We start from the raw sequence: 115,343 nt of genomic DNA on the forward strand, positions 1-115,343 counted from the left end.
CTTCCTGGACAACAGAAATCGTAGGATTAGGGATCACGCCCGCATAGATCTCCCACGCCAGCCCTGCGGCATCCATTCTGCTTGTCACCTTATCGACCACACCGCATTGCACCAGCGTTTTATCGGTAACAATCAGCGCTTTATGATAACCGCGGCGCGTTACCTCATCGGTTAATGCGTCCACCGCTCCCCGGCCAAACCATGCCGTTTCATTCAGAATCATTCTGTTCGCCATCGCCTGTCTCCTGACATCACTCTTCAATACGTAACCCGTAAGTTTTAAATTTCTCCAGTACGATAGCGATCGCCTCGTCATCCAGTACCGGTACCGGATCGACAATGGCCAGCGTACTTAAATAGAGCTGCGCCAGCACTTCCACTTCATGCGCCAGCCACAACGCTTTGTCTAAATTTTCTTCACAAGCGATAAGCCCGTGATGCTGTAACAGCGTCGCTTTACGATTTTTAAGCGCCACGGCAACATGGTCAGAAAGTTCGCGGGTGCCAAAAGTGGCGTAGGGCGCGCAGGGAATAGAGTTTCCTCCTGCGGCGGCAATCATGTAGTGAATCGCCGGAATCGGGCGATTCAGGATCGAGACTGCCGTACAATGGACAGCGTGGTTATGTACCACGGCATTGGCGTCAGGGCGCGTCTGGTATGCCGCCATATGAAAACGCCACTCGCTGGAAGGCAGCTTGCCCTGCTCATGCTGACCGTCTGCATCAATAAAGACAATGTGCGACTCTGTCAGCTTCTCGTAGGGGATCCCCGTCGGCGTAATCAGCAATCCGCCCTGATAACGTACGCTCACGTTACCTGCCGTCCCCTGATTTAACCCTAACCGCGTCATTTCCAGACAGGTATCAATAATCTGCCGCGCCAGTCTATTTCGTTCCATTATTTACCTCTCTCTGTGATTCAAAATGAGACAACAAAACCGCCTTTCGCATCGCGCTGCTGTCCTGTTGAAATAATCGAATAGTTAGCAACTATCATCATACTGAATAAAGAGAAGGGAATTTAAATAACGATATTTTGTGATTCACATCAATTAATTCGCCACGATAAACCAGACGACTACCGTTTCTCTCGCCGATAAATGCCCGCTCTTAATAATATTTTTTAAAACGGGCAAAGATGAAGAATAAGTTACTACTGCCCGTTTTCGTGGCAATAATTTAATTCGGGCATTCAGTCTGTGGTTTTTTAAATTAAACATCTCAAACGGTCATTTTTTTATGAAAATTAAAGTGATGATAATCACAGAACGCTCTGCTCTCAGGTATAAATGTGACCGCCATCATATTAAAAGGCCTTTTTTATTTGAAAATGAATCCATGAGTTCATTCCGGACGCCAATTTATTACCGGTAAGAAAAGCGAACTCACCTAATTTTACGGTCTGGTGACCAGAACCGACCGCACGCAAAAGCTTCTGAACCGATGAGGATGCTATGGGAAACACAACAATACAAACGCAGAGTTTTCGTGCTGTGGATGCAGAGCAAAGCAAGAGCAAGCGCTACATTATTCCATTCGCCTTACTTTGCTCGCTATTTTTTCTGTGGGCCGTCGCCAATAATCTGAATGACATTTTATTACCGCAGTTTCAACAAGCTTTTACGCTAACTAACTTTCAGGCCGGACTTATTCAGTCAGCCTTTTATTTCGGTTATTTCGTCATTCCAATTCCTGCTGGGATTTTGATGAAAAAACTCAGTTATAAAGCAGGGATTATCACCGGGCTTTTTTTGTATGCTGTTGGCGCCGCATTATTCTGGCCCGCCGCCGAGATAATGAATTACACATTGTTTTTAATTGGCCTGTTTATCATCGCCGCCGGTTTAGGTTGCCTTGAAACTGCAGCCAACCCTTTTGTTACGGTATTAGGTCCAGAAAGCGGCGGACATTTCCGGCTTAATCTGGCGCAAACTTTTAACTCCTTTGGCGCTATTATCGCCGTTGTGTTTGGGCAAAGCCTTATTTTGTCTAACGTGCCGCATCAATCGCAAGAAGCGCTTGATAAAATGACGCCGGATCAGCTTAGCGCCTATAAACACAGCCTGGTGTTATCGGTACAAACGCCATACATGATTATCGTCGCCATCGTATTAGTAGTTGCGCTGCTGATTATGCTGACCAAATTTCCGGCCCTGCAAAGTGACGATCATAGCGATGCTAAACAAAGCTCTTTCTTATCTTCTCTCTCCCGACTCATCCGTATCCGCCACTGGCGCTGGGCGGTGCTGGCGCAGTTCTGCTACGTGGGGGCGCAAACCGCCTGCTGGAGCTATCTGATCCGCTACGCCATTGAGGAGATCCCTGGAATGACGCCCGGTTTCGCCGCCAACTACCTGACCGGCACGATGGTGTGCTTCTTTATCGGCCGTTTCACCGGGACCTGGCTTATCAGCCGCTTCGCGCCGCATAAAGTGCTGGCCGCCTACGCCCTGTTTGCCATGCTCCTGTGTCTGATTTCCGCCTTTAGCGGCGGACATATCGGCCTGCTGGCGCTGACGTTGTGTAGCGCATTTATGTCAATCCAGTACCCGACCATCTTCTCGCTGGGTATCAAAAATCTGGGACAGGACACTAAGTACGGCTCGTCTTTTATCGTCATGACCATCATTGGCGGCGGTATTGTCACGCCAGTAATGGGCTTCGTTAGCGACGCCGCAGGCAAAATCCCGACCGCCGAACTGGTTCCGGCATTGTGCTTTGCCGTCATCTTCATCTTTGCCCGTTTCCGTTCACAAGCGGCGACAAACTGAACATTTATCCGAATAACGTGAGGAATCTGTCATGAAAAAAATCAGCTTACCGAAAATCGGTATCCGCCCGGTGATTGATGGACGTCGTATGGGCGTACGCGAGTCGCTCGAAGAGCAAACCATGAACATGGCGAAAGCGACGGCGGCGCTCATCACCGAGAAAATCCGCCACGCCTGCGGGGCACAGGTGGAGTGCGTCATTGCGGATACCTGTATTGCCGGAATGGCGGAATCCGCCGCCTGTGAAGAAAAATTCAGTAGCCAGAACGTGGGCGTGACCATTACCGTTACGCCGTGTTGGTGCTATGGCAGCGAAACCATTGATATGGACCCGATGCGTCCGAAAGCCATCTGGGGCTTTAACGGCACAGAGCGTCCTGGGGCGGTTTACCTTGCCGCGGCGCTGGCGGCGCACAGCCAGAAAGGCATTCCGGCGTTCTCCATTTATGGCCATGACGTGCAGGATGCCGACGATACCTCCATTCCCGCCGACGTCGAAGAAAAACTGCTGCGTTTTGCGCGGGCAGGGTTAGCGGTAGCCAGCATGAAAGGCAAAAGCTACCTCTCCGTCGGCGGCGTGTCGATGGGGATCGCGGGTTCCATTGTCGATCATAACTTCTTTGAATCCTGGCTGGGCATGAAGGTGCAAGCGGTAGATATGACCGAACTGCGCCGCCGTATCGATCAAAAAATTTATGATGAGGCCGAACTGGAGATGGCGCTGGCGTGGGCGGATAAAAACTTCCGCTACGGCGAAGATCAGAATGCCTCGCAGTATAAGCGCAATGAAGCCCAGAACCGCGCGGTGCTAAAAGAGAGCCTGCTGATGGCGATGTGTATTCGCGATATGATGCAGGGCAACAAGACGCTGGCGGACAAAGGGTTAGTTGAAGAATCGCTGGGCTACAACGCCATTGCCGCCGGCTTCCAGGGCCAGCGCCACTGGACCGATCAATACCCGAACGGCGATACCGCCGAAGCGCTGCTCAATAGCTCTTTTGACTGGAACGGCGTACGCGAACCGTTTGTCGTCGCCACCGAAAATGACAGTCTGAACGGCGTAGCGATGCTGTTTGGCCATCAACTCACCGGTACCGCGCAGATATTCGCCGACGTGCGAACCTACTGGTCGCCGGAAGCCGTAGAACGCGTCACCGGCCAGGCGCTCAGCGGCCTGGCGGAACACGGCATTATTCACCTGATTAACTCCGGTTCTGCCGCTCTGGACGGTGCCTGTAAACAGCGCGACAGCGAAGGCAAGCCGACCATGAAACCACACTGGGAAATCAGCCAACAAGAGGCGGATGCGTGTCTGGCGGCCACTGAATGGTGCCCGGCGATTCACGAATACTTCCGCGGCGGCGGCTACTCATCCCGTTTCCTGACCGAAGGCGGCGTGCCATTCACCATGACCCGCGTGAATATCATCAAAGGCCTGGGACCAGTACTGCAAATCGCCGAGGGCTGGAGCGTCGAACTGCCGAAAGCGATGCACGATCAGCTCGATGCCCGCACCAACTCTACCTGGCCTACCACCTGGTTTGCGCCGCGTCTTACCGGCAAAGGCCCGTTTACCGATGTCTATTCGGTGATGGCGAACTGGGGCGCTAACCACGGCGTACTCACCATCGGCCATGTAGGGGCGGACTTTATTACTCTTGCCGCGATGCTGCGTATCCCGGTATGTATGCACAACGTGGAGGAGGCGAAGATCTACCGTCCTTCCGCCTGGGCGGCTCACGGTATGGATATCGAAGGCCAGGATTATCGCGCCTGCCAGAATTATGGCCCGCTGTATAAACGTTAATGCGGCTTAGCCCGGTGGCGCAGGCTTACCGGGCCTACGGGCGCGTGAACCGTAGGCCGGATAAGCGTAGCGCCATCGGGCGGCGTTTATGGAGTTATCTATGAAACAAGACGTTATCCTGGTTCTCGACTGCGGTGCGACTAACGTTCGGGCGATCGCCGTTGATCGCCAGGGGAAAATTGTCGCCCGCGCCTCAACCGCTAACGCCAGCGACATTGCCGCAGAAAATAGCGCCTGGCATCAGTGGTCTCTGGACGCCATCCTGCAACGTTTCGCCGACTGCTGCAGGTCACTCTCCAGCGCCCTGTCGGAGTGTGTTGTTCGCGGTATTACGGTGACTACGTTCGGCGTCGATGGCGCGCTGGTCGATGCGCAGGGTAAGCTGCTCTACCCGGTCATCAGTTGGAAATGCCCGCGAACCGCCGCCGTGATGGAAACGATTGAGCGCTTTATCTCGCCCCGGCAATTGCAGACGCTCTCCGGCGTCGGCGCGTTCAGCTTTAACACGCTGTATAAACTGGTCTGGCTTAAAGAGAATCATCCGCGCCTGCTGGAACAAGCTCACTGCTGGCTGTTTATCTCGTCGCTGATTAACCACCGTCTGACCGGCGAGTTTACGACCGATATCACTATGGCAGGCACCAGCCAGCTACTGGATATCCATCAGCGCGACTTTAGTCCGGAAATCCTGCAGGCGACGGGCCTGGCGCGCCGCCTGTTCCCGCGTATCGTGGAAGCGGGCGCCCCGATAGGCACGCTACAGACAGACGCGGCCAGGCTACTCGGTCTCCCGGCGGGTGTGCCGGTGATCTCTGCCGGACACGATACTCAGTTCGCGTTATTCGGCGCTGGCGCGCAGCAAGGTGAACCGGTGCTCTCCTCCGGAACATGGGAGATTCTGATGGTGCGCAGCGGTCAGGTGGATACCTCGCTGCTCAGTCAGTATCCGGGCTCGACCTGTGAACTGGACAGTCAGTCGGGGCTTTATAACCCCGGAATGCAGTGGCTGGCCTCCGGCGTACTCGAATGGGTACGAAAACTGCTGTGGACGCCGGAAACGCCATGGCAAACGCTGATCGACGAAGCGCGCGCTATTCCCGCTGGCGCGGAAGGCGTACGGATGCAGTGCGATCTGCTCGCCTGCCAAAATGCAGGCTGGCAGGGCGTGACGCTCAATACCACCCGCGGCCATTTCTATCGCGCCGCGCTGGAAGGCCTGACGGCGCAACTTCAGCGTAATCTGCGCACGCTGGAGAAAATCGGCCATTTTAACGCCACAGAACTGTTACTGGTTGGCGGCGGCAGTCGCAACGCTTTGTGGAATCAAATTAAAGCGAATCAACTTGATATCCCTATCAAAGTGCTGGACGACGCGGAAACCACCGTGGCCGGCGCTGCCATGTTTGGCTGGTACGGCGTAGGCGAATTTAGTAGCCCGGAGCAGGCGCGCGCGCAGGTCAATTATCAGTATCGCTATTTCTGGCCGCAAACCGAACCTGAAATTATTGAGGGAGTATGAAATGCTAAAAACCATTTCACCGTTAATTTCCCCGACACTGCTCAAAGTGCTGGCCGAGATGGGCCACGGGGACGAAATCATTTTTTCCGACGCTCACTTTCCCGCGCATAGCCTGGGCCCGCAGGTGATTCGCGCCGATGGTCTTAGCGTCAGCGATCTACTGCAGGCAATCATTCCGCTCTTTGAGCTGGATAGCTACGCCCCGCCGCTGGTGATGATGGCCGCCGTGGAAGGCGACACGCTCGATCCCAGCGTTGAAGCGCGTTATCGCGATGCTTTGTCATTAGAAGCGCCGTGCCCGGATATCGTTCGTATCGACCGCTATGCGTTTTATGAGCGGGCGCAAAAAGCGTTTGCGATCGTTATCACAGGAGAGTGCGCGAAGTACGGAAATATTCTTTTAAAAAAAGGGGTAACGCCGTAATCTCTTGCCGGTACGCCCGCATGACGCGGGCGTTCATCGAATGATGGGGTGAGAAAAATGAAAGCGGCACGCCAACAAGCGATAGTCGATCTGCTGATCAATCATAAAAGTCTGACCACCGAAGCGCTGGCCACCCGGCTTAACGTCAGTAAAGAGACCATCCGCCGCGATCTCAGTGAACTACAGACGCAGGGAAAAGTGCTGCGTAATCACGGACGAGCTAAATATATTCATCGTGAAAATCAGGACAGCGGCGATCCATTCCATATCCGCCTGAAAAGCCATTATGCGCATAAAGCCGATATTGCCCGTGAAGCGTTAGCGTGGATAGAAGAAGGAATGACGATTGCGCTGGATGCCAGTTCAACCTGCTGGTATCTGGCCCGCCAGTTGCCGGATATTCCCATTCAGGTTTTTACCAATAGCCATCCTATCTGTCAGGAGCTGGGAAAACGCGAACGCATTGCGCTGATAAGTTCCGGCGGCCAGCTTGAACGTAAATATGGCTGTTATGTTAATCCGTCGCTTATCTCACAGCTAAAATCGCTTGATATCGATCTGTTCATCTTTTCCTGTGAGGGGATCGACGGCGGCGGCGATCTGTGGGACTCCAATGCGATCAACGCCGATTTTAAATCTATCCTGCTCAGGCGCGCCTCGCAGTCTTTATTATTGATTGATAAAAGTAAATTTAATCGTTCAGGAGAGGCGCGCATCGGCCATCTGGATGACGTGACGCATATTGTTTCAGATGCGCCGCAATCGTAGACCGGATAAGCGTGCGTCATCCGGCGCTGATGACGCGCCGGATGACGGCAACGCGTTTTTATCGCTCGTCGCGACGTCCGCCAACAGCCGCCCACAACCGACGCACGTGTACCGTCACTTCTTCGCGATCGTGATAAAGCTGACGCGCCTGGATCTGCGCATTAACGCCGTGCTCATCCAACTGCGCCTGAAGATACGCCAGATTATGCGACACCTCTTCATAGCGTTTTTTCATCGGCAGTTTAAGGTTAAAAATCGTCTCCCGACACCAGCCGTTCACCAGCCACTGCGCCATTAACGCGGTGACTTTGGCCGGCTTCTCCACCATATCGCAGACCATCCATGAAATATTATTCCGGTTCGGACGGTACCTGAAGCCATCCTCACGCAACCAGGTCACCTGTCCGGTGTCCATCAGGCTTTGCGCCATCGGGCCGTTATCTACGGAGTAGACCCACATATTGCGCTTCACTAACTGGTACGTCCATCCGCCGGGACAGGCGCCCAAATCCACCGCATACATGCCGTTCGCCAGACGTTCATCCCACTCATCTTCCGGGATGAAAACGTGGAGCGCCTCTTCCAGTTTCAGCGTTGAGCGGCTCGGCGCATCAGACGGAAACTTCAAACGCGGGATGCCCATATAAAACGGTGAATTGTTATGCGCGAGCGAATAACCGGTATAGCAGCATCCTGGCGCGATAAAAAAGACATGAACGACCGGACGCTTCGGCGTTTCATAATTCGTCAATACGCCCGCATCACGCAAAGCCGCGCGCAGCGGCACCGTAAATTTGCGGCAGAACTTCATCAGTTCTTTACTTTCATTGGTGTCGGCGACTTCAACTCGCAGCTCGCCGCCCTTTTCCACTACGCCCTGCAACATGCCGACAATCGGCGTAATTCTGTCTTCCGGCGGTAAATGTTGCAGCAGTTCACCCACCACAAACCACTGGCGGGCGAAAATCAGCGAACTGAACGGCAGTTCTGAAATCAGCTTTTCGCCATCTTCCGGCTGGTAGCATTCATAAATGACATAGCCTGCGTTCTCTTTTACGCGTGCAAAACCAAATATTTCCCGTTTTCCCGCTTTATCGGTAATTTCTGCAGCGCACTCTTTTTCAAACCCCGGACGGCAGAGCAATACAACTTTATTCATGGCTCGCGCCCTTACGTTTCATACGAATGGCGCCAATCAGCAATAGCGCCCAGCCCACCAGGAAACTGACGCCGCCGACAGGCGTGATATACGCCCACAGGCGCAGATGCGAAAGCGCAAGGCAGTACAGGCTGCCGCTAAACAGCACCGTGCCCAGCGCCAGAAAAACGCTGCTCCAGTAAAACCAGATGCTGATACGGCGCTGCATCGCCACCGCCAGGCCAAAGATCGCCAGCGTATGGAACGCCTGATATTGCAGGCCGGTCTGAATCCAGCCCATTTCAACCACGCCCAGGGTTTTACTCAAAACATGCGCCCCGAACGCGCCCAGAGCAACGTAAATAAAACCGCTGATAGCGGCGACAATCAGCATAAAACGGCTGGTCATGGTCATACCCTAAGTTAATTATTGTTCGTAACGAAAACGGAATTTTTCTTGCTCCGTCGCCGCCTTCGCCAAAATCCACTGACGGAAGGCGGCTATTTTACCCAGTTCTGCCTGGCTGTCATGACAAACCAGATAAAAAGCATTCTTACTCACCAGAACATCGTTAAATGGACACACCAGTCGCCCGGCTTCAATTTCCGACTGCGCCATAACATTATTCGCCAGCGCGATCCCCTGTCCGTGAATAGCGGCCTGTAGCACCATCGCGCTGTGGCTAAATATCGGCCCTTGCTGAACGTTAATATGGTTGAGCCCTAACTGACGAGTATAGGCCTGCCAGTCACGCCGGGAGGCGTCGTGCAATAGCGTGTGTTTCGCCAGATCTTCCGGCGTTTTTAACGGTTTTTCGCCTGTGAGTAATAAAGGAGAACAGACGGGCAGTAAATATTCTGCGTATAATTTTTCGACGCGCAAGCCCGGCCAGTTTCCCCGGCCATAAAAAATCGCGACATCGACATCGTCTGCCAGTTTATCTTCCTGACGGTCAACGGCTTGTATCCGAACGTCAATTCCCGGATAAGCTGAGTTAAAGCTGGAGAGCCTGGGCACCAGCCACTGGATGGCAAAACTGGGCGGTAAACTCACCGTCAGCGCCCCTTTGGCACTGCGCGCCTGGAGCTTACGCGTTGCTTCCGTGAGCTGGGAAAATATCTCTTTAATGTCGAGAAAATAGCTTTGGCCTTCTTCCGTCAACAACAGCGAACGATTGCGGCGGCGGAACAGTTTTAGCCCCAAAAAATCCTCAAGTGACTTAATTTGGTGGCTTACTGCGGCCTGCGTCACAAAAAGTTCTTCCGCTGCTCGCGTAAAGCTCAAATGGCGCGCGGCAGCATCAAAAACGCGTAACGCATTTAAAGGAGGTAATCGTTTTGACATGGCCTCTGGACTTAATGTCGAATGAATTTAACAAATAGGTAACAATATGTAACCTATTAGTTTTTTTAATCTGAGACATTATAAATTGTCCGTTGAGGTTCTACCAGCAAATACCTATAGTGGCGGCACTTCCTGAGCCGGAACGAAAAGTTTTATCGGAATGCGTGTTCTGATGGGCTTTTGGCTTACGGTTGTGATGTTGTGTTGTTGTGTTTGCAATTGGTCTGCGATTCAGACCACGGTAGCGAGACTACCCTTTTTCACTTCCTGTACATTTACCCTGTCTGTCCATAGTGATTAATGTAGCACCGCCATATTGCGGTGCTTTTTTTTGTATAACAAACGGTTAGTTTTCCAGAGCCACCATCTCTTTCACGTCAGTACGATTGATCTGCTGTTTGTTGCCATTAGCGTCTTTATACGAAATCATACCGGTATCGTTATCGGTCTGGGGTTTACCGTCGGTCACAATGCTACGTCCATCATTGGTGTGCATAACGTAATTAGGACCGGAACAGGCGCTCAGGGCAAAAGTCAGCATACATGCAGAGATAATTGCGGCAGTCTTTTTCATCTTCTTCTCCTTAAAGCTGTTTGTGCTATTTAAAGCGGACTCCGTAACAGGCTTAAACATTCGCCTAACATTATTCAGCATAACCTCCTTTACATAATTCGCCAGGATATACAGACGATTCCGATGGTTAGGACAAACCTTGTATCAGCCGCGCTTTTACGCCACGATCGGTAAACTGAACCGAGGAATATCATGAACGCTTTTAATCCCACGCAGTTTCGCGCGCAGTTTCCCGCGCTAGCCGATGCGGGTGTTTATCTCGATAGCGCCGCCACGGCATTAAAGCCACAGGCAGTCATTGACGCCACGCACCAGTTTTATTGTTTGAGCGCCGGTAACGTTCATCGTAGCCAGTTTGCACAGGCGCAGCGCCTGACGGCGCAATATGAAGCGGCCAGAGCAAAAGCAGCGCGACTGTTAAACGCGCCCGATGAAAAAAGTATCGTCTGGACACGCGGCACCACCGAAGCGATCAACATGGTGGCGCAGTGTTACGCCCGTCCTCGTCTGCGTCCCGGCGATGAAATTATCGTTAGCGTCGCCGAGCATCACGCCAACCTTGTGCCCTGGCTGATGGTGGCGCAACAAACCGGCGCGCAGGTCATAAAACTGCCGCTTAATGACCGACGTCTTCCTGATGTTGAGCGTCTGCCGGAACTGATCACGTCGCGCAGCCGGATACTGGCGCTGGGGCAAATGTCGAACGTAACGGGCGGCTGTCCGGATCTCACAGGCGCTATCAGCGCCGCTCACGCGGCGGGAATGGTCGTGATGGTAGATGGCGCGCAAGGCGCTGTACACTTCCCGGCGGATGTCCAGCAGCTTGATATCGATTTTTATGCTTTTTCCGCTCACAAACTGTATGGCCCGACCGGTATCGGCGTGCTGTACGGTAAGCCGGAGCTTCTTGAGGCGATGTCGCCCTGGCTCGGCGGCGGCAAGATGATCCGTGACGTTAGCTTTGAAGGCTTCACCACTCAAAGCGCTCCCTGGAAACTGGAAGCGGGGACGCCGAACGTCGCCGGGGTCATCGGCCTGAGCGCTGCGCTGGAATGGCTGTCCGATATCGATATTGAACAGGCCGAAAACTGGAGCCGCGGGCTGGCGACGCTGGCGGAAGACGCACTGGCGAAACGTCCGGGCTTTCGTTCGTTCCGCTGCCAGGACTCCAGCCTGCTGGCCTTTGATTTTGTCGGCGTGCACCACGGCGATATGGTGACACTGCTGGCGGAATACGGTATTGCGCTCCGGGCCGGGCAACATTGCGCCCAGCCATTGCTGGCGGAACTTGGCGTCACAGGGACTCTGCGCGCCTCTTTTGCGCCGTATAATACCCAACATGATGTGGATGCGTTGGTTAACGCCGTTGACCGCGCGCTGGAACTGCTGGTGGATTAATGACAAACCCTCTTTATACCGGACACCCGTTCGGCACAACGGTAACGGAAGAGACGTTACGCGCTATCTTTCTCCCGCTGACCCAGTGGGAGGATAAATATCGTCAGTTGATTCTGTTAGGAAAACAGCTCCCCGCGCTGCCGGATGAATGCAAAGCGCAGGCGAAGGAGATAGCCGGCTGCGAGAACCGCGTCTGGCTGGGCTTTACCCGATCAGATAACGGAACGATGCACTTTTTCGGCGACAGTGAGGGGCGGATTGTCCGCGGCCTGCTGGCGGTATTGCTCACTGCGGTGGAAGGAAAAAACGCCGCCGAACTACAGGCTCGTTCACCGCTGGCGCTGTTTGATGAGCTGGGTTTACGCGCCCAGCTTAGCGCCTCACGCAGTCAGGGGCTGAACGCGCTGAGCGAAGCGATTGTTGCCGCAACGCATAAGCGTTGAAATAGCGTAAATATTCTGTCGCCTGACAGCGCCGTCCGCGGCGGTCAGGCGATGCAGATAAAATAATCCAGTCACTTTATTAGTTTCGGCGTCAGATTTCCCTGATAAACATTCTTTTGATTTTTATCAGCTATCACAATGAAATTACAATGTTAGAATCCATGTTAAAACGGCGTGAAGATTTTAGAGTAAATAAAGCCACTCGATGTAGCGTAGCAGGAGAACTGGAAAATTCATACGTATCGGGTGAAGTTATAACAGGATATGGATAAGTGGAAAAATATCTGCGTAGCGGTACCATGTTTGTGGTACTGGCATTTATATTATGGGGGTTAACACCTTTATATTATCAATATTTATCAGGGGGAAATCTCGCACAAATATTGATATACCGGGTGTTCTGGTCAATTCCATTATTACTGGCAGTAAGATTGTTATTTCGGCAGCGAACGCGATTTCATGATGCCTGGAAAGATAAAAAATCTTTTTTCTTCTGCATGATCGCCGGACTTTTGATGATTGTCTCATGGTCATCTTTTATTTATGCGCTAACCCATCATCTGGTACTTGATGCCAGCCTCGGCTATTTTATCAACCCGCTATTTGTTATTGCGCTGGGATGCATTTTTCTTAAAGAAAAACTGTCGTTGTTTCAGGCCATCGCCGTTTTTTCTGGTGTCTGTGGCCTGACTTTTCAAATTATCATGCTACGGCATTTCCCGGCGCTGGCGCTAACCATGGGATTATCATTTGCGCTATATGGCCTGGCGCGAAAGTTTATACATTATGATGTGATGACATCGATAACGATTGAAACATTATGGGCATTGCCTGTCTCACTATTAATTTTTCTCTTTAGCGATAGCGGACCAATTATATCCGCTAATACTCCTTTCTTTTTGTATGTCATGACGGCGCCAGTGACGATCATTCCACTGGTATTATTTGCCATCGCGTTAAATCACACCTCGTTGATTGTCACCGGATTGGCGCAATATATAGAGCCGTCTTTACAGTTCTTACTTGCCATTATGATATTTGGCGAGCACATTAATTACGCGGAACTGCTCTGCTTTTGTGCGGTATGGTTCGGGTTGTTTTTATGCATATCTGAAAATTTATATTCCCATTATCTCCGCGCCCGTCTGAAACCGGTGTTCGGCAGGGTACAGCGCTTCTTTCGCTAACGAAGGGCGCAGGGCCGGATACGCGTCTGCGTGACACTCCGCCCCGTCCTTTTATTCTTGTCGCGCCGCTTTAGCCATGATCTTCTTCAGCGCATGGGAAACGGCGACAAAACCGAACGTTGCCGTCACCATCGTCGCCGCGCCGAAGCCAGAGGCGCAATCCATCCGTTTTGGCCCTTCTGCGGTAGCTTTCATCGCGCATACGGAACCGTCCGCCTGTGGGTAAACCAGCGCTTCAGTGGAAAAAACACAGTCCACGCCCAGCTTACCTTTACTGTTCTTCACTACGCCAAAATTATGTTTCAATCTCTCGCGCAGTTTTGCCGCCAGCGGATCCTGTATGGTTTTCGCCAAATCAGCGACCTGGATTTGCGTCGGATCGATCTGCCCGCCCGCGCCGCCAGTGGTCACTAAAGGAACCTTATATCGGCGACAGTACGCAATCAGCGCGGCTTTTGGACGAACGCTGTCAATGGCGTCAATGACATAGGTAAAACCCGCGTCCATATAACCCGCCACGTTATCCGGCGTGATGAAATCATCGATAACCGTTACCCGGCACTCCGGGTTAATTTGCCGAATCCGTTCGGCCATCACTTCCGCTTTCGCCAACCCGACGTTATCACGCAACGCATGGATCTGACGGTTCGTATTGGTCACGCAGACATCGTCCATATCAATCAGCGTAATCGCGCCGATGCCCGTACGCGCCAGCGCCTCTGCCGCCCATGATCCCACCCCGCCGATTCCCACGACGCAGATATGCGCCTCAGCAAACCGCTGCAGCGCTTTTTCACCGTACAGACGCGCGGTGCCGCCAAAGCGTTGGCGCCAGGCATCACTTATCACCACTGACATATGACCTCAGAATAAAAAAAGGTGAGGTTATTCCTCACCCCTGCTCACTATTTTCAGGCCCGATAGCGAACACGTTATCGGGCAATCCGGTTGTCGCAGAATACCACAATCAGCCGCTAAACACGTTACCGGCGCCCGGCGCGCTTTTTAACACCCAGACGCGACCATAGTGATTATACCATCCGGCACGATGCCCGGCATCCGGGCCGATCCCCTGGTAAATATCAAAGTGCTGGCCTTTAATCGCTCCGCCGACATCCAGCGCGACCATCAAACGTAGCTCATACTGACCGCTAAATTTACCGTTGTTATCCAGCAACGGTACTTCCGCCAACAAGGTCGTGCCAGGCGGAATGATGCTGCGGTCGGAGGCGACGGATGCTCGCCCAATCAGCGGTACGGCGCTGGCGCCTTTGACCGGCGCAAAAGATTGCGGCTTAAAGAAGACGAACGACGGGTTCTGCTCCAGTAATTCACGCACTTCCGCTTCGCTGTGCTTCTCTCCCCATTCGCGTATGGCCTGCATCGACATATCTTCTTTTTTCACTTCACCGCGATCGATAAGCACTTTACCAATACTGCGATAAGGCCAGCCGTTTTTACCGGCATAACTAAAGAAGTTCAGCGGACTACCATCACCGAAATCAATATAACCGCTGCCCTGGACATCCATAATAAAGTTATCCATCAGCGAATTACTCCAGGCCAGGATGTACTTATCGCTCAGCGCGCCTGCGTAGATCTGAGCGCGGGACGGTAAGCGTCCGCGTTTTGGCGGCATACTATAGATAGGATACTGAAACGCGCCCTGGCGCGTATGGCGAGCCTGAACGACGGGCGTATAGTAGCCCGTGAACTGGACGTTACCGTAGTTGTCGGTGCCTTCCATCTGCCAGGCATCAATACCAAACTGGCGCATAGTGCGCGTATCGCCTCCGGAACGTAACCAGTTCTGGACAGCGTTATAGACGTTGCTTTGATTGGTGTATAAACGCGGCGACGCGGAACGGATCTGGTTGACCTGCTCGGCAAAGTCACCAGCATTAATCGGCGCGCCCACCGCGTCCGGCTGGTTTACCAGGGAGAAGGGCTGGGTAAATTTCCCGTCCTTATATTGCTGACCGCGATCGGTCGGTTTTGATGAACAGGCAGCCAGCATTGCCAGCATTACGCCTGTCGCCACATATTTTGCCCAACGTCCTTTCATGGTGTCTCGTCTTCTGCGTAATCGAAAGTGCCCGGTGAAGATAACAAACCGTCCGAAGTAATGAAATGCGATCGCGATCTCATTATGTAAATTCGTTTAAAAATCGCGCTATCTGCGGTGTATTTGCGCAATTCATGAGAAATTAGCGATTTATATGAAAAAAGGGTTGCAACAAAAGCTCAGCGGAGTATAGTGCGCATCCACGGACGCGGGGTGGAGCAGCCTGGTAGCTCGTCGGGCTCATAACCCGAAGGTCGTCGGTTCAAATCCGGCCCCCGCAACCAATTACAATGAGAATGCAAGTTTAGACGGACGCGGGGTGGAGCAGCCTGGTAGCTCGTCGGGCTCATAACCCGAAGGTCGTCGGTTCAAATCCGGCCCCCGCAACCAACTTAATGAACACCCTTACGGGTGTTTTTTTGTATCTGTCGTCTGGTCCGCAACGACAGTGCGGGCAGCATCCTACTTACCCGCGCAATAAACTCGCCGTCATCTCAGGTTAACTTCTTCTCGCCAGCGTCGCCCCATCGGCAAAATACGCTTTAATGCCCGCCAGAATCGACTCTGCGACCTGTTGCTGGAACGTCGCAGTCTTGAGCTTGCGTTCTTCTTCAATGTTACTGATAAACGCCGTCTCGACCAGAATAGACGGAATATCGGGCGCCTTTAACACCGCAAACCCCGCCTGCTCGACCTTGTTTTTATGCAGGTCATTAATTTTACCAAGCTGCTTCAACACCGCTTTACCGAATTTCAAACTATCGGCAATGGTCAGCGATTGCACCATATCGAACATCGTATGGTCGACATAACGGTCACCGCTTTTGCTCACGCCGCCAATTAAGTCCGAGGCGTTCTGCGTTTGCGCCAGATATTTCGCCGCGGTACTGGTGGCGCCTTTGGTCGATAGTGCGAATACGGATGAACCGCTAGGCTGCCGGCTGGTGAAGGCATCCGCATGAATAGAGACAAACAGGTCGGCGCGCTGTTTCTGCGCTTTCGCCACCCGGACTTTTAACGGAATGAAGATGTCTTCATTGCGCGTCATATAGACCTTCATGTTGCCTTCTTTTTCGATCAACGCGCGCAGGCGGCGGGCTATCTGGAGCACCACGTCTTTTTCACGCGTTTTGTATTTGCCTATCGCGCCGGGGTCTTCGCCACCGTGTCCCGGATCAAGCATAATGACAATGGGGCGGTCGCGCCCCGCTTTACCGGGCTGCGGCCCGCTTTGCGAAGGCGGCACCTGTTTATCCAGATCGCCTTTATTGTAGTCTTCCAGCAGCGCCAGCAGCGGATCCTGCATATCCTGCGCATTGGCAGGATAAAGATCCATCACCAGACGTTCTTTAAAGCCTGCCACAGGCGCCAGCGCAAATAGCTGCGGCTTCACGTTTTGTTTTAGCTCAAAGACCATACGCACAGTCTTAGGATCAAACTGCCCTACCCTTGCGGATTTGATATACGGATCGTCGCTGCGAATCTGCGCGCCAATGCCTTTAAGCACCGAGTTCAGATTCACATCCTCAATATCTACCACCACGCGGTCCGGGTTACTTAAGGCAAATTGTTTATATTTCAGCAGACGATTCGACTCTACCGTGACGCGGGTATAGCTGGACGCAGGCCAGATACGCACCGCAACGACCTGGCTTACGGCAGCCAGCCCGACCTGGCTCACGCTTAATAGCCACATGGCGCCCGCGCCTTGTAGTAAACGGCGACGGCTGATTGCTGAATTGGCTCCCGACATGCTTCTCCCGAGCAAAAACTAAATAGAGATCATACAAAGTTCATCCAAATTGACCGGAAACTTTAGCGAATGACGCATAATCTGTCATCTATAAAAGGGTAAACATTCTTTTTATATTCACGGCATTACTAAGAAAAGCGATCGGACCGCATAAAATTTACGCTTGCACAGAGGGCAAAAACAGAATAAAAATACACCAATTTCGAATAATAATTCACTAGTGGGGCGCGCAATGATAAAGGAACGTAAAACCGAACTGGTAGAAGGGTTTCGCCATTCAGTTCCCTATATCAACACCCATCGCGGAAAAACCTTTGTCATTATGCTCGGCGGCGAAGCCATTGAGCATGACAATTTTTCCAGCATCGTTAGCGATATCGGGCTACTGCATAGCCTCGGTATTCGCCTTGTCGTGGTGTATGGCGCGCGACCGCAAATCGACGCCAATCTGGCCGCGCATCATCATGAACCGATTTACCACAAAAACACGCGGGTGACGGACGCCAAAGCACTGGAGCTGGTGAAACAGGCCGCCGGTTTACTCCAGCTTGATATTACCGCCCGTCTGTCGATGAGTCTGAACAATACGCCGTTGCAGGGCGCGCACATTAATGTCGTCAGTGGCAATTTCACCATTGCGCAGCCGCTGGGCGTTGATGATGGCGTGGACTACTGTCATAGCGGCCGTATCCGGCGCATTGATGAAGATGCGATCAACCGCCAGTTGGATAACGGCGCGATCGTTCTGATGGGGCCGGTCGCCGTCTCAGTGACCGGCGAAAGTTTTAATCTGACCTCAGAAGAGATTGCCACTCAACTCGCCGTTAAACTGAAAGCGGAAAAAATGATCGGTTTCTGTTCTTCTCAGGGCGTTACCAATAGCGAGGGCGGCATCATTTCTGAACTCTTCCCGAATGAAGCACAGGCGCGGGTGGAAGAGTTGGAAGCGCAGGGCGACTACAACTCCGGAACCGTACGTTTTTTGCGCGGCGCGGTAAAAGCCTGTCGTAGCGGCGTTCGTCGTTGCCATCTGATCAGCTATCAGGAAGATGGCTCGCTATTACAGGAACTGTTCTCGCGTGACGGTATCGGTACGCAGATCGTCATGGAGAGCGCCGAGCAGATCCGCCGCGCCACCATCAACGATATTGGCGGTATTCTGGAGCTTATCCGCCCACTGGAACAGCAGGGCATTCTGGTACGCCGTTCCCGTGAACAACTGGAGATGGAGATCGATAAATTTACCATTATTCAGCGCGATAATATGACTATCGCCTGCGCGGCGCTGTATCCTTTTGTGGAAGAGAAAATAGGCGAAATGGCCTGCGTAGCGGTACATCCGGATTACCGCAGCTCATCGCGTGGAGAAGTGCTTCTGGAGCGGGTTGCCGCCCAGGCGCGGCAAATGGGGCTGCGTAAATTGTTTGTGCTGACGACGCGCAGTATTCACTGGTTCCAGGAGCGCGGTTTCACGCCTGTCGATATAGAGTTACTGCCTGAGAGCAAGAAAAAAATGTATAACTATCAGCGACGTTCAAAGGTGCTGATGGCGGATTTAGGGTAACGAGGGGGGCCTGATAGCGCTGCGCTTATCAGGCCTACGCTCGAAAGCATCATTTGGAGGCCGGATAAGACGCTACGCGTCGCCATCCGGCGAGAACTCGTCTTATCCGGTACGACTGACTTCATCAAATAAGGTGGCTAACCCGCTGCGCCGTTCCGTACGCGTCACAATCGCGCCTGCCAGGATCCGTTCATCGGCATACAGCGATAACCGCCGCCGCGCCCGCGTAACAGCGGTATACACCAGCTCCCGCGTCACGACCGGCGAACGCTGGCTGGGTAAAATCAGCGCGGCGTGATCAAATTCAGACCCCTGTGATTTATGTACCGTCATCGCCCAGGTTGTATCATGTTCCGGCAGACGGCTGGGCTGAACGGACTTGATCGTGCCGTCCGGCATCACAAACCAGACGCGTAACCCCTGCCCGCGATCGAGCGCAATACCAATATCGCCGTTAAATAGCCCCAACGCGCTATCGTTGCGCGCAATCATTACCGGACGCCCTTCATACCAGCGAGAGTGCGGGTGCCGCTGAATTTTTCGTTGCTGCACCATCGCCTGCTCAATGCGGTCATTCAGTCCCCTCACGCCAAATGGGCCTTCACGCAGCGCGCAAAGCAGTTGATACTCATTGAAAGCCTGAAGGATTGCCTCCGGCGTCGCTTTCTCATGCAGCAACCGCAGGTAGCGACCATAGCCCGCCAGCGCTTCATCCAGCATCCCGGCATAATCGTCGCTGCTTTGCAATGTACGCTTCTCTATATCGCTAAACCCCTGCTGAAAAACAGCCTGGATTGCCGACCTGTCGCCGCAGTTAATTGCCGCCGCCAGCTTGCCGATGCCAGAATCGCTGCCGAAACGGTAGCTCTTTTGCAACAAACAGAGGCTATCGCGTAAAGACGCGGCTTGCGTTCCGGCCCCCGCCGGAATAGCGCTCCCTGTTAGTCGACTTAGCTGTCGGGCGCGTTCCGCCGTAAACCCTGCGTTGACATAGGCGCAAATATCGCCCAACACAGCGCCCGCCTCAACGGATGCCAACTGATCGCGATCGCCAAGAAAAATGACCCGCCCGTGCGGCGGCAGAGCGTCAATCAAACGTGACATCATCGGCAAATCAATCATTGATGCTTCATCGACCACCAGCACGTCCAGATGTAGCGGGTTGCCCGCATGATGGCGTAATCGCTGGCTGCCGGGCTGTGCGCCCAGCAGTCGGTGCAGCGTACTGGCGTCCTCCGGTATACGCTTTTTCTGCGCATCGGTAAGAGGAAGCTGACGCAACGCCGCGCCGAGCGACTCCGTCAGGCGTGCGGCCGCTTTCCCGGTCGGCGCCGCCAGCCGGATACGGCAACGTTCGCCATCCGCCATTTGAATTAATGCCGCCAGCAACTTCGCGACGGTGGTGGTTTTACCGGTGCCGGGACCGCCTGAAATCACGGAGATACGGCGAGTTAGCGCTACGGCGGCGGCCACCTTTTGCCAGTTCACCTCGTCTGTCGGAGGGAATAGCGCGTCCAGAATACGGGATAACTGATCTTCATCTACGGCGATGGCCTGGTTAACTTCGTTAAAAAAGCGCGCAACCGTACGCTCGTTGCACCACATGCGATTCAGGTAGAGGCGATCTCCGCACAGAATTAACGGCGCGGGGCTATCGCCGCAGCTAACCGCCGCAGACGCCAGTAACCGCTTTTTCCAGTCGATTGGCGTAGCCGTTTCGCTTATCCAGGCGACCAGTAAGGGATGCGCCTCCTCCGTTAACGTTAAACGCGACAACGGCAGACACACGTGACCTTCACCTGCGTCATGACTAAGCAGCGCTGCCGCCAGCGTCACGGCGGGATCGTCGTTACCGGCGACGGTTAAAGCAAACTGGGCATCAATGGGCCGTAATAGTTTTTGTCCAACGGCCTCCAGCAACCGCTCCTGGATTGTCATTGCGCCTCCTCACTCATTTCACCTGCAAACATATCATCCAGTTGGTTAATTAACGCCGCCGCAGGACGAGTGGTAAAAATACCCTGCTGCGGACGTTCGCTATCCACCCCGCGTAAAAAGAGATAGATGACGCCGCCGAAATGGCGTTCATAGTCGTAATTCGCCATTCGATGACGAAGGTAACGGTGCAATGCCAACGTATAAAGCTGGTACTGTAAATCATAGCGATGCGCCTGCATCGCCGCAGCCATCGCCGTCTGGGTATAAGCGGCGCTATCCTCGCCCAGCCAGTTAGATTTATAGTCGAGCAGGTAATAGCGCCCCTCATAACGGAACACCAGGTCGATAAAGCCCTTTAACATGCCGCGAACCTGCATGAAATCCAGCGCAGGGCAACCTGCTGAAAGCGGGTCGTATCGACGAATCAACGCATCCAGCTCTCCGGCGGTAAGCGGCTGGGCAATCGGCAGATAAAACTCCATTTCGACCTGTTTTTCACGCTCGGTCAGCACGCTCAGACTAACGCCCGTCTCGTTAAGGGGAACGTGCAACACGGTGTCCAGCCAGCGGGTAAGTACGGGCTCCCATCGCGTCTCAAAACCACTCAGCTCCAGTTTTTCCTGTACCCATTGGGGGTCTATCGGTTGAGTAAAATCAAGCTCTTCAAACAGGCTGTGCAAAAATGTTCCCGGCGATGCCCCGCGAGGAAAGTGATGCGGCGTCATTGCCGGCGCTTCCGCCGCTTCGCCAACGCCTGCGGCGTCAATGTCGAGACGAGGAATAAGATCTTGCGCCACGCTATGTCCCCGCTGCTGCAAACCGGAATAACTGGTGACGCGCCAGCTATCATAAAGCAAACGTTGCAGCGTTCTGGCGCTGAGTTCCGCGTGCGATGCAGCGGCAATTTGCCAGCGGTCGTTATCCGTACTGCCTGGCGTTCGACACACGATATCCTCGTCGCATAGCGCCTCAATACAGGCGCGAAGGCCTGCGGCATCCATCGGTTCGCCTTTTTGCAGGAGTCGCCCAAGCGCGCTTTGGTGCACATCCGTCTCGCCTTTCTTATCGCTGCGACGCCGCACCAGCGGCGCGACGCCGAGGCTGCAATGCCACACTGCACGGGTCAGCGCGACATAAAGTAGGCGCAGATCTTCCGCCAGGCGTTCGGCTTCCGCCAGTGCTATGCTCTCTTCGGCGTGACTAAGGTCCAGCACCGCCTCGTAGGAGTGCCTGTCGTGATAAAAAGCCTGGTCCTGCACGCGGAAATGGGTGATAAAAGGTAGCCAGACCAGCGGGTATTCCAGACCTTTCGATTTATGAATGGTGACGATTTGCACCAGATGCTTATCGCTTTCCAGACGTAGTTGCTGGCTGGAAGCATTGTTATCGGGTTCAAGGATATGTTGCGCCAGCCAACGCACCAGCGCATGTTCGCTTTCCAGCTGCGAACCGGCTTCCTGTAACAGTTCGCTAATATGCAGAATATCCGTCAGCCGACGTTCGCCTCCCGCTGTCGCCAGCAGGTTTTCAGCAATATTGCGCGCCGACATTAGCGCGCGCAGCATAGGCATCACGCCGCGTTTATGCCAAATCTGTCGGTAGCCATCAAACTCTTCAACAACCGCATCCCACGCATTTTCATCATTGTTAAGCGTTTCGATATCCAGCGCGGTAAGACCCATCATTGATGTCGCCAGAGCGCTACGCAGCGTATTCTCACGTTCGGGCGCCATCACCGCCTGCAACACCCACAGCATCTCCTGCGCTTCGAGCGTTTCGAATACGCTGTCGCGGTTAGAAAGATAGACGGAGGGGATCGCCAGTAAGGTCAGCGCATCCCGTATCAGCGCGGCTTCCCGCCTGCTGCGCACCAGCACGCTGATATCCGAGGCGCGAACGGGCCGCGACGAATCGCCGTTCATCAGCAGCGCGTCGCCCGTTTGCCCGGCACGCAGCCAGTCGCGAATTTGCGTGGCGCACACCTGCGCCATATAACTTTGATAATCGCCCGAACCGCAGTTTTCCCCCTCCATTAGCCACAGGGTCATCGCCGGTTGAGGCGCGTCATTCACTTTAAATTGCAGCGACTGGTTTCTGGGCGCAAACTTTACCGGACTGAAGGGAATATCGCGGAACATAAAGGCGTCATTCATCTGACTGAACAGCTTGTTAACGCTATTCACCATCCCCGGCGCGGAGCGCCAGTTAGTGTCAAGGGTATAGTGCGCGCTCACTTCGCTGCGGGCCTTCATGTAGGTAAAGATATCCGCGCCACGAAACGCATAAATCGCCTGTTTAGGATCGCCAATCAGCAATAGCGCCGTATCGGGTTGATGTCGCCAGATACGGCGAAAAATACGGTACTGTTGTGGGTCGGTATCCTGAAATTCATCGATCATCGCCACCGGAAAACGGGTACGAATCGCCGCAGCCAGCGCCTCGCCGCTTTCACTACGCAGCGCGGTATCTAAACGGCTGAGCATATCGTCAAACCCCAGCTCGCCGCGCCGGCGTTTTTCCTGAGCCACCGTTTCACGGATCTCTGATAACGCTCGGGTAAGAACCAGATCTTTAATCGATAGCGGTTCGCCCAACAGGTTATCGATGGCGACAAACAATGGGTGCTGGGGCGTCACGCCGCCAGCTTTGGTGCGCTCAGCTAAAAAACGCTGTGAAAATTTTCCCAACGCCTCGGGTAATTGATAGTTTTTCGTCTCTTCTTGCGCCCACGCGGTGATCTTTTCGATCCATTTCGCCTGATTGCCGCGGTTGAACTTTCTGCGATCGATGCCGGATGATTCGATCAGCGCGTCCAGCTCGCTAACCGCCTCACACCACTGCTGCTTCACCTGGTTGATACGCGCCAGGATCTGTTCATGACGCGATGCCAGCGTCTCCTCCTGCGATGGCGGCGCTTTAATGACCGGCGCTTCGCCCTGCAGATAACGATCGATATCCTTTAAGAGCGCCTTCGGCCCCTTCCACACGTCAAACACCACCTGCGCGATGTCGCGCGGCAGCGGATAGCAATGACGCCGCCAGAAATCGGCGCAGGCCTGATAACGCAACAAAGATTCGTCTTCAATAAGCTGTTGCTCAAACAACATACCGGATTCGAAAGCGTTCAGGCTGAGCATACGCTGGCAAAAACCGTGGATGGTAAAGACCGCGGCCTCGTCCATTTGTCGTTCCGCCAGTAATAACCACTGTGCGGCCTGCTTTTTGTCGCTAATTTCTTCCAGCAAGCGGGCATAAAGCGGATTATCCGTGCTTTCCCGCAGACAGGCGATGCGCAACTCATGGATATTACTGCGGATTCGCCCACGCAGCTCTTCAGTGGCGGCCTCCGTAAAGGTTACCACCAGCAGTTCTTCAACGGTCAACGGGCGGGGAAATGCGGCACTGCCGCCCAGGCCGAGCAATAACCGCAGATACAGCGCCGCGATAGTAAACGTTTTGCCTGTGCCCGCTGATGCTTCAATCAAACGCTCGCCTGTAAGGGGCAAGCGCAGAGGATCAAGAGTCTCGGCGACATCATTCATTCTTTTCGCTCATTAGAGGTAACGTTTGCTGCAATGCGCTGACGTTATCCCACACTTTCCAGCCTGTCGGATGCACGTATTCTGCTTTTCCATTCTGGCTACCAGCAATCTGTGACAATATTGCCATACCTTGTGGTTCCACCACCGCCTGGTGGAAGAAGTCGGCAAGCTTTTGTGGCGTCAGCAATTTTATCTGAGCGATGATTTTATCACGCGAGTCAAAGCGCATATTACCCCGATCGAAATCCTTGCTTAAACGGGATGCTTCTTCGCCCAACGTTTGCGGCGCCTGGCGCATTTGCGTAATGATCGCCTGCTGAATTTGGGCGAACTCTTCCGGCTTCATCGCTCTCAGCTTCGCCTCGGCGTCAGGGAAAAATGCCTGATAGCGTTGCCACAGGTAAGAGGGCTGTTTATCGTTGCTCTGTAGCAGGAATCCCATTCCCCACTGACGGCCAACGCTCATCGGAAAGGCGAAAACGGCGTATCCCAGTTGCTCTTCGGTTCGTAGCTGATTGTAAAACCACGGTTGAACAATCTGACCTAACATCGCGCTGTAGGCGGCGCTGACGTACTCGTCGTAGCCGACCGGAACAAAGACCGCGGCTAACGCGGAGTCGGTGCTACTGCCCGCTTTTTCAAATATTACGGACTGCTTTTTCTCAACCACCACGTCTTTGTTACGACACCACGCCGATCCGTTCGCCGCGAGCTGTTTTTGAACATCTTGCGCCAGAGAGCTCGCCTGGGCTTCGCTCATATTTCCTATAACCAGAAATTCCGGACGAGCGCCCGTTTTTAACGCATTACGATAGGCCATCACCTCTTTTAACGTAATGGACGGCAGCAAAGCGCGACGTTCATCACGGGAAAAATAAGGCACCTGCGAAATCATCTGCACCGGCATAATCGCCTGTTCGTAGGCTTTTCCCTTCTCCGCAGAATCCATCATCTGCGTATACCAGGATTTCGCCTGCGCCAGCTGTTCCTCCGTGGCGTCGTAGCTAAAATATCCTTCCAGCAACGCCAGGAAAAGCTGTGGCAAACGCTGGGTATAACCGTTCGCAGTGACCATCAGACCATTGTTGGCGTTAGTGGAAAAGCTAATGCCGCCCACTGCCGCCTGGTTGCTGAGCTGATCGAGCGCCATTCCCGCCAGATAATCATTAAGGGCGAACAGTACCTGATTGCGGGCGCTGTCCATCGCCTGCGGGTTACGCAATACCACGCTCACGTCAGCTTTTGGCTCGCTGGCGAAATAACGACTCGGCGCATAAACCACACGCAAATCCGCTTTATCGACAATCAGTTCTGGCCGCACGTAGTTTTTGTCATTCTTCACAAGCGTGAAATCATCAGGAATATAGGGGTTTAACTCCGGCAGCGACAACGCAATGCCCTGTGCTTTTTGCTGCCAGTTTTTAAACGTCTGTTCGCTAATCTTATCGACCTGATAAGGCGCATCCACAAAATACGCAATCTTATTATGGGGTTCCTGGGGACTGATGTACCAGATGCGCGCATTCTGCGGCGTCATCATCGCCAGGCGATTTTTGATAGCGGCAGGATCGTAACGATCGGCGATATTCGCCGCATCCAGCGTATGCGCTACCGGGACGCGGATCATAGTGTCCGCCAGCCATTCGACATAGTCCATATCGCGGGTAATCGACGGATAGCGGAAGTCGAGATCCAGCACATGCGCCAGCTCGTCAAAGTAACGTTTATCTATCCCTTTTTCACGTAACGTATTGAGATAGCTAAAGATAGCTGCGACGACTTCATCACGATTGGCCAAACCTTTATCGGTCAGCGTTGCCGAAATGGCAAATACGCCGCTGTTACCATTAACAATCGGATCGGAATCCGCGCTAATACCTTCGACCAGTCCTTGTTTTTGCAGCCAGTCAGAGAGCGTCCCCGGGCTACGATTGCCAATCAGATAAGAGACCAGTTCATCGGTCTTGCTACGGAACTGCGCGCTATTGTTATCAATACGAAACTCCACGCGCAGCACTTTACGCGGTAGCGCCGGCACGTAATGAATAATGATGCCCTTCTGCGCCTCGGTGATGACAGGTACGTTAATTTCCGGTTTTTTAATCTGTTTATTCGGCACGCGACCATAGGTTGCGGCGGCAATACGCGCCAGTTCCGGCAAGGGTTTATTACTGTAAATCACCGCCTTCATCAGATTAGCTGAATAGTATTTTTCATGAAAAGCGATCAACGCCTGTTGCACCGGATTTCCCGGCTTATCGCTTAGCGTTTCCAGATTGCCGCCAGAAAAGTGCGAGCCTGGATGCGCCGGGTTAATGGTTTCGGCGCTTACCTGCGCCATACGCATACCGTCGCGGGTGCGCGCCATCGTCAGCTCGGCATTCACCGCGTTTCGTTCGCGTTCGGCGTATTTTTTATCGAGCAATGGCGCGGCAATGGCGTCGGCCAGGCGATCTACGGCGCCTGGAAGCGCGTCGTTTTCAACCTCCAGGTAGAAGGCTGTTCGATAAGGCGCGGTGCTGGCGTTGTGGCTACCGCCATGTCTTTTAAGGTATTCGGCAAGGCTATCCGCCTGCGGATATTTTTTTGACCCCATCAGGCACATATGCTCAAGATAATGAGCAAGCCCCTGATGAGCCTCAGGATCTTCAAGCGATCCAACGGGTACCACTAACGCTGAAAGCGACTTTACAGCCTGCGGATCGGATACCAGCAACACCACCATGTCATTATCAAGACGTATCGCCTGATACTGCCGGGTATCTTTATCGCTTTTACGGATAGTTTCTTGCAGCGGTTGCCAACCGATATCCGCCTGAACTGCAGGCCCCCAGAGGGCGACCAATAACAATAACGCTTTGAACCAGGTGCTGCGGGGCATTCACGGACCTCATCATTAACTTTCATTCCCACTCATCTGTATGGCCACGTAAACCATCGACCTGAGCAGAACGGGATATTATTGTGCTGAACCAGGCGCATCTTTTTATCAGTAATCAGTCCGTGACGAAGAGCGCATCATAGTCGAAGCCTTTTAATTGCGCGATTTTCATACAATCAACGAGACTGATTAAAACGAAACAGCGGTAACAGGTAATGTCGGGACTGCGCAATGATAGCCTGCAACGTTTCAGATTCCAGCTGACGCCAAAGACGTTGATACCAGATATCTTCGCCTTCGCCGCTCACCATCATGTTGCCTTCATAAGCCTGTAGAAACTTTGTTCTGGCCTTCTGTAAGGTGTCATCGTCGTCTAACATGACATCATTTTCAGCGTCATAACAGGCTTTTATCCATGCGCCGCCGCTTTCCGGCAGTACCAATAGCGGAGAAGACATGCCTTCCCGGTAGCCTTCAATCAGTTGCGCCAGGTAAGCCATTGCCTGCGCTTTATCAAGTGGCGGAAATCGCCATTCTCCCTCTTTGCGCAAAAACAGACGACTTTCGCCACTCCCGCCGCTGGCACAATAGACAAGGTGTTCCAGCCAAAGTTTCACACCTTGCGCCACGCTGATTAAAGCGGGACGCCAGCGCAATAATCCATCCTCCTGTACCTGCGGTAGCCAGCCGGTTAGCTGAACGCCATTGCAAAGCAGATCCACTTCCAGGCTTTGGCTCGGCTTACGACAGGCGATAACCCGGCTTGCCAGTTGCTGCATCTCCTGACATTGCGCATCCCAGAATATTTCGCCAAACGCGCCGTAAGGCAACTCTCCCGCAGCCCGGAAACGGCGGAACAAGCGTTCGGCGTCGTCCTCTTCAACCAGCGTATTGAGCAACTGTTGGTTAAGTTGATATCGCGTCAATCCCTCTAATTCAAACGGTTCCGCATCAGGAATCTCACTCTCTTCCGAGCGGAAATTAACCTGAAGCCGCATCTGAAAAAATGCGCGTACCGGATGGGCCCAAAAACGCTGCAGACTTTCCAGAGTCAATGTTTCCGGCATCGTAAAAGGAAGCGGCTGCACAAAGTCAGAATGCGCTTTCCCCGACTGACTCGCCGCAGGCAACCACTCTCTGGCATAACTTTGCTGTTCGCCGGGTTGGTAATTTTGCGCATCAAAAGGCATACGGGTATGCAGACGCGTAATATGCGCTTTGACTCGTGCTTCGCTCTCATCACAGGTCAGCGTTTCGTCGCCCGGCAAATAGTGGCTTTGTCCGATGTAATCCACCAATTCTTGCACCAGTACAGAGGGAAAGCGTTCGCTATTATCCTGGATGGAGCGACCGATGTAGCTGATATACAGCGTCTGCTGCGCCGAAATTAACGCTTCCAGAAACAGGTAGCGGTCATCGTCGCGACGGCTTCGATCCCCGCGCATGGGTTTTTGGCTCATCAGGTCAAAGCCCAACGGCGCAAGCTGGCGCGGGTATACGCCGTCGTTCATTCCCAGCAGGCAAACGACTCTGAACGGAATGGAACGCATCGGCATCAGCGTACAAATATTGATGGGGCCCGCCAGGAAGCGCTGGCTAATACGTTCCTGATCCAGACGCTGCGCCAGTTCATCCCGCAGTAGCGAAATCGGTACCGCGTCGCCATATTCCGCCGCGACGCCTTCGGCGATAATGGCCTGCCACTGCTGTTCAATCAATGTCATTGCCGCTTCCGTGTCCGCATCGGGCAGGAAGAAATCATTGAGCATGTCGCGACAAACGGGCAGCCACTCTTCCAGCGGTCGCTCCTGCGCCAGACCGCGCCGCCAGATATTAAGCTGCATCAACAGCGAAGCCAGATGCCCGACCAGCTCGGCAATCAGACCGCTGGATTCGTCATAAGGCAGAACCGACTGCCACTCGCCCTGGGCGCTTTCCATCGCATACCCCAGCAGCATACGCGTCAGGCCAAATTGCCATGTATGCTGCCCTGTGGCAGGAAGTTCCAGCTCGCGTACGTTGTCATCGTCAATTCCCCAGCGAATGCCTGACTCATTGACCCACAAGCGCAAATAACGCAACCCTTCTTCGTTGATCGTAAAGCGGGCAGCCAATACCGGTACGTCTAACAACGCCAGAACATCCTCGGAGACAAAGCGGCTGTCCGGTAACGAAAGTAGGCTGATAAATGCCTGTAACACCGGATGTGACTGACGCGCCCGCCGATCGGAAATGGCATAAGGCAGATAGCGCTCCGTTGGCGCGCTACCAAACACCGCCTGGATAAACGGGCTATAGCTGTCAATATCAGCCACCATAACGATAATGTCGCGCGGCGTTAGCGTCGGATCGGCTTCCAGCATCGCCAGCAGGCGATCGTGCAGTATCTCCACCTCGCGCTGCGGGCTGTGACAAACGTGAAAAGAGAGGCTGTTATCCTCGGGATCGAGCAGACGCTTATTGTCGCTGCGCGAATACTCCTCAAGATTTACGCCCGCCACCGCATGGCTTTCCAGTTCAAGGATATCCGCCTGAATCCGATGCAAAAGATTATCTGGCGTAATATCAACAAACGCATCCAGCTCCTGGCTGTTTTCCAGTTCAGATAGCAGGTAGATATAATCCCGCCCCAGTTTTCCCCATGAGGCCAGTAGCGGATTACCGATATCCTGTTCACCGTCGCTGTTAAATAAGGCTTCCGGATTCTGATTTTCACGGAACAGCGGTAAATGACGGTCTTCAAAAGTGTGACGACGCTGGCGAGCCATGAGTTTTGCCAGCCAGGCTGGGTCTTTAATATCCCCCCAGTAATACCGACACGGATTAGTAAAAAGGAGATGGATTTCAATATGTTTACCCAGCGCCTGCAATGCGCTGAGATACACTGGCGGTAACGCGGAAATGCCGCAAATAAAAACGCGGGACGGCAACCCTGGCGGGCAGGCGGTCGCGCTCTCCAGCGTTTGAATAAAGCGTTGGTAGAGATTGGCGCGATGCCAGCGCGGCTGCCCCAGCGCGGCGGTATATTCCACCAATGCTTTCCACAGCGGCGCCTGCCAGTTTTGCGCCTCCCCCAGACCTTCCACGGTTTTTCCCGCTTCCCACTGCGTAAGCCAGTCAGGCCGATAAACCAGATACTGATCGAACAGGTCGGCGGCGCGCGCGGAAAGCTGAAAGAGTTTGCGTTTATCGGTGTCGTCGGTCAGATAATGGCGCAGCAGTACAAACTCATCCTTATCCAGCAACTGCGGCAGCAAGGTCATCAGTTTCCAGCTCATGCTTTGTTTGCTGAAAGCGCTTTCTTTGGGGATATCCGGCAACACGCGGACAAACATCTCCCAGATAAAACTCGCCGGTAACGGAAAAGCGATATTCGCCGCAATACCAAACTTTTGTGAAAGGGTCATCTGCAGCCACTGCGCCATACCCGTGCTTTGAACCAGAATCATTTCTGGTTCAAAGGGATCATCCAGCCGCTCGCGTTCGACGATGAATTCCATCAACGCTTCCAGCACATCCAGACGATTGGAGTGGTAGACCCTTAACATAATTACTCCTGACGATTAACGATTTGGACAATGCAAGCGCGTCATTTGCCCCTGCCTGCCAGAGGGTGAAACCATCGTGACGCTGATGCTGACACATCCCGATTGCGTTGTCTGCATCCGGTTGGCCTTCCAGTCGTCAGCAGGCGAAAATGGATACAGCGCCGTTTGCTGCCACGCCTGCCGCCAGATCTGGAGATACTGGTGTCGTAATGCAAAACTGTGCATTAATACCCGCTGATAGCCTGACAGCGCGGTGACGATCATTACCATTAGAACCATCGCCACTAAAACTTCCGGGAGGCTAAACCCGCGTTGTAAATTCAGGGGATGCGACATAACGCCACCTCTTTTAACGGACAAAAATCACTCCAGCCGTGGGGAGAAAAGACAATGCTTCCCTGAATGACGTTGCCCAAACGCCATAACGTCATGCCATCATCTTGCGCCGCCATCACCACCTCATCCTCCGATAATCTCCGCAAACAGACCCTCGCTCCTGAAGGGGAATAGCGCCGACATTCCATTTCGGTTACGCCTGACCATAGCTGCCCCCGCCCCCATTCCAGCGCCGACTGTACGAGCGCCTGGCGTTGTATCGCCAGGCTCTGCGTCGTCACGCGGGCGGCATAGCTGGCCTGCTGCTGATTTACGCCTTGCAGTAGCAGACTACCCAGAATCAGTATTAAAAGCGCCAGTATTAGCGAAGAAGCGCCACGTTCCCGATTCACAGATTAAATCCCGTTACGCTGTATTGCGCGTCAATAACCGTCTGAGGCTCGGCTTTGCTGGCACCGCGCAGATGCAGCATGAGCACTGGCGAGAATCCCGTTATATCCCGGCGCTCAACGGTAAACGCCGTGATGAGTACCGTATTGGGATCGGTCATTTTTTCCCATCCCTTACCCTGGCAAGATGTTGCTCCGCGTAATGTCTCCAGAACGTTATCCTTCATACGGAACCCGGTCTGGTCGGCCTCTTTCGCCGGTATGGTATCCCAGACACCGTTATTATTCCCGTCCCACTGAACGATGACGCATTGCCCCTGTTCGGCAAGATGTAACCCTTCGCCAATACAGTGGCCATGACAGTAACCCGCACGTTGAAGATGCTTCGCTACGGTATAGGTTCGCTGCCAGATTTCATCTTCCAGCGATAACTGTCGCGTGTTGTGCCAGATTTCACGCTGTAGCGCCGGTAAAAATCGTGCGGACCCAAGCAGTAAAATGGAACCTATCGCCATCGCCAGCACAACCTCCAGTAGCGAGAACCCTCGCGTGGTTATTGACACGTGGCGGCCTCATTACGCTCACATAGCCTGATTCGCCCCCAGGAGGAGACGACCAGACGCCACTCTCCGGCAGCGTTTTTCAGTACGATGTGCCCTGCCCATGCCGTATTGCGCAGGCCAAAGAAGGCTAACGACGGCGTGATATCGGCAAGGACGACATCACGCCAGTCGGGCGTAAACACAAAGGGGGAAGATGGCGTACACGATGTTTGCGTAGCAACAGAGCTGACAAAGCACCATGAACCGCCTTCGCTGACCACGCGAAGAATGTGATCGCGGTTATGCCAGTGAGCATCCTCACGAAGTTGCAGCAGGTAATCCCGCACCTGACATGCGGTTTGCCACAGGCGCTGTTGCTGCTGCCAGCGTTGCCAGCCATAAAGTCCTGTGGCGCTGAGAATGATAATGAGCGACATCGCGACCACCGTTTCAATGAGCGTATAGCCCTGTTGTTTTTTCATGTCGGCAGTATGGCGGGCGGAAGAAAAATAACGAGCGCCAAATACAGATTGTTCGGCGCGTTACGGAAAAAAGTTCATGTCTTGCAGCGCGTTGCAAAATTTCAGGAATCCGCGCCGAAGATTGAGACGAAGGGTAAAAAAAACCGACGCGCAATGACGTCGGTTATGGCAGGATCGTCAGCGCTTAGATAGCGACCGGCGCTTTAATACCGGGGTGCGGATCATAGCCTTCAATTTCGAAATCATCGAACCGGTAGTCAAAAAGCGAATCGGGTTTACGCTTAATGACCAACTTCGGCAGCGCGCGCGGTTCACGGCTTAATTGCAGGTGCGTCTGCTCCATATGGTTGCTGTACAGGTGCGTGTCGCCGCCGGTCCAGACAAAATCGCCGACGTCCAGGTCGCACTGTTGCGCCATCATATGCACCAGTAACGCGTAGCTGGCAATGTTGAACGGCAGACCGAGGAACACATCGCAGGAGCGCTGATAAAGCTGACAGGAGAGTTTTCCATCTGCGACATAAAACTGGAAAAAGGCGTGACACGGCGCCAGCGCCATCTTATCCAGCTCGCCGACGTTCCACGCAGAAACGATAATACGACGAGAGTCCGGGTCGTTTTTAAGCTGGCTTAAGACCGTGGCGATCTGATCGATATGGCGGCCATCCGGTGTTGGCCATGCACGCCACTGCTTACCATAAACCGGGCCTAAATCGCCGTTCTCATCGGCCCATTCGTCCCAGATGGTGACATTATTTTCGTGCAGGTAAGCGATGTTGGTATCGCCCTGCAAAAACCATAGCAGTTCGTGAATAATTGAACGTAAATGGCAGCGTTTCGTCGTCACCAGAGGAAAGCCTTCCTGCAGGTTAAAACGCATCTGATGGCCAAAAATGGAAAGCGTGCCGGTGCCGGTACGGTCGTTTTTCTGTGTGCCTTCATCCAGCACTTTTTGCATCAGTTCTAAATACTGTTTCATGGTTCCTCAGGAAACGTGTTGCTGCGGGCGGCGGCGATATGCCCAAACCATCATGATCGCGCCAGCGATAATCATCGGGATAGAGAGAATCTGCCCCATGCTGATGTACTGTACCCACGCGCCGGTAAATTGCGCGTCCGGCTGGCGGAAGAATTCAACAATGATACGAAACGCGCCATAGCCAATCAGGAATAATCCGGAGACTGCGCCCATCGGACGCGGTTTGCGAATAAAGAGATTAAGGATGATAAACAGCACCACGCCTTCTAATGCCAGTTCATACAACTGGGAAGGGTGGCGCGGCAATACGCCGTAGGTATCAAAAATAGGCTGCCATTGCGGATGTGACGGCAGCAGCGCAATATCTTCCGCGCGTGAGCCAGGAAAGAGCATGGCAAACCGGAAGTCAGGATCGACGCGCCCCCACAATTCACCGTTGATAAAGTTGCCCAGACGCCCGGCGCCCAGGCCGAACGGAATTAACGGCGCAATAAAATCAGACACCTGAAAGAACGAGCGCTTCGTGCGCCTGGCGAAAATAATCATCACCAGTATCACACCGATAAGCCCGCCGTGGAAGGACATGCCGCCGTCCCAGACGCGGAATAAATAGAGCGGGTTATCCAGAAACAGAGGGAAGTTATAAAACAGGACATAGCCAATACGCCCCCCCAGGAAGACCCCCAGGAAACCTGCATAGAGTAAATTTTCAACTTCGTTTTTGGTCCAACCGCTTCCCGGACGGTTAGCGCGACGCACCGCCAACCACATCGCGAAAACGAACCCCACCAGATACATCAAGCCATACCAGTGAAGCGCGACGGGCCCAATTGAGAAAATGACCGGATCAAAGTCCGGAAAATGCAGATAGCTACTGGTCATCTGTCACCACAATTTCTTGTTATTTCGCTGAAGAGATAGCGATTGATAAGTGCGCCTGCGCGTTGCAGACGCTCCAAAGGTGCGAATAATAGCACAAGGGTTAAAAGCGAGATGCCGATTACCGTTAAAAGATATGTATACGCATTGTCTTTCATCTTGCAGGCGTGTTGTCTGCGCCGTGAATCCACAGTCACTCTCTTTTCCCGCTCCAGTCGTTACAACCCTCCGCGAATCAATCCCCCCATCCCGCGGCGCTCCATAAACGCCGCCACCTGATGACGCACTTCGGTCGCCATCTGCGCCTCAAGGCTGCGTCTGGCAAGGGTTTGCGCATCTTCAAAATCGATATGCCGCAGCAGATATTTCACACGCGCTACCGAACGGCCATTCATCGAAAGATGGCGATATCCCAGACCGATAAGAATCGCCACGCACATCGGATCGCCCGCCATCTCGCCGCACAAGCGAAGATCGAGGCCATTTTTTTCGGCTTCCTGCGCAATCATGCTCAGTGCGCGCAGCATAGCCGGATGCAGACTGTCGTAAATACTGGCCACGCGGGTATTGTTGCGATCTACCGCCAGGATATATTGCGTTAAATCGTTGGTGCCGACCGAGATAAAGTCGATCCGGTTAGCCAGATGCGGCAGCATAAATACCATTGACGGTACTTCCAGCATAATGCCGATACGCGGTTTCGGGATCGCATAGCCGATCATCTCCTCGACCTCGCGCCCGGCGCGTTCGATCAGACGCCGCGCTTCATCGACTTCATCAATACTGGTGACCATCGGCAACAAAATGCTGAGGTTGCCAGTCGCCGCATTGGCGCGCAGCATCGCGCGGACCTGGATCAAAAAGATCTCCGGCTGATCCAGCGTAATGCGGATCCCGCGCCAGCCCAGACACGGGTTCTCCTCGCTGATCGGCATATAGGGCAGTTGCTTATCCGCTCCCACATCCAGGGTCCGCAGCGTCACCGGTTTATCGTTAAACATTTGCAGCATCCCTTGATACTGCGCCACCTGCTCTTCTTCCGAGGGAAACCCGCTTTGCAGCATAAAGGGAATTTCAGTACGGTACAGGCCGATACCGTCGATCCGACTGCCTAACTTTTCCTCATGCTCGGGACTGAGCCCGGCATTCAGCATCACTTTGACACGCTCGCCGCTTTTCAGTTGGGCGGGAAGATTGACGTCGTCCTCCGCCAGACGACTGAGTTCTATCTCTTCACTAATGAGCCGCTGATATTCCTGAATAAGCACGGGTTCAGGATCGACCAGTAATTCACCGCGATAGCCATCCACCACCAACGTACGGCGATGTAGCACCGAAGGTTGGATATCCGCGCCCATGACGGTCGGGATACCGAGCGCGCGCACCATAATCGCCGCATGCGAGTTTGCCGCGCCGTCGCGCACCACAACGCCCGCCAGCCTGTCCTGCGGCAGCTCCGCCAGGGTGGTCGCCGACAGCTCATCCGCGACCAGAATAAAACGTTCCGGCCAGGCGTTTGGCCCCTGAACTGAATCATCAAGGTGGAATAACAGCCGCTGCCCCAGCGTGCGTAAGTCTCCCGCACGTTCTTTGAGGTAGTTATCGGTTAGCGCCGCAAATTGCTCGGCAAATTTTTCGATGATTTTTTTAACGGCCCACTCCGCAACAGCGCCTTTGTCGACCTCGGCGAAGAGTTCGCGACGCAGTCTGGCATCTGAAAGCAGGTGTGAGTACAGATCGAAAATGGCCGCCGTCTCTTTTTGCGCGCCAGCGGCAAAGCGTTTGCTGTATCGTCGGAACTCGTTCGCCGCCTCTTCCAGCGCGCCGGTCAATCGTTCGCGTTCAAGAGAGGTATCCAGCGTAGACGCTTCGTAAACCTGTTCCATCAGCGGCATGGTCGCGTCTTGCCAGCCCGTTGCGATAGCCACGCCCGGCGCCGCAGGAAGCGCGCGGATTCGCGTCTGCCGGTATTGCCCGAACAGCGCTGTGACCTGCGACTGTGACAGGATAGCCGCCATCTGCGTAGCGAGCGTGACGAGGAAAGACTCTTCGCTTTCATCGTACTGGCGCAATTCGCGCTGCTGTACGACCAGCACGCCGAGAAGTTGGCGACGCTGAATGATCGGCACGCCGAGAAACGCGCGAAAACGCTCCTCTTTTACCGAAGGAATGTATTTAAAGCTGGGATGTTTTTGCGCATCGGCAAGGTTAATGGGTTCCGCCAGTCTGCCCACCAGACCGACGATCCCCTCATCAAACGCAAGCGCAACGGTTCGACCACGCGGTTTTTTCAACCCCCGCGTCGCCATCAGGTAATAACAGCGTCGGTCATGATCGGCCAGGTAAACCGAGCAAACCTCAGTATCCATCGCAAGACAGATATCTGTGACCAGAATATTCAGCGCCTCGTTCAGACGCGGCGCACTGGCCACTTTTTCGACTATTTCGCGCAGGCGAGTGAGCATAATTTGCGTGGCTTAACCTCTTTTACGTCGATAAGCAGGCGCGCTTTGTAGCTTAGGGGGATTATCCTGAAGCGCCATGACAACACTTGCAAACTCTTTCATTACCCTGCGGTAGACATCGCGTTTAAATGACACCACTTGTCGAACCGGATACCAGTAACTTACCCAGCGCCAGCCGTCAAACTCCGGCGTACTGCTGGTTTGCATATTGATTTCGGCGTCGGCGCTCATTAACTGCAAAAGAAACCACTTTTGTTTCTGGCCGATACATACCGGCTTTGTGTCCCAACGCACCAAACGTTTTGGTAACTTGTAACGCAACCAGTTGCGAGTAGAAGCAAGGATCCGCACATCTTTACGGCTTAACCCAACTTCTTCAAACAGTTCCCGGTACATCGCCTGTTCTGCCGACTCCCCTGGATTTATCCCGCCCTGCGGGAACTGCCAGGAGTGCTGACCAAATCGCCGGGCCCACATCACCTGCCCCTGACGATTACAAATTACGATACCTACATTTGGGCGGTAGCCATCGTCATCAATCACCGGACTACCTCAACATAAACCTTATATATGAACGATTGTTTCATACTCCAGTGAGGCGGTAAACCACTCTGTAATAGTGACACAGCCTAATAACAATTGAATAACTCACAGTAAATAGCCGAGTTATAAACAGATGATGACGCCCTTGCGCCATTTTATTCACCTTTTCTGTGGATATAGTTGTGAAGAAGTATGGAATTACCACGGGAAAACCCAGAACAGTCTGAATTCCTCATGCGGAAAACAGTAAAAATAGTGCCTTATATTCATTGTGTTATAGACAAATCTTACATGCTACCTTCATAAAGCGTGACCAGCATCACATCTAAGATCCTTATGCTGATGAAAGATCAACCAGCGTCGGTTTTATCCACAGATTGTGCCAATAACTTACGCACTATTTGTCTGAATTTTCGATTTTCGTCGCACGTCAAGGCTGTAAATGGAAACAGTAGTGGCGGTTTTACACAGTTATCCCAACTTTCTGTGGATAACATAGTGTAAGATCCTGTTTATTGTCAGTGACCAGAATTGGAAAACCCGCTTCAGCGTTGCGCAACACGAAGAAACAACACAAAAAAGGCAATAAAAATCAGTCTATTGAATATAAGACACAGAAAAAGATAAACTCTGCCCATACGGTATAAAATCACTGCTCATTTTTTAACCTAAGGTAATTGTCATGTCCGCTCTTTGTCCGCTACTGACTCCGCCTGCTTCGGAAGCATTGCTGTTAGCCCAGGCGCGGCAGCTTTCCGGCTATACGTTAGGCGAGCTGGCGGCGATGGCCGGCATTACCACGCCTAAAGATTTGAAGCGAGACAAAGGCTGGATCGGCGTCTTGCTGGAGATCTGGCTCGGCGCCAGCGCCGGGAGCAAGCCGGAGCAGGATTTCGCCGCGTTAGGCGTAGAACTGAAAACCATCCCGGTGGATAGTCTGGGTCGTCCTCTGGAAACAACCTTTGTTTGCGTGGCGCCGTTAACCGGTAACAGCGGCGTGACCTGGGAGACAAGTCACGTACGGCATAAATTGAAGCGCGTGCTATGGGTGCCGGTCGAAGGCGATCGCAGCATACCGTTAGCCGAACGCCGCGTAGGTTCGCCGCTACTCTGGAGTCCGAGTGAAGAAGAAGACAGACAGCTACGCCTCGACTGGGAAGAGCTGATGGATATGATAGTGCTGGGCCAGGTGGAACGCATTACCGCCCGTCATGGCGAAGTCTTGCAACTGCGGCCCAAAGCCGCCAATGCCAGGGCGCTCACCGAGGCTATCGGCGCGCGCGGGGAACCTATTGTGACGCTACCGCGTGGATTTTATCTGAAAAAAAATTTTACGCAGGCGCTGCTGGCTCGCCATTTTTTATTGCAGAATCCGTAACGTCCATTACACGCAAATGCGCCTCCGCTATGGCTACGCATCGGGCCGACGCCGGATAAACGTAAGCGTATTGTCGCCGCTATTTTACACCGTTCCTGGTTGCGCAAATTCAGCCTGGGCTTTCGCCCGTCACTCGACGGGCCTATAATTACCGCTTCTTTTTTTGGCAGGACTTTGTTCGATGTTATTTGCATGGATAACCGATCCTAATGCCTGGCTGGCGCTCGGTACGCTGACGCTGCTGGAGATTGTACTTGGGATCGACAACATTATTTTTCTTTCTCTGGTGGTAGCAAAACTTCCTACGGCGCAACGAAACCACGCACGGCGGCTTGGGTTGGCGGCGGCGATGGTCATGCGCCTGGCGCTGCTGGCGTCAATCGCCTGGGTCACTCGGCTGACTAATCCGCTGTTTGAGCTTTTCGGCGAAGCGATTTCCGCCCGCGATCTCATTCTGTTACTGGGCGGGTTATTTTTAATCTGGAAAGCCAGCAAGGAGATCCATGAGTCCATCGAAGGCGAAGAAGAAGGGTTAAAAACCCGGGTTTCTTCTTTCCTGGGCGCAATAGTACAGATTATGCTGCTGGATATTATTTTCAGCCTTGATTCAGTTATCACAGCGGTTGGCCTCTCCGATCATCTGTTTATTATGATGGCGGCAGTCGTTATTGCCGTGGGCGTCATGATGTTTGCGGCACGGCCCATCGGCGAGTTTGTCGATCGTCATCCGTCGGTAAAAATGCTGGCGCTCTCCTTTCTGATCCTGGTTGGCTTTACCCTGATTCTGGAAAGTTTCGACGTTCACGTTCCGAAAGGGTATATCTATTTCGCCATGTTCTTCTCTATCGCAGTAGAGAGCCTGAACCTGTTGCGTAATAAAAAGAATCCGCTGTAATCCTGTCTCGCTCCCCCGCCGGGGAGCGAATACTCACTTTATTTCCTTTCTTCTCACAGATTAAGATTTTGCTGCTTCCGACATGCAGAGCCGCGCGTTATTACTAGACTATTATCAGACATATGATTAACAGACTATTATCAGATGCAGGCTATGTGAGGACAAACGGATGAAAAAGTGGGCAGTTGTAATTTCCGCAGTAGGGTTGGCTTTTGCGGTATCCGGATGCAGCAGCGATTATGTAATGGCGACGAAAGATGGTCGTATGATCCTGACCGATGGAAAACCGCAAGTTGACGATGATACCGGTCTGGTCAGCTATACCGATGCACAGGGAAACGAGATGCAAATCAACCGTGACGAAGTGTCTCAAATCATCGAACGTTAAGCGGTGGCCTGTGATCGAGGTCAGCGTTCTGCAAGCCTTCAGGCTGCGTCCCGTAACGGTGCGTGGCGACCACGCCCGGTAACAATTACGCCGCGCAGCCTGCAATTTTACTTTCCCTTTTGCCTTCCCTCTGCCATTTTTATTGTCCTTTGTCGGGAATTTCTGACTTCATAATAAAAAGGAAACGGCTATGCACTATCACCGTATACCCCACAGCTCGCTCGAAGTAAGTACGCTAGGGCTGGGCACAATGACATTTGGTGAACAAAACAGCGAAGCCGACGCTCACGCACAGCTCGACTATGCCATCGCAAATGGCATTAACCTTATCGATGCCGCCGAGATGTATCCGGTACCGCCGCGCCCGGAAACACAAGGGCTGACGGAGTCCTATATCGGTAACTGGCTCGCCAAACGCGGCAACCGTGAAAAACTGATCATCGCCAGCAAAGTTAGCGGACCGGCACGTAATAATGATCAAGGCATCCGGCCTCATCAGGCGCTGGATCGTAAAAATATTCGCGAAGCGCTACACGACAGTTTGACCCGATTGCAGACCGACTATCTGGATTTGTATCAGGTGCACTGGCCGCAGCGCCCCACTAACTGCTTCGGTAAACTCGGCTATAACTGGACGGACTCCACGCCAGTAGTAAGTCTGCTGGAGACGTTAGACGCGCTAAGTGAGTTTCAGCGAGCGGGTAAGATTCGTTATATTGGCGTTTCAAATGAGACAGCGTTTGGCGTTATGCGCTATCTGCACCTGGCGGAAAAACATGACCTGCCGCGTATTGTCACGATCCAGAACCCCTATAGCCTGTTAAACCGCAGCTACGAGGTCGGCCTGGCGGAAGTCAGCCAGTATGAAGGTGTTGAATTGCTCGCCTACTCCTGTCTGGCGTTTGGCACATTAACCGGTAAATACCTGAACGGGGCCAAACCCGCAGGCGCGCGGAATACCTTGTTCAGCCGCTTCACACGTTACAGCGGCGAACAGGCGCAAAAAGCCGTTGCCGCCTACGTCGATATCGCGAAGCGTCACAATCTTGATCCGGCGCAGATGGCGCTGGCCTTTGTTCGCCGCCAGCCGTTTGTCGCCAGTACGTTACTGGGCGCAACCACGATGGCGCAGCTCAAGACAAATGTGGAAAGTCTGCATCTGACGTTAAGCGAAGAGGTCCTGGCGGAGATAGAGGCGGCGCATCAGGTTTATACCTATCCGGCGCCGTGATAGTCAGTGCCCGGTGGCGCTACGCTTCCGGGCTTACAGAGACAATGTAAGCCGGATAACGCGCGCTCGCCGCCCGGCATATTCACTCAGTATGATGCCTGCCGGCGCTGCCAGATCCACAGCGCCGCGATCGCCAGCGCGAACAGCACGCCAAAGCCGATACCTATCGCCACTGCCGGAACGCCAACCAGCACCGCCAGCGAGTACAGTCCCAGCATTAATAGCATGGCGCTATTCTCGCCCAGATTTTGTACGGCAATGGCATTCCCGGCGCCAACGCTCTTCTTACCGCGCTCCTGGAGCAAAGCGTTGAGCGGCACCACAAAAAAGCCGCCCAGCATACCTATCAATAACAACAAGGCATAAGCAGGCAGCAATGCGTGCTGTAATGAGAAGATCGCAACCACAACGCCAATCAAAATCCCGGCGGGCATACAGCGCGATACGGTCTCCAGCGTCACCAGTTTTGCCGCCGCGCCCGCGCCGACCACAATGCCTACCGCCACCATGGCGTTCAGGTAAGTCGGCGTGGCGTTATCCGTAATACCCAGCGCCACCGGCACCCACAGCACCAGCAGAAAACGCAGCGTCACGCCTGCGCCCCAGAATAGCCCGGTCCCCACCAGCGAAAACCGCGTTTCACCGTTACGCCAAAGGACAACGCAAGCGCTGAAGAAACTACGCGTCATCGCCGACAACCGCCAGGATTGTCCTGGACGCGCCGCCACAAGCTTCGGGATAAACAGGTTCGCCGCCACTGCGCCAGCGTAGGCCAACGCGCAGGCAACCAGCGCGGCGATGACATGCCAGTCGGCCAATACGCCGCCCGCGACGGAACCGAGCAAAATCGCCGCAATCGTAGAGGCTTCCATCAGGCCATTGGCTTTCACCAGCTTATCGCCCGTCGTCAGTTCGCCCAGAATACCGTATTTCGCCGGAGAATAAGCCGCCGCGCCAATCCCGACCAACGTATAACCGACAAAAGGATTTATGCCGAGGCAGATACCTGCCGCTCCCGCCAGTTTAAGACCATTGGCGACCATCATCACCCGGCCTTTGGCAAAGCTGTCCGCTATCTGGCCGACAAACGGCGCAAAAAGAATGTAAGCGCCCACAAACACCATTTGCAAAACAGGCTGGCTCCAGTCCGGGTAAAACTGAGCTTTCAGCAGTGCCAGCGTCGCGAACAGCAGCGCATTATCGCCAAAAGCCGAGAGAAACTGCGCGACAATTACCGACAGCATCCCTTTCGACCAGATGGAGGTGTTAGTACGTACTGACTCACTCATGATGTTGTTCCGGCGCATCCACCCAACTTTTCAGCGTCACAAAATCGGGTTTCCCGCTGCCAAGCAAGGGAAGCTGTTTCAGATAACGGATATCACGCGGGATGGCAAGTTCCGGAATACCGTGTTCACGGGCATAGTGCTGTAACTTTTCTCGGGTGAGTTCGCTGTCAGTCGTAAACAGTACCAGCGCTTCACCTTTGCTGGCATCGCTTTTAATGGCGGTAGCGTGCATTTTGTCCGCCGAAACGCCAAGCGCCAGTTGCTCGACCATCTCCAGCGAGACCATTTCGCCAGCAATTTTCGCAAAGCGTTTCGCGCGCCCCTGAATCTGCACAAAACCATTTTCATCGAAGCGTACAATATCGCCCGTGTCGTACCAGCCGCGCTCAGTTTCGCCTCTGGCGTTTTCCGCCGACGGCACCTCCAGCACGCCCGGTTTTTCCACGCGCAGATAGCCATTCATGATATTCGGCCCTTTCAGCTGTAGCCGACCGCCGTTTTCAATACCGGGCACCGCCAGCAGACGCGCGTCCATGCCAGGCAGAATGCGGCCAACAGTGCCAGGTTTAGCCGCCATCGGCACGTTAATCGAGACTACTGGCGCGCATTCCGTTACCCCGTAGCCCTCAAGAATGCGCAGACCGAATTTATCCTGCCACAGTTGTTTGGTGCTCTCCTGAAGTTTTTCCGCACCGGCCACCACATAGCGCAGGCGATAAAAATCATACGGATTGGCAAAGCGCGCATAGTTGCCGAGGAAGGTTGACGTACCAAACAGCACGGTACAGTTACGGTCATAGACCAGTTCCGGCACAATGCGATAGTGCAGCGGACTTGGATAAAGAAACACTTCCGCGCCGGTCAACAACGGCGTAAACAGGCCCACCGTCAAACCGAACGAGTGAAAGAGCGGCAGCGCCGACATAAAACGGTCATTGGCGGTGAAATCCGCAATCGTTTTTATCTGCTCGACGTTCGCCAGAATGCTTTTATGGCTGTGCACCACCCCTTTCGGGTGCCCTTCCGAGCCGGAGGTAAAAAGAATGATCGCCGCGTCTTCCGGCTGCTGTTTTACCTGCGCCAGTCGCGGCGCCAGGAGGTGGGCAAAAATCCACAGCTTGTCGGCGGGCGTGACGTCCGCTTTTAAATCTTCCAGGTAAACCCAGCGAACCTGCGTTAGCTGCTCCGGCAGGTGCCACAATTTACCTTTATCGAGGAACTGGCGGGAGGTAAAAATCGTTTTAATTTCCGCCGCAGTAATCGCGCTGGTCAGCCCTTTTACCCCCGCCGTATAGTTCATCATGGCCGGAATGCGGCGACGAGAAACCGCGCCGAAAATCACCGCCGCGCTGATGGCGGCATTCGGCAGCATTAAACCGATTTTCTCGCCCTCAACGCTGTACTTTTCCAGAATCCGGCCAACAAAAAGCGTCTTGGTCAGTAACTTACGATACGTATCCGGCGTAAAGTTAATGTCCTCAATACAGTTTTTACCCGCGCCGTAACGATATTGCGCCGCCAGCAACGATTCGTATAACGTCTCGCGCGGGCGCACCGCCATACGCGCTTCCATCATGATCTGGTGCAGCATCTCACCCGCTATTTTACGCCTGTCGCGCGCGCGCGGCGCTTCCGGCATCGGTATTTGCGTCGGCGGTAAAATATGAAGCTGAATACGTGGGAACAAACGCCGTTTAACCAGACCTTTCAGGCGACTGAAAGGGGTAAGCTCCGCGCCGTCAATGCGGAGCGGAATGACGGTTGCGCCCGATTTTGCCGCCACAAAGCCTGCGCCGTCATAAATTTTCATCAGCGAGCCGGTCACGGAAATCCGCCCTTCCGGGAAAATCACCACTGGACGCCCCTGTTCCACCAGACGTACCAGGTGTTTAATAGACATGGGTTTAGTGGGATCGAGCGGTACAAAATCGATCAGCGGCGTTAACCAGCGCATATACCATTGCTGGCTGATGGAGGTATATACCGCAAAGACAGGCCGTACCGGCAAAAACAGCGCCAGTAGCATACCATCGATAAATGAAACGTGATTGGGGGTAATTAAGACCCGGTTCCCCTGTAGCGCCCGGACATCGCCAGTGACGCGCACACGATAAAGCACGCGAAACAGGTTACGGAAAAATCCAAACAGCATTTCAACTCCCTTTGGCCGACAATTCGCTAAAACATGAATTGTGGCAGATTACACGAGTTGCGTAACAGGAGCGATAGCAAAATAGGTTCGAAAAAAAACCTGCGCATCCGCGCAGGTTGGTGCAAGAGACAGGTACGAAGAGCGTACCGAATAATCTCACCAATCAATACCTCTGGGATCTTGATTGTGGGCTTCGCGCGTCTGCATCGCCAGTCCGAAAACGCAAAGGAATAAACGGAAATGCAACGAGTTGTGTAAATTATCCGTTACTGTTACAGGTTCAGGCGAAACAAAAAAAAACCTGCGCATCTCTACGCAGGTTGGTGTAATTCGTGTGATCAACAATGACGTTGATTCCACCTATCAATACCTCTGGGATCACCACTCTATCAACCTGACTCGCTGGCCTGCCAGCAGACAATCGCAACAGCGCTTCGCAAACTGTAACGAAAGATTTGTATTGTCACTTTACAGACGCATTTCTCCCGTGCAGGTCACATTTGCCCGACACGGCGGGGCAAGAGGCTTGAACAGACGTTCATTTTCCGTAAAACTGGCGTAATGTAAGCGTTTACCCACTATAGGTATTATCATGGCGACCATAAAAGATGTAGCCCGACTGGCCGGTGTTTCAGTCGCCACCGTTTCTCGCGTTATTAACGATTCGCCAAAAGCCAGCGAAGCGTCCCGGCTGGCGGTGACCAGCGCAATGGAGTCCCTGAGCTATCACCCTAACGCCAACGCGCGCGCGCTGGCACAGCAGGCAACGGAAACCCTCGGTCTGGTGGTCGGCGACGTTTCCGATCCTTTTTTCGGCGCGATGGTGAAAGCCGTTGAACAGGTGGCGTATCACACCGGCAATTTTTTACTGATTGGCAACGGGTATCATAACGAACAAAAAGAGCGTCAGGCTATTGAACAGTTGATTCGTCATCGTTGCGCAGCGTTAGTGGTGCACGCCAAAATGATTCCGGATGCGGACCTGGCCTCATTAATGAAGCAAATCCCCGGCATGGTGCTGATTAACCGCATTTTACCGGGGTTAGAACACCGCTGTGTCGCGCTGGATGACCGTTACGGGGCATGGCTGGCGACCCGACATCTGATCCAGCAAGGTCATACGCGTATTGGGTATATCTGTTCCAACCACACCATCTCTGATGCCGAAGATCGCCTGAGGGGCTATTACGATGCGCTGGCGGAAAGCCATATCCCGGCTAACGATCGGCTGGTGACGTTCGGCGAACCGGATGAAAGCGGCGGCGAGCAGGCGATGACTGAGTTATTAGGCCGCGGCAGAAATTTTACCGCGGTGGCCTGCTATAACGACTCGATGGCGGCCGGCGCGATGGGAGTATTAAATGATAATGGCGTGGGGGTGCCGGGCGAAGTATCGCTCATCGGTTTTGATGATGTACTGGTCTCACGCTATGTGCGTCCCCGACTGACCACCATTCGGTATCCGATCGTCACCATGGCGACACAGGCGGCGGAACTGGCGTTAGCGCTGGCAGGGAAATGCCCTACGCCAGAAGTAACTCATGTATTTAGTCCGACACTGGTACGCCGACATTCGGTATCCACGCCGACGGATACCGGGCACCTGTCGACAACCGATTAATCAGGGTAGCATGATGGCGACAATGCTGGATGTTTCCCGCCATGCGGGCGTATCAAAGGCCACCGTCTCACGAGTGCTGAATGGGACGGGGCAGGTAAAAGAAAGCACGCGCCAGAAAGTGTTTACGGCGATGCAGGCTCTGGACTATCGCCCCAACCTGCTGGCACGCTCGCTGGCAAATCGCACCAGCAACAGCATCGGTCTGGTCGTCTCTACGTTTGACGGCTTCTATTTTGGCAGTTTGTTGCGCCGGGCGTCGCGCCAGGCGGAGTTTCATAACAAGCAGTTGATCGTCACCGATGGTCACGATACGCCGGAACGAGAGCAGAAAGCCGTACAAATGTTGGCCGACAGACAGTGCGACGCTATTATTCTTTACACTCGCTATATGGATGAGCCGGCGATTTTGTCGTTGATTGACGCCACGGAAATGCCGCTGGTAATTATTAATCGCAACGTCAATCAAGCCCGCGATCGCGCTATTTTCTTCGAGCAGGAGACGGCGGCATTCCAGGCGGTGGAATATCTGATTACGCAGGGCCATCGCGATATCGCCTGTATTACGCTGCCTGTTCATACTCCCACCGGCACATCACGCGTAGCGGGTTATCGCAAGGCGCTGGAAAAGTATGGTATTCCCTGGCAACCGGCAAAAGTGAAATACGGCGATTACACGCTGACGCGCGGCTATGACGCCTGCCGGGAATTACTGGAGGAAGGCGTCACGTTTAGCGCGCTATTCGCCTGTAATGATGACACGGCGCTGGGCGCGGCAAAAGCGCTGCGCCAGGCCGGATTACGCATCCCGCAGGATGTGTCGCTGTTTGGTTTTGACGATGCGCCGGGCGCAACCTGGCTTGAACCGGGGCTTTCAACAGTCTATTTACCCATCGAGGATATGATAGCCACCGCGATCGATCAGGCCGTTCGTCTGGCGAACAGCGAGCCGGTCGCCCCGATCCCGCCCTTTACCGGCACGCTGATTCTGCGCGAGTCCGTCGCCGCGGGCCCGTTTTTTCAACGTCCGGCCTAATGATGCGCTTCAGAGCATCTCCAGCGCTAACAGCTCTTCAATGGTCTGACGACGGCGGATCAGCCGCGCCTGTCCATTGTCAAACAGTACTTCCGGCAGGAGCGGGCGGCTGTTGTAATTCGATGACATAGACGCGCCGTACGCGCCGGTATCGTGCAATACGAGGTAATCGCCGGGGATGACCGCAGGTAAGGCGCGTGTTTCAACCATTCCCCCTTCCTGCTGCGTAAAAACATCGCCTGATTCGCATAGCGGCCCGGCGACCACCGTCTCGACCCACGGGCCATTTTCAAGCGCGCGACCATCCGCCGCCAGCGCCGAAATACGGTGATAGCTACCGTACATCGCCGGGCGCATCAGATCGTTAAAACCCGCATCTACCAGCACGAAATGGCGGCTTCCCATCTGTTTTACGCTACGCACCTGCGTTACCAGCACGCCCGATTGCGCCACCAGAAAACGTCCGGGTTCGATCTCAAGTTTGACCGCATGTCCCAGATGGCGGGCGATTTGCTCGCGCGCCGCGTTCCACAGGCCATAGTAATGGCGCGTATCAACGGGCTCTTCTCCCTCACGATAAGGTATCGAGAGTCCGCCGCCTGCCGAAATCGCCTCCACATCCTGACCACATTCCAGCACCTGGCGTACCATCGCGCCGCAAACCTGCTCCAGATGGCCATAATCGACGCCGGAACCAATGTGCATATGGATACCGACAAGTTTCAGTCGGTATTTCTGCATTACCGCCAGCGCCGCCGGAAGATCGCTATGCCAGATGCCGTGTTTGCTGTTTTCGCCCCCGGTGTTGGTTTTCTGGCTGTGGCCGTGACCAAAGCCAGGATTCACGCGCAACCAGACGCGATGCCCAGGCGAAACCTGACCAAGCTGCGTCAGCATATCTACCGAGCCGGCATTGACCGGAATATGCAGTTCACTGACGCGCGCCAGCGTGGCGGCGTCAATCACATCGGCGGTAAAAACGATATCATCAGGGCACGTTTGCGGATCGTAGCCCGCCGCCAGCGCACGTTCGATCTCCCCCAATGAAACAGAATCCACCTTGACGCCCTGCGCGCGCATTAAGCGCAGGATATGAATGTTCGAACAGGCTTTTTGCGCAAAACGCACAACGTCAAACTGCTGCAGGGCGGCTATCTGACGGCGAATAATGTGCGCGTCATAGACCCAGACCGGACAGCCGAATTCAGCAGGCAATCTGAGCAAATTTTCAGCGTTAAGGTCAGTTTCAGCGTGATAATGCGGCAATGACATAACAAACTCCGGAACAGGCTTTTTAACGATTACGCCATACCTTAGAAAGAATAAAAAATATCGTTTTATTGTCAGTCTATGCAAAAATGATATGGGATAAATGATTCAGGGAAACGTATGGCTGCCGTTAATTTACGTCACATTGAAATTTTTCATGCCGTAATGACCGCCGGAAATCTCACCGAAGCGGCGCGGCTGCTGCATACCTCGCAGCCTACCGTCAGTCGCGAGCTGGCGCGTTTTGAGAAAGTGCTGGGATTAACGCTGTTTGAGCGCACACGCGGGCGCTTACATCCGACGGTGCAAGGGCTACGCCTGTTCGAAGAGGTACAACGCTCCTGGTATGGGTTGGATCGCATCGTCAGCGCGGCGGAAAGTCTGCGCGAGTTCCGTCAGGGCGAACTCTCTATCGCCTGCCTGCCGGTCTTTTCACAATCCTTTTTGCCGCCGTTACTACCGCCTTTTCTGGCGCGTTATCCGGATGTCAGCCTGAATATTGTGCCGCAGGAGTCGCCGTTGCTGGAAGAGTGGCTCTCCGCCCAGCGCCACGACTTAGGGCTGACGGAGACGCTTCATGCCCCGGCAGGAACAACCCGTACCGAGTTACTAACGCTAAATGAAGTGTGCGTACTGCCCTGCGACCATCCGCTTGCCGCCAAAACGGTACTGACGCCAGACGATTTTCAGGGGGAAAACTTTATCAGCCTCTCCCGCCTGGACAGCTATCGACAGTTGTTGGATACGTTATTTGCCGAACATCAGGTGAAGCGCAGAATGGTGGTGGAAACGCATAGCGCGGCCTCCGTCTGCGCGATGGTGCGCGCCGGGGCGGGCGTTTCGATCGTTAACCCGCTGACCGCGCTGGACTATGCCGCCAGCGGCGTCACCGTTCGCCGCTTCAGCATTGACGTGCCCTTTACCGTCAGCCTGATTCGCCCGCTACACCGCCCCGCCTCCGCGCTGGTTGACGCCTTCAGTAAGCATTTACAAACGCATCTTTCGCGCCTGGTCGAACCGCTGGAGGTTATTCTGGGGCCGATGACGAAAGCATAAAGCTCACGGCATCTGCGGCATGAATTGCCGTGGTATCGAAAACCGGTAGCGCGCTTTGCGTCTGGGGAACAAGCAAACCTATTTCAGTGCAGCCAAAAATAACGCCCTGCGCGCCTTGCGCAGCCAGTTGTTCGATAACCTGTAAATAATAGTGGCGCGACGCGTCGCTGAATGTCCCCTGACAGAGCTCGTCAAAAATGACCTGATTGATACGCGCCCGATCGTCCGCCTCCGGCACGATGGTCTCAATCGCAAATTGCTGTTCCAGCCGCCCGCGATAAAAATCTTGCTCCATCGTATAGCGAGTCCCTAATAGCGCCACGCGATGCAACCCCTGACGGGCGATAGCTCGCCCGGTAGCATCCGCGATGTGTAGGAAAGGCAGAGAACAACGAGATTCAATAATGTGCGCGATTTTATGCATGGTGTTGGTACACAGCACAATGCCTTCTGCGCCCGCCTGCTGTAACCCCTGCGCGGCCTGCGCCAGGATATCGCCCGCTTTATCCCACTCGCCGCGGCGTTGACATACTTCAATATCGTGGAAATCTACGCTATGCAGCAGTAAGCTCGCCGAGTGCAGGCCTCCCAGCTGCTGTTTAATGCCTTCATTGATTAAACGGTAATAAGGGATAGTCGATTCCCAGCTCATACCACCCAACAGTCCGATCGTTTTCACTGCGCTCTCCTTTTTGTAAAGCATTATGGCAGTGAAGCAAACTTACACATCCGTTTCCAGTCTATTTTTCATCATGCCGGATAACAGGCGTCATCCGGCATGGGAGGGGTGATTACACGCCAATATTTCTTAGCTTCTCGCCCGCCATCAGCTTGCGTTCGATGTGCTCCAGGGTGACATTTTTGGTTTCCGGAATCAGCCAGAAAGTGATGCCGATAAAAGCGATATTCAGCGCGGTGTAGAGCCAGAATGTACCTGCCGCGCCAATGCTGTCCAACAATGTCAGGAATGTCGCGCCGATGATCATGTTCGATACCCAGTTTGTCGTGGTTGAACAGGTAATGCCAAAATCACGACATTTCAGCGGCTGGATTTCCGAACATAATATCCACACCACCGGAGCGGCGCTCATCGCGTAACCGGCGATACACATCATCGTCATCCCAACGGAAAGCCAGGAGAGGCCGCTTGATGCCGTACCGTTATCAAACTGCATCAGGCAGTAGCCCAACACCAATGTCCCTAACGCCATTACGCTGAAACCGATTTTTAACGCCGGTTTACGCCCGGCCTTATCGACCGTAAAGACGGCGATAAACGTCGCGAACATAAAGGTCAGTCCGACCACCAGCGTGGCGATCATTTGCTGTTCCGTGGTGGTAAAGCCGGCCATTTTAAAAATGCGCGGCGCATAGTACATAATGATGTTCATGCCGGTGAACTGCTGCATTGCCTGTAGCAACATACCGAGGAACACGGCGCGGCGAACATTGCGGTTAGCTTTAAATAATGCCCACCCACCCTGCTTGAGTTTGAGGCTTTCCCGAATTTCATTCAGTTCATCACGGGCTTTTTCCGAAGTATCGCGCAGCATACGCAGCACCTCTTCCGCTTCAATATGGCGACCTTTTTGCGCCAGCCAACGCGGACTATTCGGCAGGAATACCACCAGAATAATGAGCAACACCGCAGGCAGCGCCAGCACGCCCAACATCGCGCGCCAGTTGCCGCTGTAGCTGAATGCCGTATCGGATAAAAAAGCCAGCACAATGCCTAACGTCACCATCAGTTGATACATACTGATCATTTTGCCGCGAACATTTTCACTTGCCATTTCAGAGAGATAAAGCGGCGCGGTATAGGAGGCAATCCCTACTGCTACGCCCAGTATCACGCGGGCGCCAATCAATACTTCCACGCTGGAAGCAAACGCAGACCCCAGCGAGCCGAGCACGAACAAAATCGCGCCAGCCATCAGGCTATACTTACGCCCCAGCCGGAATGAAAGCCAGCCGTTAAATAATGCGCCAATTGCCGCGCCAAGCATCATGCTGCTGACGACCCATTCCTGCAGCCGGCTGGTCAGTACGAAATGGTCGGTAATAAAAGGCAGCGCCCCGGCGATAACGCCGATATCCAGACCAAATAACAGTCCCGCTACCGCTGCAGAAACCGAAACAAACATATTCATACGTCGTGTGTCGCGAAGCGAACGCGGCGTTAAAGCAGAGTCATGATTAATAGAGACCATATTTTCCTGCCACAACAGAGTAAGACATAGCCTGAAAGTACGGGATACTCTTCCTCAAGTGTCAGGCTGGAAACGGCATAAATATGGATTAAATGGCTACGCTATAGCGATATGTGATGGATATTACACTTTTTAAATTTAACGCCGTTGCCGGGTATTTTTTCAAATCACCAATATTTCAATAAGTTAAAGCATTGATCATAGCTATTATTTAACAATATATGGACTAAGTTAAACCCACTATATGGACTATGCTAATGAGATCATAAAAAAACCCTGTACGAGGACAGGGCTTTATCAGTTTTTTCGGCCAAAGAGTCGATTTTTCCAGAAACGCATTTGTCAGTAGCGGATTAACGCGCCAGCCAACCGCCATCTACCGCTATGGTATAGCCATTAATATAATCAGCGGCGCTGGATGCCAGGAAGACTACCGGCCCCATTAAATCGCCCGGTAGCCCCCAACGTCCAGCCGGAATACGGTCGAGAATTTCGGCGCTACGTTGTGCATCAGCGCGCAATTGCTGGGTATTATTCGTGGACATATAGCCCGGCGCGATGGCGTTTACATTGATATTGTGTTTCGCCCACTCGTTCGCCATCAGACGCGTTATTCCCATTACGCCGCTTTTCGACGCGGTATAAGACGGAACGCGAATGCCGCCCTGGAAGGAAAGCATAGACGCGATATTAATAATTTTGCCGCCGTTGCCCTGGGCAATAAAATGTTTTGCCGCCGCCTGAGACATAAAGAACACGCTCTTGATGTTCAGGTTCATGACGTCATCCCAGTCTTTTTCCGTGAAATCAATCGCATCTTCACGACGGATTAAACCCGCGTTATTCACCAGAATATCAATATGACCGTATTCCGCCACCGCCCGTTCCAGTAATGCCGGAATACCATCGATTTGACGCAGATCGGCTGTCAGGCTTAAAAAACGACGTCCCAGAGCGGTGACGCGCGCAATAGTTTCCGTCGGTTCAACAATGTTAATACCGACAATGTCACAGCCCGCTTCCGCCAGCCCTAACGCCATCCCCTGCCCCAATCCGGTATCGCACCCCGTCACAACCGCGACTTTACCTTCAAGAGAAAATGCATTCAAAATCATTGTTAATCCTTATTTTTGTCATGCCTGTCACGCACAGGCGTTATCACCGGTCGCGACTAGCGCAGATCTTGTACCGCAACGTGATCCATGTCATCGAAGACCTGATTTTCTCCCACCATGCCCCAAATAAACGTATAGGCTTTGGTGCCAACGCCGGAATGTATTGACCAGCTTGGGGAAATAACCGCCTGTTCATTACGCATCACAATATGACGGGTTTCCTGAGGCTGCCCCATCATATGGAAAACGCAACTGTCCTCTTCCATATTGAAATAGAGGTACACTTCCATACGGCGCTCATGGGTATGGCATGGCATGGTGTTCCATAGATTGCCGGGCGCCAGTTCGGTGAGTCCCATACTGAGCTGACAGGTTTCCAGTACATCCGGTACGAAGTATTTATTGATGGTGCGACGGTTACTGGTGAGGTTATCGCCTAAGGTGACGGGCGCAACGTCGGCAGGCGACACTTTTTTCGTCGGATAAGCGGTATGCGCTGGCGCGCAGTTGTAATAAAACTTCGCCGGTCTGCTCGCCTCATTGCTGACGAAGACCAGCTCTTTCGCCCCTTTACCAATATACAGAGCATCACGATGACCAATATCATGGCGCTGCCCGTCAACGATAATGGCGCCCGCGCCGCCAATATTAATGACGCCCAGCTCGCGGCGGTCCAGTAACCGGGAAACGCCAAGCTGTTTACCCACCTCTCCGCCGATTTCAACAGAATGGCTGACGGGCATAATGCCGCCGACAATAATACGGTCGATATGGCTGTAGACCATCGTATATTCATCAGCGACAAAAATATTTTCTATTAAAAACTCGCGTCGCAGCGCCTGGGTGTCCAGCGTTTTAGCGTGCTCGCTATGGATACTTTGCCTTACGTCCACCTTTCCCTCCAATGATAAATCGATCGCAATGGCATAAAATCAAAACACTGTTTTGATTTATTTAACGGCATCATAGTCGCCTGGATGAAGGTTTTCAATAATAAATAAAACAACGTTTCATTTATATGGTTGGTTATTTTTAAAACTGCTGTAGCGATCACGAACGGCGCTAAAACTTACGCACATGTCTGATTTTCAGACATGTGCGCCAGATGCTGTATGCGGTTACTCAGATAAAAATTGGAGCTTGTTTTAGAACGAGGTCTGATGTGCGAATTGAATTAAAAGCGGTATGCGTCTGCAATGCCCGACGCGGCAAAACGTTCTGTGCTATAACGAAAAAGGGGGTTCTGTCACTGGCTTTGCCCTCGTGATAGAGGGCTTTTTATGACGGAATACTGAAACAGGAAAAGGATGGCTGGCGCAGGATCAGTCGCGTTCAATGGTTAAAGCAACGCCCTGACCGCCACCGATACACAGCGTCGCCAGGCCTTTACGCGCGTCGCGTTTAACCATTTCGTGCACCAGTGAAACCAGAATTCGACAGCCGGAAGCGCCAATGGGATGCCCCAGCGCAATCGCGCCGCCATTAACGTTTACCCGTCGCTCATCCCATTCCAGCATTTTTCCTACCGACAACGCCTGGGCGGCAAACGCTTCGTTGGCTTCGATAAGGTCGACCTCCGTCAGTTGCCAGCCGGCACGCTCCAGACAGCGCCGGGTAGCATATACCGGCGCAATCCCCATTAGCGCAGGATCGACGCCGACGCTGGCAAACGCGCGGATGCGCGCCAGCACCGGCAGCCCCAGCGCCTGGGCTTTCGCCTCGCTCATCATCATCACCGCGGCGGCGCCATCGTTGATTGAGGAGGCATTACCCGCCGTCACCGAACCTAAACTATCAAACGCCGGATGCAGCAGGGCTAACCCCTCCGCACTGGCGTCGGCCCGCGGTTGTTCATCCGTATCGACAATTGCGGTCTGCCCATTACGTTGCGTGACGATGGGGACAATCTCATCTTTAAAACGCCCGGTATCAATCGCGGCCCTGGCTTTTTGCTGCGAACTGAGCGCATAAGCATCCTGTAACTCGCGGCTGATGCCATATTCCCGCGCCAGGTTTTCTGCCGTCACGCCAATGTGATAATCGTTGAAGGCATCCCATAAGCCATCATGTACCAGACTATCCACCAGATTGTCGGCATCAGGCAACGCGCCGCTACGACTGTCATTGAGGACATGCGGCGCACGGCTCATATTCTCCTGCCCGCCCGCAATAACAATGTCCGCTTCGCCGCACTGAATAGCCTGCGTCGCCAGGTGCAACGCTTTTAAACCGGAACCACAAACGTCATTAATGGTAATGGCGGAAACGGTAGTCGGCAGCCCTCCTTTGATGGCTGACTGGCGCGCCGGATTCTGCCCGGCGCCAGCCGTCAGCACCTGACCGAGGATGACCTCATCGATAGCGTTAGCGTCCACGCCGGTGCGCTCAATTAACGCTTTTACGACCATGCTCCCCAGCTCGACGGCGGAATGACGGGCCAGCGTTCCCTGAAAACAGCCGATGGGTGTCCGTAAAGCCCCCACTATCACAACCTCTTTCATTACCACCTCAGCGCAAAATGACACCGCCATAGTAGAGCATTGTTAAAATTAGTTATCTTGATTGTTTAAAAAAAGTGAGTTTTATCACAAAGGAAATGACGCTGATTTGACGGTGACGCAGCTTATTTCTGCTGCAAATGGTAGCGAAGCCAGTTCCCCGCCGTTCCGGGCGGCGTTTTCTTGTTCCACAGCAAATCAATAGCAATCGCCCTCGGCCAGCCAGGAACATCCAGCTGCGCCAGCGGTTTTTCCGCCGCAAACTCTTCCACCAGCGCGCAGGGCAATACGCACCAGCCAAATCCCTGAACCGCCATGCTCAACAGTAATAAATAGTTTGGCGCTGACCAGGCCGGGCCGCGCGTAATGTTGGCGTTAGAGTCAAGGTAGGTATTCAGACGCAGCTCTCGCCAGGTATGCAGTTGCTCCCATTGCAGGTTCGTCTGCGACGCCAACGGATGCGTGGTTGCCACATAAACCCCCATCCAGCTTTGAACAGGCAGACGCGTCGCGCCAATGTTTGTGGGGTAGTCATCACGCGCTTCAATCAGGCCTATCTGGGCGCGCCCTTTTTGCAGCAGGTCGATGACATCATCATTTTCTCCGATCAAGCATTCAAACTCGGTATGCGGGAATTGACGATCAAACTGCGCCATTAACTCTTCCAGACTGTCAGGGTGCAGGGTATCAGAGAGGACGAACGTGAGTCTTGCCTCCGTCTCGCCGGATAACGTCAGCGCCACCTCATCCAGACGATCGCTCGCCGATAAAATAGCCTGAACATAGCTAAGCACCCGTTTTCCTTCTTCGGTCAGAACGGGCTGGCGCGATGATCGATCAAATAATGAGAATCCCAGATCCGCCTCCAGATGCGCAATGGCGGTACTAATGGTGGACTGGCTTTTACGCAGGCGGCGCGCCGCCGCAGAAAACGAACCGCAAGAGACGGTCTCAACAAATGCCATTAACGCTTCAGGTGAGTAACGCATAACCTATCTACTTTATCGATGGATATTATCTTTTAGGTATCACATTAAACGATAAAATAGCGGAAATTTCTTTAGTTTGATTAAGAGTAAGGTTTTTTCGTTTATGCAACATGACGCCATACAACGTCGCTCGCTGCCGGAGCGTATTTTCCATGCTGTCTGTTTTGAAGGTATTGCGACTGCGATACTGGCGCCAACGACCGCCTGGCTAATGCAGCGCTCGGTGCTGGAGATGGGCGGCCTGACGATATTGCTGGCAACGACGGCCATGATCTGGAATATCATTTATAACGCTCTGTTTGATCGACTGTGGCCCGCGCATCAGGTGAGACGAACCGCCAAAGTGCGCGCACTCCATGCGTTAGGATTTGAAAGTGGGTTTATTGTCATTGGCGTGAGTATTGTCGCCTGGGTACTGAATGTCAGCCTGCTACAAGCATTCACCCTGGAAATTGGTTTCTTCCTGTTCTTTTTGCCGTACACGATGCTGTACAACTGGGCATACGATGTTTTACGCCAGCGAATAGTGACCCGCCGCCAACAGCGCGTTAGTGCATGATATTGCTCTTTTTTGCCGGGATCGCAACGCTCCCGGCCCTCCGCCTCCACGACATCCATCGGCTTAAAACGCCCCCAACTGACGCTATTTATGGTAAATTGCGCTTCTTTTTGTGTGTTTTATAGTTGATAAATTCAAATAATGTCTAAAATTTGGTCAAAAGATGAGACTCTCTGGAGTTTTGCATTATACGGAACGGCTGTAGGCGCAGGCACTCTTTTCCTTCCCATCCAGTTGGGATCGGCAGGCGCAATCGTGCTATTTATTACCGCGCTGGTCGCCTGGCCTCTGACATACTGGCCGCATAAGGCGCTGTGTCAGTTTATTCTTTCCTCAAAGACTTCTGCCGGTGAGGGAATTACTGGCGCCGTTACTCATTATTACGGCAAGAAAATCGGCAGTATTATTACCACGCTTTATTTCATTGCGTTTTTTGTCGTGGTATTAATTTATGCTGTGGCGATTACCAATTCCCTGACAGAGCAATTAGCGAAGCATATTCAGATAGATATTCGCATCCGGATGGCAGTTAGCTTCGGCGTAGTACTTATCCTGAATATGATTTTCTTAATGGGAAGACATGCCACTCTTCGCGTAATGGGCTTTTTAGTCTTTCCACTTATCGCTTACTTCTTGTTCCTTTCGCTCTACTTAACCGGAAGCTGGCAACCCTCGTTACTGACCGGGCAGATGTCTTTGGATAGTCACACGTTGCACCAGGTATGGATTTCTATTCCGGTGATGGTTTTTGCTTTTAGCCATACGCCCATTATTTCGACGTTTGCCATCGACAGACGGGAAAATTTTGGCGATCAGGCCATGGATAAATGCAAAAAGATCATGAAGGTCGCCTACCTGATTATCTGCCTGAGCGTGCTATTCTTTGTCTTTAGCTGCCTGCTCTCCATTCCGCCGTCATACATTGAAGACGCGCGCAACGAAGGCGTTACCATCCTTTCCGCGCTCTCGATGATGCCCAATGCGCCGGCCTGGCTCTCTATTTCCGGTATTATCGTTGCCGTCGTGGCCATGTCGAAATCTTTCCTCGGCACCTATTTCGGCGTCATCGAGGGCGCAACCGAAATGGTAAGAACCACCCTACAGCAGGTTGGCGTGAAAAAAAGCCGGGCGTTCAATCGCGCGCTGTCTATCATGCTGGTTTCCGGGATTACGTTTATTATTTGCTGTATTAACCCGAATGCCATCTCTATGATTTATGCTATTAGCGGCCCGCTCATTGCGATGATTCTGTTTATTATGCCCACGTTGTCAACGTACCTGATACCGGCATTGAAACCCTACCGTTCAGTAGGCAATTTCATTACGTTGGTCGTCGGTTTACTTTGCGTATCGGTGATGTTTTTCGGCTAAAGTAAAAGATAGCCGGGATATAACTCCCGGCTATTTTATATAAGAATCCAGCACCTTTAATATTACGTCCAGATCTTCTTCACGTCTGGCTTCATCACTCTGATGAACGATATGCTCGGTCAGATGCCCTTTAATCACCTCGCGCATTAAGCCATTTACCGCGCCGCGAATCGCCGCGATCTGTTGTAACACGGCCGCGCATTCATGCGGTTCATCCAGCATTTTTTTTAGCGCTATCACCTGCCCCTGAATCTTGCTGGTTCTGGCTTTAAGCTTTTGTTTGTCCCGGATGGTATGTGACATTACAACACCTCACTAACATTAACGAATACAAATTATAGCATTACGATGCTACTGGGGGGTAGTATTCCATACTGGGGGGGAGTAGAATAACGCCCACATAAAACAACTAAGAATCATTCTCATGGGTGAATTTTCGACACTTCTTCAGCAAGGAAACGGCTGGTTCTTCATTCCCAGCGCCATTTTATTAGGTATTTTGCACGGGCTTGAACCAGGGCACTCCAAAACCATGATGGCGGCTTTTATCATTGCCATTAAAGGTACGGTTAAACAGGCTGTCATGCTCGGTCTGGCAGCAACGCTTTCTCATACCGCGATCGTCTGGTTAATCGCGCTGGGTGGGATGTATCTTAGCCGGGCATTCACCGCACAATCAGTGGAACCATGGCTGCAGTTAATTTCTGCGATCATTATTCTGAGCACCGCGTGCTGGATGTTCTGGCGGACATGGCGAGGCGAGCAGCAGTGGCTAGCGGGAAACCATCATCACGACCACGACCACGACCACGACCACGACCACGACCACGACCATCATGGTCACATACATCCGGAAGGCGCAACGTCAAAAGCGTATCAGGATGCCCATGAACGCGCCCATGCTGCCGATATTCAACGCCGTTTTGATGGTCAAACAGTGACTAATGGACAGATCCTGCTGTTCGGCCTGACCGGAGGGCTTATCCCCTGTCCGGCTGCGATCACCGTTTTACTGATTTGTATCCAGCTTAAAGCGTTTACGCTGGGCGCCACGATGGTGCTGAGCTTTAGTCTTGGCCTGGCATTAACGCTGGTGACGGTAGGCGTTGGCGCGGCGATAAGCGTTCAACAGGCAGCAAAGCGCTGGAGTGGTTTTTCGACGCTTGCCCGGCGGGCGCCCTATTTTTCGAGCATTCTGATTGGTCTGGTCGGCGTGTATATGGGAATTCATGGCTATACCGGGATCATGCAGTAAATATGTAACGCTTCTGCTCAGGCCGTATCATTCACTTCGGGTTTCATTCCAGAAGCGTTTTTACTTATCAAACGGTATGAAAGGCCATACATTCAGCGTCCCGCCTGAATTCTGTATTTTACTCCACTACACCACAGGCAAAACATGCCCCACCGCCACCGGGTTTAGCCGGAGTGTCAGTGTTTCTGGATAGGGTCGCCGGAGGCGGGTTATTGCGGAGCGATAAACGGAGTTCGCTGCAGTGATTTACAAAACCGGGTACCAAACAGCAGTTCCCGTAATCGGTTCCGCATTCCCAGCTTCACCAGTAACCGGTATTTGTCCTGCCAGATTTGCTTCTCCTGCGTATTCAGCCTTCCACACAACGCTGACAACCTTCCCCGTCCACGGTAAACTTCCTGAAGCAAGCGTAACTGGGCCAGGCTCACTCCACATGCCAGTATCTCCCGGTGCATCAACTGGTCCATATAGTTCATCAACCGCTTCGGATTGTTAAATATCGGTGGCACTTCCAGAAAGCCCGTCACCGGAGCCGGAGATAACAAAAAGGCGTCCAGCGCTCCTGTCCTGCGCAGGCGTGCGCCCCCGGCCCACTGTTCACCCCGCCGCCCCCGGATAAGTATCTCCGCCAGTTCCTGCTCCAGCAGCGCCGGGATGCCGCCGTATACCTTCAGTACCACCCGGTCGCTGAAAAACAGCTCATCGCTGATAATCATAACCGGGTAGTCCGGCAGTATCTGTCTCAGGGAATAGAACAAAAAGAGATGTTCACGGGGACGCAGACACAGTATCAGTATGGCCTCCGGTTTCCGACGTAATTGCTGCAACAGAACAGGCAGCCTGTATGCGGTTTCACAGTTGCAGCCCGGCAGAAATCTTCGGACCAGGTGTGCCACGGCGATCGTCACCGGCCAGCAGTCACCGTAAACGATAATCTGCCGGGCCGGCATCCGGTTATGTTCCGTCATCCTCATCCTCCTTCTTTTTCAGGATCTTCCCCGCATTTCTGTTACTGCACAGCCGGTTCCACAGTTCATTTGCCATCGACCTGTCACCATTACCGACCCGGCGTTTTGATACCGGCGGCGGTCCGGCTTTTTCACGACGCGTGGACGGGGTGGGACTGTCAAGAACCCGGATAACATAAATCTCATAGCGTCGTGCTTTATTGGGCAGGGTCTGGTGACGGCAGATGCTGACCACCCGTGATGTTTTGCTTCGCAGATAGGCAATCAGGTAGCTGGCCCGTCTGGCCGTGATGTGAAACGCCTCTGCTATCTGGTTACGCTGAACCCAGTTCTGCTGCAACAGGCACCAGTGTGCCACGATGATATACAGGGGCTCGCCGGCATACTGGCGGACACTTACCGGAATAAAACAGGCATCATGGTTGGTCTGTCCGGGATAATGAATATCGTTACCTGAAAAAACTATCTTCCCTTTTGATTTATCAGAAGACATGCAAACTCTCCGTTTTTTTAGTGAAAAAGACCGAGAAGAAAAAAATAATCATAAAGATAAATTTATAGCTATTTTTTAATTAACTATCAGGAAATGGTATTTAATCCTGCTAATTGTAAGTAACAATCACTGTCATTGCGGCTGAAAAAGCACCTGTTTTAATTACCGCACCGGGTATAGCTTCGACCTTTGCTTTATACTGTTTTATAATTCTGCCACCGGCACCGTTATCAAGATGGATAGGTCCCATATCTGCTTTCACATTAAATTTAACTGGTGTGTTATTATCCACATCCATTACCGACAGTCTGAAACCATTGTTTTCTTGTTTATTCTTCTTAAGAATCACGGTGCTGTCAGCATCTGCCAGTGTCAGACCGTTGGTCCTGAACTCTATAGCCAGTGGGGCGACGAACGGGATCTGCGTTCCGACATTCTGTTGTGCTGTAACGGTGAAAGGTACTTCCCTGGGCACCATGGTTTCCTTATATTCCGTATAAAAATGCCCCATTTTGATAGTATTAGAAGGAGAGATAATAACCGTGCCTGAGTTGTCAGGAATAAACCTGAGATTAAACGCAGAAACAGTTAAAGGTCTGAATGAAACAGATGGGGGGCTTACACCATTTGGGTCATAGGGTAATATGTTAATCGTGCTTGATGGTATAGTTATGTTCAAAAAGTTATTCTTAAACGCCTGATACACAAATATACGAAACGTCAGCGTTCCGCTCCGGTTATATGTTTTCTCCGGGTCCATATATTGCCCGAATACTTTTGAGCTGCTCCAGCCAGAAAATCCTGCCTGTATCTCTTTCCATGTAAATGTTACGGAAGCCGACGTCCCTTCCTGAACAGTGATATCCATGCCGAGACCGCTTTTTCTTAGTGCAGTTACTACCTCCCCCATATTGTAAAGATTAAGAGTTGTGTAGTAAGAGGGTCCGTAACTTTTCCATTTTGTATAACAGGTATAACTAATGGGAACAGTAACGCTCTGCAGCTCCTGACCAGTGAAGAATGTTCCACCCTTCAGATTAATATTCTGAAGGCCGACATGTCCATTCGCGTCACAATATGACCATTCGATATTTGCCCGCGCAGAATCACAGACAGTAAAGAAAAGAAACACACCTGACAGTATCAGTGATTTCATATTGAATAATCGTTCTGTCATGATGTCGCCCCTGCGTCCTTAAACGCGCAGTTCAGGGCATCGCAGGCGTAGCGGTTCATCTGCAGTCCCCCGTAATCATCAATATACCCCACCCACAGCGTCCGGGTTTCTGCCGGCAAAACAGCCTTTAAAGGCAGACTCCCCAGGGGCGGCACCATCACGCCCTCGCTGAAACCGCTGAGCCTGTGGCTGCGGTCTGCTCCCAGCCACGCCACAGTGATGTAGTACGGCGTCGGGTTTCTGAGGGTCAGATGTCCCGCATTCCGCTCAGCAGTCAGCTTTCTTTCCGGCTGGTCACTGCTGCTTCTGATAATGGCTTTCGGACGGTAAAACAGTTTCAGCTGACTCTGCATGGCCAGTTGCAGGACGTTGTCGTCTTCTGACTTCGGGGGAACGCCCCGCACGTTAAACCAGAACAGTGTTTCCCTGTCCTGAGGGAGCTTATCTGTCAGCCCGCGAACCTGGGTGATGCGGACCTGGGATTTCTGTCCGGCATCAATACGCTGCAGCGGCGGCAGCGCCATCAGCGCATCGGTTCTCACCCCGTCAGCGTCCGTCACCCAGGACTGCGCCAGGAACGGCGTGGTTTTGTCATCGTTATTCAGCGTGATGGCCACCGTTTTCTGCGATGCATCCATGATAATACGGGTCCGGTCGACATTGACGGCCGCCGGGCTGCACTGGCTCCATGCTGCCGCCAGCGCGAGTAAAATCACACGGCTTCTTCTGCTGTTTTTCACCTGTTTTCTCCTTTAGTCCTGCTCTGTGACAGGGATATTTTTATCTGCAGGGCAGTAACAGCGGCCCCCGACTGAGTGTCACCGTTTCCGGCAGGGTGAGTCTGCACTGCACCCGGCCATCCCAGGACACGTTCAGGGTCCGGCGGTCTTCCCCGCTGAGGCCTGTCAGGTAGGCCAAACCGTCATCCCCGACCATCCCCGCGGTTCTGCCGGTTTTTCCGGACACCACCAGGGCGCCAAACGGCGGACTGGCGCCATCAGCCAGTCGGATATGACCGAGCACCTGCTCCCCCTGGCTGGCGTCAATCTTCCGGTAGCCCACCGCGCCCTCCGTCAGCACCTGGCTAATGACGGAGCTGTTGACGTCCACGTCCTCCGGCAGGGCGGCCACATCAACCGAAATATCGCTGCGCCGATAGCTGCTGCCGGCGCTTACCACGCCCACCCCGAAGCGGTTGGTCACCCCGCTGTTGCCGTTCACCGGCACACCGGCCACGTCTCCGGTATCTATCATCATGCGAGGCTCATTCCCGGCCATCGACTGGCTGAAGGCGGCGCCGTGGGCGGTGGCGGTCACCGAGCCGTACCAGCTCAGGCCCAGGCTGCGGTACTGTCCGGGCTGCAGGGTGGCGTCCGCTGCCGCCTGACCCCACGGCAGACGGCTCTGCACGCTGCCGCTAAAGCTGCTGTTACTGCCGGTGTCATAGCGGTTATGACCGGCGCTGATGTTCCATGTGGTATCCGGGTTATGGAAATCGCTGTAATTCACGGTCTGCTGCAGGCCGCCCCGGTTATCCTTCTGCACGCTGTAGCTCACCTGGCGGCTGTCGCCCCACGGGATACTGATGGTGGCGTAGACCTGGTTCTGGCTCCCCCCGCCGGTGTACTGGTTACGGGCAAACGACACCGAGGCCGAGAGCCCCTGAAGGTCGCCGAGACTGAACACTTTGTTGAAGCTGAGCATGTAGTTATTGTTGGACTGCGCATTCCAGTAATTGAGCCGGCTTACCGAGAGGGCCGCGCTCATATTGAGTACCGGAACGGACTGGCTGTAAGTCACGGTGTAGCTCTGTTTTTCATGCCATGCATCGCCGCCGTCGGTGGCCCGACGCTGCAGGTACTCCGGCATGGACAGAAAATGGCGGTCCGAGAAGCGGTATCCGACGAACGCCAGGGTACTGCCGGTTTTATCAAACGTTTTGGCATAGTTGATACGGTAGCTGTAACCGGACTGCTTCTGCCCATGCGGCAACCGCGCATCTGAGCGGGTGACGTCCGCAGACAGAGCGCCCAGCAGCCCCATATTCTGGCCGATCCCGAGCGCCGCGGACTGGTAGTCGCCGGTGGAAGCAATGAGGCCGCCATACAGCGACGTGTTGTTAAATGCTCCCCAGGTGGCCTCCCCGAGCAGAAAGTCAGGGCTGACCGTGCTGTTGTTATGCGTTCCGCCGTACAGCGGACGTCCGGCGGCCACCTTATAGCGAACCTGTCCCTGGCGTGCCATAAAGGGGACGCTGGCCGTGTTGACCTGCCAGGTCCGGACGCTGCCGTCGCTTTCCCGGACGCTGACATCCAGGTTGCCGCTGATATTCTGGCTCAGGTCGGGAAGCTCAAAAGGCCCCGGCGACACCCGGGTCTGGTACAGAATGCGGCCATTCTGGCTGACGGTAACCTGTGCATTACTGTTCGCAATGCCGCTGATTTTCGGGGCATACCCCTGAAGAGAGGGCGGCAGCATGCGCTCATCGCTGGCCAAAGTGAGCCCGGCAAAGCGGAAGGAGTCAAAAATAGCGGAGCTGAGGTACGTCTGTCCGAGCGTCAGTTTTGAGCGCAGTGCTGGCAGGGCACGGAACAGATACGTCTGCGGCAGATAAAAATCGGACTGTGATGCGCCCCGCCCACTGTCAAAACGGCTGTACTGATAATCGCTCCGCAACCGCCAGGCGCCGAGATTAAACCCGGCGGTGCCGTAGAGGCTGTAGCTGGTAGAGGTCTCCCCCTGCTGCGGCATATAGCGATTGGCCATCAGGCTGTAATCGAGCAGGCCGGCGGTGACGCCGTCGCTCCAGCGTGAAGGGGGCACCCAGTCCGGGTCCTGATAACGCATCCAGGCCTGAGGGATAATGAAGGTCAGACGCTGATTTTCAGCGCTGTACCGTACCTGACTGTCAGCAGAGCGCAGCTCAAGGCATTGCCCGTCCGGGATACCGGTAACGGGTTTCAGGCCATGAATAATCTTATCCTTAAGACCCAGCATGGCCACCATGTCTGTTGTCACACAGATGACGGCCGCGTCGAGTCCGGCAACCGGTACAACTCTGACCGGATACTGTTCCCGTACCGGCTGGTCATTGAGCCAGATATCGAGAATATAGTTACCGGGCGCCACATACCCCTCGCGGCTGAAGGCCGTGAGGTCCACGTTGGACAGGTTCCCGCTGTCCAGCAGGCTGGCATTGAACTCCGTGGCCTGCGACTTCAGGACGGAAAATGTCAGGGTAATCAGAATGGCAAGCCGGGTAATTTTCATGGCATGGCGCTTTCGTGTTGTCGTCCGTGTAACAGACAGCCCGCAGGCACAGTCAGATATAAAAGCCGTCCGATCCCCTCCGTGGACGGCTTCTCCCTGTCGTTATTTACCGCGTAAAATCACAGGTATTTCAGGGTGTAGGTGACGGAGGCGTTGAAGTCACCGGGAGTGACGCCATTATCCAGTGCTATTAGCCGGGCAAAGAAGTTGAGTTCGTTGTTTCCGGCCTGCAGTTGTTGAGCGTCGCCATCCGGCATCGGGGTGTTGGGCTCGATAATTGTGGTGTTGTCACTCTTCAGTAACTGGACACCAACATGTTTGGCTGCGCCGTTGGTGGTGTAAGCCTTTTTCGCTACATCGGCTCCGCCAGAGAAAGAGACGGTCACTTTGGACATTTTCCCAACCGGGTTCGGATTGGGCTGTGCATCATCCGTATCAAATGCACAGTTCTGTAGATGAATGGTGAACGGTTTGGATTCCGTGGTTGCGTCGGCGGTATTCAGTTTACGGTAAGAAATCTGTCCAAACGGAACGGTGATCGCATCGTCGCCCGGTGCGATATTACAGGGTGAGTTGGTGATGGTACCAGTGAAAAGAATTTTACCTGAGCCGAACGGGCCTGCTGTTGTGGGTGTAGTATCGGCGGCAAATACAGAAGCGCCATACATCATACCGGCAGCCGCCATGGCAAGTATTATTTTATTACGCATAGATAATATGTCCTTTGGGTGAATGAGAATTATTTTGCAAAGGCTGAAAACAAGTCTGAGGGTATTAATGAAAGCGTTCAGAAAAGATTCGTATGAATAATAAACGCCTGGTGTTAAACGAAGCACCTGAACTTTCCATCGAAAAATATTGATTTCAGCTAATGCCTAATCAGTTGTAAGAAAATTCTTATTCAAATTAAAACAATAAAAATAGATCGATACGATCGATGATTATGATCGTAATTTAAGAATAATCATCAAAGAAATACTTTTTAATGTAATTATAAGCGGATGAATACCTAACAGACAGATATTCGCAGCGGACATGAAATATTTTGTAATATGTTATCGGGAATGTATGTTTTGCTTTTCCATCACACTGGATATTTACAAAACATAATACTAATCATATATAACAATGAAATTGCTGGCAGCATAAAAAACCAGACATAACGCAAGTGAAAGGCATTTAATTTCAAAACATTAACTTAATAAATCATTATGAACCATCATAAGCGGAAGGGATAAAAAATAATAAATGAAATGACATTCTTCTGTATTTGTGATGGACATCACAATAGATATAAATGCAGGTACCCTGACATTACTGAACTTCACGGATGAATTTTAAAAACAATGCCGACAGCAAAGAGCAAACTGGTAATAGCTGTCAGACATAATGCTGCCTGCTGTAATATATACAGCAGGCTGGGGGATATTAATGCGCGGCGTCGTGCTGCACGGGGGGCGTGGGTGACTCCTGAACTGACTGAGAGTCTACAACTATGCCATCCTGAGCTGATTTCAGTAACAGACCTGCCTGATAGTATTTTCCTTCGTTCATCAAGGAAAGCGCTGTGGTCACATCCTTACGGGTTTGCTGAAGAGGAATGAGTTCCTGATTTTCAATAACACTGACGCCTGCTAGTTTCAGGGCCTCTATAGTCCCTTTTTTATCTCCTTCTTTCATTTTCTGGTTTGCTTTATTAATAGCATCATTTTTCTGGCCCGCAGGGAGATAATCTTCGGCTACCGTAATCGATGAATTTATCCGAATATAGTGGTCTCCTTCAACCGGGGCTTTTTTATCTGATTTGACATACAGCTTCCAGTCAGTGCTGTCATCGTTCAGGAGTTTTTCTGCTTGCGCAGCCAGTTGTTCCGCCTTTTGGGTGCGACCATTAAACAACTCGAATCGCGACATTCCGATATCACGCATGGCCTGCCAGGCCTGTCCGGATATCTTGTCATTATTCAGAGTAACGTTATCAGTCATGTTTGTTGCGGCCATAATATTTCCTGAAAACAGGAGAACCATCAGCGCAACGCCTGGCATAATATGGCTTTTCATAATCCATCATCTCCACAAAGTAACATTTTTTATCGGATTATCCTATTCAGAACCGGTAACCCACGCCAAGATTAAAGCCGTTGCTATTAAGGCTTCCGCTGTTATGGGTAGCATCAAAATCCGCGCCCTCATAACCCAGAGTTATAGCGACATTACTGACCGGGGTATAAGCCACGCCAGCAGAATAACCATATCCGACCTTACTGTCAGACTCATTTATCCCGTGATCACGCTGATGCAATAATACGGGGCCCACTTGACTATACAGACTTAACTGGTTATTTATTTTCCATGAGGGGCCTGCAAGCAGGGAGTAATAACGGGTTGTTACACGACCATTACTGCTTTCATCGGAATAGCGCTGGCTTCCATTTAGCCAGGCAAATGAGGTTGTCAGCCCCCAGTCCGGTGACATTTCATAGTTGTTTGCCAGCCGAACCCCACGCAACGTCCCGGCGTGATTAGTATGGGACTGGGCGTATCCAAGTGAAAATGTACTGGCATTATCGTCTGCCCATACCGGACTGGCTGCAGCAGACAGCAGAACAATACCGGCACTTCCGGCTAATAGCATTTTGTTCATCTTCTTCTCTCCGGTTATTTTTACCTGATGCCTTACTGGCATGTATTAAGTTAAAATCTTTCCGTGATAACAAACTATAAATAAATCTTTTAAATTATGAGCGCTGTTACGCCAGCAAATACCTTTATCTCCGGCTGTCGGGAGGCTATTCACAGAAATATATCCAGGCCAGAAACAGTATTTAATAATAAATAAACTGAAAAATAAAAACTGACAAAAATAGAAGTTCACTGATATATACCCAAAATAATTCGAGTTGCTTAAAGGCGGCAAGGGAGTGAGTCCCCAGGAGCATAGATAACTATGTGACTGGGGTGAGCGACAAATCTGCCGGGAGCAGATTTGAACGTCGCGTGCGACGGCCCGTCAGGGCGAGGCCCATGGATGGGCCGGGTAATCCGTAGCCAACACATAAGCAACTTGAAGTATGAAGGGTATATAACGGGAAAGAAGGCATATCGGCCTGGTAAATCAACGTCTGTGACTTAGTTGCAGGAAACGGCTATGGAGAGGGGGGCGGCAGTTATCGGGCAGTAACGGCATTGTTCAGTGAGTATCCAGGAAACAAAAAAAGAAGGGAGCGGTACTCCCTTCGTAAACATGTCAGAATACGACATTTTGGTACTCTTTTATTTATTATCTGGCCGTAAAAGTTATGCTGTTGGCAGATATCTCCAGTCAACATAAAAAAATACCACCAGCTAAAAATGTGATGCAAACCACCATTAAGCAGGTAACCAAATTGACTGTGCCACTAAATCCGGAAAAGAGTTTGAATCCGGGGATAACATCTGATGCAGAAATTAGCACCAGTCTTCTATTCGGATACCCGGAATGCGTTCAAATTCGCGGAGATTGTTTGTGACGACGACCAGTCCGCGGCTACGGGCATGGCCAGCAATCATCTGGTCATAAGGCCCGACAGGTGTTCCCTTGCGGGCCAGTTCGGCACGGATTTGACCGGTATGTATCGCCAGCCTGAAGGGGCATGTTGGCTTTGACGATCAGGCAAAAAACAACGGCGAATAAAGTCGTATGATGATCTTCACATTTATCATCATCAGCGTTCATATTACTCAACCTGTAATCAACCTCTGGCGTTTTTCTGTATCCATCACAACCATTTCCGGTAAAGGTAAAAAAGGGATTTGAACCTTTCCGGAGATGATAATGAAGGTAAATGCATGGACAATTTTGCTTATGTCGGCGCATCTGACGGCCTGTGCCGTCCCTGGCACAGAAAAATATCAGACCAGCATGGACAGCGTTACGGCAGAAAAAGTAAGCCGGATTATCCAGTCGGATGTCATTCCTTATAAAGGCGAAAACCATGGAGAAGTTATTAGCCGCGTATCGTCTGCTTTTCTCGGAACACCTTATCAGGCGGATACGCTCATCGGTGGGCCTGGAACCCCCGAAGTCCTTGTAGCGAATTTCAACGGCGTGGACTGCTTTACCCTGGCTGATTACGTTGAGGCCCTGGCCCGCAGCGATAATCAGAAATCGTTTCTGCATAATCTTGCCAGGACTCGCTACGCCGCGGGCAAAGTTGCTTATCTCAGCCGCCGGCACTTCTTCTCTGACTGGTTCGCCGCAGCACCGCGTAATGCACGGGATGTAACGCCGGATATCAGCCCTGATTATGTCGTTGTTGACAAGCAGCTTAACCATAAACCTGATGGCGGCGAGTACATTCCTGGTCTGGGCATCCATCCTCGTAAAATAAATTACATTCCCGGAAGAGCCATCAACCAGCAGGTCATGAACCACCTAAAAAACGGGGATTATATCGGTGTCTACTCCCCGCTTGACGGGCTGGACGTTTCACATGTGGGTATCGTAGTTCGCCATGATGAACAGGTGTGGTTCAGGAACGCCTCCTCATTGGCCGCAAACAGAAAAGTGGTGGACACACCGTTTATGGAATACATGCATTCCAGACCGGGCATCGTTGTGCTGCGGGCTGAATGATAAAGTCATTACCGGAGTCGCCAGCTGATAATAGCCGTCCGACATAGGTATTGAAACCCTGTGTACTGTGGGGCCGACACGGAAAATTGCTGTAAATTCGTGGATTTAGTAAATACTAGAAGATATTTGTCTGGAGCGGGCGAAGGGAATCGAACCCTCGTATAGAGCTTGGGAAGCTCTCGTTCTACCATTGAACTACGCCCGCTTTGAGATGCGTAAGGCATTATAAACCTTACGCTCTGGTTGGCAAGAGACTTACTGGCTGACTGGCGATTAATTCGCCGTCAGCACTTCGGTTTACTCCCCTGCGGCGGCAGATAACGCAGCGGATCGATGGCCGTCGCCCGGTAGCGAATCTGGAAGTGTAGTCTTACGGATGCGGCATCCGTGCTGCCCATCGTAGCGATTTTTTGCCCCGCTTTAACGCTTTGCCCATTATTAACCAGCATGGTGTCATTATGAGCGTAAGCCGTAATGTAATCTTCATTGTGCTTAATCATGATGAGATTGCCGTAACCGCGCAGCTGATTCCCGACATAGACAACTTTACCCGCTCCCGCCGCATAAACAGGCGTTCCGCGCACGCCCGCAATATCGATCCCCTTATTTCCGCCCTCCGCGGTGGAATAAGGTAAAATCACTTTACCGTTAGCAGGCCATACCCAACAACGCTGCCCCACCGGCGGCCAGGAGGATTTTGGCACCGAAGATGACGGTCTGACCGCGGCAGTTTTTGTTGCTGTTTTATTGCTGGTTTTGCGTGTTGAACTGCTACTCTTTGCGCTGCCGCGCACTTTAATTCGCTGCCCCACCTCAATAGTATAAGGCGGAGAAATGCCATTCAGTCGGGCCAGTTCTTTCACGCTGGTTCCCGTAGCGCGCGATATACGATACAACGTATCGCCGCGCTTAACGGTATAGACGGAGCCGGAATACGTTCCTGAGCCGGAATTACTGGAACACCCCGCCAGCAGCAGCCCTGCGCATAACAGCACCGCAATACCCAGGCTATTTTTGTTCAGGCGTCCTGCGCTCAAAACCATTCCTCACTCTATTGACAGACGCCTTATGATAGCAGCCAAATGCCGTATGCCCAATCCATTGACGCCGGAAAGGGGCCGCGTGGATGATGATGCCGCGAATATCCGATATGCCAGCATAATATCGACTCACGGCACAATGGCGCTCGTCTGCGTTCTGTCAGGGCCTGTTTTGGTAATGCCTTTCTTTCTGTTATGCGCTACGCTGATCGTCTGAGTATATGGCCTGGCCATGCTGCCGGGTCATTTTAATTTTCAGGAGCTTTCATGACTGAGGAACATGTCGTTTTATTGGATGAGCAGGATAAGCCTTCCGGCACACTGGAAAAGTATGCGGCTCATACGCTTAATACGCCTTTGCATCTGGCTTTCTCCTGCTGGCTATTTAACGAAGATGGTCAGTTGCTGGTAACACGACGGTCGCTGAGCAAGAAAGCCTGGCCAGGCGTGTGGACGAATTCGGTTTGCGGTCATCCGCAACAAGACGAAACCACCGAAGAGGCGATCATCCGCCGTTGTCGGTTCGAACTCGGCGTGGAAATTACCGATCTCACCCCCGTCTATCCGCACTTCAGCTATCGAGCGACAGATCCAAACGGTATTGTGGAAAATGAAGTCTGTCCGGTATTTGCCGCGCGGGCAACCAGTGTGTTACAGGTTAACAGCGAAGAGGTGATGGACTATCAGTGGAGCGAATTTAAAAGCGTATGGAAAAGCCTTCTCGCTACGCCGTGGGCATTTAGCCCGTGGATGGTCATGCAAGCGTCAGACGAACAAGCGCGTGAACGACTGCTCGATTACTGCCAGCGTTAAAAATTGCCTGATGGCGCTACGTCTGAACGAAGAGATGCCGGATGGCGGCTAATGCCCCATCCGGCAATTTACATCTTATTTCACCGGACGCATCGCCGGGAACAGAATAACGTCGCGAATCGTGTGGCTGTTAGTAAACAGCATCACCATACGGTCGATACCAATTCCCAGACCCGCTGTCGGCGGTAAACCGTGTTCCAGCGCCGTCACGTAGTCTTCGTCGTAGAACATGGCTTCGTCATCGCCCGCCGCTTTTGCATTAACCTGATCCAGGAAACGCTGCGCCTGGTCTTCCGCATCGTTCAACTCGCTAAAGCCATTGCCGATTTCACGACCGCCGATAAAGAACTCGAAGCGGTCAGTGATTTCCGGGTTCACATCATTACGACGCGCCAGCGGAGACACTTCAGCCGGATATTCGGTGATGAAGGTCGGCTGAATCAGATGCGCTTCAGCGACTTCGTCAAAGATCTCGGTGACGATACGGCCCAGGCCCCAGCTCTTCTCGACGTGAATGCCGATGCTTTCAGCAATCGCCTTCGCGGAGTCGAAGTTGTCCAGATCAGCCATATCCGTTTCCGGACGATATTTCTTGATCGCTTCACGCATGGTCAGTTTTTCGAACGGCTTACCGAAGTCAAACACTTCATCACCGTACGGAACCTGGGTGGTGCCCAGAACATCCTGCGCCAGCGTACGGAACAGAGACTCCGTCAGCTCGATCAGGTCTTTGTAGTCCGCATACGCCATATAGAGTTCCATCATGGTGAACTCAGGATTATGGCGCACGGAGATGCCTTCGTTACGGAAGTTACGGTTAATTTCGAATACGCGTTCGAAGCCGCCAACCACCAGACGCTTGAGGTACAGTTCCGGCGCGATACGCAGGTACATGTCCAGATCCAGCGCGTTGTGATGGGTGATAAACGGACGGGCAGACGCGCCGCCTGGGATCACCTGCATCATCGGGGTTTCGACTTCCATAAAGCCGCGAGCAACCATAAACTGGCGAATACCGGCCAGGATCTTCGAACGGGTTTTGAAGGTGTTACGGGATTCATCGTTAGAGATGAGATCCAGATAACGCTGGCGATAGCGCGCTTCCTGGTCCTGCAGGCCGTGGAATTTATCCGGCAACGGGCGCAGCGCTTTCGTCAGCAGGCGCAGTTCGGTGCAGTGGATAGACAGCTCGCCGGTTTTGGTTTTGAACAGCTTACCTTTTGCGCCGAGGATATCGCCAAGATCCCACTTCTTGAACTGCTCGTTGTAAACGCCTTCCGGCAGATCATCGCGCGCCACATACAGCTGAATGCGGCCGCCTACGTCTTGCAGGGTAACAAAAGAGGCTTTACCCATAATACGGCGAGTCATCATACGGCCCGCGACGGACACTTCAATATTCAGCGCTTCCAGTTCTTCAGCTTCTTTCGCGTCAAACTCTGCGTGCAGTTGGTCTGAGGTACGGTCACGACGGAAATCGTTCGGGAACGGGATACCCTGCTCACGCAGTGCAGCCAGCTTCTCGCGACGTGCCTTCATTTCATTGTTAAGATCGACTACCTCGTCAGCGCCCTGTGCGTTTTGTTCAGACATGTTGATTCCTCATAGCCCTGCTTTCAAACTTGCTTCGATAAATTGATCCAGACTACCGTCCAGTACCGCCTGTGTATTGCGGGTTTCCACCCCAGTACGCAGGTCTTTAATGCGGGAATCGTCCAGGACATAGGAACGAATCTGGCTTCCCCAGCCGATATCAGACTTAGTGTCTTCCATCGCCTGTTTTTCAGCGTTCTTTTTCTGCATCTCCAGTTCATAAAGCTTCGCTTTCATCTGCTTCATGGCCTGGTCTTTGTTTTTGTGCTGCGAACGGTCGTTCTGACACTGCGTCACAATCCCGGTGGGAATATGGGTGATACGCACGGCGGATTCCGTACGGTTAACGTGCTGACCGCCTGCGCCAGACGCGCGATAGACGTCGATACGCAGATCCGCCGGGTTAATGTCGATATCGATATCGTCGTCCACTTCCGGGTACACAAACGCGGAGCTAAACGAGGTATGACGGCGACCGCCGGAGTCGAACGGACTTTTACGCACCAGACGATGTACGCCGGTTTCAGTGCGCAGCCAGCCATAGGCATATTCGCCGGAGATTTTGATAGTTGCGGACTTAATGCCGGCGACTTCCCCTTCCGACTCTTCAATGACTTCCGTCTTGAAGCCGCGCGCTTCCGCCCAACGCAGATACATACGCAGCAACATGCTGGCCCAGTCCTGCGCTTCAGTACCACCGGAACCGGCCTGAATATCGAGATAGCAATCGGCGCTATCGTACTCGCCGGAGAACATCCGACGGAATTCCAACTGCGCCAGCTTCTCTTCCAGCGTATTCAGTTCCGCGACGGCTTCGTTAAACGTCTCTTCGTCGTCAGCTTCTACCGCAAGTTCCAGCAGCCCGGAAACGTCGTCCAGCCCCTGAGTCATTTGATCAAGCGTATCGACGATCGCTTCGAGCGATGAACGCTCTTTTCCCAGCGCCTGCGCGCGCTCAGGTTCGTTCCAGACATCCGGCTGTTCCAGCTCGGCGTTTACTTCTTCCAGACGCTCTTTCTTAGCATCGTAGTCAAAGATACCCCCTAAGAACGTTGGTGCGTTCCGTGAGGTCCTGAATGCGGTTATTCACCGGGTTAATTTCAAACATGGTCTGATTTCTTTTATTTGACTTGTCAAAATGCGGTTATAAGGGCGAAATATTAGCGGATTTCGCCCCTTAATTACAGCGAAAGTGTTGTTAAATCGCCCCGATCATAGCGGCCAAATATCATCGATAATAATCTGTAAACTACGGTTGCCGCGAAACTCGTTAATGTCCAGTTTATAAGCCAGTTCTACCTCCCGCACGCCGTTATCCGGCCAACAGGTCGTATCAATATTAAATGCGATGCCATCCAACAGCGGTCCGCCGCCGACAGGCTCCACCATCACCTTGAGGTGACGCTCGCCCACCAGACGCTGCTGTAGCAGACGGAAACGACCATCGAATAACGGTTCCGGGAACATTTGCCCCCACGGTCCGGCATCCCGCAACAGTTGCGCCACTTCCATAGACATCTCCGCCGCGCTTAATGGACCATCGGAGATCACCTCGCCTTGCAACAGGGCAGGATCGAGCCATTCCGTCACCAGCTCGCCAAAACGTTGCTGAAACTGCTCGAATTTATGCTCTTCCAGCGACAATCCCGCCGCCATCGCATGGCCGCCGAACTTGATCATCAGATCAGGGTAAAGGGTATCCAGCCTTTCCAGCGCATCGCGCATATGCAACCCCTGAATCGAACGGCCTGAGCCTTTTAGCGTGCCGTCGCCCGCAGGTGCAAAGGCGATCACCGGGCGGTGAAAACGCTCTTTAATGCGCGACGCCAGAATTCCGACCACGCCCTGATGCCATTCAGGATGATACATCGCCAGACCGCCCGGAAGCGTTTCACTACTGCGCTCAAGCTTTTCGCACAGGATAAGCGCTTCCGCCTGCATCCCCTGCTCTATTTCTTTGCGCGTCTGGTTAAGCGCATCCAGCTCGCTGGCCAGAACACGCGCTTCGCCGAGGTTATCGCACAACAGTAACGCCACGCCAACGGACATATCATCCAGCCTGCCGGCGGCATTCAGGCGAGGCCCCAACGCGAAGCCTAAATCACTGGCGGCAAGCTGCTGCGGATCGCGATTCGATATCTCCAGCAACGCTTTAATTCCCGGACGGCATTTCCCGGCACGAATACGACTTAGCCCTTGCCAGGTCAGAATACGGTTGTTGGCGTCCAGCGGCACAACGTCTGCTACCGTACCCAACGCCACTAAATCCAGCAGCTCCGCCAGATTCGGCGGCGCGATGTTGCGCTCGTCGAACCATCCTTTGTCGCGCAAAAATGTTCGCAACGCCAGCATCAGGTAAAACGCCACGCCGACGCCCGCCAGCGACTTAGACGGGAATTCGCAGTCGCGCAGATTGGGATTAATAATCGCTTCGGCATCCGGCAACGTGTCGCCTGGCAGGTGGTGATCGGTCACGATCACCGGAATCCCCAACGTCTTTGCATGCGCTACGCCAGCGTGGGATGAAATGCCGTTGTCTACGGTGACGATAAGCTGCGCGCCGCGCGCCTTCGCCTGATCGACCACTTCCGGGCTTAAACCGTAGCCGTCCTCAAAGCGATTAGGCACCAGATAACTGATGTTGTCACATCCCAACGCACGCATTCCCAATACGCTTAGCGCAGTACTGGTCGCGCCGTCGGCGTCAAAATCGCCAACAACAATAATGCGGATACCTTCGCGAAAGGCGTTGTAGAGGATCTCCACCGCGTTATCTATGCCGCTAAGCTGTTGCCAGGGCAGCATTCCTTTCACGCTGCGCTCCAGTTCGCGGGCGCTACGAACGCCCCGGCTGGCATATAAACGTCGTAGTAATGGAGGAAGATCGGCGGGGAGTTCCGCCGTCTCATCAGCCTCGCGCCGACGAAGTTGTCTCTGTTGTTTCACGCGTATTATTTACCACTGGTCTGTTTTTGATGCTCATCAAGAAACGCTTTCATCTCTTTCGGTCCCTGATAGCCAGGCACCACATAGCCGTTACTCAATACAATGGCTGGCGTACCGCTAACGCCCAACTGCACGCCCAACGCATAATGATCAGCAATGTTCACGTCACAGCTTGCCGGTTTCACGCCCTTACCTGCCATGGCGTCATCAAACGCTTTGTTTTTGTCTTTGGCGCACCAGATAGATTTCATATCCTGCTCCGCCTGGCTTTCCAGCCCCTGGCGCGGAAAAGCCAGATAACGTACCGTGATCCCCAGCGCGTTATAATCTTTCATCTCTTCATGTAGCTTATGACAATAGCCGCAGGTGATATCGGTAAAAACAGTAATGACATGTTTCTCATCCGGCGCTTTATAGACGATCATCTCTTTTTCCAGCGCATTTAGCTGGCTCATCAGCAGTTTGTTCGTCACGTTTACCGGATGCGCGCCGCTCACGTCATACATCGGCCCTTGAATAATATGTTTGCCGTCATCAGTGACGTACAGTACGCCGCTGTGAGTGAGGACGGTTTTCATCCCTGCCACTGGCGAGGCCTGAATTTCCGTACTCTGAACGCCCAGCTTAGCCAGCGACTGACGGATAGCCGCATCATCCGCATGGGCCACGCCTGAAAACGCCGCCGCCAGTAAAGTGAACATCATAAAACGCTTTTTCATAAACTATCCTTTCCTGTCAGCACTCATGCCCGCGGATGGTGCTGTTGATGAAGTTGACGCAAACGCTCCGTTGCGACATGCGTATAAATTTGTGTCGTCGAAAGATCGCTATGCCCAAGTAGCATTTGTACAACGCGCAAGTCGGCGCCGTGATTCAGCAAATGCGTGGCGAAAGCGTGACGTAAAACATGCGGCGATAGTTTTTCGCTATCGATACCAGCCAGTACCGCATAATGTTTAATACGGTGCCAGAAGGTCTGCCGCGTCATCTGCTGCGCACGCTGACTGGGGAATAATACGTCAATCGATACGCCATTGAGTAACCAGGGACGCCCATGCTCCAGATACGTTTCCAGCCAATATACCGCCTCTTCGCCTAACGGCACCAACCGCTCTTTATTGCCTTTACCGATAACCCGCACCACGCCCTGCCGCAGACTGATATCGCTCATTGTCAGCCCCACCAGTTCCGACACGCGCAAACCGGTGGCATACAGCACTTCCAACATAGCTTTATCGCGCAACTCCAAAGGTTGATCAATAAGCGGCGCCTGCAAGAGCCGTTCAACCTGCGCCTCGCTAAGGTCTTTCGGTAAACGCTGCGGAAGCTTAGGCGAGGCCAACTGCGCGCTCGGATCATCCTCACGATACTTTTCACGGTACAGATGCTGGAAGAAGCGCCGCATAGCGCTTAACAGGCGTGCGGAGCTGGTCGCTTTGTATCCGCCCTCCACCCGTTCAGCCAGCAGCGTTTGTAAATCATCAGCCTGCGCCGTCGCAAGCGTTTTTCCGCGACGATGCAACCACGCAACGACCATCGATAAATCGCGACGATACGCGCTTAATGTATTTTCCGCCAGATTTCGTTCCAGCCACAGGGCATCCAGAAACTGCTCAATACGCGCTAAATCCTGTTCCATTCGCGCTCCCCACTTCACGCTGACTTTGGGTGCATTATGCCTCATTGTGCCGTGAATGCAGTGATTCTGTTACACTACCCGCAACGCTATAGCAGAATCGAGATGTAACGTAATGAACATGGGTCTTTTTTACGGTTCCAGCACGTGCTACACCGAGATGGCCGCAGAGAAAATTCGCGATATCCTCGGCCCGGAGCTGGTGACATTACATAACCTTAAGGATGACGCCCCCGCCTTAATGGAGCAGTACGACGTGCTCATTTTAGGCATCCCCACCTGGGATTTTGGCGAAATTCAGGAGGACTGGGAAGCCGTCTGGGAGCAACTGGACGATCTCAATCTGGAAGGCAAAATCGTTGCGCTTTACGGTATGGGCGACCAGCTCGGCTACGGCGAGTGGTTCCTGGATGCGCTGGGTATGTTGCATGACAAACTTGCCCTCAAAGGCGTTAAATTTGTCGGCTACTGGCCCACAGAAGGCTACGAATTTACCAGCAATAAACCGGTCATTGCGGATGGGCAACTGTTTGTCGGCCTGGCGCTGGATGAAACGAACCAGTACGATCTCAGCGATGAGCGTATACAGACCTGGTGTGAACAAATTCTCGGCGAAATGGCCGAACACTACGCCTGAAGCCTTACTCGCTGTATTTCCCTCTCGACGGAACCGCGTTTACGCCGTTCCGTCAGTGTTGGCCTGATATCGGCTGCTGTAACAGTATCCGACGCAACTCACGCCATTCCGCTTCTTCCATGCTATCCGCCGCCAGCCATAAATGCTGATGACGTCCAGACTCTGCGCGTAAACGCAACACCATCCCGCTTTTCAGTAACCAGGGCGGACGCAAGAGCGTCCAGTCCTGCCCCTGCCAGCGTAAGCGCCCGTCCATGAGTAGCTTGATCTCTCCCTGGCAGGTATTAATCCTGCGCTGGCTACGTACACAGTCAAACACGACCAGCGACAGTAGTATCATCCATAACGGGGTATAACTCAGCGGCCAGGGCATCAATAAAATCACCGCGGCAACCAGCCCATGAATGAGCAATGAGATCCACTGAGCGCGCCATGAGACGCGTAAATCAGATTGCCACAGGACCACGTTCCCGATTCCGTGTCTGAATGAGTCGGACCATCTGTTCCAGTTCAGCGTCAGCCGGTTTACCGTGATTCATTAACCAGTTAAATAAATCCGGGTCATCACTCTGCAACAAACGGACAAAAATACGCTTTTCTTCATCACTTAAACTATCGTACTCATGTTCAAAAAACGGCATGATGGAAATATCAAGTTCGCGCATACCGCGACGACATGCCCAGTGAATACGTGCTTTATTGTGAATATCCATGTTCTTCCTGCCTCGCGAAAATGAAGTACCGGGCTATTGTAACGTGTTTTTGGCGTTGTTTTACGGGAATCTCAGTAATCTGGAACGCGATCGCGAAATAAAAGGCTGGGAATCAATATGTTCATCCATTTTGGATACCGCCTCGCAAAACGATCAATCCGCTCTCAATGGGCTATTTAAAGCACTTGCAATGACCGATGGCTCTTTTACCATTAACCATTATTGTTGCAGCTAACCAGGACATTATTTATGGCTTTTATCTCCTTTCCACCGCGTCATCCTTCATCGTCAGCCCGCCTGCCGCTGACGCTGATCGCGCTTGACGACTGGGCGCTGTCGACCATTACCGGCGTAGACAGTGAAAAGTATATTCAGGGCCAGGTCACCGCTGACGTAAGCCAGATGACTGAACAGCAACACCTTCTCGCCGCCCACTGCGATGCTAAAGGTAAGATGTGGAGCACTCTGCGCCTGTTCCGTGAGCGCGACGGTTTCGCCTGGATTGAACGCCGTAGCGTGCGTGAAGCACAATTAACGGAGCTGAAAAAGTACGCCGTATTTTCCAAAGTGGTCATCGCGCCAGATGACGAACGCGTATTGCTTGGCGTGGCCGGTTTTCAGGCCCGCGCGGCGCTGGCTAATGTCTTTAGCGAACTGCCCAATAGCGAAAATCAGGTGGTCAGAGACGGCGCCTCCACGCTGCTATGGTTTGAACATCCTGCGGAACGATTCCTGCTTGTCACCGATGTCGCGACGGCCAACATGTTAACGGAGAAGTTACATGGCGAAGCCGAACTGAATAACAGCCAACAGTGGCTGGCATTGGATATTGAAGCAGGCATTCCGGTGATTGACGCGGCGAACAGCGGTCAGTTTATCCCCCAGGCGACTAACCTACAGGCGCTGGGCGGCATCAGCTTCAAGAAAGGCTGCTACACCGGACAGGAGATGGTCGCACGGGCAAAATTCCGCGGCGCCAATAAACGCGCGCTTTGGTTGCTGGCGGGCAAAGCCAGCCGGGTACCGGAAGCAGGAGAAGATCTGGAGCTACAGATGGGCGAGAACTGGCGTCGTACTGGCGCTATTCTGGCGGCGACGCAGTTAGACGACGGTCAGTTACTGGTTCAGGCCGTCATGAATAACGATTTAGAAGCCGAAAGCGTCTTCCGCGTTCGCGACGATGCCAACACCCTGCATATCGTCCCGCTGCCCTACTCGCTGGAAGAGTGATATCACGTTAAAAGCCGGATAGCCTGATAGCGCAACGCCATCAGGCTCGCACGTGCTGCTCTCGTAGGCCGGATAAGGTACGACAGCGCCGCCATCCGGCACGGGCATCCGGGAATTACGCCTGTCCCACATACAAATAGATGGCCAGGAAGTGGCACACGCTGCCGCCCAGCACAAAACCATGCCAGATGGCGTGGTTATAAGGTATGCGTTTGCAAACATAGAAAATTACGCCCAGCGAGTAAACGACGCCACCTACCGCCAGCAGCGTCACGCCGCCTATCGCCAGCTTAATCGCCAACTGATAAACCACTATCAGCGACAGCCAGCCCATTGCCAGATACGTAACCAGTGAAAGCACTTTAAATCGGTGCGCAATCGTCAACTTGAAGAGGATACCGAATAGCGCCAGGCTCCAGATCACAATCATTAGTCCGCGCGCCAGCGGCGAATCCAGACCTACCAGCAGAAATGGCGTATAGGTTCCGGCAATGAGCAGATAGATAGCGCAGTGATCAAATTTCTTTAACCAGATTTTTGCCCGCTGATGAGGAATGGCATGATAAAGCGTTGAGGCAAGAAAAAGCAGGATCATGCTCCCGCCATATAAACTGTAGCTGGCGATAGCCGTCATACCCGCATTCGCCTCTACCGCCTGAACCAACAACAGCACCAGGCCGACAATACCAAATACCAATCCAATGCCGTGGCTAATACTGTTGGCGATTTCCTCAGCCAGCGAATATCCCTGCGTCATTAATGGTTTTTGCACCATAACTTACTCCGGAGAAACGTTCATAACGATGAACTGCGTCTCTAGCGTAACTGAGAATGGTTCCAGTGAACACATGTTAGCTAAAATAAATTCTCAAAATTAAATTTTGTTTATTATTCAATAAGTTAATTACAAGAACTCAACTAACACGCGTTCATATTTATCAAAGGCATTTAAAATCAATCACATAAAATTGCGTCTGGTTGGGATAGATTTCAGCAATGACCCGTTTCAGCTCATCAAGCGACATATTTTCCTGTTGCGCATGTTTTTCGTTCAGCGTATCCAGCGTCACAGTTGACGTTCCTGTCACTTCGATTGTGCAAAAATAGCCATCATCTTCGAACCGCCCCACTCGTAGCACATCGCCTGCTTTAAAGTGGGACTCGGAGGCATCACGAATAGTGATGGTTTTATGCCCTGCCAGAATGTCATTCTGGAAACGTTGAAAGAAAGTAATGTCGTTTGGCTGCATGTGGTTATCCCCCTGAATATGGCCCCTTGAAGTGGATGTTACGATCTGAATATGTTCTTGCCCCGACACGCGAGCACCCTGGAATTTTGCGTACGCTTTACATGTCATTTGGTGCAGAATGAATGATAACAGACTAAATAAATTGAGATTATGCAACAATGAGAAAACTCACCCTGCCAAAAGATTTTTTATGGGGCGGCGCGGTTGCTGCACACCAGGTTGAAGGCGGCTGGAATAAAGACGGTAAAGGCCCCAGCATCTGCGACGTGCTAACCGGCGGCGCACACGGCGTGCCACGCGAAATCACCCAGAATGTCGTTGCTGGCAAATACTATCCGAACCACGAGGCGGTGGATTTTTACGGACATTACAAAGAAGACATCCGTCTTTTCGCCGAAATGGGGTTCAAATGCTTCCGTACCTCTATTGCCTGGACGCGTATCTTCCCGAATGGCGACGAATCCCAGCCAAACGAGGCCGGTCTGAAATTCTACGACGACATGTTTGATGAGTTACTCAAATACAACATCGAACCGGTCATTACCCTTTCTCACTTTGAAATGCCATTACATCTGGTACAGCACTACGGCGGCTGGACCAATCGTAAGGTCGTTGATTTCTTTGTCCGTTTTGCTGAAGTCGTGTTTGAACGCTACAAACATAAGGTCAAATACTGGATGACCTTCAATGAAATCAACAATCAGCGAAACTGGCGCGCGCCGCTGTTTGGCTACTGCTGTTCCGGCGTGGTGTATACCGAGCATGAGAATCCAGAAGAAACCATGTATCAGGTCTTACATCATCAGTTTGTCGCCAGCGCGCTGGCGGTAAAAGCGGCACGTCGTATTAATCCACAGATGAAAGTGGGTTGTATGCTGGCGATGGTCGCGCTGTATCCTTTCTCCTGTAAACCAGAAGATGTGATGTTTGCTCAGGAGTCGATGCGTGAACGCTACGTCTTTACCGATGTGCAGCTGCGCGGCTATTACCCGTCCTATGTGTTGAACGAGTGGGAGCGCCGCGGATTTAACATCAAAATGGACGATGGCGATCTTGAAGTGCTGCGCGAAGGCACCTGCGATTATCTTGGTTTCAGTTATTACATGACCAACGCGGTCAAAGCCGAAGGCGGTAGCGGCGATGCGATTTCCGGTTTTGAAGGCAGCGTACCGAACCCCTATGTTAAAGCATCTGACTGGGGCTGGCAGATTGACCCGGTGGGCCTGCGTTATTCATTGTGTGAACTGTACGAACGCTATCAAAAGCCGCTGTTTATTGTCGAAAACGGTTTTGGTGCTTACGACAAAGTAGAAGAAGATGGCAGCATCAACGACGACTATCGCATTGACTACCTGCGCGCCCATATTGAAGAGATGAAAAAAGCGGTGACTTACGATGGTGTCGACCTGATGGGCTACACGCCATGGGGCTGCATCGACTGCGTGTCGTTCACCACCGGTCAGTACAGCAAGCGCTACGGCTTCATCTACGTGAACAAGCACGATGACGGTACGGGCGATATGTCGCGTTCGCGTAAGAAAAGCTTCAACTGGTACAAAGAGGTGATTGCCAGCAACGGCGAGAAGCTTTAACTCCTGCACGTTACCCGCCAGTCGGCGGGTAACACTTTGAACGAGTCTTACCAGGTCTTACCTATTTTAAATTCCCAGCGTACATCTTCCATTTTGGTTGGCGACTTCGCTTCCTGCATTACCGGGAAGAAGGCTCCGGCACCAAACCATAACTTCAGTGAATCGACGGCAATATTAAATGACGGACCAACAACCCATTCGGTAGTTCCAGAATGGTTATTAATTACGCTGCCATTAGACAGTTTTTTCGTTCCAGAGGCATTATTGCTGTAGGCACTTTCCAGACCAAGATCCAGCGGTAAATCGCTAAACATATACCGCACCTGGGTATTCCACTGGAATTCGTTACCTCGTTTCACGTCCTGGTTACCGCGCTCAAATGGTCCCTGATATACAAAACCCATATCCCCTTTAATGTTAGGAGTAAATAATTTTGTTAAAGTGAGTGTTACTCTTCCTCCCCAGGCGCTATTCCCAGGCAAATGATTATCTCCATCTTGCCCGGTGGGTAGTAATACTGCCCCACCTACCGTAACCCAAAACGGATCACCTCTTCGCTGGCTCATTAAAGCATAATTGACCCCCACCGATTGGTCGCCCATTCCCTCTATGTGCTCAGGAGACAGATTGTCTCGTTTGTTATTGATATAGGAACCCACAGTTGATAATTCCAGTCTGTCGGTCAAACCGTAACGAATCTTCAATAACCATATCTGGGAGTAAACATCCGGACTTCCGTGCCCCTCGATTTGATGATCTTTATCGCGAAATGAGCTATTCACGGCGGTTAATAACTTTCCTTCCGGCAATACTGAACCACCAGAAATAGCGGTATTAACTGGTGCACCTAATAGATTACTGGGATTATTTTCTCCGTTAGCTGCCATTGCATTCATTAATAGAATATATGTCATTAATGGCAGAAATATAAATCGTTTCATTATTCCCTCCAGGTATAAAAAACAAAGCGCTAAGTTAATAAATATTTACGTTATTTATGTTTATTTTTAATTTATAATTTAAATTAATAACTTGATGAATTTAATATACGGAAATTTTTGTAACTATATTGAGAGGTAAATAACGATTCCGGAGAGAAACTATTTGTAACTACATGTAAATATACTGTGTTGTTTTGATTAAATAACAGCAAGGTAAAAATGATGCACAATGAATCATTAGGCTCTAAAAAAGCGGTAATTTAATTCTGGCTAATACACTGATACAAACGCCAGGTTGCCTGACAGGAGCCAACGATTTAGTGTAATATATTGAATTAGTAACACTTTGTAGCCTGAATAAGGCACTCACACTGCATCCGACATAAACAAAGCGCACTTTATTAACAAGCTGAAAAGGCGCCGAAGCGCCTTTAGAAAACAGTCGAATCAGTAAATTACTGGTAGTCGCTAATCGGTACGCAGGAGCAGAACAGGTTACGGTCGCCATAAACATCATCCAGACGTTTCACCGTCGGCCAGTATTTGTCTGCCACGCCTGCCGGGAATACGGCAACTTCACGGCTGTACGGATGCGCCCACTCGGCGACCAGTTCGCTCTGAATGTGCGGCGCGTTCACCAGCGGGTTATCTTCCAGCGGCCAGACACCCGCTTTCACCTGGTCAATCTCTGCGCGAATAGCCAGCATCGCATCGATAAAGCGATCCAGCTCAGCCTTACCTTCAGATTCCGTCGGCTCTACCATCAGCGTGCCCGCCACCGGGAACGACATGGTTGGCGCATGGAAACCGTAGTCGATCAGACGCTTGGCAATATCCAGCTCGCTGATGCCGGTTTCTTCTTTCAATGGGCGAATATCAAGAATACATTCGTGCGCCACACGGCCATCGCGACCGGTATACAGTACCGGGTACGCGTCTTTCAGACGGCTGGCAATGTAGTTAGCGTTAAGAATCGCGACCTGACTTGCCTGCTTCAGGCCTTCTGCGCCCATCATGCGGATGTACATCCAGCTGATTGGCAGGATAGAGGCACTGCCGAACGGCGCCGCAGACACCGCGCCCTGACGGGTGAGCATCCCTTCAATTTGCACCACGCTATGACCCGGTACGAACGGTGCCAGATGCGCTTTCACGCCGATCGGTCCCATGCCTGGGCCACCGCCGCCGTGCGGAATGCAGAAAGTTTTATGCAGGTTAAGATGCGAAACGTCCGCGCCAATAAAGCCCGGTGAGGTAATGCCGACCTGAGCGTTCATGTTCGCGCCGTCAAGGTAAACCTGACCGCCGAACTGGTGCACAACTTCACACACTTCACGGATCGTTTCTTCATAGACGCCGTGGGTGGAAGGATAAGTCACCATGATGCAAGAGAGGTTCGCAGCATGTTGTTCTGCTTTTGCCCGCAGATCGTCCAGGTCGATGTTGCCGTTCTTATCACAGGCGACTACCACCACCTGCATTCCTGCCATATGTGCAGAAGCAGGGTTAGTGCCGTGAGCAGAGGCCGGAATCAGGCAGATATCGCGATGCCCTTCGTTGCGGCTTTCGTGATAGTGACGAATCGCCAGCAGCCCCGCGTATTCCCCCTGTGCGCCGGAGTTAGGCTGCATACAGACGGCGTCGTACCCGGTGAGTTTCACCAGCCAGTCAGAAAGCTGGCTAATCATCTGATGATATCCTTCCGCCTGTTCCGGCGGGCAGAACGGATGCAGTTCAGCGAATTCCGGCCAGGTGATAGGGATCATCTCGGCGGCGGCGTTCAGCTTCATGGTGCAGGAACCCAGCGGGATCATCGCCTGATTCAGCGCCAGATCTTTACGCTCCAGCGAGTGCATATAGCGCATCATCTCGGTTTCGCTGTGGTAACGGTTAAATACCGGATGCGTCAGAATCGCATCGTCACGCAGCATACTTTGCTGAATGGAACGGCTATCAAGCGCCACGTCTTTATCCAGTGTTTCAATGTTCAGACCGTGGCTGTCGCCCAGCAAAACATTGAACAACTGCGCCACATTCTCACGGGTGGTGGTTTCATCGAGCGTAATACCCACCGCGTTATGAATATCGCTGCGCAGATTGATCTCTGCCGCTTCCGCACGCGCCAGTACCGCAGCTTTATCAGCTACTTCCACACACAGCGTGTCAAAGTAGTGCGCATGACGCAGCTTTAAGCCTTTCTGTTGCAGACCGGCCGCCAGAATATCGGTCAGGCGGTGGATACGATTCGCAATGCGTTTCAGGCCAACCGGTCCATGATAAACGGCATACAGACTGGCGATGTTAGCCAGCAGTACCTGCGAGGTACAAATGTTGGAGTTCGCTTTCTCACGACGGATATGCTGCTCGCGAGTCTGCATCGCCATGCGCAGTGCGGTATTGCCCGCCGCATCTTTTGAGACGCCGATAATACGGCCTGGCATGGAGCGTTTAAATTCGTCTTTGGCGGCAAAGAACGCCGCATGCGGGCCACCGTAACCCATCGGTACGCCGAAGCGTTGCGCAGAACCGAAAACGATATCCGCGCCCTGTTTGCCTGGAGCCGTCAGCAGCACCAGCGCCATAAAGTCGGCAGCAACGCTGACCACAACTTTACGGGATTTCAGCTCAGTAATCAGTGCGCTGTAGTCGTGAATTTCGCCCGTGGTGCCTACCTGTTGTAACAGCACGCCAAACACATCCTGGTGATCCAGTGCTTTCGCCGCGTCATCCACAATGACGTCAAAGCCAAAGGTTTCGGCACGCGTACGCACGACGTCCAGAGTTTGCGGATGGACATCAGAGGCGACAAAGAACCGGTTGGCATTTTTCAATTTGCTGACGCGCTTTGCCATCGCCATCGCTTCAGCGGCGGCGGTCGCTTCATCCAGCAGCGAGGCGGAAGCCATGTCCAGCCCCGTCAGGTCCAGCGTCACCTGTTGGAAGTTGAGCAGCGCTTCCAGACGCCCCTGAGAGACTTCCGGCTGATAAGGGGTGTAGGCGGTATACCAGCCTGGATTTTCCAGCATGTTGCGCAGGATAACCGGCGGTAGCTGCACGGCGGTGTAGCCCATGCCAATATAGGACGTGAAGCGCTTGTTACGCCCGGCGATGGCTTTTAATTCCGCCAGTGCGGCATATTCGGTTGCCGCCTCGCCAACCTGCGGCGGAGTCGCGAGCTGAATGTCTTTCGGCACAATCTGACCTGTCAGCGCGTTTAACGACTCGGCGCCAACCGCATTCAGCATCTCTTGTTGCTGTGCGGCGTCCGGTCCGATGTGGCGTTCAATGAAAGCGCCGCGGTTTTCAAGCTGGCTTAACGTCTGTGTCATGGGCGATGGTTCCTGAAACGTGCAGTGAATCGTGATTGTCTCTAACTCAATTGCCCGGTGGCGCTGACGCTTACCGGGCCTACGCGTGCGAAAACGAATACGCAAAATAATTCGCGTTGCAGTGAGTAGGCCGGATAAGCATTAGCGCCATCCGGCACAACATTATTCGTCTTCTAACAATGCCTCGTACGCGGTGGCATCCAGCAGCGATTCAAGTTCGCTTTCATCGCTGGCTTTGATTTTAAAGATCCAGCCACCGGCATACGGTTCGCTGTTCACCAGCTCCGGGGAGTCGCTCAGCGCATCGTTTACCGCCACGATCTCGCCGCTTACCGGCGCATAAATGTCGGACGCCGCTTTTACGGACTCCGCCACGGCGCAGTCGTCGCCCGCGCTTACGGTCGCGCCGACTTCCGGCAGATCAACAAAAACCATATCGCCCAACAGCTCCTGAGCGTGTTCAGTAATGCCAACGGTGTAAGTGCCATCCGCTTCTTTACGCAGCCATTCGTGTTCTTTGCTGTATTTCAGTTCTGCGGGTACGTTGCTCATCAATTAATCTCCAAAAAAGGATGAATCACGCGACGGCTTTGCCGTTACGCACAAAAACAGGTTTAGTCACTTTTACCGGCATTTCACGGTTACGAATTTGTACAATCGCCGTCTCGCCGATGCCCGCCGGAACGCGCGCCAGCGCAATGCTGTAGCCCAACGTTGGGGAAAACGTCCCGCTGGTGATAATGCCTTCTTGCTGATTGCCCTGCGCATCGGTAAAACGCACCGGCAATTCATTACGCAATACGCCCTTCTCGGTCATCACCAGACCGACAAGCTGCTCATGGCCTTTTTCACGCTGCATCTCCAGCGCCTCACGGCCAATAAAGTCGCGGTCAGCAGGTTCCCAGGCGATAGTCCATCCCATATTAGCCGCCAGCGGAGAGATACCTTCATCCATCTCCTGACCGTACAGGTTCATGCCTGCTTCCAGACGCAGCGTGTCGCGCGCGCCAAGACCGCACGGCTTCACGCCCGCCTCCACCAGCGCACGCCAGAAATCCGCCGCTTTTTCATTCGGCATGGCGATTTCATAGCCCGCTTCGCCGGTATAACCGGTGGTGGCGATAAACAAATCACCCGCCTGAACGCCGAAGAACGGCTTCATACCTTTCACTGCATGGCGCTGTTGGTCAGTAAACAGAGTCGCCGCTTTTTCCTGCGCATTCGGCCCCTGTACCGCAATCAGCGACAGGTCGTCACGAACGGTGATGTCGATGGCATAAGGTTCAGCGTGTTGGGTAATCCAGGAGAGGTCTTTTTCGCGGGTGGCGGAGTTAACAACGAGACGGAAGAAATCTTCAGTGAAGTAGTAGACGATAAGGTCATCAATCACGCCACCCGATGCGTTAAGCATACCGGAGTAGAGGGCTTTACCCGTCTTCGTTAGCTTCGCGACGTCGTTTGCCAGCAGATAACGCAAGAACTCCCGGGTGCGGCTGCCATGAAGATCGACAATGGTCATATGCGATACATCAAACATCCCGGCATCGGTGCGCACAGCGTGGTGTTCATCAAGCTGAGAGCCGTAATGCAGGGGCATCATCCAGCCATGAAAATCGACCATGCGGGCGCCGCATAGCGTGTGTTGTTCGTACAAAGGCGTCTGTTGGGCCATCTTTTCCTCGTTGAATTAGCGGGGGCTAACAACCATTTTCATGGGAAATCTTCGCCACGAAACCTGGCATCGACGCCCTTTTTCCTGCGCCGACGCAAACGTTCTCTTGCTCCTGAACTTACCACCGAACCAGGCGCTAAACCATAAGGCTGAATTTACCATCACATTAGCTTATGACTAAAAAACGCCAAAACCCCATCAGCACAAAAACCCACTATTACGCTAAATAACCTCCATAAAAATGAAGCTGATACGATTTATCACAACATAAATTAATATTAAATGTGGAAAAAATGTCGAAAATCTCGTTCGCAAAAAATAGTGGCATTAGAAAATATAATGCGAAATAGGCGGTGAAATTAGATTATTTCAAACGAGGAAAGCCCCCCGGCGCGATAGCCGGGAAAGCAAAGTGTGACGGGTTTCAAACTCTTGCTGGCGTGCAGTCAGACACTTAACGAAGCCATTGCGGAAGGTCGTTTAGCCCCATTGCCTGGCGAAGCAGTTGGGGTTTGACGCCGGGGAGCGTATCCGCCAGTTTCAGCCCGATGTCGCGCAGCAATTTTTTTGCCGGGTTTTCGCCAGCAAACAGGTCACGAAAACCTTGCATCCCGGCAAGCATCATCGCCGCGCTATGTTTACGGCTACGCTCATAACGACGGAGATAAAGATGTTGGCCAATGTCTTTGCCCTGGCGCTGAAGCCGGCGCAGATCGTCCACCAGTTCGGCCGCGTCCATAAAGCCGAGGTTGACGCCCTGCCCTGCCAGCGGATGGATGGTGTGCGCGGCATCGCCGACCAACGCCAGACGATGCGCGGCAAACTGGCGAGCATAGCGGCCCGTCAGCGGAAAAACCTGCCGTTCGCTTTCCAGGCGGCATAAGCCCAGCCGATTATCGAAGGCGATAGTCAACGCCTGGTTAAACGCCTCGTCGCCGCTCTGTTGCATACGCTCCGCATCCTGCGGAGAAAGCGACCAGACAATGGAACACAGATGCGGATCGCTTAACGGCAAAAACGCCAGAATACCTTCACCATGAAACACCTGGCGAGCAACCGCGCCGTGCGGCTCTTCGGTGCGGATAGTCGCTACCAGCGCATGGTGACGGTAGTCCCAGAAAGTTAAGGGAATATCCGCTTTGTTACGCAGCCAGGAGTTGGCGCCATCCGCGGCAATCACCAGACGCGCGGTTAACATCGCGCCGTCTTTTAAAGTCAGGAAGGCGTCGTTCTCCCCCCAGGCGACCTGCTGTAACTCCGCTGGCGCCATTAAGGTGATATCCGCCGCTTGCTGCGCTTTTTGCCACAATGCGTAGTGAATGACGCTGTTTTCAACAATATGCCCCAGATGGCTATATCCCATGCTTGCGTCATCAAACGTAATACGGCCAAAGCTGTCTTTATCCCAGACTTCCATACCGTGGTAGCAACTTGCCCGTCGCGCCACAATGTTTGACCATACGCCAAGACGGGTAAGCAGTTTTTCGCTGGCGGCATTAATCGCCGACACCCGAAGCTGAGGCGGCGCATCGTTCGCCAACGGCTGGGGGACAACGTGATCCAGTACCGCAACGCGCAAACCGCTCCCCTGCAAGCCGCAGGCGACAGCCAGTCCCACCATGCCTCCGCCAACTATTGCTACATCAACACTTTGCACTATTTACTCCTGGAAACCGGAACAATCAAACCGTAGGCCGGATAAGGCGAAGCTGCCATCCGGTATTTTTACGAACACGATGCCGGATGGCGGCGTAAATGCCTTATCCGGCCTACAGATCTGCTTAACGCGCAACCCAACCTAAGGTCCGCTGTGCCAGCGCATCGCGCGCAGGCGGTAATAATTCCATCGCCATTAAACCGATATTGCGCCCAATAACCAGCGGCGCCCAACGATTTGCGAACAGATGGACCAGACCGTTCGTTACGCCAATCGTCGTATCCCGGTCAACCTGACGACGCTGCTGATAGCGCGATAACACGTGCCAGGCGCCAATATCCTCGCCCGCGTCCTGTGCCGCGACCAGCGTTTCCGCCAGGCTCATGACATCGCGCAGACCGAGATTAAACCCTTGTCCGGCGATAGGATGCAACGTCTGCGCCGCATTGCCGACCACGACAGTCCGGTGAGTAAACACTTTTGCCGCCGTAGTCAGGGCAAGCGGATACACGCTGCGCTTACCGGCCTGAGTAATTCGCCCCAGCCGCCAGCCGAACGCGGCCTGCAATGCATGACAGAACTGCGCGTCGGACCAGCTCAGCACCTCATCACGCTGGTCGAGCGGGTGACACCAAACCAGCGAACATCGGCCATGCGACATCGGCAACATCGCCAGCGGGCCATTGGGAGTAAAACGTTCAAAGGCGCGTCCCTGATGCGGGATAGCGGTCGCGACATTCGCTATCACCGCTAACTGTTCGTAAGGCTCCTGATGCCAGTCAACGCCGCAGGCTGACGCGAGCGCGGAGTGGGTACCGTTAGCCGCCACCAGCACGCTGCCAGCTATCACATTGCCGTTTTCCAGAGTGACGTTAACCTGCTGTTGGGTACGCGACACGCTGGCTACGCGCTCCGGGCAGTGCAGCGTAACGCCTGGCGCTTTACGCAAGAGCGCAAACAGACGCAGCCCGATATCATGCAGCTCCGCAACGTGACCCAACGCTGCCAGGCTGTAATCCTGCGCGTCGAGAGTCACAAATCCGGCATGACCGCGATCGCTGACGTGTACGGTGTTGATTGCCGTTGCGCAATCGGAAATCGCCTGCCAGACGCCAATTCGCGCCAGTTGCTGGCAAGTGCCCGCCGCCAGCGCAATCGCTCTGGCGTCAAAGCCGGGATGACCGTCGGCTTCAGGCGCTTTCGCTTCAATCAGGTGTACCGGCAACGTCCCATGACTGAACTGAGAGATGGCCAGCGCCAGCGTCGCGCCTGCCATGCCGCCGCCAACGATAATGACGCTCATTGCTGCCGCGCCGCCGCCATTAATGCCTCAATGTCATCCGCCTTCTTCACAACGCCAGCGGTCAGGTTTTCATTACCGGTTTCGGTAATGACAATGTCATCTTCAATTCGAACGCCAATGCCGCGATACGCTTCCGGCACGTCGGCATCCGGCGCGATATAGAGGCCTGGCTCTACGGTCAGCACCATGCCCGGCTCCAGGATGCGGGAGCGATCCGGCCCATAAACGCCGACATCATGAACATCCAGCCCCAGCCAGTGGCTCAAGCCATGCATAAAGAAAGGACGATGCGCATTTTCGGCAATCAGTTGATCAACCTCTCCTTGCAAAATCCCCAGCTTCACCAGCCCGGTTATCATGATGCGCACGACTTCGCCGGTCACCTCCTGAATAGAGGTGCCAGGACGGAACAGTCGCAGGCTGGTCTCCAGCGATTCCAGAACGATGTCATAAATTTCACGCTGAGCTGGCGTGAATTTCCCGTTCACCGGGAAAGTACGCGTGATGTCGCCCGCGTAACCTTTATATTCACAACCTGCGTCGATAAGCACTAAATCGCCGTCGCGCATTTCACTTTCGTTTTCAGTGTAATGCAGGATACAGCCATTTTCGCCGCTGCCGACAATGGTGTTATAGGAGGGATAGCGCGCGCCGTGGCGATTAAATTCGTGGTGAATTTCCCCCTCCAACTGATACTCAAACATCCCCGGACGGCATTTTTCCATCGCGCGGATATGCGCCAGCGCGCTAATTTCCCCGGCGCGGCGCAGGACAGCAATCTCTTCCGGCGATTTGAACAGGCGCATCTCATGGACGATCGGTCGCCAGTCAGTTATGGTGGCCGGCGCGGTCAGATTCTGGCGGGAGCCTTTACGCAGCTTCTCCAGCGCAGCCAGAACAATCTCGTCGGCATACGCATATTCGCCCTGCGCGTGGTACACCACATCCAGACCATTAAGCAACTGAAAGAGTTGCTGGTTGATTTCGCTAAACGCCAGCGCCCGGTCAACGCCCAGTTTTTCCGGCGCGGCATCCTGTCCTAAACGGCGACCAAACCAGATTTCCGCCGTCAGGTCGCGAACGCGGTTGAACAAAACGCTGTGGTTGTGGGTGTCATCACTCTTAATCAGTACCAGCACGGCTTCCGGTTCGTTAAAACCGGTGAAATACCAGAAGTCGCTACTCTGGCGATACGGATATTCACTGTCTGCGCTGCGCGTCGCCTCCGGCGCGGCAAAGATCAGCGCGGCGCTGCCGGGCTGCATTTGCGCCAGTAATGCCTGGCGACGGCGTTGGTATTCCTGCTGAGTCATGACATGGCCTCCATTTCGTTTTTTCTTAGTGTAGCGTCGGTTTACGCACTTCCGGCGCGGTCGGCTGTTGGCGCGTGAAAGTGTCATGACATAACAGCGCCGCAACACGGACATATTCGATGATCTCTTCGAGCGACATCTCCAGCTCTTCCTGATCTTCGCTCTCATCATAACCAAGCTGCGCAATATTACGCAGGTCGTCAATCGCTTCACCCGTTTCGCCGGTGACTTTATCAAGTTTAGGCTGCGTTACGCCGAGGCCAAGCAAAAAGTGGTTAACCCACCCGGCTAATGCATCTGCGCGATCGAATACGCTGACATCGTCGCCTTCAGGCAGATAAAGCTGAAAAAGAAAGCCGTCGTCTTCCAGCGCGTCGCTGGTCGCCGCGTGCATTTTGCGCAGCGCCTGAGCAAGCTCATGCCCGAAGGCCAGACCTTCGTTCGTCAGGTCGTGCAACAGCGGCTGCCATGAGCTGTCGTTGTTGCCGCCGCAAATCATCCCGCTGATTAAACCATGCATTTCAGCCGGGGTCAGACCGGCCCCTTGTTGATTCAAAAACCGGTTCATTTCGTTGTAACCAGGCATTTCGTTCTGTATAGACATAAGCATTCGTCATCAAAGGGAGGATATTCATGATATGCTACCACTTTGGACCCTGGTGAACCAGAAAAGGGCTTGTATCTTCACACTAGGGTAGCTATAGTGTCGCCCCTTCGCGGACCCTGGGTCTGGAGACGAAGGCAGCGCAGTCAATCAGCAGGAAGGTGGCATGTCTGCACAACCCGTCGATATCCAAATATTTGGCCGTTCACTGCGAGTGAATTGCCCGCCTGACCAAAGGGATGCGTTGAATCAGGCTGCGGACGATCTGAATCAGCGGTTGCAAGATCTGAAAGTTCGCACTAGAGTCACAAATACTGAGCAGTTGGTTTTCATTGCCGCATTGAATATCAGCTATGAGTTAACTCAGGAAAAAGCGAAGACCCGCGATTACGCGGCGAGCATGGAACAACGTATTCGGATGCTACAACAGACCATCGAACAGGCGTTGCTTGATCAAGGTCGCATAACCGAAAAAACGGGCCAAAACTTTGAATAACACTTTTCGCTTTACTATGGTAAAGTGATTGTGAAAACAGAATTTCTCTGAGATGTTTGCAAGCGGGCCAGTCCCCTGAGCCGATATTTCATACCACAAGAATGTGGCGCTCCGCGGTTGGTGAGCATGCTCGGTTCGTCCGAGAAGCCTTAAAACTGTGACGACACATTCACCTTGAACCAAGGGTTCAAGGGTTACAGCCTGCGGCGGCATCTCGGAGATTCCCCTTCTGACTGGCGACAGCCATGACGCAACTTCCCGAACTCTCTTTATCACGACAAGAAATCCGCCGAATGATTCGGCAACGTCGCCGTGCGCTGACGCCAGAGCAGCAACGCCGCTTTGGTCAACAGGCCGCCGCCCGAATGCTCAGCTTTCCTCCCGTCGTGATGGCGCACACTGTCGCCGTGTTTCTCTCCTTTGATGGCGAACTCGACACCCAGCCGCTGATTGAACAGCTATGGCGAGCGGGCAAGCGCGTCTACCTTCCGGTTCTTCATCCCTTCAGCCCTGGCAACCTCCTGTTCCTGCACTATCATCCGCAGAGTGCGCTGGTGACCAACCGCTTAAAGATCCGGGAGCCACGGCTTGATGTCCGCGACGTATTACCGCTGGCAAAGCTGGATGTGCTGGTAACGCCGTTAGTGGCGTTTGACGAAGACGGGCAGCGCCTGGGGATGGGCGGCGGATTTTATGACCGCACGCTACAAAACTGGCAGCAGCATAAGATCCAGCCCGTGGGCTACGCGCATGATTGCCAGTTAGTAGAAAAACTGCCGGTTGAAGAGTGGGATATCCCGCTGCCTGCGGTGGTGACGCCGTCAAAAATTTGGGAGTGGTAGCCGTGTTTTGTCGATTGACAGCGTCGCTTTTTTGACCTAAATTTCTCGGTGAAGGGTGAGGGAGGCGAACCTCCCTCCTGCGTACTCTCTGTTAATATGCTGGCGTAGCGATGATTAACAGGATCAGCAGCATGATGACGTATCTCATCATCGTCCCTTTCCTTTTTAGAGCCCCTGCTTCGCCAGGGGCTTTCCCGTTTCAGCGCTATGCTGAGCCCTTATCGTAAATTCCTTTTATTGCTGTACAACACGCAACGCTGCCTTTAATTACCAATTGCGGCAAGGCTCGAAAACAGAATGTATGCGTTACACAAAGAGATGTTGAGGCAGGGAAACCAGAGAAAGGATGGGCAGGTCATCTCCTGCCCATTTAGAGGAAATTAGTACAGCAGACGGGCGCGAATGGTGCCCGGAATCGCCTTCATCGCCAGCAGCGCTTTCTCCGCCACATCGCCATCGGCTTCTATATCAATTACCACATACCCCATTCGGGCGGAGGTTTGCAGATACTGTGCGGCAATGTTAACGCCCTGCTCGGCAAAGATCTGGTTAAGCGCGGTCAATACGCCCGGGCGGTTTTCGTGGATGTGCATCAGGCGACGACCGCCGTGCAGCGGCAGCGACACTTCCGGGAAGTTCACGGCGGACAGCGTCGAGCCGTTATCCGAGTACTTAATCAGTTTTCCTGCGACTTCCAGACCGATGTTTTCTTGCGCCTCCTGCGTCGAGCCGCCGATATGCGGCGTCAGGATCACGTTATCGAATTCGCACAGCGGAGAGGTAAACGGATCGCTATTAGTGGCCGGTTCCGTCGGGAAGACGTCGATAGCCGCCCCCGCCAGATGTTTCGTCGCCAGCGCGTCGCACAAAGCCGGGATATCCACCACCGTACCGCGCGCGGCGTTAATCAGCAGCGAACCCGGCTTCATCAGGGCAATCTCTTTTGCGCCCATCATGTTTTTGGTGGAGGCGTTTTCAGGTACGTGCAGACTGACCACATCGCTCATATTCAGCAATTCAGACAGGTGCTGCACCTGAGTTGCGTTACCAAGCGGCAGTTTATTTTCAATATCATAGAAATAGACATGCATCCCCAGCGATTCCGCCAGAATGCCCAACTGCGTTCCGATATGGCCGTAACCGATAATGCCAAGCTTTTTACCGCGCGCTTCGAACGATCCCGCCGCCAGTTTATTCCATACGCCGCGGTGCGCTTTGGCGTTCGCCTCCGGCACGCCGCGCAGCAGCAGCAACAGCTCGCCAATCACCAACTCCGCCACGGAACGGGTATTCGAGAATGGCGCGTTAAAAACCGGAATACCGCGTTTTGCCGCCGCATTTAAATCCACCTGGTTGGTGCCGATGCAAAAACAGCCAATCGCCACCAGCTTCTCTGCGGCGTTAATCACTTCTTCTGTCAGATGAGTACGGGATCGCAGACCGATGAAGTGGGCATCGCGGATGGACGCTTTCAACTGTTCAGCGTCCAGCGCGCCCTTGTGATATTCAATGTTGGTGTAACCTGCCGCACGAAGGCTTTCCAGCGCCTTTTGATGCACCCCTTCAACCAGCAGAAATTTAATTTTATCTTTCTCCAGCGATACCTTTGCCATTTCCCCGATCCTGTCTTTTTTTGCCATCTGATGTTGTGTATGGATTTGCATCCGTCCTTCAACATATCAAAAAAAATTATCACGGCAATATGAACGTTTGCGCCAGCGTCGTGAAGGAATCGCATACAGAGGGAAATAGCAGATGAAAATACCGGGAATAACTTTTTCTTTGGAGGGATCGGCAGGGCAAACGATTAAACGTGATACATGTCACCAAATTTGCCCTGACCGAATTTTTTACGCGGCAGGAAATTCGCCTGGCGGGATCATTTTACGATGGTTTTCACCCCGTCCGGCGTGCCGATCAGTGCGACATCGGCGCCACGGTTGGCGAACAACCCTACGGTCACGACTCCCGGAATCGCGTTAATGGCGTTTTCCAGCGCGATGGGATCAAGGATTTCCATCCCATAAACATCCAGAATCACGTTGCCGTTATCCGTGACCACGTTCTGACGGTACTCCGGACGCCCGCCCAGCTTCACCAGTTGACGAGCGACCGCGCTGCGCGCCATCGGAATCACTTCAACCGGCAACGGGAATTTGCCAAGAATATCCACCTGTTTAGAGGCATCCGCAATACAGATAAATTTCTCCGCCACGGAAGCAATAATTTTCTCACGGGTTAATGCTGCGCCGCCGCCTTTGATCATCTGCATATGACCGTTGATTTCGTCCGCGCCGTCGACATAGATGCCCAGGCTATCCACTTCGTTGAGATCAAACACATGAATACCGAGGCCTTTGAGTTTTTCAGTCGAGGCGTCCGAGCTGGAGACCGCGCCTTCAATCTGGCCTTTCATTGTGCCCAGCGCATCAATAAAGTGTGCGGCCGTTGAGCCTGTACCAACGCCCACAATGGTGCCGGGCTGTACATACTGAAGTGCCGCCCATCCTACCGCTTTTTTCAGTTCATCCTGCGTCATAGATCGTTTCGCCTGTGGTGTGAAAATACAGCCGCATTATAGAACATTGTCGGGAAAAATCTCCGTGTCCGTACACAGGCTACGGATTTCATCTGTACCGACGGCAAATTTATGTCATAGTGCGGAAAAAAATAACAGGAGCATGACACAACAATGAAACGTCCGGACTACAGAACACTACAGGCGCTGGATGCCGTTATACGTGAACGAGGATTCGAGCGCGCCGCCCAGAAGCTGTGCATCACACAATCCGCCGTCTCACAGCGCATAAAACAGCTTGAGAATATGTTCGGACAACCTTTGTTGGTGCGTACCGTTCCTCCTCGCCCCACGGAGCAAGGGCAAAAATTACTGGCTCTGCTGCGTCAGGTTGAACTGCTGGAAGAAGAGTGGCTGGGCGATGAACAAACCGGCTCTACGCCGCTGCTGCTGTCGCTGGCGGTTAACGCCGACAGTCTGGCGACCTGGCTGCTTCCAGCGCTGGCGCCGGTGCTGGCGGACTCCCCTATCCGTCTCAATTTACAGGTGGAAGATGAAACGCGCACGCAAGAACGTCTGCGTCGCGGCGAGGTGGTGGGCGCGGTGAGTATTCAGCATCAGGCGCTGCCCAGTTGCCTGGTGGACAAACTGGGCGCGCTCGACTATCTGTTTGTCGCGTCAAAGCCGTTTGCCGAGCGCTATTTTCCCAATGGCGTTACCCGGTCGTCGCTGCTGAAAGCGCCCGCCGTCGCGTTCGACCATCTGGATGATATGCATCAGGCCTTTTTGCAACAGAATTTCGATCTACCGCCCGGCAGCGTGCCGTGCCATATCGTTAATTCATCCGAAGCGTTTGTACAGCTTGCGCGTCAGGGCACGACCTGCTGCATGATCCCTCACCTGCAGATTGAGAAAGAGCTGGAAAGCGGCGAGTTGATCAACTTAACGCCTGGCTTGCTACAACGCCGGATGCTTTACTGGCACCGCTTTGCCCCGGAAAGCCGGATGATGCGCAAAGTGACCGACGCGCTGCTGGAGTACGGGCACAAGGTGCTGCGTCAGGATTAGCCTCTCTCTGAATGCCGGATGGCGGCGTGAACGTCTTATCCGGCCTGCATGACCCATTATTCCCCCGTCACTTCTTTGAAATTCATCACAAAATCATTGCGTTCAGGCGGCAAAAAACGACGCGCCATTGGCTATTTTTTGCTGGCGGCAAGACGATTCAAAACGCTCACCGTATTAGCAAATCTTCATTTCAATGCGTAATACGGAGCAAAAAACGCGAACACCGGGAGAAAATGCGGCCTGGAAGCGCCCAGGCCGGGCGAGATTACTGCGTGCTGGCGGCCGTGGTCGACGTCTGCCCTGTTCCAGGTTCAAGCTGGAATACCACATCGACCTGATCGTCGAACTGAATGGTCGGCTGCTCGTAAGTTTCCTGCGCGGATACTGGCGCAGCATCTGCGGCTTTCATCATTCGCACCACCGGACTCGGCTGATAATTAGAGACATGGTAACGAACGCTGTAAACCGGCCCCAATTTGCTGTTAAAACCGGCTGCCAGCGCTTGCGCCTGATGAATCGCGTCATCAATGGCGGCTTTGCGGGCTTTGTCTTTATAGGCGTCCGGTTGCGCCACGCCCAGCGATACCGAACGAATCTCGTTCAGACCCGCCTTCAGCGCGCCGTCCAGCAGCGAATTAAGTTTATCTAACTGACGCAGCGTCACCTCAACGGTTCGCACCGCGCGATACCCTTTCAGAATGCTTTTACCGTTTTGGTAATCATAATCCGGCTGCGTGCGCAGATTCGCCGCGCTAATGTCTTTTTTCGCAATCTGATTTTGCTCAAGGAAGGAAAGATATTGCGCCACGCGCTCATCGGCCTGCTTCTTCGCCGTCGCCGCATCCTTCGCCGCGACGTTCACTTCAATCGCTAAGGTGGCGATATCAGGCACAGCATCGACGCTTGCCGTACCGGAAGTCACGATGTGCGGGCCTTCCGGCAATTCGCTTGCCTGCGCCGACATTGCACTTAAACCCACTAATGCCGCCAGGGCCATCACTTTGAACTTCACAGTCTCTCCTCCATATTGCAGTCATTGCCCTGATATACAGGGCGCATGCAGGCAAGCTTAGCGGATATCGGCCTGTTGTCCATCAGACAACGCTTAGTTGAAAAGCGCGTGCATATGCGCGACGCCTTCCCGCGCCAGTTGGAAGGCTATAAGCCACATCACCACCCCAACCAGAATGTTGATAATGCGTTGAGCTTTCGCCGTACGCAGTCGAGGCGCAAGCCAGGCCGCCAGTAGCGCTAACCCAAAAAACCATAAGAACGACGCGCTAATCGTGCCGAGGGCGAACCAGCGCTTTGGCTCCATAGCCAGTTGTCCGCCGAGACTGCCCAACACGACAAACGTATCCAGATAAACGTGCGGATTCAGCCACGTTACCGCCAGCATCGTAGCAATAATTTTCCAGCGCCCCTGCTTCATAACCTCGGCGCTGGCCAGCTCCAGATTACTGCTCATTGCCGTTTTCAGCGCGCCAAAACCGTACCATAACAAGAACGCGACCCCGCCCCATGTGACCAGCGCCAGCAGCCACGGCGACTGCATCAGCAACGCGCTGCCGCCAAAAATACCGGCGCTAATCAGGACTAAATCACTTAACGCGCAAAGCAGCGCTATCATGAGGTGGTACTGGCGGCGAATTCCCTGATTCATCACAAACGCATTTTGCGGGCCAAGCGGAAGGATCATGGCGGCGCCAAGGACAAACCCTTGAAAATAATAAGATATCACGTTAACTACCCTGAGCTGTTTTTCTTAAAGGCAGACTATAGCGCGGGAATATTATTAGCGGAAATTGATAATTTTAATCACTAATAAGAAAAGCTAATGAAGAGACTGAATAACGGATGGCGGCTACGCTTATCCGCTCAATAACCAGAGAATACTGGAGGCGGATAAACGCAGCACTGGCAGGCAGCACGGGAGGAAAATTACTCCGCGGCGTTATCTTTCACGCGTTTAAAATTGACGTCCATCTGCGGGTACGGGAAGCTAATACCAGCGGCGTCGAATTCACGTTTAATACGTTCCAGCACGTCCCAGTAGACATTTTGCAGGTCGCTGCTTTTACTCCAGACACGCACCACAAAATTAATTGATGAGGCGCCCAGCTCATTCAAACGCACCGTCATTTCGCGATCTTTTAAAATACGATCGTCGGACTCGATAATCGTCGTGAGCAGCTGTTTCACCTGATCGATATCCGAATCGTAGGCCACCCCAATAATGAATTCGTTGCGGCGAACCGGCTCACGAGAATAGTTGATGATATTTCCCGCGATAATTTTGCCATTCGGAATCACAATAATTTTGCCGTCTACCGCGCGCATTGTCGTGGAAAAGATTTGCACGTTAAGTACCGTACCGGCAACGCCGCCTAAATCGACATACTCACCGGCGCGGAACGGACGGAACATAACCAGCAATACCCCAGCCGCAAGGTTAGAAAGCGATCCCTGTAATGCCAGGCCAACGGCTAAACCAGCGGCGCCCAGTACGGCAATAACCGAGGCGGTTTGAACCCCCACGCGACCCAGAGCCGCAATCAGCGTAAAAGCGATAACCCCATAGCGCACCAGCGCAGAAAGAAAGTCGGCCACTGTCGCATCAATATGACGCGCACGCATCAGACGATTTACCGTATTGGAAATCACGCGCGCTACAATCAAGCCGATGATGATAATAGCGATAGCCGCAACAATATTCACAGCATAGCTGAGCAATAACGCCTGGTTGCGTACCAGCCAGGTGCCCGCACCATTTATGCTGTCGACAACATTCAAATCTTCCATTCAATATTCCTTGGTCATAGCAAAACAAGCAAATGAGATCATTCTCACGAAAAGAACTTTTTAAAGGTAAACAAAAACAGAGGAATATGCCATTTTTCGGCATCATCCCAAAACCAAAAAAGGCAGGTACATTGTGAGTTGGCCGGATGAAAGCGCTAACTAACGCCGCTCTCCGGAAATAACGATAAAAAAATGGCTTCCCAAGGGAAGCCATTTCAATCAGCAGACTATATTACAGAACGTCAATCGCGTTCAGTTCTTTAAATGCTTTTTCCAGACGAGCGATCATCGAAGTCTGGCCAGCACGCAGCCATACGCGCGGGTCATAGTATTTCTTGTTCGGCTGATCTTCGCCTTTCGGGTTGCCCAGCTGACCTTGCAGATACGCTTCGTTTTCTTTGTAGTAGTTCAGAACACCTTCCCAGGTTGCCCATTGGGTATCGGTATCGATGTTCATTTTCACTACGCCGTAGCTTACGGAGTCTTTGATTTCCTGAGCAGTAGAACCGGAACCGCCGTGGAAAACGAAGTTCAGGCTGTTGTGCGGCAGGTTATGTTTCTTAGAAACATACTCCTGAGAATCACGCAGAATGGTCGGGGTCAGAACCACGTTACCCGGCTTGTAAACGCCGTGTACGTTACCGAAGGAAGCGGCAATGGTGAAACGCGGGCTGATTTTGCTCAGTTCAGTGTACGCGTAATCAACGTCTTCCGGCTGGGTGTACAGAGCAGAAGCATCCATGTGGCTGTTGTCCACGCCGTCTTCTTCACCACCGGTGCAACCCAGTTCGATTTCCAGAGTCATGCCAATTTTGGACATGCGCGCCAGGTATTTGGAGCAGATTTCGATGTTTTCGTGCAGAGACTCTTCAGACAGGTCAATCATGTGAGAAGAGAACAGCGGTTTACCGGTAGCCGCGAAGTGTTTTTCACCCGCGTCCAGCAGACCGTCGATCCACGGCAGCAGTTTCTTCGCGCAGTGGTCAGTGTGCAGGATAACCGGCACGCCGTAGTGTTCAGCCATCTGATGAACGTGATGCGCGCCAGAGATAGCGCCCAGGATTGCCGCGCCCTGAGGTACGTCAGTTTTCACGCCTTTACCCGCGATGAAGGACGCGCCGCCGTTGGAGAACTGAACGATGACCGGTGCTTTAACTTTTGCAGCGGTTTCCAGAACAGCGTTGATGGAATCAGTGCCCACGCAGTTAACTGCCGGCAGAGCAAAATTGTTTTCTTTTGCTACCTGGAACACTTTCTGTACGTCATCACCAGTGATCACGCCTGGTTTTACGAAATCAAAAATTTTAGACATGTTTCGTTGTCCTGTATCGTCGGGCTTTGGGAAAAAACACGGGCCGCCCTGAATGTCAGATCGGCGATAAATCAACGGGCAGGAATCCCTGCCCGTAACGATTACTTCTTAGCGCGCTCTTCGAGCATCGCTACGGCTGGCAGAACTTTACCTTCCACGAATTCGAGGAATGCGCCGCCGCCAGTAGAAATGTAGGAGATTTTGTCAGCAATGCCGAACAGGTCGATTGCCGCCAGGGTGTCGCCGCCGCCAGCGATGGAAAACGCTTCGCTATCAGCGATGGCATTCGCCACGATTTCAGTCCCTTTACGGAAGTTCGGGAACTCAAACACGCCAACCGGGCCGTTCCACAGAATGGTTTTGGCATTCTTGAGGATTTCAGCCAGCTGCTGAGCGGAAGCATCGCCGATATCCAGGATCTGCTCGTCTTCTTTCACGTCGTTAACGGATTTCAGAGTCGCCGGTGCGGTTTCGGAGAACTCGGTGGCAACGCGAACATCGGTCGGAACCGGGATATCGCAAGTGGTCAGCAGACGTTTTGCTTCGTCAACCAGGTCAGCTTCGTACAGGGATTTACCGACGCTGTGGCCCTGAGCGGCAACGAAGGTGTTGGCGATACCGCCGCCGACAATCAGCTGGTCAGCGATTTTAGACAGGGAATCCAGAACGGTCAGTTTGGTAGATACTTTAGAACCACCAACGATAGCCACCATCGGACGAGCCGGTTCTTTCAGCGCTTTACCCAACGCATCCAGTTCAGCGGCCAGCAGCGGGCCTGCGCACGCAACATCAGCAAATTTGCCGATACCGTGGGTAGAAGCCTGCGCGCGGTGCGCAGTACCAAAGGCGTCCATCACGAATACGTCACACAGGGCGGCGTATTTTTTAGACAGCGCTTCGTCGTCTTTCTTTTCGCCTTTGTTAAAGCGAACGTTTTCCAGAACCACCAGCTCACCTTCGGCCACGTCAACGCCGTCCAGGTAATCTTTGACCAGGCGAACCGGGTTAGACAGTTTGTCTTTCAGATAGTTAACAACCGGCAGCAGAGAGAATTCTTCGTTGTACTCGCCTTCGGTAGGACGACCCAGGTGGGAAGTTACCATCACTTTCGCGCCCTGTTTCAGAGCCAGTTCGATGGTCGGCAGAGAGGCGCGGATACGCGCGTCGCTGGTCACTTTCCCTTCTTTAACAGGTACGTTCAGATCCGCACGGATAAAAACGCGTTTCCCGGCCAGATCCAGATCGGTCATCTTAATTACAGACATGGTGAATCCTCTCAATGATGCTTAAAGTTTTGTCGACGCTGACGCGTCGAGCCTGAAACCAACTGCGGCCATCGCTAACGTGGTGTCGAGCATCCGGTTAGCAAAGCCCCATTCATTATCGCACCAGACCAGCGTCTTGATCAGGTGGGCGCCACTGACCCGGGTTTGCGTGCCATCAACAATGGCGCTGTGCGGGTCGTGGTTAAAATCTATCGAGACCAACGGTGATTCCGTATAGTCAACTATACCATGAAATGCACCTTGTGCTGCTTTTTGCAGCAACTGGTTGACTTCACTGGCTTTTACTGGTTTTTTCACCGTCACGCTTAAATCGATCGCCGTCACATTAATGGTTGGAACGCGCACCGCAATCGCCTCAAAACGATCGTTAAACTGCGGGAATATACGCGTAATGCCTGCCGCCAGTTTTGTATCTACCGGGATAATCGACTGGCTGGCCGCGCGCGTGCGCCGCAGATCGGAGTGATACGCGTCGATCACCTGCTGATCGTTCATCGCGGAGTGGATCGTCGTGACGGTACCAGACTCGATGCCGTAAGCATCATCCAACAATTTAATGACGGGAATTATGCAATTCGTGGTACAGGACGCGTTTGAGACAATACGATGTTCCGCACGCAGTTGGTTCTGGTTCACGCCAAAAACGACGGTGGCGTCAAGATCGTTGCTGCCCGGATGAGAAAAGAGCACTTTCTTCGCGCCAGCGGCAATATGCGCCTCGCCATGCTCCCGGTTGCCATATACGCCCGTACAATCCAACACGACATCCACGCCCAGTTCGCGCCACGGCAGATCCGCCAGCGTTCGTTCATGCAGAATACGAATGACATCGTCGCCGACAAAAAGCTGCTCGCGCTCGTGGCGAACCTCCCATGCAAAACGCCCGTGGCTGGTATCGTATTTCAACAAATGCGCCATGCCTGCGGCATCCGCCAGCTCGTTGATGGCCACCACGGTAATTTCCGCCCGACGTCCGGATTCATACAAAGCACGAACCACGTTACGCCCGATGCGACCAAAGCCATTAATCGCTATGCGTACGGTCATAGGTCTCCTGCAAGGCTATCCCGATTCAGATGAGGCTGACAGAGTAATGCAGCTCATCGTCGAGTAAAACCTCACCTGTCGCAAACTGCGACTGATTGGTTAATTGTCGAACATTTAATTAACTGAAACGCTTCAGCTAGAATAAGCGAAACGGGGAATAAAAGGAATGTTTGTCCAGTCGAAGAAGACAGTTATCTGACCTGCATCACATTTCATGGCCGCTTACGCTGCAATTTATTCCATATTTAAGAATCACCAGTACATCCGTCAGATCTTTTCATCGTCGCGTCACAAATACTGATTTATATCAGAAAGCGCTGTCGCCAGCGTCTATATTATCAGCGCCACGTCCGAGTCTCGGAGTCCTGTAACGATGACTGTATCTCACCACAATGCCTCTACAGCGCGCTTTTACGCGCTTCGTCTGCTTCCCGGCCAGGAAGTGTTTTCCCAATTACACGCCTTTGTGCAACAGAACCAATTACATGCCGCCTGGATTGCAGGGTGTACCGGCAGTCTGACCGACGTTGCGCTGCGTTATGCCGGGCAAGAGGCGACCACATCGCTCACCGGCACGTTTGAAGTTATCTCGCTAAACGGCACGCTTGAATTGACCGGCGAGCATCTGCATCTCGCGGTATCGGATCCCTACGGGGCCATGCTCGGCGGCCATATGATGCCAGGGTGTACCGTGCGTACCACGCTGGAGCTGGTTATCGGCGAGCTGCCAGCGCTGACGTTCAGCCGTCAACCGTGCGCCATTTCCGGTTATGACGAACTGCATATTTCTTCCCGTTAATTGACGACTCTTTAAGAGGTACTTTATGGCGCGTCGCCCGTTTTCCAGCCAGTCTCTGGTGCTGATTGTCATCGCTATTGCCATCAATATGATTGGCGGACAGCTTATTAGCATGTTGAAGCTGCCTATTTTTCTCGACTCGATCGGCACCTTAATTAGCGCGGTACTGTTAGGACCGTTCATCGGCATGTTGACTGGGCTTCTGACCAACTTGCTGTGGGGGCTGCTTACCGATCCTATCGCTGCCGCGTTTGCCCCGGTAGCGATGGTTATCGGTCTGGTCGCCGGGTGGCTGGCGCGCGCAGGCTGGTTTCGTACCCTGCCCAAAGTGATCGTCAGCGGGGTCGTCATTACGTTGGCGGTGACGCTGGTCGCCGTACCGCTTCGTACCGCGCTTTTTGGCGGCGTTACCGGTAGCGGCGCTGATTTGTTCGTCGCCTGGATGCATTCAATGGGCCAAAACCTGGTGGAGTCAGTCGCGATTACCGTCATAGGCGCTAATCTGGTCGATAAAATTCTGACGGCGATCATCGTTTGGGTGCTGCTGCGTCAGCTACCGTTACGTACGACACGGCATTTTCCTGCGATGTCAGCCGTACGCTAAATGCATCCGTTTACCTCGTTAACCTTATGGGCGCTGGCGGCCTGCACCACGCTGCTACTCCCTGCGCAGACCGTGCTCCCGGTTTATAGCGCGGCGGCCTTCCTCTGTCTGCTGGCGCTGAAATCAACGCGGCGGCGGGCGAAGTATGTCACCTGGCTGATGCTGTCTTTAGGGTTTGGGCTATGGCTGGTACATGGCGGTTGGCTAACGGAATGGATAAGCGGGCAGCCTCGCGATCCGCAGCGCTGGGTATATGCCGTTACGCTATGGCTACGCCTGCTGGCGATCGTGTCGACGTCGCAGCTATGGATGCAGTATGTGCCGGTTCAGCGGTTTATTCGCGCCCTGTTCGCTTCACGTCTGCCGCCCGGCATCGCTTACCTGTTCGCTGGCCCGCTGCTGGTCGTCGAACAGCTCAAACGACAACTGACGATCGTTCATGAAGCCCAGCGCGCGCGCGGCGTACCGCTGGATGAAGGCTGGTATCAGCGGCTACGGGCAATGCCTGCGCTGATCGTGCCGCTTACGCAAAATGCGCTTAACGATCTGACAATACGCGGCGCGGCGTTGGATATGCGGGGGTTTCGGCTGCATCGAGCCCGAACCACGCTGTGGGCGCCGAAAGATAGCGTGTTACAACGGGTTGCGCGGTATGGCATGGTACTGCTAATACTGGCGGAAGCGGGAGTATGGATATGGTTACGTTAGAGCAGTTTCGTTATCTTCCGTCCGATGCGACACGCCCGCCGGCATGTTTTGATTTCCACTATTCAACACCCGGAATAGTGGCGATAGTTGGCGATAACGGCAGCGGAAAAAGTACGCTGGCGCAACTGATGGCTGGCTGGTATCCGGATTATCTCCCCGGTGATATTGACGGCACAGGCTTACTGCTTGGCGTCCCTATCGGGCAGCTCCCGCTGGTAGAACAGTCGCCCACCATCCAGTTGGTGCAGCAATCGCCTTATTTACAGCTTTCCGGCTGTACCTTTAGCGTAGAGGAAGAGGTGGCGTTTGGCCCGGAGAATCTCGGCCTCCATGAAGCGGAGATTCTACGGCGCATTGACGAGGTGCTGACTCTGACAAACTGCCAGTCGTTACGCCATCGCCATCCCGGCACGCTCTCCGGCGGCGAAACGCAGCGGGTAGTGATTGCCAGCGCGCTTGCCATGCAGCCCAGATTATTAGTTCTTGATGAAGCCTTCAGTCGGCTGACGTCAGCGGCCACCGGGACGCTGCTGGAACGGTTACAACAGTGGGCGCTGGAACGTCATTCTCTCATTGTGCTTTTTGAGCGTAATCATTTCCCCTTTCTGACGCGATGCCAGCGGGTATGGCAATTGCGCGACGGAGCGCTAACCCCATTATGTTGACGTTAAATCAGGTCGCTTATCGTTGGCCGGATGCCGCAGCCGACTGTCTGCACGCCATCTCGCTTGAACTTCGTGACGGCGAATGGCTGGCGTTGACCGGCGATAACGGCGCGGGAAAATCAACGCTGTTACGGATTATGGCCGGCCTGCTTTCCCCCACTTCCGGCTCGGTAACGCTTAATGGAGAGCCGATTGCGCAGCTTAAAAATCGTCAACGCGCCGCCGCTATCGGCGTACTCTTTCAGGAAGCGGAAAACCAGATTTTCCACAGCAATGTCGCACAAGAGGTCGCTTTTGGGCTGAAACTACAACGCTTATCGGCGGAGGAAATTTCACGGCGCACGCAGGCCGCGCTGCGGTTATGCCAGCTAACGGACGTCGCCGAGGCGCACCCGCTTGATCTGCACGCCGCGCAGCGCCGGATGGTGGCGGTCGCCAGTCTGGAGGCGATGGCGCCGCCGGTGTTATTGCTGGATGAACCCAGCCGGGATTTTGACGCCCACTGGCTAACCGTATTTGAACACTGGCTGGCGACATGCCGGGCACGGGGAACCAGCGTCGTGGCGATTAGCCATGACGCTGCGTTTACCCGGCGTCATTTTTCACGGGTGGTACGGCTGCATAATGGCGCGATAACGCCGCGTAACATCATTAAGGACACGCCATCCGATATTCGCCCGTAGAGGTCATTTCCAGCATGAGATCGGCTGGCAGGCTACTTTCCAGCACCCGGCGCACATTTGGGCCGTCGGTGCGTTCATAAAAGGTTTCCGCCTCCGCCTGTGATAATCCTCCCGCCAGTTTACGTCCAATCAACCGGGCGCGTAAGGTTTCCGCCGGGGCGCGAATAAATAATGAGAAATCGCAAAACTCCGCTAACGCGCGCCATCTGTCGTCATCACGCAGGAGCCAGTTTCCTTCCACAATCACGATCGGCGCCGTGACCACAACAGCGTGTTCCACCGGGTCGTGCCGCTGTCGGTCGTACTGCGGCCAGGTCGCTTCGCCAGCCCGCACCAGACGCAGATTTTCCGCCAGCTTATCAACGTCAAAGGTTTCCGGCGCGCCTTTACAGGCACGTAAATGATGCGCCTCCAGCCAGCGGTTATAGTAATGAAAGCCATCCATGGGAAGCGTTTGAATTTCCGGCAGGCCAGCATCCTGACGAGAGAGATATTCCCAGAAGGTGGTCAGCGTGGATTTGCCTGTGCCGGGCGGCGCGCTAAGAAAAACGATGGTACGGCGCTCAGGTTTAGCGGCATGTATTTTAGCCAGTTGTTGCAGTAAGGGCTTGTGAACCTTCTCTATTTCATCATCATGATAATGTGCTTCAACGTGCAGCCCATTAACCGTTAATGCGATTTTCACGGCGTTAATTCCTTTAAAATTGTCGTTACCGCCAGCGCCATCGCCGTTTTGACCATACCGGTAAAGCGCACCTCAGACCACGCGGCGAAGTCGGCAAACTTCATCGACTCCAGCGCGCCATATAAGGGCGCATTACGGGTAATACAGTAAACGTTACTGATGAAGTCCCAGGTAATGTCGTCGGCAAAACCGGGAATCGCGTCCTGTTCATGCAGGTACTGATAAAACTGAGAAAAATGGGTGATGTCAGCGTAGAGCCATTTATCCATTTTCCCCAGCGCATAAATCAGACGTAATGCAACGTCGATATCGTCAAGCGGCCCGCTTTGGGCGAGTAACGGCTTCACTGCATATTCCACAATTTCTTCATCATTATCGACAAATAGCGACGGCAGAAAGCGCTTAATGCCCTGGAGCAAAATGTTATGTGCCGTCGTCATAAACGAAAGTAAATTATTTTGAGCATCCAGTTGCTCAAGCACATCGTCTTCTGTCAGCGTCGTCATTTGTGTCCCGATATACTCATCGTCTTTCAAGCTACAGGTGGGCGTGGACTTGCCACCGTCCTTTATCCTGAAAAGCCCAGAGTATATACCCTAAATAATTCGAGTTGCAGACAAGCGGCAAGAGAGAGAACCACCAGGAGCTTACATGAGTAAGTGACTGGTGTGAACGCGCGTCGCCAACGTACTTGCAACGTGAAGAATGACGGGGATAAGTCACCATGAATGCAGAGAGTCTATAATATTACACGTTCGATCTGCGCTACCGATCAGTAAAGTTTGCGTGCGCACACCGTTCGCAACCCGTTGGATCCCGTTAACCAGATCGCCGCCCGTAACGCCCGTCGCGCTAAAGAGAATGTCGTTACCGGCAGCCAGCTCGTCAAGGGAGTAGACACGGTTAACCGCAACGCCCATTTCTTCGCAGCGTTGACGCTCCTGTTGCGCCACCAGGCGGTTGTCAGCGTTGTCCCCTTTCGCTTCACAAAAGTCGAGCAGCTCCGCCTGCATATCACCGCCCAGCGCTTTTACCGCACAGGCGGAAATTACGCCTTCAGGCGCGCCGCCAATGGTATACATCAGATCATAAGGGTTATCCTGCAAACAGGTCAGGACGCTGGCCGCCACATCACCATCTGGGAGAGCGAATACCTTAACCCCAAGTTGCGTCGCCTGTGTAATGGCCGGTTTCAGCCGCGGTTTATCTAACGTGACCATACGCAGATCCTCCAGCGGCTTATTTAGCGCCCTGGCGACATTTCGCAGGTTATCGGTTAACGATAACGCCAGATTAATCACGCCTTTCGCCTGCCGATTTACAACCAGCTTTTTCATATACATATCGGGCGCATGTAACAAGCTGCCCCGGGGCGCAAACGCCATGACGGCCAGCGCATTACTTTGTCCCATGGCGACCATTCGGGTGCCTTCTATAGGATCGACGGCGATATCCACCTCCGGCCCCTCGCCGTTACCCACTTCCTCGCCAATCCACAGCATGGGCGCATGATCGATTTCCCCCTCGCCGATGACGATCCGCCCACGGATGGCGATATCATTAAATGCCTGTCGCATCGCGGTAACAGCCAGCCCATCAATTCTGTTCTTATCGCCGCATCCGGTTTGCGGCCAGGCAGCCAGTGCTGCCTGCTCCGTAATGCGAAATAGCGGCCATGCCAGAGACATCATGCCGCCTCCCCGATATCCACGCCAAATTGCGCCAGCAGGTATCTTTCCGCTTTTTCGTTCCAGATGCCGTGCGTCTCTTCAACCAGACGCGCCAGCTCCCTGAACAACGGATCCGTTTTTCCTTTTTCGGCGAAATCAGTAATCGCCGTCAGCGGCATGGTGACGCCGTTATAGATAAGCTTCTTACCGCCGGGAATATCCGGCAGGTTGAGTACGGTGTCCGGTACTGCATCCAGCCCACCAATATGCGTCACCATGAATGAAGGTTGGAGCTGTCCTGTTGCGCTTAACGTAATAGCCTCTTTCATATCATCCGTGGAGCCGCCGGATGTCCCTACGACATGAGTACTGTTGTAATGCACATTGTAAAAATTAAACGGTACCTTGAACTGGTTATCTGTCGGCCCGGCAAAGAAATTCAGGCAACCGTCTTCGGCGAGAAGATCGTCAGCCATTTCAACGACGGACGGAACGGCGGCATAAACAAAGACATCATCAAATCCTGCGCCATCGGTTAATGTCCGAAGTTGCGCAGCAGGATCAGCCATGCCCGCGGTATTCACATAGATAAGCTCAATGCCTTTCTCGGCGGCCTGTTTGACCGGCAGCAGTTTTTTCGCCTGCGCCAGGCGGGCTTCATCGATATCTACCACCACAACTCGCGCCGGCTGGATCCCGCCGTTAATGGCATAATCAATCGCGCCAATGCCCATCGGTCCGGCACAGGCCAGGAGCGCGATATTACCGCCGGGTTTGACTCCCATCCGATGTTCATAAACATAAGGTGTTGTATGGTAATTGGCGTTATAAGCGCCAATAATGCAGCACATCGGTTCCGCCAGCGATGCCGCGGCAAAATATGAGCCGTGATACGGTAAAACACAGCCCAGATTAATCGCTACTTCCGGGATTATCATGTACGTGGCGTTACCGCCAAAATATTCGTAACTGTAGCCAGCAGAATAACCGCTCGGCAGGCCCATCGCCGGTTGTAAAACAAAACGCTGTCCTTTTTTATATTTATCAGTCAGATTTTTTCCTACTTCGACGATAATTCCGGCACATTCATGACCCGTAATGACTGGATGATTTTCCAGGTCATCTGGCACTCGTTTATGTTCACTACCTAATAAAGCGGCTTTCCAGGTAGAGAGACATACGCTGTCGGAAATTACGCTTACGAGCAGTTCATTCTCCGTAATGTCAGGTAATTCAAACTCACGGATACGGACATCCCGCTTGCCATATATAGCAGCTACTTTCGTTTTCATATTTACTCCAGAAACCTGAAATATTAATTCGATGTCAAATGGTTAAATAAATCATCAAGACACGGATCGCCAATATAGTTTTTAATAAGTATTAAGGGCTTATCGCTGACTCGCTTAACCCGTCCTTCAAGGCTGGCGTGGGTAACGATAATATCGGCATCATCCGGTACATTTTCGATAGCGTAATGTTTAACGTCGATAGTCAGGCCCGCCTTTTCCAGACGTCGGCGGAACGTTGTGGCGCCCATTGCGCTGGAGCCCATCCCCGCATCGCAGACAAAGGCGATACGTTTCACGTCGCGATATGAAAATTTGCCTTCTTGCTTCATGGCTTTCACCGCTTTAGCGGAATCACTAAAAGTATCTTCGCTGTCGGCTTCGCTACTTTTTTCCATTTTCAAAATGAAAGCGGTGATAATAAAGGTCACTGCCGTTCCCGCCGTTACGCCAGCAATCGTAGCAAGGAAAGAACCTTTCGGCGTCAGCGCCAGGTAAGCGAAAATTGACCCCGGGCTTGGCCCTGCAACCAGGCCGCCATCCAGCAGGTTAAACACCCATGTTCCGCTCATCCCGCCGGCAATCATGGCGATGAGTGTTAATGGCTTCATCAGCACATAGGGGAAATAGAGCTCATGAATCCCCCCGAGGAAATGGATAATCATGGCGCCAGGCGCAGATTTCTTTGCCATTCCTTTGCCGAATAGCGTAAAGGCAAGCAGCAAACCTAAGCCAGGCCCCGGGTTAGAGGCCACCATAAAGAAAATGGACTTTCCGGTTTCCGACGCCTGTTGCATTCCCAACGGATAATAAACGCCCTGATCGATGGCATTGTTCAAAAAGAGGATTTTTGCCGGTTCATTGATTAAAGACAGCAGCGGCAGATAGCCCGCATGTACCAATGATTCAATACACTCCTTCACAAAGTTATTGGCAATAAGTACCGCCGGACCAATCACTTCAAAACCCAGCAGGCACAAAATCATCCCGGCGATACCCAGCGAGAAGTTATTAATCACCATCTCAAAACCGGCGGGAATCCGCTTCTCCAGCAACCGATCAATATATTTAATGACCAGACCGCCGAGAGGCCCCATAATCATTGAGCCAAGAAACATGGGGATATCAGCGCCGATGATAACGCCAATGGTGCCAATTCCCCCCATCACGGCGCCACGCTTTCCACCGACCAGATGTCCACCGGTAGAACCAATCATCACCGGCAGTAAATAAGTAATCATCGGGCCGACAATTTTGGCGAAATGCTCATTTGGCATCCATCCGGTTGGAATAAATAATGCAGTGATAAAACCCCAGGCAATAAAAGCGCCGATATTGGGAATGACCATCGCGGTCAAAAATCCCCCAAAAGCCTGGACCTTTGCACGAGCAGACTTGTGTTCCATATTAATATCCTGTAAAGGAGAGAATAATTATGCGCGAGCTATAATATCCGCCAGCTCTTTTTCTGATTTCGCAGCTAATAACGCCGCTAAAACATCCTCTTCACATAATAGTTCGCTTAACGCCTGAATAGCGCCAATATGTGAATCTGAATCTGCTGCTGACAGGCCGATTAATAATTTTATGCCGTCATCCTCGTCGGTAAACTGCACATCCTGCCTGAGCAATGTTAATGACATCCCGGTTTTTAACGCGCCGCATTCGGGGCGAGCATGAGGCATCGCGACACCAGGTGCCAGAATATAGTAAGGACCATTACTGATTGTTGAATCTTTGATAGCCTGAATATAATTTTCATTTATATAACGATTAGCCAAAAGAGATGACATGGAAAAATCAACAGCTTCCTGCCAATTTTGTGCCAATGGCCTTATTGTAATAGATGCTTCAGGAAAATAATCTATTAACCGCATAAACTATCCTTATTTTATTTTTAGGGTACAACCTGTCGTTAAAAATAAAATACGCGGGCGGCAAAATGAAATCAATCCAGGCGAAAAAGCGAGCGCTTAAAATGACATGATTATAATTTATCTATAAAACAACCTGTTATAATTATAAAAATAAAAAGCAAGCTTCATTTTGTGATGTTAATTGCAAATTCAATAAATAATAAAATATCAAAATTGTGATAAAAATCACAAATAAAGCCTTGTTAGCGATAAAATAAATGTATCTAAAAAAACGGGTCGCCGAAGCGACCCGTTTCATGCCGAATTAAGGATTACAGCAGCGCTTTCGCTTTGGCGATCACGTTGTCCACCGTGAAGCCAAACTCTTCAAACAGCAGCTCTGCCGGGGCGGATTCACCGAAGGTGGTCATCCCGACAATAGCGCCGTTCAGGCCGACGTATTTGAACCAGTAGTCAGCGATACCCGCTTCAATCGCCACACGCGCAGAGACCGCCTTCGGCAGCACGGATTCACGGTAAGCCGCATCCTGCTTGTCGAACGCGTCGGTGGACGGCATGGAAACCACGCGCGCCTTCACGCCTTCGGCAGTCAGTTTTTCGTAAGCGGCAAC

Annotated in this window: 104 protein-coding genes, 3 tRNA genes, 1 other RNA gene and 1 pseudogene (2 of these 109 cut by a window edge); 35 read left to right on the forward strand and 74 right to left on the reverse strand. The window is 52.9% G+C overall.

Annotated elements, in window-relative coordinates:
* Both fucO and fucA read right to left on the reverse strand, forming a co-directional pair.
* A protein-coding gene (gene fucO / locus ABVN36_RS04585) for a lactaldehyde reductase (protein ID WP_023138786.1) crosses the window boundary here: on the reverse strand, nt 1-235 show its 5' end (the start). Its footprint begins 914 nt before the window's first position; 235 of the gene's 1,149 nt are visible here — the first part of the coding sequence; the start codon lies at nt 233-235; the stop codon falls past the left edge of the window.
* 16 nt (nt 236-251) lie between these two features.
* Nucleotides 252-899: an L-fuculose-phosphate aldolase gene (fucA, locus tag ABVN36_RS04590; protein ID WP_000440819.1), complete on the reverse strand. Its 648-nt coding sequence runs from the start codon at nt 897-899 to the stop codon at nt 252-254.
* Nucleotides 900-1,454: 555 nt separating this feature from the next.
* On the opposite strand from fucA, the gene fucP reads away from it, so the two are divergent.
* From fucP to fucR, 5 genes are all read left to right on the forward strand, one after another.
* Nucleotides 1,455-2,771, forward strand: a complete 1,317-nt coding sequence (fucP, locus tag ABVN36_RS04595; protein WP_000528622.1) for an L-fucose:H+ symporter permease — start codon at nt 1,455-1,457, stop codon at nt 2,769-2,771.
* Nucleotides 2,772-2,802: 31 nt separating this feature from the next.
* The gene (fucI, locus tag ABVN36_RS04600; protein WP_000724126.1) at nt 2,803-4,578 is read left to right on the forward strand and encodes an L-fucose isomerase; all 1,776 of its coding nucleotides are present in this window, start codon (nt 2,803-2,805) and stop codon (nt 4,576-4,578) included.
* Nucleotides 4,579-4,678: 100 nt separating this feature from the next.
* Entirely contained in the window at nt 4,679-6,097 is a 1,419-nt protein-coding gene (fucK, locus tag ABVN36_RS04605) for an L-fuculokinase (RefSeq protein WP_000806780.1), read from the forward strand.
* Between the two features lies 1 nt (nt 6,098).
* Nucleotides 6,099-6,521 carry an L-fucose mutarotase gene (gene fucU / locus ABVN36_RS04610; RefSeq protein WP_023138785.1) on the forward strand — a complete coding sequence of 141 codons (423 nt, stop codon included), beginning with the start codon at nt 6,099-6,101 and terminating at the stop codon, nt 6,519-6,521.
* Between the two features lie 57 nt (nt 6,522-6,578).
* Nucleotides 6,579-7,289 carry an L-fucose operon activator gene (fucR, locus tag ABVN36_RS04615; protein WP_000642330.1) on the forward strand — a complete coding sequence of 237 codons (711 nt, stop codon included), beginning with the start codon at nt 6,579-6,581 and terminating at the stop codon, nt 7,287-7,289.
* 58 nt (nt 7,290-7,347) lie between these two features.
* On the opposite strand, the gene rlmM is transcribed toward fucR, so the two are convergent.
* From rlmM to ABVN36_RS04635, 4 genes are all read right to left on the reverse strand, one after another.
* The gene (rlmM, locus tag ABVN36_RS04620) at nt 7,348-8,448 is read right to left on the reverse strand and encodes a 23S rRNA (cytidine(2498)-2'-O)-methyltransferase RlmM (protein ID WP_001045497.1); all 1,101 of its coding nucleotides are present in this window, start codon (nt 8,446-8,448) and stop codon (nt 7,348-7,350) included.
* On the reverse strand, nt 8,441-8,836 hold the full coding sequence (locus tag ABVN36_RS04625) for a DUF423 domain-containing protein (RefSeq protein ID WP_000203913.1): 396 nt from the start codon (nt 8,834-8,836) through the stop codon (nt 8,441-8,443). Before ABVN36_RS04625 ends, rlmM begins: the two co-directional genes overlap by 8 nt.
* 18 nt (nt 8,837-8,854) lie before the next feature.
* The gene (gene gcvA, locus ABVN36_RS04630) at nt 8,855-9,772 is read right to left on the reverse strand and encodes a glycine cleavage system transcriptional regulator GcvA (RefSeq protein WP_000044409.1); all 918 of its coding nucleotides are present in this window, start codon (nt 9,770-9,772) and stop codon (nt 8,855-8,857) included.
* Nucleotides 9,773-10,118: 346 nt separating this feature from the next.
* The gene (locus ABVN36_RS04635) at nt 10,119-10,346 is read right to left on the reverse strand and encodes a YgdI/YgdR family lipoprotein (protein ID WP_000750393.1); all 228 of its coding nucleotides are present in this window, start codon (nt 10,344-10,346) and stop codon (nt 10,119-10,121) included.
* 192 nt (nt 10,347-10,538) lie between these two features.
* On the opposite strand from ABVN36_RS04635, the gene csdA reads away from it, so the two are divergent.
* The 3 genes from csdA to rarD all read left to right on the forward strand — a co-directional run bounded on the left by csdA (nt 10,539) and on the right by rarD (nt 13,374).
* Nucleotides 10,539-11,744, forward strand: a complete 1,206-nt coding sequence (gene csdA / locus ABVN36_RS04640; protein ID WP_000991059.1) for a cysteine desulfurase CsdA — start codon at nt 10,539-10,541, stop codon at nt 11,742-11,744.
* On the forward strand, nt 11,744-12,187 hold the full coding sequence (gene csdE, locus ABVN36_RS04645) for a cysteine desulfurase sulfur acceptor subunit CsdE (protein WP_000184199.1): 444 nt from the start codon (nt 11,744-11,746) through the stop codon (nt 12,185-12,187). Before csdA ends, csdE begins: the two co-directional genes overlap by 1 nt.
* A gap of 299 nt (nt 12,188-12,486) precedes the next feature.
* Nucleotides 12,487-13,374, forward strand: coding sequence for an EamA family transporter RarD (gene rarD, locus ABVN36_RS04650; RefSeq protein WP_077248417.1), 888 nt, complete (start codon nt 12,487-12,489; stop codon nt 13,372-13,374).
* Between the two features lie 51 nt (nt 13,375-13,425).
* Here rarD and tcdA read toward each other — a convergent pair whose 3' ends face one another.
* Nucleotides 13,426-14,232, reverse strand: coding sequence for a tRNA cyclic N6-threonylcarbamoyladenosine(37) synthase TcdA (tcdA, locus tag ABVN36_RS04655; protein WP_000117742.1), 807 nt, complete (start codon nt 14,230-14,232; stop codon nt 13,426-13,428).
* Nucleotides 14,233-14,341: 109 nt separating this feature from the next.
* Nucleotides 14,342-15,439: a murein transglycosylase A gene (gene mltA, locus ABVN36_RS04660; protein ID WP_000678626.1), complete on the reverse strand. Its 1,098-nt coding sequence runs from the start codon at nt 15,437-15,439 to the stop codon at nt 14,342-14,344.
* 207 nt (nt 15,440-15,646) lie between these two features.
* On the opposite strand from mltA, the gene ABVN36_RS04665 reads away from it, so the two are divergent.
* Nucleotides 15,647-15,723 (forward strand) — tRNA-Met (locus ABVN36_RS04665).
* A 29-nt stretch (nt 15,724-15,752) separates the two neighbouring features.
* Nucleotides 15,753-15,829, forward strand: a tRNA-Met gene (locus ABVN36_RS04670).
* A gap of 109 nt (nt 15,830-15,938) precedes the next feature.
* Here the strand turns inward: ABVN36_RS04670 and amiC are convergent.
* The gene (gene amiC, locus ABVN36_RS04675; RefSeq protein ID WP_000011919.1) at nt 15,939-17,192 is read right to left on the reverse strand and encodes an N-acetylmuramoyl-L-alanine amidase AmiC; all 1,254 of its coding nucleotides are present in this window, start codon (nt 17,190-17,192) and stop codon (nt 15,939-15,941) included.
* Nucleotides 17,193-17,424: 232 nt separating this feature from the next.
* Here amiC and argA point away from each other — a divergent pair, with 232 nt between their 5' ends.
* Nucleotides 17,425-18,756: an amino-acid N-acetyltransferase gene (gene argA / locus ABVN36_RS04680; protein WP_000588964.1), complete on the forward strand. Its 1,332-nt coding sequence runs from the start codon at nt 17,425-17,427 to the stop codon at nt 18,754-18,756.
* A 102-nt stretch (nt 18,757-18,858) separates the two neighbouring features.
* On the opposite strand, the gene recD is transcribed toward argA, so the two are convergent.
* The 12 genes from recD to rppH form a co-directional block, all read right to left on the reverse strand.
* Nucleotides 18,859-20,694, reverse strand: coding sequence for an exodeoxyribonuclease V subunit alpha (recD, locus tag ABVN36_RS04685; RefSeq protein WP_020899175.1), 1,836 nt, complete (start codon nt 20,692-20,694; stop codon nt 18,859-18,861).
* On the reverse strand, nt 20,691-24,236 hold the full coding sequence (gene recB, locus ABVN36_RS04690; protein WP_023138784.1) for an exodeoxyribonuclease V subunit beta: 3,546 nt from the start codon (nt 24,234-24,236) through the stop codon (nt 20,691-20,693). The genes recD and recB overlap by 4 nt, the downstream gene beginning before the upstream one ends.
* Nucleotides 24,229-27,117: a pitrilysin gene (ptrA, locus tag ABVN36_RS04695; RefSeq protein ID WP_023138783.1), complete on the reverse strand. Its 2,889-nt coding sequence runs from the start codon at nt 27,115-27,117 to the stop codon at nt 24,229-24,231. Before ptrA ends, recB begins: the two co-directional genes overlap by 8 nt.
* 176 nt (nt 27,118-27,293) lie before the next feature.
* On the reverse strand, nt 27,294-30,665 hold the full coding sequence (recC, locus tag ABVN36_RS04700) for an exodeoxyribonuclease V subunit gamma (protein ID WP_023138782.1): 3,372 nt from the start codon (nt 30,663-30,665) through the stop codon (nt 27,294-27,296).
* Between the two features lie 15 nt (nt 30,666-30,680).
* The gene (locus ABVN36_RS04705) at nt 30,681-31,001 is read right to left on the reverse strand and encodes a prepilin-type N-terminal cleavage/methylation domain-containing protein (RefSeq protein ID WP_000019286.1); all 321 of its coding nucleotides are present in this window, start codon (nt 30,999-31,001) and stop codon (nt 30,681-30,683) included.
* Nucleotides 30,986-31,393, reverse strand: coding sequence for a DUF2509 family protein (locus tag ABVN36_RS04710; protein ID WP_001078527.1), 408 nt, complete (start codon nt 31,391-31,393; stop codon nt 30,986-30,988). Before ABVN36_RS04710 ends, ABVN36_RS04705 begins: the two co-directional genes overlap by 16 nt.
* A complete protein-coding gene (locus ABVN36_RS04715; protein ID WP_000029150.1) occupies nt 31,390-31,953 on the reverse strand; it encodes a prepilin peptidase-dependent protein in 564 nt (187 codons plus the stop codon). The genes ABVN36_RS04710 and ABVN36_RS04715 overlap by 4 nt, the downstream gene beginning before the upstream one ends.
* A complete protein-coding gene (locus ABVN36_RS04720; RefSeq protein ID WP_000744668.1) occupies nt 31,944-32,414 on the reverse strand; it encodes a prepilin peptidase-dependent protein in 471 nt (156 codons plus the stop codon). The genes ABVN36_RS04715 and ABVN36_RS04720 overlap by 10 nt, the downstream gene beginning before the upstream one ends.
* 184 nt (nt 32,415-32,598) lie before the next feature.
* Nucleotides 32,599-33,393, reverse strand: coding sequence for a thymidylate synthase (gene thyA / locus ABVN36_RS04725; protein ID WP_000816247.1), 795 nt, complete (start codon nt 33,391-33,393; stop codon nt 32,599-32,601).
* Between the two features lie 6 nt (nt 33,394-33,399).
* The gene (gene lgt, locus ABVN36_RS04730; RefSeq protein ID WP_000204645.1) at nt 33,400-34,275 is read right to left on the reverse strand and encodes a prolipoprotein diacylglyceryl transferase; all 876 of its coding nucleotides are present in this window, start codon (nt 34,273-34,275) and stop codon (nt 33,400-33,402) included.
* Nucleotides 34,276-34,490: 215 nt separating this feature from the next.
* The gene (gene ptsP, locus ABVN36_RS04735) at nt 34,491-36,737 is read right to left on the reverse strand and encodes a phosphoenolpyruvate--protein phosphotransferase (protein ID WP_000957888.1); all 2,247 of its coding nucleotides are present in this window, start codon (nt 36,735-36,737) and stop codon (nt 34,491-34,493) included.
* A 12-nt stretch (nt 36,738-36,749) separates the two neighbouring features.
* Entirely contained in the window at nt 36,750-37,280 is a 531-nt protein-coding gene (gene rppH / locus ABVN36_RS04740; protein ID WP_000564481.1) for an RNA pyrophosphohydrolase, read from the reverse strand.
* A gap of 682 nt (nt 37,281-37,962) precedes the next feature.
* Here rppH and mutH point away from each other — a divergent pair.
* The 4 genes from mutH to ABVN36_RS04760 all read left to right on the forward strand — a co-directional run bounded on the left by mutH (nt 37,963) and on the right by ABVN36_RS04760 (nt 41,172).
* Entirely contained in the window at nt 37,963-38,658 is a 696-nt protein-coding gene (gene mutH, locus ABVN36_RS04745; RefSeq protein WP_023138781.1) for a DNA mismatch repair endonuclease MutH, read from the forward strand.
* 181 nt (nt 38,659-38,839) lie between these two features.
* The gene (locus ABVN36_RS04750; RefSeq protein WP_000895635.1) at nt 38,840-39,553 is read left to right on the forward strand and encodes a TerC family protein; all 714 of its coding nucleotides are present in this window, start codon (nt 38,840-38,842) and stop codon (nt 39,551-39,553) included.
* Between the two features lie 169 nt (nt 39,554-39,722).
* Nucleotides 39,723-39,941: a YgdI/YgdR family lipoprotein gene (locus tag ABVN36_RS04755; protein WP_000758662.1), complete on the forward strand. Its 219-nt coding sequence runs from the start codon at nt 39,723-39,725 to the stop codon at nt 39,939-39,941.
* Nucleotides 39,942-40,131: 190 nt separating this feature from the next.
* On the forward strand, nt 40,132-41,172 hold the full coding sequence (locus ABVN36_RS04760) for an NADP(H)-dependent aldo-keto reductase (RefSeq protein WP_000558960.1): 1,041 nt from the start codon (nt 40,132-40,134) through the stop codon (nt 41,170-41,172).
* A gap of 86 nt (nt 41,173-41,258) precedes the next feature.
* Here the strand turns inward: ABVN36_RS04760 and lplT are convergent, their stop codons facing one another.
* Together lplT and aas are read right to left on the reverse strand one after the other, a co-directional pair.
* The gene (gene lplT, locus ABVN36_RS04765; RefSeq protein WP_000004679.1) at nt 41,259-42,461 is read right to left on the reverse strand and encodes a lysophospholipid transporter LplT; all 1,203 of its coding nucleotides are present in this window, start codon (nt 42,459-42,461) and stop codon (nt 41,259-41,261) included.
* Nucleotides 42,454-44,613 carry a bifunctional acyl-ACP--phospholipid O-acyltransferase/long-chain-fatty-acid--ACP ligase gene (gene aas / locus ABVN36_RS04770; protein ID WP_023138780.1) on the reverse strand — a complete coding sequence of 720 codons (2,160 nt, stop codon included), beginning with the start codon at nt 44,611-44,613 and terminating at the stop codon, nt 42,454-42,456. Before aas ends, lplT begins: the two co-directional genes overlap by 8 nt.
* Before the next feature lie 592 nt (nt 44,614-45,205).
* Here aas and galR point away from each other — a divergent pair.
* Complete coding sequence (galR, locus tag ABVN36_RS04775; RefSeq protein ID WP_000201030.1) at nt 45,206-46,234, forward strand: HTH-type transcriptional regulator GalR; 1,029 nt, start codon at nt 45,206-45,208, stop codon at nt 46,232-46,234.
* A gap of 10 nt (nt 46,235-46,244) precedes the next feature.
* The gene (locus tag ABVN36_RS04780) at nt 46,245-47,267 is read left to right on the forward strand and encodes a LacI family DNA-binding transcriptional regulator (protein WP_075321939.1); all 1,023 of its coding nucleotides are present in this window, start codon (nt 46,245-46,247) and stop codon (nt 47,265-47,267) included.
* A 9-nt stretch (nt 47,268-47,276) separates the two neighbouring features.
* On the opposite strand, the gene lysA is transcribed toward ABVN36_RS04780, so the two are convergent.
* Entirely contained in the window at nt 47,277-48,539 is a 1,263-nt protein-coding gene (gene lysA / locus ABVN36_RS04785; RefSeq protein WP_000056587.1) for a diaminopimelate decarboxylase, read from the reverse strand.
* 117 nt (nt 48,540-48,656) lie between these two features.
* On the opposite strand from lysA, the gene ABVN36_RS04790 reads away from it, so the two are divergent.
* Nucleotides 48,657-49,592 carry a LysR family transcriptional regulator gene (locus tag ABVN36_RS04790; protein ID WP_000741798.1) on the forward strand — a complete coding sequence of 312 codons (936 nt, stop codon included), beginning with the start codon at nt 48,657-48,659 and terminating at the stop codon, nt 49,590-49,592.
* On the opposite strand, the gene ABVN36_RS04795 is transcribed toward ABVN36_RS04790, so the two are convergent.
* The 6 genes from ABVN36_RS04795 to ABVN36_RS04820 all read right to left on the reverse strand — a co-directional run bounded on the left by ABVN36_RS04795 (nt 49,564) and on the right by ABVN36_RS04820 (nt 56,404).
* Complete coding sequence (locus ABVN36_RS04795; RefSeq protein WP_023138778.1) at nt 49,564-50,271, reverse strand: aspartate/glutamate racemase; 708 nt, start codon at nt 50,269-50,271, stop codon at nt 49,564-49,566. The two genes, ABVN36_RS04790 and ABVN36_RS04795, sit on opposite strands and share 29 nt — an antisense overlap.
* A 112-nt stretch (nt 50,272-50,383) precedes the next feature.
* Entirely contained in the window at nt 50,384-51,802 is a 1,419-nt protein-coding gene (gene araE / locus ABVN36_RS04800) for an arabinose-proton symporter AraE (RefSeq protein WP_000253650.1), read from the reverse strand.
* A 353-nt stretch (nt 51,803-52,155) separates the two neighbouring features.
* Nucleotides 52,156-52,917, reverse strand: a complete 762-nt coding sequence (kduD, locus tag ABVN36_RS04805; RefSeq protein ID WP_000602490.1) for a 2-dehydro-3-deoxy-D-gluconate 5-dehydrogenase KduD — start codon at nt 52,915-52,917, stop codon at nt 52,156-52,158.
* Nucleotides 52,918-52,973: 56 nt separating this feature from the next.
* On the reverse strand, nt 52,974-53,810 hold the full coding sequence (gene kduI / locus ABVN36_RS04810; protein ID WP_000383274.1) for a 5-dehydro-4-deoxy-D-glucuronate isomerase: 837 nt from the start codon (nt 53,808-53,810) through the stop codon (nt 52,974-52,976).
* Between the two features lie 429 nt (nt 53,811-54,239).
* Nucleotides 54,240-55,418: an acetyl-CoA C-acetyltransferase gene (locus ABVN36_RS04815; RefSeq protein ID WP_000665977.1), complete on the reverse strand. Its 1,179-nt coding sequence runs from the start codon at nt 55,416-55,418 to the stop codon at nt 54,240-54,242.
* A gap of 122 nt (nt 55,419-55,540) precedes the next feature.
* Nucleotides 55,541-56,404 carry a LysR family transcriptional regulator gene (locus ABVN36_RS04820; RefSeq protein ID WP_023138777.1) on the reverse strand — a complete coding sequence of 288 codons (864 nt, stop codon included), beginning with the start codon at nt 56,402-56,404 and terminating at the stop codon, nt 55,541-55,543.
* Nucleotides 56,405-56,507: 103 nt separating this feature from the next.
* On the opposite strand from ABVN36_RS04820, the gene ABVN36_RS04825 reads away from it, so the two are divergent.
* Nucleotides 56,508-56,963, forward strand: coding sequence for a multidrug/biocide efflux PACE transporter (locus ABVN36_RS04825; protein WP_001519547.1), 456 nt, complete (start codon nt 56,508-56,510; stop codon nt 56,961-56,963).
* A gap of 141 nt (nt 56,964-57,104) precedes the next feature.
* The gene (locus ABVN36_RS04830) at nt 57,105-58,334 is read left to right on the forward strand and encodes an amino acid permease (protein ID WP_000036837.1); all 1,230 of its coding nucleotides are present in this window, start codon (nt 57,105-57,107) and stop codon (nt 58,332-58,334) included.
* Between the two features lie 30 nt (nt 58,335-58,364).
* Here the strand turns inward: ABVN36_RS04830 and rcnR are convergent, their stop codons facing one another.
* On the reverse strand, nt 58,365-58,637 hold the full coding sequence (gene rcnR / locus ABVN36_RS04835; RefSeq protein WP_000019953.1) for a Ni(II)/Co(II)-binding transcriptional repressor RcnR: 273 nt from the start codon (nt 58,635-58,637) through the stop codon (nt 58,365-58,367).
* Nucleotides 58,638-58,758: 121 nt separating this feature from the next.
* Here rcnR and ABVN36_RS04840 point away from each other — a divergent pair, with 121 nt between their 5' ends.
* Nucleotides 58,759-59,589 (forward strand): nickel/cobalt efflux protein RcnA, encoded by an 831-nt coding sequence (locus tag ABVN36_RS04840; RefSeq protein WP_000503693.1) that lies wholly within the window; start codon nt 58,759-58,761, stop codon nt 59,587-59,589.
* A gap of 209 nt (nt 59,590-59,798) precedes the next feature.
* Here ABVN36_RS04840 and ABVN36_RS04845 read toward each other — a convergent pair whose 3' ends face one another.
* From ABVN36_RS04845 to vapC, 9 genes and pseudogenes are all read right to left on the reverse strand, one after another.
* Nucleotides 59,799-60,557, reverse strand: a complete 759-nt coding sequence (locus ABVN36_RS04845) for a hypothetical protein (RefSeq protein WP_023138776.1) — start codon at nt 60,555-60,557, stop codon at nt 59,799-59,801.
* Complete coding sequence (locus ABVN36_RS04850; protein ID WP_000093333.1) at nt 60,544-61,050, reverse strand: CaiF/GrlA family transcriptional regulator; 507 nt, start codon at nt 61,048-61,050, stop codon at nt 60,544-60,546. Before ABVN36_RS04850 ends, ABVN36_RS04845 begins: the two co-directional genes overlap by 14 nt.
* 109 nt (nt 61,051-61,159) lie before the next feature.
* Nucleotides 61,160-62,227 carry a hypothetical protein gene (locus tag ABVN36_RS04855; protein WP_023138775.1) on the reverse strand — a complete coding sequence of 356 codons (1,068 nt, stop codon included), beginning with the start codon at nt 62,225-62,227 and terminating at the stop codon, nt 61,160-61,162.
* Nucleotides 62,224-62,967 (reverse strand): fimbrial biogenesis chaperone StdC, encoded by a 744-nt coding sequence (gene stdC / locus ABVN36_RS04860; RefSeq protein WP_023138774.1) that lies wholly within the window; start codon nt 62,965-62,967, stop codon nt 62,224-62,226. The genes ABVN36_RS04855 and stdC overlap by 4 nt, the downstream gene beginning before the upstream one ends.
* A 40-nt stretch (nt 62,968-63,007) precedes the next feature.
* Nucleotides 63,008-65,497 (reverse strand): fimbrial outer membrane usher protein StdB, encoded by a 2,490-nt coding sequence (gene stdB, locus ABVN36_RS04865; protein WP_023138773.1) that lies wholly within the window; start codon nt 65,495-65,497, stop codon nt 63,008-63,010.
* A gap of 119 nt (nt 65,498-65,616) precedes the next feature.
* Nucleotides 65,617-66,207: a fimbrial protein gene (locus ABVN36_RS04870; RefSeq protein WP_001244642.1), complete on the reverse strand. Its 591-nt coding sequence runs from the start codon at nt 66,205-66,207 to the stop codon at nt 65,617-65,619.
* Between the two features lie 718 nt (nt 66,208-66,925).
* The gene (locus tag ABVN36_RS04875; RefSeq protein ID WP_023138772.1) at nt 66,926-67,558 is read right to left on the reverse strand and encodes a YfdX family protein; all 633 of its coding nucleotides are present in this window, start codon (nt 67,556-67,558) and stop codon (nt 66,926-66,928) included.
* Between the two features lie 46 nt (nt 67,559-67,604).
* Nucleotides 67,605-68,141, reverse strand: a complete 537-nt coding sequence (locus ABVN36_RS04880; RefSeq protein WP_001038500.1) for an STM3031 family outer membrane protein — start codon at nt 68,139-68,141, stop codon at nt 67,605-67,607.
* Between the two features lie 803 nt (nt 68,142-68,944).
* Nucleotides 68,945-69,115 (reverse strand): annotated as a pseudogene (vapC, locus tag ABVN36_RS04885) (tRNA(fMet)-specific endonuclease VapC); the annotation flags it as partial.
* A gap of 190 nt (nt 69,116-69,305) precedes the next feature.
* Between vapC and ABVN36_RS04890 the strand changes: the two are divergent.
* Nucleotides 69,306-70,112: a DUF1460 domain-containing protein gene (locus ABVN36_RS04890; protein ID WP_077248415.1), complete on the forward strand. Its 807-nt coding sequence runs from the start codon at nt 69,306-69,308 to the stop codon at nt 70,110-70,112.
* Nucleotides 70,113-70,243: 131 nt separating this feature from the next.
* Here ABVN36_RS04890 and ABVN36_RS04895 read toward each other — a convergent pair.
* Nucleotides 70,244-70,317: transfer RNA gene (locus ABVN36_RS04895), tRNA-Gly, on the reverse strand.
* A gap of 79 nt (nt 70,318-70,396) precedes the next feature.
* Entirely contained in the window at nt 70,397-71,155 is a 759-nt protein-coding gene (gene actS / locus ABVN36_RS04900; protein ID WP_023138770.1) for an amidase activator ActS, read from the reverse strand.
* A gap of 264 nt (nt 71,156-71,419) precedes the next feature.
* Between actS and idi the strand changes: the two genes are divergently transcribed.
* On the forward strand, nt 71,420-71,965 hold the full coding sequence (gene idi / locus ABVN36_RS04905; RefSeq protein WP_000133985.1) for an isopentenyl-diphosphate Delta-isomerase: 546 nt from the start codon (nt 71,420-71,422) through the stop codon (nt 71,963-71,965).
* 75 nt (nt 71,966-72,040) lie between these two features.
* Here idi and lysS read toward each other — a convergent pair whose 3' ends face one another.
* The 5 genes from lysS to xerD form a co-directional block, all read right to left on the reverse strand.
* Complete coding sequence (gene lysS / locus ABVN36_RS04910; RefSeq protein ID WP_000003339.1) at nt 72,041-73,558, reverse strand: lysine--tRNA ligase; 1,518 nt, start codon at nt 73,556-73,558, stop codon at nt 72,041-72,043.
* Between the two features lie 9 nt (nt 73,559-73,567).
* Nucleotides 73,568-74,666, reverse strand: a protein-coding gene (gene prfB / locus ABVN36_RS04915) for a peptide chain release factor 2 (RefSeq protein ID WP_010989230.1) whose coding sequence is annotated in 2 segments (ribosomal slippage) — nt 73,568-74,590 and nt 74,592-74,666 — 1,098 coding nt in all. Because the reading frame shifts where the segments join, the coding sequence is not laid out codon by codon here.
* Between the two features lie 104 nt (nt 74,667-74,770).
* On the reverse strand, nt 74,771-76,504 hold the full coding sequence (gene recJ / locus ABVN36_RS04920) for a single-stranded-DNA-specific exonuclease RecJ (protein WP_000813387.1): 1,734 nt from the start codon (nt 76,502-76,504) through the stop codon (nt 74,771-74,773).
* A gap of 5 nt (nt 76,505-76,509) precedes the next feature.
* Entirely contained in the window at nt 76,510-77,223 is a 714-nt protein-coding gene (gene dsbC, locus ABVN36_RS04925; RefSeq protein ID WP_000745614.1) for a bifunctional protein-disulfide isomerase/oxidoreductase DsbC, read from the reverse strand.
* Between the two features lie 23 nt (nt 77,224-77,246).
* The gene (xerD, locus tag ABVN36_RS04930) at nt 77,247-78,143 is read right to left on the reverse strand and encodes a site-specific tyrosine recombinase XerD (protein WP_000434303.1); all 897 of its coding nucleotides are present in this window, start codon (nt 78,141-78,143) and stop codon (nt 77,247-77,249) included.
* Between the two features lie 112 nt (nt 78,144-78,255).
* On the opposite strand from xerD, the gene fldB reads away from it, so the two are divergent.
* A complete protein-coding gene (fldB, locus tag ABVN36_RS04935; RefSeq protein WP_001055885.1) occupies nt 78,256-78,777 on the forward strand; it encodes a flavodoxin FldB in 522 nt (173 codons plus the stop codon).
* Between the two features lie 52 nt (nt 78,778-78,829).
* Here fldB and ABVN36_RS04940 read toward each other — a convergent pair whose 3' ends face one another.
* Together ABVN36_RS04940 and sdhE are read right to left on the reverse strand one after the other, a co-directional pair.
* Nucleotides 78,830-79,243, reverse strand: coding sequence for a protein YgfX (locus ABVN36_RS04940; RefSeq protein ID WP_000244756.1), 414 nt, complete (start codon nt 79,241-79,243; stop codon nt 78,830-78,832).
* The gene (gene sdhE / locus ABVN36_RS04945; RefSeq protein ID WP_000351186.1) at nt 79,224-79,490 is read right to left on the reverse strand and encodes an FAD assembly factor SdhE; all 267 of its coding nucleotides are present in this window, start codon (nt 79,488-79,490) and stop codon (nt 79,224-79,226) included. The genes ABVN36_RS04940 and sdhE overlap by 20 nt, the downstream gene beginning before the upstream one ends.
* Nucleotides 79,491-79,739: 249 nt before the next feature.
* Here sdhE and ygfZ point away from each other — a divergent pair, with 249 nt between their 5' ends.
* Nucleotides 79,740-80,720: a tRNA-modifying protein YgfZ gene (ygfZ, locus tag ABVN36_RS04950; RefSeq protein WP_000874176.1), complete on the forward strand. Its 981-nt coding sequence runs from the start codon at nt 79,740-79,742 to the stop codon at nt 80,718-80,720.
* 115 nt (nt 80,721-80,835) lie between these two features.
* Here the strand turns inward: ygfZ and ABVN36_RS04955 are convergent, their stop codons facing one another.
* Together ABVN36_RS04955 and yqfB are read right to left on the reverse strand one after the other, a co-directional pair.
* Nucleotides 80,836-81,495, reverse strand: a complete 660-nt coding sequence (locus ABVN36_RS04955) for a hemolysin III family protein (protein WP_000250289.1) — start codon at nt 81,493-81,495, stop codon at nt 80,836-80,838.
* A 163-nt stretch (nt 81,496-81,658) separates the two neighbouring features.
* Nucleotides 81,659-81,970, reverse strand: coding sequence for a N(4)-acetylcytidine aminohydrolase (gene yqfB / locus ABVN36_RS04960; RefSeq protein WP_001182970.1), 312 nt, complete (start codon nt 81,968-81,970; stop codon nt 81,659-81,661).
* 158 nt (nt 81,971-82,128) lie between these two features.
* Here yqfB and bglA point away from each other — a divergent pair, with 158 nt between their 5' ends.
* Nucleotides 82,129-83,562, forward strand: a complete 1,434-nt coding sequence (gene bglA, locus ABVN36_RS04965) for a 6-phospho-beta-glucosidase BglA (RefSeq protein ID WP_001230140.1) — start codon at nt 82,129-82,131, stop codon at nt 83,560-83,562.
* A 47-nt stretch (nt 83,563-83,609) separates the two neighbouring features.
* Here bglA and ABVN36_RS04970 read toward each other — a convergent pair whose 3' ends face one another.
* The 8 genes from ABVN36_RS04970 to ABVN36_RS05005 all read right to left on the reverse strand — a co-directional run bounded on the left by ABVN36_RS04970 (nt 83,610) and on the right by ABVN36_RS05005 (nt 94,381).
* Nucleotides 83,610-84,503, reverse strand: coding sequence for a transporter (locus tag ABVN36_RS04970; RefSeq protein ID WP_023138768.1), 894 nt, complete (start codon nt 84,501-84,503; stop codon nt 83,610-83,612).
* Nucleotides 84,504-84,958: 455 nt separating this feature from the next.
* Entirely contained in the window at nt 84,959-87,832 is a 2,874-nt protein-coding gene (gene gcvP / locus ABVN36_RS04975; protein ID WP_000194975.1) for an aminomethyl-transferring glycine dehydrogenase, read from the reverse strand.
* 162 nt (nt 87,833-87,994) lie between these two features.
* The gene (gcvH, locus tag ABVN36_RS04980; RefSeq protein WP_001295377.1) at nt 87,995-88,384 is read right to left on the reverse strand and encodes a glycine cleavage system protein GcvH; all 390 of its coding nucleotides are present in this window, start codon (nt 88,382-88,384) and stop codon (nt 87,995-87,997) included.
* 25 nt (nt 88,385-88,409) lie between these two features.
* Entirely contained in the window at nt 88,410-89,504 is a 1,095-nt protein-coding gene (gene gcvT, locus ABVN36_RS04985) for a glycine cleavage system aminomethyltransferase GcvT (protein ID WP_023138766.1), read from the reverse strand.
* A 454-nt stretch (nt 89,505-89,958) separates the two neighbouring features.
* On the reverse strand, nt 89,959-91,161 hold the full coding sequence (gene ubiI / locus ABVN36_RS04990) for an FAD-dependent 2-octaprenylphenol hydroxylase (protein ID WP_001192144.1): 1,203 nt from the start codon (nt 91,159-91,161) through the stop codon (nt 89,959-89,961).
* 124 nt (nt 91,162-91,285) lie between these two features.
* Nucleotides 91,286-92,464: a 2-octaprenyl-6-methoxyphenyl hydroxylase gene (gene ubiH, locus ABVN36_RS04995; RefSeq protein ID WP_023138765.1), complete on the reverse strand. Its 1,179-nt coding sequence runs from the start codon at nt 92,462-92,464 to the stop codon at nt 91,286-91,288.
* Nucleotides 92,461-93,777, reverse strand: a complete 1,317-nt coding sequence (gene pepP, locus ABVN36_RS05000) for a Xaa-Pro aminopeptidase (protein ID WP_050901231.1) — start codon at nt 93,775-93,777, stop codon at nt 92,461-92,463. The genes ubiH and pepP overlap by 4 nt, the downstream gene beginning before the upstream one ends.
* Nucleotides 93,778-93,802: 25 nt before the next feature.
* Entirely contained in the window at nt 93,803-94,381 is a 579-nt protein-coding gene (locus ABVN36_RS05005; RefSeq protein WP_000027236.1) for a YecA family protein, read from the reverse strand.
* A gap of 166 nt (nt 94,382-94,547) precedes the next feature.
* Between ABVN36_RS05005 and zapA the strand changes: the two genes are divergently transcribed.
* The 3 genes from zapA (at nt 94,548) to ABVN36_RS05020 (ending at nt 95,719) form a co-directional block, all read left to right on the forward strand.
* A complete protein-coding gene (gene zapA, locus ABVN36_RS05010) occupies nt 94,548-94,877 on the forward strand; it encodes a cell division protein ZapA (RefSeq protein ID WP_001276011.1) in 330 nt (109 codons plus the stop codon).
* A gap of 41 nt (nt 94,878-94,918) precedes the next feature.
* Nucleotides 94,919-95,102: non-coding RNA, 6S RNA (gene ssrS / locus ABVN36_RS05015), on the forward strand.
* A gap of 20 nt (nt 95,103-95,122) precedes the next feature.
* Complete coding sequence (locus ABVN36_RS05020) at nt 95,123-95,719, forward strand: 5-formyltetrahydrofolate cyclo-ligase (RefSeq protein ID WP_031604965.1); 597 nt, start codon at nt 95,123-95,125, stop codon at nt 95,717-95,719.
* A gap of 380 nt (nt 95,720-96,099) precedes the next feature.
* Here ABVN36_RS05020 and serA read toward each other — a convergent pair whose 3' ends face one another.
* Together serA and rpiA are read right to left on the reverse strand one after the other, a co-directional pair.
* Nucleotides 96,100-97,332 (reverse strand): phosphoglycerate dehydrogenase, encoded by a 1,233-nt coding sequence (gene serA / locus ABVN36_RS05025; RefSeq protein ID WP_001151627.1) that lies wholly within the window; start codon nt 97,330-97,332, stop codon nt 96,100-96,102.
* 266 nt (nt 97,333-97,598) lie between these two features.
* On the reverse strand, nt 97,599-98,258 hold the full coding sequence (rpiA, locus tag ABVN36_RS05030) for a ribose-5-phosphate isomerase RpiA (RefSeq protein WP_000189741.1): 660 nt from the start codon (nt 98,256-98,258) through the stop codon (nt 97,599-97,601).
* 153 nt (nt 98,259-98,411) lie between these two features.
* On the opposite strand from rpiA, the gene argP reads away from it, so the two are divergent.
* Nucleotides 98,412-99,305, forward strand: coding sequence for a DNA-binding transcriptional regulator ArgP (gene argP, locus ABVN36_RS05035; protein WP_000828345.1), 894 nt, complete (start codon nt 98,412-98,414; stop codon nt 99,303-99,305).
* A gap of 265 nt (nt 99,306-99,570) precedes the next feature.
* On the opposite strand, the gene ABVN36_RS05040 is transcribed toward argP, so the two are convergent.
* The 6 genes from ABVN36_RS05040 to epd all read right to left on the reverse strand — a co-directional run bounded on the left by ABVN36_RS05040 (nt 99,571) and on the right by epd (nt 105,752).
* Entirely contained in the window at nt 99,571-100,317 is a 747-nt protein-coding gene (locus tag ABVN36_RS05040; protein WP_000669854.1) for an oxidative stress defense protein, read from the reverse strand.
* Nucleotides 100,318-100,410: 93 nt separating this feature from the next.
* Complete coding sequence (gene argO / locus ABVN36_RS05045) at nt 100,411-101,046, reverse strand: arginine exporter ArgO (protein ID WP_000626873.1); 636 nt, start codon at nt 101,044-101,046, stop codon at nt 100,411-100,413.
* A 200-nt stretch (nt 101,047-101,246) separates the two neighbouring features.
* Complete coding sequence (locus ABVN36_RS05050; RefSeq protein WP_000389833.1) at nt 101,247-102,107, reverse strand: small-conductance mechanosensitive channel MscS; 861 nt, start codon at nt 102,105-102,107, stop codon at nt 101,247-101,249.
* 232 nt (nt 102,108-102,339) lie between these two features.
* A complete protein-coding gene (fbaA, locus tag ABVN36_RS05055; RefSeq protein WP_000034387.1) occupies nt 102,340-103,419 on the reverse strand; it encodes a class II fructose-bisphosphate aldolase in 1,080 nt (359 codons plus the stop codon).
* A 101-nt stretch (nt 103,420-103,520) separates the two neighbouring features.
* Nucleotides 103,521-104,684, reverse strand: a complete 1,164-nt coding sequence (gene pgk / locus ABVN36_RS05060) for a phosphoglycerate kinase (RefSeq protein ID WP_000111274.1) — start codon at nt 104,682-104,684, stop codon at nt 103,521-103,523.
* A 21-nt stretch (nt 104,685-104,705) separates the two neighbouring features.
* The gene (gene epd, locus ABVN36_RS05065) at nt 104,706-105,752 is read right to left on the reverse strand and encodes an erythrose-4-phosphate dehydrogenase (RefSeq protein WP_000218338.1); all 1,047 of its coding nucleotides are present in this window, start codon (nt 105,750-105,752) and stop codon (nt 104,706-104,708) included.
* Nucleotides 105,753-106,125: 373 nt separating this feature from the next.
* Here epd and ABVN36_RS05070 point away from each other — a divergent pair, with 373 nt between their 5' ends.
* The 5 genes from ABVN36_RS05070 to ABVN36_RS05090 are packed head-to-tail and all read left to right on the forward strand — an operon-like array spanning nt 106,126 to nt 109,211.
* Nucleotides 106,126-106,551, forward strand: a complete 426-nt coding sequence (locus tag ABVN36_RS05070; RefSeq protein ID WP_000218564.1) for a PPC domain-containing DNA-binding protein — start codon at nt 106,126-106,128, stop codon at nt 106,549-106,551.
* 25 nt (nt 106,552-106,576) lie between these two features.
* Nucleotides 106,577-107,155, forward strand: coding sequence for an ECF transporter S component (locus ABVN36_RS05075; RefSeq protein ID WP_000124001.1), 579 nt, complete (start codon nt 106,577-106,579; stop codon nt 107,153-107,155).
* Nucleotides 107,156-107,863 (forward strand): energy-coupling factor transporter transmembrane component T, encoded by a 708-nt coding sequence (locus tag ABVN36_RS05080; RefSeq protein ID WP_023138762.1) that lies wholly within the window; start codon nt 107,156-107,158, stop codon nt 107,861-107,863.
* Entirely contained in the window at nt 107,851-108,528 is a 678-nt protein-coding gene (locus tag ABVN36_RS05085) for an ABC transporter ATP-binding protein (protein ID WP_023138761.1), read from the forward strand. Before ABVN36_RS05080 ends, ABVN36_RS05085 begins: the two co-directional genes overlap by 13 nt.
* Nucleotides 108,522-109,211, forward strand: coding sequence for an energy-coupling factor ABC transporter ATP-binding protein (locus tag ABVN36_RS05090; RefSeq protein ID WP_000956926.1), 690 nt, complete (start codon nt 108,522-108,524; stop codon nt 109,209-109,211). The genes ABVN36_RS05085 and ABVN36_RS05090 overlap by 7 nt, the downstream gene beginning before the upstream one ends.
* Here ABVN36_RS05090 and ABVN36_RS05095 read toward each other — a convergent pair.
* From ABVN36_RS05095 to tkt, 7 genes are all read right to left on the reverse strand, one after another.
* On the reverse strand, nt 109,180-109,896 hold the full coding sequence (locus ABVN36_RS05095) for a nucleoside/nucleotide kinase family protein (RefSeq protein ID WP_000684838.1): 717 nt from the start codon (nt 109,894-109,896) through the stop codon (nt 109,180-109,182). The two genes, ABVN36_RS05090 and ABVN36_RS05095, sit on opposite strands and share 32 nt — an antisense overlap.
* Nucleotides 109,893-110,402 carry an MltR family transcriptional regulator gene (locus tag ABVN36_RS05100; RefSeq protein ID WP_023138760.1) on the reverse strand — a complete coding sequence of 170 codons (510 nt, stop codon included), beginning with the start codon at nt 110,400-110,402 and terminating at the stop codon, nt 109,893-109,895. Before ABVN36_RS05100 ends, ABVN36_RS05095 begins: the two co-directional genes overlap by 4 nt.
* A gap of 213 nt (nt 110,403-110,615) precedes the next feature.
* Entirely contained in the window at nt 110,616-111,587 is a 972-nt protein-coding gene (glpX, locus tag ABVN36_RS05105; protein WP_023138759.1) for a class II fructose-bisphosphatase, read from the reverse strand.
* Nucleotides 111,584-112,858 (reverse strand): zinc-binding dehydrogenase, encoded by a 1,275-nt coding sequence (locus ABVN36_RS05110; protein WP_023138758.1) that lies wholly within the window; start codon nt 112,856-112,858, stop codon nt 111,584-111,586. The genes glpX and ABVN36_RS05110 overlap by 4 nt, the downstream gene beginning before the upstream one ends.
* Before the next feature lie 23 nt (nt 112,859-112,881).
* Entirely contained in the window at nt 112,882-114,261 is a 1,380-nt protein-coding gene (locus ABVN36_RS05115; RefSeq protein ID WP_000400411.1) for a PTS mannitol transporter subunit IICB, read from the reverse strand.
* A gap of 27 nt (nt 114,262-114,288) precedes the next feature.
* Complete coding sequence (gene cmtB / locus ABVN36_RS05120; RefSeq protein ID WP_001518319.1) at nt 114,289-114,732, reverse strand: PTS mannitol transporter subunit IIA; 444 nt, start codon at nt 114,730-114,732, stop codon at nt 114,289-114,291.
* A gap of 311 nt (nt 114,733-115,043) precedes the next feature.
* Nucleotides 115,044-115,343, reverse strand: partial view of a transketolase gene (gene tkt, locus ABVN36_RS05125; protein ID WP_023138757.1) — the 3' end only. 1,692 nt of this gene lie beyond the right edge of the window; only the last 300 of its 1,992 coding nucleotides appear in the window; its start codon lies off the right edge, out of view — the gene reads right to left on this strand; the stop codon is at nt 115,044-115,046.

The organism is Salmonella sp. SJTUF15581 (assembly GCF_043356775.1).
Classification (GTDB): domain Bacteria; phylum Pseudomonadota; class Gammaproteobacteria; order Enterobacterales; family Enterobacteriaceae; genus Salmonella; species Salmonella enterica.

Bases quoted from the DNA above. Each gene is read 5' to 3' on its own strand.
- fucA (WP_000440819.1), bottom strand. From the start codon at position 899: ATGGAACGAAATAGACTGGCGCGGCAGATTATTGATACCTGTCTGGAA.
- fucP (WP_000528622.1), top strand. From the start codon at position 1,455: ATGGGAAACACAACAATACAAACGCAGAGTTTTCGTGCTGTGGATGCA.
- fucI (WP_000724126.1), top strand. From the start codon at position 2,803: ATGAAAAAAATCAGCTTACCGAAAATCGGTATCCGCCCGGTGATTGAT.
- fucK (WP_000806780.1), top strand. From the start codon at position 4,679: ATGAAACAAGACGTTATCCTGGTTCTCGACTGCGGTGCGACTAACGTT.
- fucU (WP_023138785.1), top strand. From the start codon at position 6,099: ATGCTAAAAACCATTTCACCGTTAATTTCCCCGACACTGCTCAAAGTG.
- fucR (WP_000642330.1), top strand. From the start codon at position 6,579: ATGAAAGCGGCACGCCAACAAGCGATAGTCGATCTGCTGATCAATCAT.
- rlmM (WP_001045497.1), bottom strand. From the start codon at position 8,448: ATGAATAAAGTTGTATTGCTCTGCCGTCCGGGGTTTGAAAAAGAGTGC.
- ABVN36_RS04625 (WP_000203913.1), bottom strand. From the start codon at position 8,836: ATGACCAGCCGTTTTATGCTGATTGTCGCCGCTATCAGCGGTTTTATT.
- gcvA (WP_000044409.1), bottom strand. From the start codon at position 9,772: ATGTCAAAACGATTACCTCCTTTAAATGCGTTACGCGTTTTTGATGCT.
- ABVN36_RS04635 (WP_000750393.1), bottom strand. From the start codon at position 10,346: ATGAAAAAGACTGCCGCAATTATCTCTGCATGTATGCTGACTTTTGCC.
- csdA (WP_000991059.1), top strand. From the start codon at position 10,539: ATGAACGCTTTTAATCCCACGCAGTTTCGCGCGCAGTTTCCCGCGCTA.
- csdE (WP_000184199.1), top strand. From the start codon at position 11,744: ATGACAAACCCTCTTTATACCGGACACCCGTTCGGCACAACGGTAACG.
- rarD (WP_077248417.1), top strand. From the start codon at position 12,487: ATGTTTGTGGTACTGGCATTTATATTATGGGGGTTAACACCTTTATAT.
- tcdA (WP_000117742.1), bottom strand. From the start codon at position 14,232: ATGTCAGTGGTGATAAGTGATGCCTGGCGCCAACGCTTTGGCGGCACC.
- mltA (WP_000678626.1), bottom strand. From the start codon at position 15,439: ATGAAAGGACGTTGGGCAAAATATGTGGCGACAGGCGTAATGCTGGCA.
- amiC (WP_000011919.1), bottom strand. From the start codon at position 17,192: ATGTCGGGAGCCAATTCAGCAATCAGCCGTCGCCGTTTACTACAAGGC.
- argA (WP_000588964.1), top strand. From the start codon at position 17,425: ATGATAAAGGAACGTAAAACCGAACTGGTAGAAGGGTTTCGCCATTCA.
- recD (WP_020899175.1), bottom strand. From the start codon at position 20,694: ATGACAATCCAGGAGCGGTTGCTGGAGGCCGTTGGACAAAAACTATTA.
- recB (WP_023138784.1), bottom strand. From the start codon at position 24,236: ATGAATGATGTCGCCGAGACTCTTGATCCTCTGCGCTTGCCCCTTACA.
- ptrA (WP_023138783.1), bottom strand. From the start codon at position 27,117: ATGCCCCGCAGCACCTGGTTCAAAGCGTTATTGTTATTGGTCGCCCTC.
- recC (WP_023138782.1), bottom strand. From the start codon at position 30,665: ATGTTAAGGGTCTACCACTCCAATCGTCTGGATGTGCTGGAAGCGTTG.
- ABVN36_RS04705 (WP_000019286.1), bottom strand. From the start codon at position 31,001: ATGTCGCATCCCCTGAATTTACAACGCGGGTTTAGCCTCCCGGAAGTT.
- ABVN36_RS04720 (WP_000744668.1), bottom strand. From the start codon at position 32,414: ATGAAAAAACAACAGGGCTATACGCTCATTGAAACGGTGGTCGCGATG.
- thyA (WP_000816247.1), bottom strand. From the start codon at position 33,393: ATGAAACAGTATTTAGAACTGATGCAAAAAGTGCTGGATGAAGGCACA.
- lgt (WP_000204645.1), bottom strand. From the start codon at position 34,275: ATGACCAGTAGCTATCTGCATTTTCCGGACTTTGATCCGGTCATTTTC.
- ptsP (WP_000957888.1), bottom strand. From the start codon at position 36,737: ATGCTCACTCGCCTGCGCGAAATAGTCGAAAAAGTGGCCAGTGCGCCG.
- mutH (WP_023138781.1), top strand. From the start codon at position 37,963: ATGTCCGCTCTTTGTCCGCTACTGACTCCGCCTGCTTCGGAAGCATTG.
- ABVN36_RS04750 (WP_000895635.1), top strand. From the start codon at position 38,840: ATGTTATTTGCATGGATAACCGATCCTAATGCCTGGCTGGCGCTCGGT.
- ABVN36_RS04755 (WP_000758662.1), top strand. From the start codon at position 39,723: ATGAAAAAGTGGGCAGTTGTAATTTCCGCAGTAGGGTTGGCTTTTGCG.
- ABVN36_RS04760 (WP_000558960.1), top strand. From the start codon at position 40,132: ATGCACTATCACCGTATACCCCACAGCTCGCTCGAAGTAAGTACGCTA.
- lplT (WP_000004679.1), bottom strand. From the start codon at position 42,461: ATGAGTGAGTCAGTACGTACTAACACCTCCATCTGGTCGAAAGGGATG.
- aas (WP_023138780.1), bottom strand. From the start codon at position 44,613: ATGCTGTTTGGATTTTTCCGTAACCTGTTTCGCGTGCTTTATCGTGTG.
- galR (WP_000201030.1), top strand. From the start codon at position 45,206: ATGGCGACCATAAAAGATGTAGCCCGACTGGCCGGTGTTTCAGTCGCC.
- ABVN36_RS04780 (WP_075321939.1), top strand. From the start codon at position 46,245: ATGATGGCGACAATGCTGGATGTTTCCCGCCATGCGGGCGTATCAAAG.
- lysA (WP_000056587.1), bottom strand. From the start codon at position 48,539: ATGTCATTGCCGCATTATCACGCTGAAACTGACCTTAACGCTGAAAAT.
- ABVN36_RS04790 (WP_000741798.1), top strand. From the start codon at position 48,657: ATGGCTGCCGTTAATTTACGTCACATTGAAATTTTTCATGCCGTAATG.
- araE (WP_000253650.1), bottom strand. From the start codon at position 51,802: ATGGTCTCTATTAATCATGACTCTGCTTTAACGCCGCGTTCGCTTCGC.
- kduD (WP_000602490.1), bottom strand. From the start codon at position 52,917: ATGATTTTGAATGCATTTTCTCTTGAAGGTAAAGTCGCGGTTGTGACG.
- ABVN36_RS04815 (WP_000665977.1), bottom strand. From the start codon at position 55,418: ATGAAAGAGGTTGTGATAGTGGGGGCTTTACGGACACCCATCGGCTGT.
- ABVN36_RS04820 (WP_023138777.1), bottom strand. From the start codon at position 56,404: ATGCGTTACTCACCTGAAGCGTTAATGGCATTTGTTGAGACCGTCTCT.
- ABVN36_RS04825 (WP_001519547.1), top strand. From the start codon at position 56,508: ATGCAACATGACGCCATACAACGTCGCTCGCTGCCGGAGCGTATTTTC.
- ABVN36_RS04830 (WP_000036837.1), top strand. From the start codon at position 57,105: ATGTCTAAAATTTGGTCAAAAGATGAGACTCTCTGGAGTTTTGCATTA.
- rcnR (WP_000019953.1), bottom strand. From the start codon at position 58,637: ATGTCACATACCATCCGGGACAAACAAAAGCTTAAAGCCAGAACCAGC.
- ABVN36_RS04840 (WP_000503693.1), top strand. From the start codon at position 58,759: ATGGGTGAATTTTCGACACTTCTTCAGCAAGGAAACGGCTGGTTCTTC.
- ABVN36_RS04845 (WP_023138776.1), bottom strand. From the start codon at position 60,557: ATGACGGAACATAACCGGATGCCGGCCCGGCAGATTATCGTTTACGGT.
- ABVN36_RS04850 (WP_000093333.1), bottom strand. From the start codon at position 61,050: ATGTCTTCTGATAAATCAAAAGGGAAGATAGTTTTTTCAGGTAACGAT.
- ABVN36_RS04855 (WP_023138775.1), bottom strand. From the start codon at position 62,227: ATGACAGAACGATTATTCAATATGAAATCACTGATACTGTCAGGTGTG.
- stdB (WP_023138773.1), bottom strand. From the start codon at position 65,497: ATGAAAATTACCCGGCTTGCCATTCTGATTACCCTGACATTTTCCGTC.
- ABVN36_RS04870 (WP_001244642.1), bottom strand. From the start codon at position 66,207: ATGCGTAATAAAATAATACTTGCCATGGCGGCTGCCGGTATGATGTAT.
- ABVN36_RS04875 (WP_023138772.1), bottom strand. From the start codon at position 67,558: ATGAAAAGCCATATTATGCCAGGCGTTGCGCTGATGGTTCTCCTGTTT.
- ABVN36_RS04880 (WP_001038500.1), bottom strand. From the start codon at position 68,141: ATGAACAAAATGCTATTAGCCGGAAGTGCCGGTATTGTTCTGCTGTCT.
- ABVN36_RS04890 (WP_077248415.1), top strand. From the start codon at position 69,306: ATGATAATGAAGGTAAATGCATGGACAATTTTGCTTATGTCGGCGCAT.
- actS (WP_023138770.1), bottom strand. From the start codon at position 71,155: ATGGTTTTGAGCGCAGGACGCCTGAACAAAAATAGCCTGGGTATTGCG.
- idi (WP_000133985.1), top strand. From the start codon at position 71,420: ATGACTGAGGAACATGTCGTTTTATTGGATGAGCAGGATAAGCCTTCC.
- lysS (WP_000003339.1), bottom strand. From the start codon at position 73,558: ATGTCTGAACAAAACGCACAGGGCGCTGACGAGGTAGTCGATCTTAAC.
- dsbC (WP_000745614.1), bottom strand. From the start codon at position 77,223: ATGAAAAAGCGTTTTATGATGTTCACTTTACTGGCGGCGGCGTTTTCA.
- xerD (WP_000434303.1), bottom strand. From the start codon at position 78,143: ATGGAACAGGATTTAGCGCGTATTGAGCAGTTTCTGGATGCCCTGTGG.
- fldB (WP_001055885.1), top strand. From the start codon at position 78,256: ATGAACATGGGTCTTTTTTACGGTTCCAGCACGTGCTACACCGAGATG.
- sdhE (WP_000351186.1), bottom strand. From the start codon at position 79,490: ATGGATATTCACAATAAAGCACGTATTCACTGGGCATGTCGTCGCGGT.
- ygfZ (WP_000874176.1), top strand. From the start codon at position 79,740: ATGGCTTTTATCTCCTTTCCACCGCGTCATCCTTCATCGTCAGCCCGC.
- ABVN36_RS04955 (WP_000250289.1), bottom strand. From the start codon at position 81,495: ATGGTGCAAAAACCATTAATGACGCAGGGATATTCGCTGGCTGAGGAA.
- yqfB (WP_001182970.1), bottom strand. From the start codon at position 81,970: ATGCAGCCAAACGACATTACTTTCTTTCAACGTTTCCAGAATGACATT.
- bglA (WP_001230140.1), top strand. From the start codon at position 82,129: ATGAGAAAACTCACCCTGCCAAAAGATTTTTTATGGGGCGGCGCGGTT.
- ABVN36_RS04970 (WP_023138768.1), bottom strand. From the start codon at position 84,503: ATGAAACGATTTATATTTCTGCCATTAATGACATATATTCTATTAATG.
- gcvP (WP_000194975.1), bottom strand. From the start codon at position 87,832: ATGACACAGACGTTAAGCCAGCTTGAAAACCGCGGCGCTTTCATTGAA.
- gcvH (WP_001295377.1), bottom strand. From the start codon at position 88,384: ATGAGCAACGTACCCGCAGAACTGAAATACAGCAAAGAACACGAATGG.
- gcvT (WP_023138766.1), bottom strand. From the start codon at position 89,504: ATGGCCCAACAGACGCCTTTGTACGAACAACACACGCTATGCGGCGCC.
- ubiH (WP_023138765.1), bottom strand. From the start codon at position 92,464: ATGAGCGTCATTATCGTTGGCGGCGGCATGGCAGGCGCGACGCTGGCG.
- pepP (WP_050901231.1), bottom strand. From the start codon at position 93,777: ATGACTCAGCAGGAATACCAACGCCGTCGCCAGGCATTACTGGCGCAA.
- ABVN36_RS05005 (WP_000027236.1), bottom strand. From the start codon at position 94,381: ATGTCTATACAGAACGAAATGCCTGGTTACAACGAAATGAACCGGTTT.
- zapA (WP_001276011.1), top strand. From the start codon at position 94,548: ATGTCTGCACAACCCGTCGATATCCAAATATTTGGCCGTTCACTGCGA.
- ABVN36_RS05020 (WP_031604965.1), top strand. From the start codon at position 95,123: ATGACGCAACTTCCCGAACTCTCTTTATCACGACAAGAAATCCGCCGA.
- serA (WP_001151627.1), bottom strand. From the start codon at position 97,332: ATGGCAAAGGTATCGCTGGAGAAAGATAAAATTAAATTTCTGCTGGTT.
- rpiA (WP_000189741.1), bottom strand. From the start codon at position 98,258: ATGACGCAGGATGAACTGAAAAAAGCGGTAGGATGGGCGGCACTTCAG.
- argP (WP_000828345.1), top strand. From the start codon at position 98,412: ATGAAACGTCCGGACTACAGAACACTACAGGCGCTGGATGCCGTTATA.
- ABVN36_RS05050 (WP_000389833.1), bottom strand. From the start codon at position 102,107: ATGGAAGATTTGAATGTTGTCGACAGCATAAATGGTGCGGGCACCTGG.
- fbaA (WP_000034387.1), bottom strand. From the start codon at position 103,419: ATGTCTAAAATTTTTGATTTCGTAAAACCAGGCGTGATCACTGGTGAT.
- pgk (WP_000111274.1), bottom strand. From the start codon at position 104,684: ATGTCTGTAATTAAGATGACCGATCTGGATCTGGCCGGGAAACGCGTT.
- epd (WP_000218338.1), bottom strand. From the start codon at position 105,752: ATGACCGTACGCATAGCGATTAATGGCTTTGGTCGCATCGGGCGTAAC.
- ABVN36_RS05070 (WP_000218564.1), top strand. From the start codon at position 106,126: ATGACTGTATCTCACCACAATGCCTCTACAGCGCGCTTTTACGCGCTT.
- ABVN36_RS05075 (WP_000124001.1), top strand. From the start codon at position 106,577: ATGGCGCGTCGCCCGTTTTCCAGCCAGTCTCTGGTGCTGATTGTCATC.
- ABVN36_RS05080 (WP_023138762.1), top strand. From the start codon at position 107,156: ATGCATCCGTTTACCTCGTTAACCTTATGGGCGCTGGCGGCCTGCACC.
- ABVN36_RS05085 (WP_023138761.1), top strand. From the start codon at position 107,851: ATGGTTACGTTAGAGCAGTTTCGTTATCTTCCGTCCGATGCGACACGC.
- ABVN36_RS05090 (WP_000956926.1), top strand. From the start codon at position 108,522: ATGTTGACGTTAAATCAGGTCGCTTATCGTTGGCCGGATGCCGCAGCC.
- ABVN36_RS05100 (WP_023138760.1), bottom strand. From the start codon at position 110,402: ATGACGACGCTGACAGAAGACGATGTGCTTGAGCAACTGGATGCTCAA.
- glpX (WP_023138759.1), bottom strand. From the start codon at position 111,587: ATGATGTCTCTGGCATGGCCGCTATTTCGCATTACGGAGCAGGCAGCA.
- ABVN36_RS05110 (WP_023138758.1), bottom strand. From the start codon at position 112,858: ATGAAAACGAAAGTAGCTGCTATATATGGCAAGCGGGATGTCCGTATC.
- ABVN36_RS05115 (WP_000400411.1), bottom strand. From the start codon at position 114,261: ATGGAACACAAGTCTGCTCGTGCAAAGGTCCAGGCTTTTGGGGGATTT.
- cmtB (WP_001518319.1), bottom strand. From the start codon at position 114,732: ATGCGGTTAATAGATTATTTTCCTGAAGCATCTATTACAATAAGGCCA.